Origin of the sequence: Streptomyces sp. NBC_00005, from assembly GCF_045160215.1 — a bacterium.
Taxonomy (GTDB): domain Bacteria; phylum Actinomycetota; class Actinomycetes; order Streptomycetales; family Streptomycetaceae; genus Streptomyces.
The window spans coordinates 7,808,944-7,924,286 of sequence record NZ_CP108316.1; the positions used below are offsets into that span (position 1 = coordinate 7,808,944).

103 protein-coding genes (2 of these 103 only partly in view) are annotated in these 115,343 nt (G+C 70.6%); 69 read left to right on the forward strand and 34 right to left on the reverse strand.

Going from position 1 to position 115,343, the window contains the following annotated elements:
• Both OG303_RS35790 and OG303_RS35795 read left to right on the forward strand, forming a co-directional pair.
• Positions 1–330, forward strand: partial view of a methyltransferase gene (locus OG303_RS35790; protein ID WP_405873682.1) — the final stretch only. 498 nt of this gene lie to the left of the window's left edge; the window shows 330 of its 828 coding nt (coding positions 499–828); its start codon lies off the left edge, out of view; its stop codon occupies positions 328–330.
• Positions 331–607: 277 nt separating this feature from the next.
• Positions 608–1,003, forward strand: coding sequence for a spore wall synthesis complex protein (locus OG303_RS35795; protein WP_405873684.1), 396 nt, complete (start codon positions 608–610; stop codon positions 1,001–1,003).
• 114 nt (positions 1,004–1,117) lie between these two features.
• On the opposite strand, the gene OG303_RS35800 is transcribed toward OG303_RS35795, so the two are convergent.
• The 4 genes from OG303_RS35800 to OG303_RS35815 form a co-directional block, all read right to left on the reverse strand.
• Entirely contained in the window at positions 1,118–3,619 is a 2,502-nt protein-coding gene (locus tag OG303_RS35800) for a DUF3488 and DUF4129 domain-containing transglutaminase family protein (protein WP_405873685.1), read from the reverse strand.
• Positions 3,616–4,989 carry a DUF58 domain-containing protein gene (locus tag OG303_RS35805; RefSeq protein ID WP_405873686.1) on the reverse strand — a complete coding sequence of 458 codons (1,374 nt, stop codon included), beginning with the start codon at positions 4,987–4,989 and terminating at the stop codon, positions 3,616–3,618. Before OG303_RS35805 ends, OG303_RS35800 begins: the two co-directional genes overlap by 4 nt.
• Complete coding sequence (locus OG303_RS35810) at positions 4,989–6,038, reverse strand: AAA family ATPase (RefSeq protein WP_405873687.1); 1,050 nt, start codon at positions 6,036–6,038, stop codon at positions 4,989–4,991. The genes OG303_RS35805 and OG303_RS35810 overlap by 1 nt, the downstream gene beginning before the upstream one ends.
• 239 nt (positions 6,039–6,277) lie before the next feature.
• Complete coding sequence (locus tag OG303_RS35815; protein ID WP_405873688.1) at positions 6,278–6,886, reverse strand: beta-class carbonic anhydrase; 609 nt, start codon at positions 6,884–6,886, stop codon at positions 6,278–6,280.
• Between the two features lie 358 nt (positions 6,887–7,244).
• Here OG303_RS35815 and rsmH point away from each other — a divergent pair, with 358 nt between their 5' ends.
• The 16 genes from rsmH (at position 7,245) to OG303_RS35895 (ending at position 25,236) form a co-directional block, all read left to right on the forward strand.
• Positions 7,245–8,201, forward strand: a complete 957-nt coding sequence (gene rsmH, locus OG303_RS35820; RefSeq protein ID WP_405873690.1) for a 16S rRNA (cytosine(1402)-N(4))-methyltransferase RsmH — start codon at positions 7,245–7,247, stop codon at positions 8,199–8,201.
• 62 nt (positions 8,202–8,263) lie between these two features.
• Positions 8,264–8,761 carry a septum formation initiator family protein gene (locus tag OG303_RS35825; RefSeq protein ID WP_405873691.1) on the forward strand — a complete coding sequence of 166 codons (498 nt, stop codon included), beginning with the start codon at positions 8,264–8,266 and terminating at the stop codon, positions 8,759–8,761.
• 5 nt (positions 8,762–8,766) lie between these two features.
• The gene (locus OG303_RS35830; protein WP_405873692.1) at positions 8,767–10,728 is read left to right on the forward strand and encodes a penicillin-binding transpeptidase domain-containing protein; all 1,962 of its coding nucleotides are present in this window, start codon (positions 8,767–8,769) and stop codon (positions 10,726–10,728) included.
• 161 nt (positions 10,729–10,889) lie between these two features.
• Entirely contained in the window at positions 10,890–12,410 is a 1,521-nt protein-coding gene (locus OG303_RS35835) for a UDP-N-acetylmuramoyl-L-alanyl-D-glutamate--2,6-diaminopimelate ligase (protein WP_405877660.1), read from the forward strand.
• A 4-nt stretch (positions 12,411–12,414) separates the two neighbouring features.
• Positions 12,415–13,830 (forward strand): UDP-N-acetylmuramoyl-tripeptide--D-alanyl-D-alanine ligase, encoded by a 1,416-nt coding sequence (murF, locus tag OG303_RS35840; protein WP_405873694.1) that lies wholly within the window; start codon positions 12,415–12,417, stop codon positions 13,828–13,830.
• Positions 13,827–14,900 carry a phospho-N-acetylmuramoyl-pentapeptide-transferase gene (gene mraY, locus OG303_RS35845; RefSeq protein ID WP_405873695.1) on the forward strand — a complete coding sequence of 358 codons (1,074 nt, stop codon included), beginning with the start codon at positions 13,827–13,829 and terminating at the stop codon, positions 14,898–14,900. Before murF ends, mraY begins: the two co-directional genes overlap by 4 nt.
• A complete protein-coding gene (gene murD / locus OG303_RS35850) occupies positions 14,882–16,300 on the forward strand; it encodes a UDP-N-acetylmuramoyl-L-alanine--D-glutamate ligase (protein WP_405873697.1) in 1,419 nt (472 codons plus the stop codon). The genes mraY and murD overlap by 19 nt, the downstream gene beginning before the upstream one ends.
• Positions 16,301–16,597: 297 nt before the next feature.
• On the forward strand, positions 16,598–17,932 hold the full coding sequence (gene ftsW / locus OG303_RS35855; protein WP_405873699.1) for a putative lipid II flippase FtsW: 1,335 nt from the start codon (positions 16,598–16,600) through the stop codon (positions 17,930–17,932).
• Positions 17,933–17,965: 33 nt separating this feature from the next.
• Positions 17,966–19,063, forward strand: a complete 1,098-nt coding sequence (murG, locus tag OG303_RS35860; protein WP_405873700.1) for an undecaprenyldiphospho-muramoylpentapeptide beta-N-acetylglucosaminyltransferase — start codon at positions 17,966–17,968, stop codon at positions 19,061–19,063.
• Positions 19,064–19,089: 26 nt separating this feature from the next.
• Positions 19,090–19,884, forward strand: coding sequence for a cell division protein FtsQ (gene ftsQ / locus OG303_RS35865; protein ID WP_405873701.1), 795 nt, complete (start codon positions 19,090–19,092; stop codon positions 19,882–19,884).
• 279 nt (positions 19,885–20,163) lie between these two features.
• On the forward strand, positions 20,164–21,357 hold the full coding sequence (gene ftsZ, locus OG303_RS35870) for a cell division protein FtsZ (RefSeq protein WP_405873702.1): 1,194 nt from the start codon (positions 20,164–20,166) through the stop codon (positions 21,355–21,357).
• Entirely contained in the window at positions 21,354–22,091 is a 738-nt protein-coding gene (gene pgeF / locus OG303_RS35875) for a peptidoglycan editing factor PgeF (protein WP_405873703.1), read from the forward strand. Before ftsZ ends, pgeF begins: the two co-directional genes overlap by 4 nt.
• 5 nt (positions 22,092–22,096) lie before the next feature.
• The gene (locus OG303_RS35880) at positions 22,097–22,816 is read left to right on the forward strand and encodes a YggS family pyridoxal phosphate-dependent enzyme (protein ID WP_405873704.1); all 720 of its coding nucleotides are present in this window, start codon (positions 22,097–22,099) and stop codon (positions 22,814–22,816) included.
• Positions 22,817–22,944: 128 nt separating this feature from the next.
• Positions 22,945–23,586 (forward strand): cell division protein SepF, encoded by a 642-nt coding sequence (locus OG303_RS35885; protein WP_405873706.1) that lies wholly within the window; start codon positions 22,945–22,947, stop codon positions 23,584–23,586.
• 73 nt (positions 23,587–23,659) lie between these two features.
• Positions 23,660–23,944, forward strand: coding sequence for a YggT family protein (locus OG303_RS35890; RefSeq protein WP_007448661.1), 285 nt, complete (start codon positions 23,660–23,662; stop codon positions 23,942–23,944).
• Positions 23,945–23,997: 53 nt separating this feature from the next.
• Positions 23,998–25,236: a DivIVA domain-containing protein gene (locus OG303_RS35895; protein ID WP_405873708.1), complete on the forward strand. Its 1,239-nt coding sequence runs from the start codon at positions 23,998–24,000 to the stop codon at positions 25,234–25,236.
• 283 nt (positions 25,237–25,519) lie between these two features.
• On the opposite strand, the gene ileS is transcribed toward OG303_RS35895, so the two are convergent.
• On the reverse strand, positions 25,520–28,657 hold the full coding sequence (gene ileS / locus OG303_RS35900) for an isoleucine--tRNA ligase (RefSeq protein ID WP_405873710.1): 3,138 nt from the start codon (positions 28,655–28,657) through the stop codon (positions 25,520–25,522).
• A gap of 604 nt (positions 28,658–29,261) precedes the next feature.
• Here ileS and OG303_RS35905 point away from each other — a divergent pair.
• From OG303_RS35905 to OG303_RS35930, 6 genes are all read left to right on the forward strand, one after another.
• Positions 29,262–30,734, forward strand: coding sequence for a TraR/DksA family transcriptional regulator (locus tag OG303_RS35905; protein WP_405873711.1), 1,473 nt, complete (start codon positions 29,262–29,264; stop codon positions 30,732–30,734).
• A 61-nt stretch (positions 30,735–30,795) separates the two neighbouring features.
• Positions 30,796–31,371, forward strand: coding sequence for a signal peptidase II (lspA, locus tag OG303_RS35910; RefSeq protein WP_405873713.1), 576 nt, complete (start codon positions 30,796–30,798; stop codon positions 31,369–31,371).
• Between the two features lie 84 nt (positions 31,372–31,455).
• Positions 31,456–32,400 carry an RluA family pseudouridine synthase gene (locus OG303_RS35915; protein WP_405873715.1) on the forward strand — a complete coding sequence of 315 codons (945 nt, stop codon included), beginning with the start codon at positions 31,456–31,458 and terminating at the stop codon, positions 32,398–32,400.
• On the forward strand, positions 32,397–32,867 hold the full coding sequence (locus tag OG303_RS35920; protein WP_405873716.1) for a GNAT family N-acetyltransferase: 471 nt from the start codon (positions 32,397–32,399) through the stop codon (positions 32,865–32,867). Before OG303_RS35915 ends, OG303_RS35920 begins: the two co-directional genes overlap by 4 nt.
• Positions 32,868–32,954: 87 nt before the next feature.
• A complete protein-coding gene (locus tag OG303_RS35925; protein ID WP_405873717.1) occupies positions 32,955–34,541 on the forward strand; it encodes a Na+/H+ antiporter in 1,587 nt (528 codons plus the stop codon).
• Positions 34,542–34,606: 65 nt separating this feature from the next.
• Entirely contained in the window at positions 34,607–35,347 is a 741-nt protein-coding gene (locus OG303_RS35930) for an SDR family NAD(P)-dependent oxidoreductase (protein WP_405873719.1), read from the forward strand.
• A gap of 27 nt (positions 35,348–35,374) precedes the next feature.
• Here OG303_RS35930 and OG303_RS35935 read toward each other — a convergent pair whose 3' ends face one another.
• Entirely contained in the window at positions 35,375–36,496 is a 1,122-nt protein-coding gene (locus OG303_RS35935) for a mechanosensitive ion channel family protein (protein ID WP_405873721.1), read from the reverse strand.
• A 107-nt stretch (positions 36,497–36,603) separates the two neighbouring features.
• Here OG303_RS35935 and OG303_RS35940 point away from each other — a divergent pair, with 107 nt between their 5' ends.
• Complete coding sequence (locus tag OG303_RS35940) at positions 36,604–37,173, forward strand: dienelactone hydrolase family protein (protein WP_405873722.1); 570 nt, start codon at positions 36,604–36,606, stop codon at positions 37,171–37,173.
• Positions 37,174–37,192: 19 nt separating this feature from the next.
• Here the strand turns inward: OG303_RS35940 and OG303_RS35945 are convergent, their stop codons facing one another.
• From OG303_RS35945 to OG303_RS35960, 4 genes are all read right to left on the reverse strand, one after another.
• Positions 37,193–38,875 (reverse strand): alkaline phosphatase D family protein, encoded by a 1,683-nt coding sequence (locus OG303_RS35945; RefSeq protein WP_405873724.1) that lies wholly within the window; start codon positions 38,873–38,875, stop codon positions 37,193–37,195.
• Between the two features lie 106 nt (positions 38,876–38,981).
• A complete protein-coding gene (locus tag OG303_RS35950; protein ID WP_405873725.1) occupies positions 38,982–39,800 on the reverse strand; it encodes a thioredoxin domain-containing protein in 819 nt (272 codons plus the stop codon).
• A gap of 110 nt (positions 39,801–39,910) precedes the next feature.
• Entirely contained in the window at positions 39,911–40,603 is a 693-nt protein-coding gene (locus OG303_RS35955) for a hypothetical protein (protein WP_405873727.1), read from the reverse strand.
• A 78-nt stretch (positions 40,604–40,681) separates the two neighbouring features.
• Positions 40,682–42,007 (reverse strand): DUF2252 domain-containing protein, encoded by a 1,326-nt coding sequence (locus OG303_RS35960; protein ID WP_405873729.1) that lies wholly within the window; start codon positions 42,005–42,007, stop codon positions 40,682–40,684.
• Positions 42,008–42,211: 204 nt separating this feature from the next.
• On the opposite strand from OG303_RS35960, the gene dnaE reads away from it, so the two are divergent.
• Positions 42,212–45,748 (forward strand): DNA polymerase III subunit alpha, encoded by a 3,537-nt coding sequence (gene dnaE, locus OG303_RS35965; RefSeq protein WP_405873730.1) that lies wholly within the window; start codon positions 42,212–42,214, stop codon positions 45,746–45,748.
• Positions 45,749–45,833: 85 nt separating this feature from the next.
• On the opposite strand, the gene OG303_RS35970 is transcribed toward dnaE, so the two are convergent.
• On the reverse strand, positions 45,834–45,998 hold the full coding sequence (locus OG303_RS35970) for a hypothetical protein (RefSeq protein ID WP_405873732.1): 165 nt from the start codon (positions 45,996–45,998) through the stop codon (positions 45,834–45,836).
• 236 nt (positions 45,999–46,234) lie between these two features.
• On the opposite strand from OG303_RS35970, the gene OG303_RS35975 reads away from it, so the two are divergent.
• From OG303_RS35975 to OG303_RS35990, 4 genes are all read left to right on the forward strand, one after another.
• On the forward strand, positions 46,235–47,449 hold the full coding sequence (locus tag OG303_RS35975; RefSeq protein WP_405873733.1) for an NYN domain-containing protein: 1,215 nt from the start codon (positions 46,235–46,237) through the stop codon (positions 47,447–47,449).
• A gap of 122 nt (positions 47,450–47,571) precedes the next feature.
• Positions 47,572–48,546, forward strand: coding sequence for an ABC transporter ATP-binding protein (locus OG303_RS35980; RefSeq protein ID WP_405873735.1), 975 nt, complete (start codon positions 47,572–47,574; stop codon positions 48,544–48,546).
• A 94-nt stretch (positions 48,547–48,640) separates the two neighbouring features.
• Positions 48,641–49,462 (forward strand): ABC transporter permease, encoded by an 822-nt coding sequence (locus tag OG303_RS35985; protein ID WP_405873736.1) that lies wholly within the window; start codon positions 48,641–48,643, stop codon positions 49,460–49,462.
• 34 nt (positions 49,463–49,496) lie between these two features.
• Positions 49,497–50,192: an AAA family ATPase gene (locus OG303_RS35990; protein WP_405873737.1), complete on the forward strand. Its 696-nt coding sequence runs from the start codon at positions 49,497–49,499 to the stop codon at positions 50,190–50,192.
• 257 nt (positions 50,193–50,449) lie between these two features.
• On the opposite strand, the gene ybaK is transcribed toward OG303_RS35990, so the two are convergent.
• The 4 genes from ybaK to OG303_RS36010 form a co-directional block, all read right to left on the reverse strand.
• The gene (gene ybaK / locus OG303_RS35995) at positions 50,450–50,950 is read right to left on the reverse strand and encodes a Cys-tRNA(Pro) deacylase (RefSeq protein ID WP_405873738.1); all 501 of its coding nucleotides are present in this window, start codon (positions 50,948–50,950) and stop codon (positions 50,450–50,452) included.
• 43 nt (positions 50,951–50,993) lie between these two features.
• Positions 50,994–51,734, reverse strand: a complete 741-nt coding sequence (locus OG303_RS36000; protein ID WP_405873740.1) for an LON peptidase substrate-binding domain-containing protein — start codon at positions 51,732–51,734, stop codon at positions 50,994–50,996.
• Positions 51,735–51,745: 11 nt separating this feature from the next.
• On the reverse strand, positions 51,746–52,786 hold the full coding sequence (locus tag OG303_RS36005) for a hypothetical protein (RefSeq protein ID WP_405873742.1): 1,041 nt from the start codon (positions 52,784–52,786) through the stop codon (positions 51,746–51,748).
• A gap of 136 nt (positions 52,787–52,922) precedes the next feature.
• On the reverse strand, positions 52,923–54,500 hold the full coding sequence (locus tag OG303_RS36010) for an oxidoreductase (RefSeq protein WP_405873744.1): 1,578 nt from the start codon (positions 54,498–54,500) through the stop codon (positions 52,923–52,925).
• 157 nt (positions 54,501–54,657) lie between these two features.
• On the opposite strand from OG303_RS36010, the gene hisD reads away from it, so the two are divergent.
• The 10 genes from hisD to OG303_RS36060 all read left to right on the forward strand — a co-directional run bounded on the left by hisD (position 54,658) and on the right by OG303_RS36060 (position 62,350).
• Positions 54,658–55,983: a histidinol dehydrogenase gene (hisD, locus tag OG303_RS36015; RefSeq protein ID WP_405873746.1), complete on the forward strand. Its 1,326-nt coding sequence runs from the start codon at positions 54,658–54,660 to the stop codon at positions 55,981–55,983.
• Positions 55,980–57,089, forward strand: a complete 1,110-nt coding sequence (locus OG303_RS36020) for a histidinol-phosphate transaminase (RefSeq protein WP_405873747.1) — start codon at positions 55,980–55,982, stop codon at positions 57,087–57,089. The genes hisD and OG303_RS36020 overlap by 4 nt, the downstream gene beginning before the upstream one ends.
• Positions 57,086–57,679 carry an imidazoleglycerol-phosphate dehydratase HisB gene (hisB, locus tag OG303_RS36025; RefSeq protein WP_405873749.1) on the forward strand — a complete coding sequence of 198 codons (594 nt, stop codon included), beginning with the start codon at positions 57,086–57,088 and terminating at the stop codon, positions 57,677–57,679. The genes OG303_RS36020 and hisB overlap by 4 nt, the downstream gene beginning before the upstream one ends.
• A gap of 4 nt (positions 57,680–57,683) precedes the next feature.
• Complete coding sequence (locus tag OG303_RS36030; protein ID WP_405873751.1) at positions 57,684–57,848, forward strand: hypothetical protein; 165 nt, start codon at positions 57,684–57,686, stop codon at positions 57,846–57,848.
• On the forward strand, positions 57,845–58,486 hold the full coding sequence (hisH, locus tag OG303_RS36035) for an imidazole glycerol phosphate synthase subunit HisH (RefSeq protein ID WP_405873752.1): 642 nt from the start codon (positions 57,845–57,847) through the stop codon (positions 58,484–58,486). The genes OG303_RS36030 and hisH overlap by 4 nt, the downstream gene beginning before the upstream one ends.
• A 3-nt stretch (positions 58,487–58,489) precedes the next feature.
• Positions 58,490–59,215, forward strand: coding sequence for a bifunctional 1-(5-phosphoribosyl)-5-((5-phosphoribosylamino)methylideneamino)imidazole-4-carboxamide isomerase/phosphoribosylanthranilate isomerase PriA (gene priA, locus OG303_RS36040; RefSeq protein ID WP_405873753.1), 726 nt, complete (start codon positions 58,490–58,492; stop codon positions 59,213–59,215).
• Positions 59,212–59,607: a RidA family protein gene (locus OG303_RS36045; RefSeq protein WP_405873754.1), complete on the forward strand. Its 396-nt coding sequence runs from the start codon at positions 59,212–59,214 to the stop codon at positions 59,605–59,607. The genes priA and OG303_RS36045 overlap by 4 nt, the downstream gene beginning before the upstream one ends.
• Complete coding sequence (gene hisF / locus OG303_RS36050; RefSeq protein WP_405873756.1) at positions 59,604–60,359, forward strand: imidazole glycerol phosphate synthase subunit HisF; 756 nt, start codon at positions 59,604–59,606, stop codon at positions 60,357–60,359. Before OG303_RS36045 ends, hisF begins: the two co-directional genes overlap by 4 nt.
• A 123-nt stretch (positions 60,360–60,482) precedes the next feature.
• Positions 60,483–61,073 carry an ArsR/SmtB family transcription factor gene (locus OG303_RS36055; protein WP_405873757.1) on the forward strand — a complete coding sequence of 197 codons (591 nt, stop codon included), beginning with the start codon at positions 60,483–60,485 and terminating at the stop codon, positions 61,071–61,073.
• Positions 61,074–61,099: 26 nt separating this feature from the next.
• Positions 61,100–62,350 carry an MFS transporter gene (locus OG303_RS36060; RefSeq protein WP_405873759.1) on the forward strand — a complete coding sequence of 417 codons (1,251 nt, stop codon included), beginning with the start codon at positions 61,100–61,102 and terminating at the stop codon, positions 62,348–62,350.
• Between the two features lie 24 nt (positions 62,351–62,374).
• Here the strand turns inward: OG303_RS36060 and OG303_RS36065 are convergent, their stop codons facing one another.
• Positions 62,375–63,010, reverse strand: coding sequence for a TIGR03085 family metal-binding protein (locus OG303_RS36065; RefSeq protein ID WP_405873760.1), 636 nt, complete (start codon positions 63,008–63,010; stop codon positions 62,375–62,377).
• A 130-nt stretch (positions 63,011–63,140) separates the two neighbouring features.
• On the opposite strand from OG303_RS36065, the gene hisI reads away from it, so the two are divergent.
• From hisI to lgt, 11 genes are all read left to right on the forward strand, one after another.
• Entirely contained in the window at positions 63,141–63,599 is a 459-nt protein-coding gene (gene hisI / locus OG303_RS36070; RefSeq protein WP_405873761.1) for a phosphoribosyl-AMP cyclohydrolase, read from the forward strand.
• A gap of 11 nt (positions 63,600–63,610) precedes the next feature.
• On the forward strand, positions 63,611–65,089 hold the full coding sequence (locus tag OG303_RS36075; protein WP_405873762.1) for an anthranilate synthase component I: 1,479 nt from the start codon (positions 63,611–63,613) through the stop codon (positions 65,087–65,089).
• Between the two features lie 52 nt (positions 65,090–65,141).
• Positions 65,142–65,783 (forward strand): TIGR02234 family membrane protein, encoded by a 642-nt coding sequence (locus OG303_RS36080; RefSeq protein WP_405873764.1) that lies wholly within the window; start codon positions 65,142–65,144, stop codon positions 65,781–65,783.
• Between the two features lie 120 nt (positions 65,784–65,903).
• Positions 65,904–66,158 (forward strand): HGxxPAAW family protein, encoded by a 255-nt coding sequence (locus OG303_RS36085; protein ID WP_405873765.1) that lies wholly within the window; start codon positions 65,904–65,906, stop codon positions 66,156–66,158.
• 91 nt (positions 66,159–66,249) lie between these two features.
• Positions 66,250–66,696 carry a DUF2752 domain-containing protein gene (locus tag OG303_RS36090; RefSeq protein WP_405873767.1) on the forward strand — a complete coding sequence of 149 codons (447 nt, stop codon included), beginning with the start codon at positions 66,250–66,252 and terminating at the stop codon, positions 66,694–66,696.
• Between the two features lie 167 nt (positions 66,697–66,863).
• A complete protein-coding gene (gene trpC / locus OG303_RS36095) occupies positions 66,864–67,673 on the forward strand; it encodes an indole-3-glycerol phosphate synthase TrpC (protein WP_405873768.1) in 810 nt (269 codons plus the stop codon).
• 22 nt (positions 67,674–67,695) lie between these two features.
• Entirely contained in the window at positions 67,696–67,887 is a 192-nt protein-coding gene (gene trpM / locus OG303_RS36100) for a tryptophan biosynthesis modulator TrpM (RefSeq protein ID WP_405873769.1), read from the forward strand.
• A 114-nt stretch (positions 67,888–68,001) separates the two neighbouring features.
• A complete protein-coding gene (gene trpB, locus OG303_RS36105; RefSeq protein ID WP_405873770.1) occupies positions 68,002–69,288 on the forward strand; it encodes a tryptophan synthase subunit beta in 1,287 nt (428 codons plus the stop codon).
• On the forward strand, positions 69,285–70,103 hold the full coding sequence (gene trpA / locus OG303_RS36110) for a tryptophan synthase subunit alpha (RefSeq protein WP_405873772.1): 819 nt from the start codon (positions 69,285–69,287) through the stop codon (positions 70,101–70,103). The genes trpB and trpA overlap by 4 nt, the downstream gene beginning before the upstream one ends.
• An 89-nt stretch (positions 70,104–70,192) precedes the next feature.
• On the forward strand, positions 70,193–70,963 hold the full coding sequence (locus OG303_RS36115; RefSeq protein ID WP_405873773.1) for a DsbA family protein: 771 nt from the start codon (positions 70,193–70,195) through the stop codon (positions 70,961–70,963).
• A gap of 84 nt (positions 70,964–71,047) precedes the next feature.
• Entirely contained in the window at positions 71,048–72,052 is a 1,005-nt protein-coding gene (gene lgt / locus OG303_RS36120; protein ID WP_405873775.1) for a prolipoprotein diacylglyceryl transferase, read from the forward strand.
• A 45-nt stretch (positions 72,053–72,097) separates the two neighbouring features.
• Here the strand turns inward: lgt and OG303_RS36125 are convergent, their stop codons facing one another.
• The 6 genes from OG303_RS36125 to OG303_RS36150 form a co-directional block, all read right to left on the reverse strand.
• Entirely contained in the window at positions 72,098–72,934 is an 837-nt protein-coding gene (locus OG303_RS36125; protein ID WP_405873776.1) for an HpcH/HpaI aldolase/citrate lyase family protein, read from the reverse strand.
• Positions 72,931–74,139, reverse strand: a complete 1,209-nt coding sequence (locus OG303_RS36130) for a CaiB/BaiF CoA transferase family protein (RefSeq protein ID WP_405873778.1) — start codon at positions 74,137–74,139, stop codon at positions 72,931–72,933. Before OG303_RS36130 ends, OG303_RS36125 begins: the two co-directional genes overlap by 4 nt.
• On the reverse strand, positions 74,136–75,503 hold the full coding sequence (locus tag OG303_RS36135) for an ADP-ribosylglycohydrolase family protein (protein ID WP_405873779.1): 1,368 nt from the start codon (positions 75,501–75,503) through the stop codon (positions 74,136–74,138). Before OG303_RS36135 ends, OG303_RS36130 begins: the two co-directional genes overlap by 4 nt.
• Entirely contained in the window at positions 75,491–76,657 is a 1,167-nt protein-coding gene (locus OG303_RS36140) for an ADP-ribosylglycohydrolase family protein (RefSeq protein ID WP_405873780.1), read from the reverse strand. The genes OG303_RS36135 and OG303_RS36140 overlap by 13 nt, the downstream gene beginning before the upstream one ends.
• 8 nt (positions 76,658–76,665) lie before the next feature.
• A complete protein-coding gene (locus OG303_RS36145; protein WP_405877662.1) occupies positions 76,666–78,258 on the reverse strand; it encodes an ADP-ribosylglycohydrolase family protein in 1,593 nt (530 codons plus the stop codon).
• A 77-nt stretch (positions 78,259–78,335) separates the two neighbouring features.
• Positions 78,336–79,469, reverse strand: coding sequence for an ADP-ribosylglycohydrolase family protein (locus OG303_RS36150; protein ID WP_405873781.1), 1,134 nt, complete (start codon positions 79,467–79,469; stop codon positions 78,336–78,338).
• A gap of 291 nt (positions 79,470–79,760) precedes the next feature.
• On the opposite strand from OG303_RS36150, the gene OG303_RS36155 reads away from it, so the two are divergent.
• From OG303_RS36155 to OG303_RS36165, 3 genes are all read left to right on the forward strand, one after another.
• Positions 79,761–80,492 carry a VIT1/CCC1 transporter family protein gene (locus tag OG303_RS36155; protein ID WP_405873782.1) on the forward strand — a complete coding sequence of 244 codons (732 nt, stop codon included), beginning with the start codon at positions 79,761–79,763 and terminating at the stop codon, positions 80,490–80,492.
• A gap of 366 nt (positions 80,493–80,858) precedes the next feature.
• On the forward strand, positions 80,859–85,460 hold the full coding sequence (gene gltB / locus OG303_RS36160; RefSeq protein WP_405873784.1) for a glutamate synthase large subunit: 4,602 nt from the start codon (positions 80,859–80,861) through the stop codon (positions 85,458–85,460).
• The gene (locus OG303_RS36165) at positions 85,453–86,913 is read left to right on the forward strand and encodes a glutamate synthase subunit beta (RefSeq protein ID WP_405873786.1); all 1,461 of its coding nucleotides are present in this window, start codon (positions 85,453–85,455) and stop codon (positions 86,911–86,913) included. The genes gltB and OG303_RS36165 overlap by 8 nt, the downstream gene beginning before the upstream one ends.
• A gap of 108 nt (positions 86,914–87,021) precedes the next feature.
• Here the strand turns inward: OG303_RS36165 and OG303_RS36170 are convergent, their stop codons facing one another.
• Positions 87,022–87,927 (reverse strand): chitosanase, encoded by a 906-nt coding sequence (locus OG303_RS36170; protein WP_405873788.1) that lies wholly within the window; start codon positions 87,925–87,927, stop codon positions 87,022–87,024.
• A 36-nt stretch (positions 87,928–87,963) separates the two neighbouring features.
• Positions 87,964–88,875 (reverse strand): rhomboid family intramembrane serine protease, encoded by a 912-nt coding sequence (locus OG303_RS36175; RefSeq protein ID WP_405873789.1) that lies wholly within the window; start codon positions 88,873–88,875, stop codon positions 87,964–87,966.
• 146 nt (positions 88,876–89,021) lie between these two features.
• On the opposite strand from OG303_RS36175, the gene OG303_RS36180 reads away from it, so the two are divergent.
• Together OG303_RS36180 and OG303_RS36185 are read left to right on the forward strand one after the other, a co-directional pair.
• Positions 89,022–89,747 carry a vWA domain-containing protein gene (locus OG303_RS36180; RefSeq protein WP_405873791.1) on the forward strand — a complete coding sequence of 242 codons (726 nt, stop codon included), beginning with the start codon at positions 89,022–89,024 and terminating at the stop codon, positions 89,745–89,747.
• Positions 89,748–89,837: 90 nt separating this feature from the next.
• Positions 89,838–91,487 carry a cytochrome bc complex cytochrome b subunit gene (locus OG303_RS36185; protein WP_405873793.1) on the forward strand — a complete coding sequence of 550 codons (1,650 nt, stop codon included), beginning with the start codon at positions 89,838–89,840 and terminating at the stop codon, positions 91,485–91,487.
• Here the strand turns inward: OG303_RS36185 and OG303_RS36190 are convergent.
• Both OG303_RS36190 and OG303_RS36195 read right to left on the reverse strand, forming a co-directional pair.
• A complete protein-coding gene (locus OG303_RS36190; RefSeq protein ID WP_405873794.1) occupies positions 91,462–92,460 on the reverse strand; it encodes an acyl-CoA dehydrogenase family protein in 999 nt (332 codons plus the stop codon). The two genes, OG303_RS36185 and OG303_RS36190, sit on opposite strands and share 26 nt — an antisense overlap.
• Positions 92,460–93,599 (reverse strand): acyl-CoA dehydrogenase family protein, encoded by a 1,140-nt coding sequence (locus OG303_RS36195; protein WP_405873795.1) that lies wholly within the window; start codon positions 93,597–93,599, stop codon positions 92,460–92,462. The genes OG303_RS36190 and OG303_RS36195 overlap by 1 nt, the downstream gene beginning before the upstream one ends.
• A 48-nt stretch (positions 93,600–93,647) precedes the next feature.
• Here OG303_RS36195 and OG303_RS36200 point away from each other — a divergent pair, with 48 nt between their 5' ends.
• Genes OG303_RS36200 through OG303_RS36210 form a run of 3 tightly spaced genes read left to right on the forward strand, consistent with a single transcriptional unit; the run spans position 93,648 to position 96,275 of the window.
• Positions 93,648–94,439, forward strand: a complete 792-nt coding sequence (locus tag OG303_RS36200; RefSeq protein WP_405873797.1) for an SDR family oxidoreductase — start codon at positions 93,648–93,650, stop codon at positions 94,437–94,439.
• 31 nt (positions 94,440–94,470) lie between these two features.
• The gene (locus OG303_RS36205; protein WP_405873798.1) at positions 94,471–95,082 is read left to right on the forward strand and encodes a TetR/AcrR family transcriptional regulator; all 612 of its coding nucleotides are present in this window, start codon (positions 94,471–94,473) and stop codon (positions 95,080–95,082) included.
• Positions 95,083–95,117: 35 nt separating this feature from the next.
• Positions 95,118–96,275, forward strand: a complete 1,158-nt coding sequence (locus OG303_RS36210) for an acetyl-CoA C-acetyltransferase (protein ID WP_405873800.1) — start codon at positions 95,118–95,120, stop codon at positions 96,273–96,275.
• 236 nt (positions 96,276–96,511) lie between these two features.
• Here the strand turns inward: OG303_RS36210 and OG303_RS36215 are convergent, their stop codons facing one another.
• Genes OG303_RS36215 through OG303_RS36235 form a run of 5 tightly spaced genes read right to left on the reverse strand, consistent with a single transcriptional unit; the run spans position 96,512 to position 100,605 of the window.
• The gene (locus OG303_RS36215) at positions 96,512–97,153 is read right to left on the reverse strand and encodes an SIMPL domain-containing protein (protein WP_405873801.1); all 642 of its coding nucleotides are present in this window, start codon (positions 97,151–97,153) and stop codon (positions 96,512–96,514) included.
• Complete coding sequence (locus tag OG303_RS36220; protein ID WP_405873803.1) at positions 97,150–98,214, reverse strand: NAD(P)H-dependent flavin oxidoreductase; 1,065 nt, start codon at positions 98,212–98,214, stop codon at positions 97,150–97,152. Before OG303_RS36220 ends, OG303_RS36215 begins: the two co-directional genes overlap by 4 nt.
• A complete protein-coding gene (locus OG303_RS36225) occupies positions 98,214–98,981 on the reverse strand; it encodes a CoA-transferase subunit beta (RefSeq protein WP_405873805.1) in 768 nt (255 codons plus the stop codon). Before OG303_RS36225 ends, OG303_RS36220 begins: the two co-directional genes overlap by 1 nt.
• Positions 98,978–99,826: a CoA transferase subunit A gene (locus OG303_RS36230; protein WP_405873806.1), complete on the reverse strand. Its 849-nt coding sequence runs from the start codon at positions 99,824–99,826 to the stop codon at positions 98,978–98,980. Before OG303_RS36230 ends, OG303_RS36225 begins: the two co-directional genes overlap by 4 nt.
• 2 nt (positions 99,827–99,828) lie before the next feature.
• Complete coding sequence (locus OG303_RS36235) at positions 99,829–100,605, reverse strand: enoyl-CoA hydratase family protein (protein WP_405873808.1); 777 nt, start codon at positions 100,603–100,605, stop codon at positions 99,829–99,831.
• Positions 100,606–100,807: 202 nt separating this feature from the next.
• Between OG303_RS36235 and OG303_RS36240 the strand changes: the two genes are divergently transcribed.
• Together OG303_RS36240 and OG303_RS36245 are read left to right on the forward strand one after the other, a co-directional pair.
• Entirely contained in the window at positions 100,808–101,557 is a 750-nt protein-coding gene (locus tag OG303_RS36240) for an SDR family oxidoreductase (RefSeq protein WP_405873809.1), read from the forward strand.
• A gap of 70 nt (positions 101,558–101,627) precedes the next feature.
• On the forward strand, positions 101,628–102,533 hold the full coding sequence (locus OG303_RS36245) for an SDR family oxidoreductase (RefSeq protein ID WP_405873810.1): 906 nt from the start codon (positions 101,628–101,630) through the stop codon (positions 102,531–102,533).
• Positions 102,534–102,595: 62 nt separating this feature from the next.
• Here OG303_RS36245 and OG303_RS36250 read toward each other — a convergent pair whose 3' ends face one another.
• Complete coding sequence (locus OG303_RS36250) at positions 102,596–103,498, reverse strand: hypothetical protein (protein WP_405873812.1); 903 nt, start codon at positions 103,496–103,498, stop codon at positions 102,596–102,598.
• 163 nt (positions 103,499–103,661) lie between these two features.
• On the opposite strand from OG303_RS36250, the gene OG303_RS36255 reads away from it, so the two are divergent.
• Positions 103,662–104,453 carry a S1 family peptidase gene (locus OG303_RS36255; RefSeq protein WP_405873813.1) on the forward strand — a complete coding sequence of 264 codons (792 nt, stop codon included), beginning with the start codon at positions 103,662–103,664 and terminating at the stop codon, positions 104,451–104,453.
• A gap of 4 nt (positions 104,454–104,457) precedes the next feature.
• On the opposite strand, the gene OG303_RS36260 is transcribed toward OG303_RS36255, so the two are convergent.
• Entirely contained in the window at positions 104,458–106,215 is a 1,758-nt protein-coding gene (locus tag OG303_RS36260; protein WP_405873815.1) for a glycoside hydrolase family 35 protein, read from the reverse strand.
• A gap of 139 nt (positions 106,216–106,354) precedes the next feature.
• Here OG303_RS36260 and OG303_RS36265 point away from each other — a divergent pair, with 139 nt between their 5' ends.
• The 7 genes from OG303_RS36265 to OG303_RS36295 all read left to right on the forward strand — a co-directional run bounded on the left by OG303_RS36265 (position 106,355) and on the right by OG303_RS36295 (position 115,223).
• Positions 106,355–107,245 (forward strand): helix-turn-helix domain-containing protein, encoded by an 891-nt coding sequence (locus OG303_RS36265; RefSeq protein WP_405873817.1) that lies wholly within the window; start codon positions 106,355–106,357, stop codon positions 107,243–107,245.
• 11 nt (positions 107,246–107,256) lie between these two features.
• Positions 107,257–107,607, forward strand: coding sequence for a chorismate mutase (locus OG303_RS36270; RefSeq protein ID WP_405873818.1), 351 nt, complete (start codon positions 107,257–107,259; stop codon positions 107,605–107,607).
• A 140-nt stretch (positions 107,608–107,747) separates the two neighbouring features.
• Entirely contained in the window at positions 107,748–108,299 is a 552-nt protein-coding gene (locus OG303_RS36275) for a two-component system response regulator (RefSeq protein WP_405873819.1), read from the forward strand.
• A gap of 56 nt (positions 108,300–108,355) precedes the next feature.
• Positions 108,356–110,938: an aminopeptidase N gene (gene pepN, locus OG303_RS36280; protein WP_405873820.1), complete on the forward strand. Its 2,583-nt coding sequence runs from the start codon at positions 108,356–108,358 to the stop codon at positions 110,936–110,938.
• Positions 110,939–111,212: 274 nt separating this feature from the next.
• Positions 111,213–112,592, forward strand: a complete 1,380-nt coding sequence (locus OG303_RS36285) for a pyridoxal phosphate-dependent decarboxylase family protein (protein ID WP_405873821.1) — start codon at positions 111,213–111,215, stop codon at positions 112,590–112,592.
• Positions 112,589–114,025, forward strand: a complete 1,437-nt coding sequence (locus tag OG303_RS36290; protein ID WP_405873822.1) for a lysine N(6)-hydroxylase/L-ornithine N(5)-oxygenase family protein — start codon at positions 112,589–112,591, stop codon at positions 114,023–114,025. The genes OG303_RS36285 and OG303_RS36290 overlap by 4 nt, the downstream gene beginning before the upstream one ends.
• A 49-nt stretch (positions 114,026–114,074) precedes the next feature.
• A complete protein-coding gene (locus tag OG303_RS36295; RefSeq protein ID WP_405873823.1) occupies positions 114,075–115,223 on the forward strand; it encodes a GDSL-type esterase/lipase family protein in 1,149 nt (382 codons plus the stop codon).
• On the opposite strand, the gene OG303_RS36300 is transcribed toward OG303_RS36295, so the two are convergent.
• Positions 115,220–115,343: the 3' end of a bifunctional metallophosphatase/5'-nucleotidase gene (locus OG303_RS36300; RefSeq protein ID WP_405877664.1), read on the reverse strand. 1,673 nt of this gene lie beyond the right edge of the window; 124 of the gene's 1,797 nt are visible here — the last part of the coding sequence; the start codon falls outside the window, past its right edge — the gene reads right to left on this strand; it ends in the stop codon at positions 115,220–115,222. The genes OG303_RS36295 and OG303_RS36300 overlap by 4 nt on opposite strands.

Below are 115,343 nucleotides of genomic sequence, written 5' to 3' on the forward strand. Positions count from 1 at the left end.
CTCGCACGTGCCCTCGCCGGCCACTTCAAGGAGGCGAGGCAGGCCCTCGGCGACCCGAACGGCCGCTGGGGCGACGGCGACCCCGTGCCGCGCCGCTTCACCGCCGAGCAGCTCACCGGGCTGGTCGAGGGAGCGGGTCTCAGGGTCGGCGCCGTGCACGGCGTGCGGGTCTTCGCCGACCTCGTCCCGGGCGTCCTCGTGGACACCGAGCCCGGCGCCGTGGAGGCGCTGCTGAAGCTGGAGGAGGCGGCGGCCGAGCTCCCCGCCTTCCACTCCGTGGCCACCCAGCTCCATGTGCTCGGCGAGACGCGGGAGACCACCGGGGCCTGAGCCGCCTCGTGCGGTGCGCCGCTGATCAGGGACTTGGCCGCACATGGAGTACGCCACAGGCCCCCCGATCGGGCGCTCAGCGCCGTATGATCGAGGGAGACCACCCGGCATGACGGGTCGGCCGCTGGGGAATGGAAGATTCAGCGAGCCGGAACGTCCATGGCGGATTTCGGTTGGCCAATTGGCGCAGAGGGGCGGGTTTCACGGGGGCGATTCCCTGCCTATCCTGAAGGGACCCCCCGGGTCGCCCCGGCGACTGCACGATGAGGAGGACTCCGTGCCGCTCTCGGAGCACGAGCAGCGCATGCTCGAGCAGATGGAGCGAGCGCTGTACGCCGAAGATCCCAAGTTCGCGACAGCGCTTGAGGGAAGCGGGCTGCGTACGTACACCCGGCGACGGGTCTACCAGGCGGTCGCCGGCTTTCTCGTGGGTATCGCGCTCCTCATGGCTGGAATGGTCGCCAAGCAGGTCTGGCTCAGCGTGGTGGGTTTCCTCGTCATGCTGGGCTGTGCGGTACTCGCCGTGACCGGTTGGCGCAAGGCCCCCAAGCCGGGTGAACAGCCCGCCGCCGGTGCCGCCCCGCAAGCGCGCCGTCAGGGACGGCAGAAGCGCTCCATGATGGACCGCATCGAGCAGCGCTGGCAGCGCCGTCGCGACGAGCAGGGCCACTAGGCCTCTCAGACGTTCGTGAGGGGGTGACCACCCGACGGGTGGTCACCCCCTCACCTGTGCCCGGAACTCACGTCGCCCGGAAGACCGGCTCTCCGGACGACCGGCGCGATGCCGTCAGCCGCTCTGCTGCCCCGGCCGCCGCACCAGCGTCGACCAGCGGTCTGCCGCGCGGGTCTTGAAGGCCGTCCAGCGGTCCACGACGTCCCACACCGCACGGATGGCCGACCGAGGTGCCACGACCGCCCGTATCCGGGTCGTCCAGTTGACGCTGGACCGCAGTGCCGCCCGCAGCGTGCGCACATCGTCCGCCAGGCCTGGCACGGCCCGCGGCTGCGGTGCGAACAACACCTGTTCCACCGCACTCGCCACCCTGTGTACCGACTCGGCCGTCGCCGGATCCAGCTGTCCCAGCCGCACGATGCGCGCCGCCGCCTTCCGCGGGGTCAGCGCGTCGTCCGGCGGGATGCCGTAGTCCCAGGCGGTGTCGGTGAGCTCGCGCCAGACGGCCATGACATGGCCTGCGGCCACCTCCGCGGCATATTGCGCATCCGCCTCGACGGTCAGGGCCGTCACGTCGACGTCGGCTGTGGACGCCTCGCCCGCTGCCCGTCCCTTACGGCCGCCCCGGGTCAGCGCCAGGCCGGACGCGGAGTGCTGAGCCGATGCCAGCCGCACCGAGCGCCGTCGCAGGCGCCACAGCATGGGCAACAGCGGTACGGCGACCGCGAGGAGGCCCAGGAGGGACCATCCGGCGATCTTGTACCAGGGCAGACCGTCGGCACCCGGCTTGGGCGTGTCCAGCGGGAGCGCGGCGGCGCATTCCTCGAGCTTCTTGTCCTGCGCCGAGCAGCTCGTGCTCGCCGACGGCGCCGCCGACGTGGACGAACCCGCCGACTGCGAGGGGCGCGACACGTCGGGGAGATTGCTGCCCGTCGTGTCCGACTGCGTGTACGAAGGCGCCACGCCTCGGTTCGGGGTCGGCTCGAAGCGGGTCCAGCCCACGCCCTCGAAGTACAGCTCGGGCCAGGCGTGCGCGTCCTTCAGGCCCACCGACACCGAGCCGTTCGCCTGCGGCGTACCGGGCGCGAAGCCCACCGCGACCCGGGCCGGTATGCCCAGGGTGCGGGCCATCGCCGCCATCGCGAAGGAGAAGTGGACGCAGAAGCCCTCCTTGTCCTTCAGGAAACGGGCGATCGCCTGCGGGCCGTTGCCGACCTGCACCTGGGTGCTGTACTGGAAGCCGCCGTTCACGGCGAAGTAGTCCTGGAGCTTGACCGCCTGCTCGTAGTGGCTGGTCGAACCCGCGGTGACCTTGCGGGCGGTCTTGGCCACGATCGCGGGCACCGAGTCCGGCACCTTGGTGTAGTCGCGCTTCAGGGAGGCGGGCGGCTCCGGTGCGTCGGCGAGCTGCTCAGCCGTCGGCTGCACGTCGAGGCTCTTGACCAGATACGTCTTCCCGCGTGTGGTCTCGCCGTGGTCGCCGACCAGTGTCATGCCGACCGGTTCGTAGCGCCACTTGCCACCGATGTTCACGCCGCTGGGCGGATAGGGCATCGGCAGCCAGTCCTGGGCGTACCAGTCGGCGGCCGAGATGCGGGTCTCGATCTCCGCCCGCTTGACGTCCGCACCGAGGCCGTTCGGGGTCGGGAACTTGTCCGGTACGCCGGTGACGTGCCGCTTGGACGGTTTCCAGGTGCTGCCGTCGAAGTCGTCCAGGGACACGATCCGCAGGTACAGGTTCGAGCTGTCGTTGCTGTTCGTCTTCAGGGACAGGACCTGGCGGTCCTCGTCCACGTTGAGACTGTCGCGCAGCGACACCAGCGGATTGACCGCGGAGATCGTGCCGCCGCTGCCGCTCCCGGAGCCCACACCCGTCCCGGCCGCGTCCAGCAGGCCGCCGTTCATCGCGGGCAGGGCCACCGGCACCACGAGGGCGACGCCCAGCGCGACCATCCCGATACGGCGTCCGGTGCGGACCGGCGCCACCGCGCCGGGTTCCGCGCCCGGAGCGCGCCCCGCCCCGCCGAAGACCCGGCCCCACTGGGAGAGCCGCTCGCGTCCCTCGGCCAGGAGCAGCATGAGATAGCCGGCCGCCGCGACCAGGAACCACAGCCAGTCGGCGCCGCCGTCGGACAGTCCCGCGGCGACGGAGTACAGCGCGAGCAGGGGCAGTCCGGCCGGGGCCGAGCTGCGGAAGGTCACCGCCAGCGTGTCCACCGCGAGGCCGATGATGAGCACTCCGCCGAGGAGCATCAAGCGGATGCCGTCGGACTCCAGGGGCGCCGGGATCGCATACCGCGCGATGTCGTCGCCGCCCTGCCGGAGCAGGTCGCCGAAGTGACGGAACGCCTCGGGGCCCGGAACTATCCCGATCAGGGCCTGCTGCCGGGCGAAGACCAGGGTCAGCAGCATCAGCGTGACGAGCGCCTGCGCCGCCACCGTCAGCGGCCGCGCAAGCGGCACCCGCCGGGTCGCCGCGCCCACGCCCGTCTGAACGCCCAGCAGGACGGCCGCCTGCAGGATCCACGTGGCCGGGGAGACCAGGGGCAGCAGGGCGCAGGAAGCCATCAGCGTGGCCGCCCACGCGCACAGCGCCAGTCGTGCCCGCCCGCTCATGACCACGCCCCCTCACCGTTCGCCCCGCCTGTCGCGGCGAGTCCCGCTCGGTCGCGGTCCGCCTGCCGCCACAGCTCGTTCAGCGAAGCGCCGCGCGGCACGCTCAGGGCCGTCCAGCCCGCCTCCCGCAGCATCCGCAGCCGCTCCTCACGCCGGTCCAACGGCCCGGGCACATCGGTCGGTTCCCGCACCCAGGTGTCGCTGTCGAGCAGGAAGGCGACCGCACCGCCGCTGCGCTGCCGCATCTTGGCGACCACCGCGGCCTGTTCCTCGTCGAGGTCGCCGAAGAAGGCCACCAGCAGCCCTTCGTTCCCGCCGCGCAGCACGTCGTACGCCCGGGACAGGCCCGTGCCGTCCGAGTGGTCGACCACCGCGAGGGTGTCCATCATCAGCCCGGCCGAGTCGGCTGTCTCCTGGCTCGCGCCCGCGAACCCGTCGGCGCCTTCACCGGGCACCGAGTTGCCCGTGTCCGTCAACAGCCGTACGGAAAAGCCTCGTTCGAGCATGTGCACCAGGACGGACGCCGTGCCCGACACGGCCCACTCGAAGGCCGAGTCCGGGCCCGCGCCCTCGAAGGCGAGACCCCGGGTGTCGAGCAGGACTGTGCAGCGGGAGCGCTGGGGCTGCTCCTCGCGGCGCACCATCAGTTCGCCGTAGCGCGCGGTCAGGCGCCAGTGGACGCGGCGCAGGTCGTCGCCGTAGCGGTAGCCGCGCGGGATCACGTCGTCCTCGCCGGCCAGCGCCAGCGAGCGCTGCCGCCCGTCGCCGTACCCCTTCGCCTCGCCGGTCAGCCGCACCGGCGGCAGCGCCTCCACGCGCGGGATCACCGTCAGGGTGTCGTGCGTCGAGAAGGACCGGGTCAGCTCGCACATCCCGAACGGGTCGGTCAGGCGCAGCTGCAGCGGCCCCAGCGGATAGCGGCCGCGCAGGTCGGAGCGGACCCGGTAGGACACCTCGCGGCGGCCTCCCGGCTCGACCCGGTCCAGTACGAAGCGGGGGCGCGGGCCGAGCACGTACGGCACCCGGTCCTGGAGCATCAGCAGGCCCGTGGGCAGCCGCGAGACGTTGTCCATCCGCAGATGGACGCGGGCCTCGCTGCCGGCGGGCACGCGCGCGGGGGAGAGGCGCCGGCTGCCGGCCACCCGGTAGCGCGTGCGGTAGAGGAACAGCGCGCAGACCAGGGGCAGCACCGCGAGCAGCAGGCCGACCCGCAGCAGGTCGCTCTGTCCCAGGACGTAGGCGCAGATGGCGGCCGCGATGCCGGCCGCCAGGAAGGAGCGTCCGCGGGTGGTCAGGCCGGCCAGGGCTGTGCGGATGCCGCCCTTCTCGCCCCGGTCGGCGTCCGCGTGCCCTGTCCCCGCGGTGGTCATCACAGCCTCCGCGGCGGCTGCTGGCCGTAGGCCGGAGTGCCGTGGCCGCCGTGGCCCAGGCTGCCGAAGCCGGTCTGCTGCTGGGGCGCCGCGGGCACCGGGGTGCGCTGCAGGATCTCCTGTACGACCTGCTCCGCCGTGCGGCGGTTGAGCTGGGCCTGGGCGGTGGGCAGCAGGCGGTGGGCCAGGACGGCGACGGCAAGCGCCTGGATGTCGTCCGGCAGGGCGTACTCCCGGCCGCTCAGGGCGGCGGACGCCTTCGCCGCGCGCAGCAGGTGCAGCGTCGCGCGCGGGGAGGCGCCGAGTCTGAGGTCGGGGTGGTTGCGCGTGGCGGCGACCAGGTCCACCGCGTACCGCCGGACCGTTTCGGCTACGTGGACGCCGCGGACGGCCTCGACCAGCTTCACGATGTCGTGCGCGTGCGCCACCGGCTGGAGGTCGTCCAGCGGGTTCACCCCGCCGTGGATGTCGAGCATCTGCAGCTCGGCGTCCGCACTGGGGTAGCCGATGGAGACCCGGGCCATGAAGCGGTCGCGCTGGGCCTCGGGCAGCGGGTAGGTGCCCTCCATCTCGACCGGGTTCTGCGTGGCCACCACCATGAAGGGGCTGGGCAGCTCGTACGTCTGCCCGTCGATGGTGACCTGGCGCTCCTCCATCGACTCCAGGAGCGCGGACTGCGTCTTCGGCGAGGCACGGTTGATCTCGTCGCCGATCACGATCTGCGCGAAGATCGCGCCCGGTTTGAACTCGAAGTCCCGGCGCTGCTGGTCCCAGATGGACACACCTGTGATGTCCGACGGCAGCAGGTCCGGCGTGAACTGGATACGTCTCACTGAACAGTCGATGGACTTGGCCAGCGCCTTTGCCAGCATGGTCTTGCCCACACCGGGAACGTCCTCGATCAGAAGATGTCCCTCGGCGAGCAGTACGGTCAGCGAAAGCCGTACGACCTCGGGCTTGCCCTCGATCACTCCTTCCACCGAACTGCGGACCCGCTCCACAGTGGCAGTCAGATCTGTAAGGCTCGCTCGATCGTCATAGGTCGTCACCCGGCCCTCCTCGGCCCGTTCTTTCTCCGGGCCGTCGCGCTCTGCGATGCGGACCGGCCCACCCCGAAACACGGACACCACGCGTGAATAGTTCCGCGCGACGTCACACCCGCATTCTTGCTGCCGTTACCGATTCGTGTCACTCGACTGTGGACAACTGGCTGCGATATGTCGGGTTTTACGACGCTTGGGCTCCAGCATGCGCGGGTTTTGCGAAAAACAAGAAGGGCCGGGGACGGTCACGCGGGGTCGATCTCGCGCAGCAGACCCGTCTTCACGTCGAAGACGAAGCCTCGCACGTTGTCGGTGTGGAGGAGGAACGGCGAGGTGCGCACCCGCTGCATGGACTGCCGTACGTCCTGGTCGACGTCCCGGAAGGACTCCACCGCCCAGGCGGGGCGCTGGCCGACCTCCATCTCCAGGTCGGTGCGGAAGTCCTCGGTGATGGCCTCCAGGCCGCAGCCGGTGTGGTGGATGAGGACGATGCTGCGGGTGCCGAGCTTGCGCTGGCTGATGGTGAGCGAGCGGATGACGTCGTCGGTGACCACGCCACCGGCGTTGCGGATGGTGTGGCAGTCGCCGAGCTCCAGGCCGAGCGCGGCGTGCAGGTCGAGGCGGGCGTCCATGCAGGCCACGACGGCGACGTGCAGGACGGGGTGGGCGTCCATCCCGGGGTCGGTGAACGCGGCGGCGTACCGTCCGTTCGCCTCAACGAGGCGGTCGGTGACGGTGCCGCCGCGTATGGCGCCTTCGGAGTCGGTGGGAATGGATGCGGAAGTCGTCATACCTACGACGGTACTGGTCACATGCGGTCCGGTCTCGGTGTGAGAGCGGGAGAAGAGCGTCATCACAGTCCTCTTGTGAGGTAACCCACATGGGTGGCGGTGGTAGAGCCGTACGGGTGATTTTCCCGGATTTGCCGCTACGCACTCACTCCGGACCGCGACGCGCAGGCCGGTTGATTGACCGCGAGACACCGTGGACTAAAGTGACGCGAAGCGGGAGGCGAGGCTCTCCCTGCTGGACTGAATTCCCGGAGGCCCCGGCTCGCGCACGGACGGTCTCCCCACGTGCGCGGCGCGTACGTACGGCTCGGCCTCCTCCCGCTCCCGGTCGGCTGACGCTCTTGGCGCCGGCAGACCTCCCCTTCACGAGCGGGCGGGGACCCGGCGGTGCGTGCGGCCACGCCGGACCTGAGAGGGCCCCTTGAGCCAGAGTCGACACGTCCCGGTGATGCTCCAGCGGTGCCTGGACCTGTTGGCCCCCGCCCTGCAGCGGCCGGGAGCGGTGGTCGTCGACTGCACCCTCGGCCTCGGCGGCCACAGCGAGGCCCTGCTGACGCAGTTCCCCGAGGCCCGCCTCATCGCCCTCGACCGCGACAAGGAGGCGCTGCGCCTGTCCGGTGAGCGGCTCGCGTCCTTCGGCGAGCGGGCCACCCTGGTGCACGCCGTCTACGACGAGCTGCCGGACGTACTGGAAAGGCTCGGCATCGCGCGCGTGCAGGGCGTCCTGTTCGACCTCGGCGTCTCCTCCATGCAGCTCGACGAGGCCGACCGCGGCTTCGCCTACGCCCAGGACGCCCCGCTCGACATGCGCATGGACCAGACGACCGGCATGAGCGCCGCCGAGGTCCTCAACACCTACCCGGCGGGCGAACTCGTCCGGATTCTGAGGGCGTACGGCGAGGAGAAGCAGGCCAAGCGGATCGTGGGCGCGGTCGTGCGCGAGCGCGAGAAGGAGCCGTTCAGCAACAGCGCGCGGCTCGTCGAGCTCATCCGGGACGCGCTGCCACAGGCCGCCAAGCGCACCGGCGGCAACCCGGCCAAGCGCACCTTCCAGGCCCTGCGCATCGAGGTCAACGGCGAGCTCTCCGTCCTGGAGCAGGCGATCCCGGCCGCGGTGAAGGCACTCGACGTGGGCGGACGGATCGCCGTCCTGTCGTACCACTCGCTCGAGGACCGCCTGGTCAAGCAGGTGTTCGCGGCCGGTGCCGCGAACACCGCGCCGCCCGGCCTGCCGGTCGTGCCCGAGCGCTACCAGCCCCGGCTCAAGCTGCTCACGCGCGGTGCCGAACTTCCCACCGAGGAAGAGGTCGCCGAGAACCGGCGGGCGGCACCGGCGCGGCTGCGCGGGGCCCAGCGCATCAGGGAGGACGCCGAGTGAGTTCGCTTTTCAAATGGACTGGGGAGTGAGTGCGTTGGGAAACCGGACTCACTGGAGGCCCTGTGAGTAGGAAACCCGAACTGAAGGGGCGGGCCGCTCGTCTCGCGCGGCTCTTCCCGGGACCGGCGAGCCGCGGACAGGCGGCCCGCACCCCCTTCGTGCTCCTCGTCGTGCTCCTCCTCGGCGGTGGCCTGATCGGGCTCCTGGTGCTGAACTCCGCGGTCAGTGAAGGCTCGTTCAAGCTCGACGACCTCCAGAAGGACACCAAGAACCTCACCGACCAGGAACAGGCGCTCCAGCGGGACATCGACTCCTACTCCGCCCCGGAGGCCCTCCAGCGCCGCGCCCGCGAACTCGGCATGGTCCCCGGCGGCGACCCCGCCTTCCTGAACCCGAACGGCACCGTGAACGGCGTCCCCTCGGCCGCCGCCGAGCAGTCCGCCGTACAGATGCCGCTCGTGCTGCTCCCGCCGGAGGTCATCGCGTCCACCCCGGCCCCCAGCACGTCCCCCGTACCGGAAACCACTCCCACCCAGACGACCACGATTCTCGGCAGGTGACGGAAGTGTCCGACAGGGAACCGCCGCGCCGCCGCGTGCCCGGCCCCGCGCGTCCCGCCCGCCCCGCCGCCGGCCAGCGGCGCCCGGGCCCCGGCGCCCGCCCCGCCCGCCGCCCGGGACCGGCCCGCCCCGCGGCCCCGACGGTCCTCCGGCTGGGCAGCCCCCGCCCCCGGCTGCGCATGGTCAGCCTGGCACTGACCCTGGTGCTGATCGCCTTCGTCGTACGGCTGCTGCAGGTGCAGGCGGTCGACGCGAGCGCGTACGCCGCGAAGGCCGAGCAGAACCGCTACGTCGGCCATGTCCTGGCCGCCGAGCGCGGCGGCATCACCGACCGCAACGGCGTGGCCCTCGCGGCCAGCGTGGACGCGTACGACCTCACCGCCGACCCCACGATGTTCAACCGCGAACAGCTGAAGATCGACGACGGGCCCGAGCAGGCGGCCGCGCTCCTCGCGCCGATCCTCGGCGTCGACCAGGACACGCTCGTCAAGAAGCTGCGCCCCAAGAACAAGGAGTCGCGCTACGTCCTGCTCGCCCGCCGCCAGACCCCGCAGGTCTGGACCCAGATCAAGGACCTGAAGGCCGCGCTCACCGCGAAGGGGGAGACGGACAAGTCCACGGTCAACGTCCTGGCCGGAGTCTTCGCCGACCCCAGCAGCAAGCGCATCTACCCCAACGGCGACCTCGCCGCCGGGATACTGGGCTGGGTCAACGACGACGGCAAGGGCGGCGGCGGCGTCGAGCAGCAGCTCAACAAGGAACTGTCCGGCAAGGACGGCAAGATCCGCTACGCCCAGTCCGGCGGCCGCCTGGTGCCCACCGTCGGCTCCACCGAGACGCCCGCGGTGCCCGGCAGCGACGTCGAGCTCACCATCGACCGCGACATCCAGTGGGCCGCGCAGAACGCGATCACCGAGCAGGTCAAGAAGTCCAAGGCGGATCGCGGCTACGTGATAGTGCAGGACACCCGGACCGGCCAGATCCTCGCCATGGCCAACTCGCCCGGCTTCGACCCGAACGACCTCTCCAAGGCCGACCCGGGCGCCCTGCACAACTGGGCCGTCGAGGACGCCTTCGAGCCCGGCTCCACCGCCAAGATCATGTCGATGGCCGCCGTGCTGCAGCAGAACGTGGCCACCCCGCTGACGCACGTCGTCGTGCCGAACCGGCTGCACCGCGGCGACCGGCTCTTCAAGGACGACATCGACCACGCGACCTGGAACCTCACGCTCAACGGCGTGCTCGCCAAGTCCAGCAACATCGGCACCATCCTGGCCACCGGCCAGCTGGGCAAGACGCAGGCGCAGGCCAACAAGGTCCTGTACTCGTACCTGCGCAAGTTCGGTATCGGCAGCTACAGCGGACTCGGCTTCCCCGGCGAGACCAAGGGCATCCTCGCCCCGCCCGACAAGTGGTCGACCTCGCAGCAGTACACGATTCCTTTCGGCCAGGGCGTGTCGATCAACGCGATGCAGGCGGCCTCCGTCTACTCGACCATCGCCAACGGCGGCGTACGCATCGAACCCACGCTCGTGCGCGGCACGAAGGGACCCGACGGACGCTTCACACCGGCCGCGAACGCCGAGAAGACAAGGGTCGTCAGCGCGAAGACGGCGAAGACCCTCGCCAAGATGCTGGAGTCGGTGGTGGACGACGAGGAGGGCACGGGCACCAAGGCGCGCATCCCCGGCTACCGGGTCGCGGGCAAGACGGGTACGGCCAACCGCGTGGATCCGGCCACCGGCAAGTACCACGGCTACACCTCGTCGTTCGCCGGATTCGCGCCCGCGGACAACCCTCGCGTCACCGTGTACTGCGCCATCCAGAACGCGACGAGCGGGAGTTACTTCGGCGGTCAGATCTGCGGACCCATCTACAAGGAGGTGATGGAGTTCGCACTGAAGACCCTTCAGATCCCGCCCACGGGGGCGAAGGCCGCGAACCTGCCCGTCACCTTCACGCCCTGATCAGCGCAACCAGCCAGGAACGTTCCGTGACCATGATCACTCCCGGCCCCGGCAACCCGGGTGCCCCCCGCCCCTCACTTCGCCCGCAGGCGGGTGCGCCCGGTACGCTCACCGCCGTGCCACACGCCGATCAGTCCCAAACCACCCAGAAGGGCGCATCCGTGTCATATCCGGGGCCGCCCAGACCGGTACAGGTCTCCGCCACACCCCTCGCGGAACTCGCCGATCAGCTGGGTGCCACCGCGCCGGGGAGCGCCGCCGAGGTCACGGGCATCACCCATGACTCGCGCGCCGTCCGCCCCGGCGACCTGTACGCCGCCCTCCCGGGGGCCCGCCTGCACGGCGCCGACTTCGTCACCCAGGCCGCCGGCCTGGGCGCGGTGGCGGTGCTGACCGACCCGACCGGCGCCGAGCGCGCCGCCGCGACCGGCCTGCCGGTCCTGGTGGTCGACGATCCGCGCGGGCGGATGGGCGAGCTGGCGGCCACGATCTACGGCCACCCGGGCCGCGACCTGCTCCAGATCGGCATCACCGGCACCTCCGGCAAGACCACCACCGCCTACCTCGTCGAGGGCGGTCTGCGGACCAAGAACAACACCGGCCTGATCGGCACGGTCGAGATGCGCATCGGCGACGAGCGCATCAAGTCCGAGCGCACCACCCCCGAAGCCACCGACCTGCAGGCCCTGTTCGCGGTCATGCGCGAGCGCGGCGTCGAGGCGGTCGCCATGGAGGTCTCCAGCCACGCGCTGGTCCTCGGCCGGGTCGACGGCTGCGTCTTCGACATCGGGGTCTTCACCAACCTCAGCCCGGAACACATGGAGTTCCACTCCGACATGGAGGACTACTTCCGGGCCAAGGCGCAGTTGTTCACGCCCGAACGCAGCCGACTCGGCGTCGTCAACCTCGACGACGAGTACGGCCGCCGGCTTGCCAAGGAGGCCACCGTCCCGGTCGTCACCTTCTCCGCCGAGGGCCACCCGGACGCCGACTGGCGCGCCGAGGACGTCGAGATCGGCCAACTGGACTCGACGTTCACCGTGCTCGGCCCCGAGGGCGAGCGGATCCACGCCAAGGCGCCGCTGCCGGGCCCGTTCAACGTGGCCAACACGCTCGCCGCGATCGTCGCCCTCGCCGCCGCAGGCCTCGACCCGCAGACCGCCGCCGACGGCATCGCCGCGGTGCCGGGAGTGCCGGGGCGCCTGGAGCGCGTGGACGCCGGGCAGCCGTATCTCGCGGTCGTCGACTACGCCCACAAGACCGACGCCGTCGAATCGGTGCTGCGCGCCCTGCGCAAGGTCACCGAGGGCAAGCTGCACCTCGTGCTCGGCTGCGGTGGCGACCGTGACAGGACCAAGCGCGCACCGATGGGCGCCGCCGCGGCCCGCCTCGCCGACACGGCCGTACTGACCTCCGACAACCCCCGCTCGGAGGACCCCCTCGCGATCCTTGCAACCATGCTCGAGGGCGCGGCGTCCGTACCAGCACACGAGCGTGGCGAGGTCCAGGTCTTCGAGGACCGGGCCGCCGCGATCGCCGCAGCCGTCGCCCGCGCGCAGCCCGGGGACACCGTGCTCGTCGCGGGCAAGGGCCACGAGCAGGGCCAGGACATCGCCGGAGTGGTCCGTCCCTTCGACGACCGCCAGGTGCTTCGCGAAGCTATCCAGAAGACCCAGGGATGAACTTGTGATCGCCCTCTCTCTCGCCGAGATCGCAGCAGTCGTCGGCGGGCAGACGCATGACATACCGGATCCGTCCGTCCAGGTCACCGCTCCGGTCGTCCGGGACTCCCGTGAGGTGGAGCCCGGCAGCCTGTTCGTCGCCTTCGTCGGCGAACGCGTGGACGGCCACGACTTCGCCGAGCAGGTGGTCGAAGCGGGTGCGGTCGCCGTCCTGGCGTCGCGTCCGGTCGGCGTGCCCGCGATCGTCGTCGAGGACGTCCAGAGCGCCCTCGGCGCCCTCGCACGTCATGTCGTACGGCGCCTCGGAGCGACCCTCGTTGCCCTCACCGGCTCCGCGGGCAAGACCAGCACCAAGGACCTGATCGCCCAGGTCCTCCAGCGCAAGGCGCCGACGGTGTTCACGCCGGGCTCCCTCAACAACGAGATCGGGCTGCCGCTCACCGCGCTCAGCGCCACCGAGGAGACGAAGTTCCTCGTCCTGGAGATGGGCGCCCGCGGCATCGGCCACATCCGCTACCTCACGGATCTGACGCCCCCGAAGATCGGCCTCGTCCTCAACGTCGGCACCGCCCACATCGGCGAGTTCGGCGGCCGCGAGCAGATCGCGCAGGCCAAGGGCGAGCTCGTCGAGGGCCTTCCGCCGGAGAGTGAGGGCGGCGCCGCCATCCTCAACGCGGACGATCCCCTCGTACGGGCCATGGCGTCCCGTACGAAGGCCAAGGTGATCCTTTTCGGCGAGGGCGACGAAGCGGACGTACGCGCCGAGAACGTGCGACTCACGGACAGCGGACAGCCCTCCTTCAGTCTTCGCACACCCTCCGGTGCAAGCGACGTGACCATGCGCCTGTACGGTGAGCACCACGTGTCGAACGCGCTCGCCGCGGCCGCCGTCGCCCATGAGCTGGGCATGTCCGCGGAAGAGATCGCCACCGCGCTCTCCGAGGCGGGCTCCCTCTCCCGCTGGCGCATGGAGGTCACCGAGCGACCGGACGGCGTGACCATCGTCAACGACGCCTACAACGCGAACCCCGAGTCCATGCGAGCCGCCCTGCGCGCGCTCGCGGCCATGGGCAGGGGGCGGCGGACCTGGGCGGTGCTCGGCAAGATGGCCGAGCTCGGGGACGAGGCGCTCGCCGAGCACGACGCGGTCGGACGGCTCGCCGTCCGGCTCAATGTCGGCAAGCTCGTCGCGGTCGGGGGCAGGGAAGCGTCCTGGCTGCAACTGGGCGCATATAACGAGGGTTCGTGGGGTGAGGAGTCGGTGCACGTGTCCGACGCACAGGCGGCGGTCGACCTGTTGCGCAGCGAGTTGCGCCCGGGGGACGTCGTACTCGTGAAGGCGTCCCGTTCGGTCGGCCTCGAGAGCATCGCCCAGGCGCTGCTCGAGACCGGTGCCGAGGGTGAGGTTGCCGCCCGATGATGAAGCAGATCCTGTTCTCGGGAGTCATTGGCCTCTTCCTGACGCTGGTCGGCACCCCGCTGCTGATCAAGCTCCTGGCCCGCAAGGGCTATGGCCAGTACATCCGGGACGACGGCCCGCGCGAGCACGCCAGCAAGCGCGGTACGCCGACCATGGGCGGTATCGCGTTCATCCTGGCGACCGTCGTCGCCTACTTCCTGTCCAAGGTGATCACCGGCTACCCCCCGACCTACTCGGGTGTGCTGGTCCTCGGCCTGATGGTCGGCATGGGCCTGGTCGGATTCCTCGACGACTACATCAAGATCGTCAAGCGGCGTTCGCTGGGCCTGCGGGCCAAGGCGAAGATGGCCGGCCAGCTGATCGTCGGCATCAGCTTCGCGGTGCTCGCCCTGCAGTTCAAGGACGCCCGCGGCAACACCCCGGCCTCGACGAAGCTGTCGTTCATCACCGACTTCGGCTGGAAGATCGGCCCGATCCTGTTCGTCATCTGGGCGCTGTTCATGATCCTCGCGATGTCGAACGGCGTGAACCTGACGGACGGTCTGGACGGCCTCGCCACCGGCGCCTCCGTGCTCGTCTTCGGCGCCTACACCTTCATCGGCGTCTGGCAGTTCCAGGAGTCCTGCGCCAACGCGCAGACCCTGACCAATCCGAACGCCTGCTACGAGGTCCGCGATCCACTCGACCTGGCGGTCATCGCCTCGGCGTTGATGGGAGCCTGCCTCGGCTTCCTGTGGTGGAACACCTCGCCGGCCAAGATCTTCATGGGTGACACGGGTTCACTCGCCCTCGGCGGTGTCCTCACCGGCCTGGCGATCCTTTCCCGCACCGAGCTCCTTGTGGCCATCATGGGCGGTCTGTTCGTCCTCATCACCATGTCGGTCGTCATCCAGGTCGGCTCCTTCAAGCTGACCGGCAAGCGTGTCTTCCGCATGGCGCCACTCCAGCACCACTTCGAACTCAAGGGCTGGTCCGAAGTCCTTGTGGTGGTCCGCTTCTGGATCATCCAGGGCATCTGCGTGATCGTCGGACTGGGCCTCTTCTACGCGGGATGGGCAGCGGACAAGTGACCGACTGGCAGGGCAAGCACGTCACCGTCGCCGGGCTCGGCGTCTCCGGTATCCCGGCGGCCAAGGTGCTGCACGCGCGCGGGGCGATCGTCACGGTCGTCAACGACGGCGACGACGCACGCGCGCGTGAACAGGCCGCCGAACTGGAGGCGCTGGGCGTCACCGTGCGTCTCGGCGACGGCGCGACCCTGCCGGAGGGCACCGAACTCATCGTCACCACGCCCGGCTGGAAGCCGGACAAGCCGCTGTTCACGGCGGCCCGTGAGGCGGGCGTGGACATCTGGGGCGACGTCGAACTCGCCTGGCGCCTGCGCGGCCCGGACGCGGCGCCCTGGCTGGCCGTCACCGGCACCAACGGCAAGACCACGACCGTCCAGATGCTCGCCTCCATCCTCAAGGCGGCGGGCCTGCGCACGGCCGCCGTCGGCAACATCGGCGTCTCGCTCCTCGACGTGGTCCTCGGCGAGGAGCAGTACGACGTCCTGGCCGTGGAGTTGTCCAGCTACCAGCTGCACTGGGCGCCCTCCCTGCGCGCCCACTCCGCCGCCGTCCTGAACCTGGCGCCGGACCACCTCGACTGGCACGGCTCCATGGAGGCGTACGCCGCCGACAAGGGCCGTATCTACGAGGGCAATCGCGTCGCCTGCGTCTACAACGTCGCCGACAAGGCCACCGAGGACCTGGTGCGCGAGGCGGACGTCGAGGAGGGCTGCCGGGCCGTCGGTTTCACCCTGGGCACGCCCGGGCCCTCCCAACTCGGCGTCGTGGACGGCATCCTGGTCGACCGCGCCTTCGTCGAGAACCGGCAGAAGAACGCCCAGGAGCTCGCCGAGGTCTCCGACGTCAACCCGCCGGCCCCGCACAACATCGCCAACGCCCTTGCGGCGGCCGCCCTCGCGCGCGCCTTCGGGGTGCCCGCCGCGGCCGTACGCGACGGGCTCAGGAACTTCACGCCGGACGCGCACCGCATCGCGCACGTGGCCGACGTGGACTCGGTCGCCTACATCGACGACTCCAAGGCGACCAACACCCACGCTGCGGAAGCCTCGTTGGCGGCGTACGAGTCCATCGTGTGGATCGCGGGCGGGCTCGCCAAGGGCGCCACCTTCGACGAGCTGGTCAGCAAGTCGGCAAAGCGACTTCGCGGGGTCGTGCTCATCGGCAGGGACCGCGCCCTCATCCGTGAAGCCCTTGTGCGACACGCGCCGGAAGTACCCGTCGTCGACCTCGACCGGACCGACACTGGGGCGATGCTCGCGGCTGTCCAGGAGGCCCGGCGGCTCGCGGTCGCAGGCGACACGGTGCTGCTGGCCCCGGCCTGTGCCTCCATGGACATGTTCGCCAACTACAACAAGCGCGGTGACGCGTTCGCCCAGGCGGTTGGCGAACTCGGCGCCTGACCCGGCCGCCTGTCGCCGGGCGACCTTGGGAGGGACGCGTGGGATCGTCGAGGGCTAGGGCCTGTCCGGCGGATCAGGCTGGCCGCAAGGTGCGGCGCGTCTTGGCTGACCCGAGCGGGGTCTGGTGCGTGCAGCTGCAAGGCGGAGGAGGGAGTCGACGCGATGGGGGTCCCCCCGCGCGAGGTTGTTCGAGCGTGGGGGAGTCGGCGAGTGACGACAACGCGGCAGATGTGCGTGCCAGGGCCCGCGACGCCGGGCTGATCCGCCGGACAGGCCCTGAGTACAGCGGAGGACCCGATGCCCGGTAGCCGTACCGGACGTCCGCCCGTGCAGCGGGCCGTCAGGCGGCCCGTCGCATCCAGGCCGCCCCGCGACAACCCCGTACGCCGTCTGTACCTCAACGCCAAGCGCGCCTGGGACCGGCCGCTGACCGCGTACTACCTGATCCTCGGCGGCAGCCTGCTGATCACCGTGCTCGGCCTGGTGATGGTCTACTCGGCCTCCCAGATCACGGCGCTGCAGATGTCCCTGCCGGGCTCGTACTTCTTCCGCAAGCAGCTCCTCGCCGCCGTCATCGGCGGGGTGCTGATGCTGATCGCCTCCCTGATGCCGGTCAAACTGCACCGGGCGCTCGCCTACCCGATCCTCGCGGGTGCCGTCTTCCTGATGGCTCTGGTGCAGGTGCCGGGGATAGGGATGTCGGTCAACGGCAACCAGAACTGGATCTCGCTGGGCGGCTCCTTCCAGATCCAGCCCAGCGAGTTCGGCAAGCTCGCGCTGGTGCTGTGGGGCGCGGACCTGATGGCCCGCAAACAGGACAAGAAGCTGCTGAACCAGTGGAAGCACATGCTGGTACCGCTCGTCCCGGTCGCCTTCATGCTGCTCGGGCTGATCATGCTCGGCGGCGACATGGGTACGGCGATCATCCTGACGGCGATCCTGTTCGGCCTGCTGTGGCTGGCCGGGGCGCCGACCCGGCTGTTCGCGGGTGTGCTGTCGATCGCCGGTCTCATCGGTGTGATCCTCATCAAGACCAGCCCGAACCGCATGGCCCGGCTCTCCTGCATCGGCGCCACCGAACCGCAGTCGGGACCGGTCGACTGCTGGCAGGCCGTGCACGGCATCTACGCCCTCGCATCAGGCGGAATCTTCGGATCCGGGCTCGGTGCGAGTGTGGAAAAATGGGGCCAACTACCGGAGGCGCACACGGACTTCATCTTCGCCGTCACCGGTGAGGAACTGGGCCTGGCGGGGACGCTGTCGGTGCTCGCCCTCTTCGCGGCTCTAGGCTATGCGGGTATCCGCGTGGCCGGACGTACGGAGGAGCCCTTCGTCAGGTATGCCGCCGGAGGTGTGACCACCTGGATCACCGCGCAGGCGGTGATCAACATTGGTGCGGTGCTCGGCCTGCTGCCGATCGCCGGCGTCCCCCTCCCGCTGTTCTCCTACGGAGGATCCGCCCTGCTGCCGACCATGTTCGCCATCGGGCTGCTGATCGCGTTCGCGCGTGACGAGCCCGCTGCGCGGGCGGCGCTTTCCATGCGGCAACCCCGCTTTGGTAGAAAGCGGGCGGGAGGCGCCGTGCGGGACAGGGGGCCTCGGAGATGGAACACGATGCGACGGCGTGCCTAGGCGGCGCGCTCGTCCGGAGAGCGGTGAATTTCGGTGCATGTCGTACTCGCCGGTGGGGGGACCGCCGGCCACATCGAGCCCGCGCTCGCCCTCGCGGACGCCCTGCGGAGGCAGGACCCCAGCGTGGGGATCACGGCCCTGGGCACGGAGCGGGGCCTGGAGACCACACTCGTTCCACAGCGGGGCTATGAGCTCGCGCTGATCCCAGCCGTACCGCTGCCGCGCAAGCCGACGCCCGAACTGATCACCGTCCCGGGCCGGCTGCGCGGCACGATCAAGGCGACCGAGCAGATCCTGGAACGCACGAAGGCCGACGCGGTCGTGGGCTTCGGCGGTTACGTGGCGCTGCCCGCCTACCTCGCGGCCAAGCGCCTCGGTGTGCCGATCGTGATCCACGAGGCCAACGCCCGCCCCGGCCTCGCCAACAAGATCGGCTCCCGGTACGCCGCCCAGGTCGCCGTCGCCACGCCGGACAGCAAGCTGCGCAACTCCCGCTACATCGGCATCCCGCTGCGCTACTCGATCGCCACCCTCGACCGTGCCGCCGCCCGCCCCGAGGCCCGGCGCATGTTCGGCCTCGACCCCAACCTGCCGACGCTGCTGGTCTCCGGCGGCTCGCAGGGCGCCCGCCGCCTCAACGAGGTCGTCCAGCAGGTCGCGCCCTGGCTCCAGCAGGCCGGCATCCAGATCCTGCACGCGGTCGGCCCGAAGAACGAACTGCCGCATGTACAGCAGATGCCGGGAATGCCCCCGTACATCCCGGTAAGTTACCTGGACCGGATGGACCTCGCGTATGCCGCGGCCGACATGATGCTCTGCCGCGCGGGCGCGATGACCGTCGCCGAACTCTCCGCCGTCGGACTCCCGGCCGCCTACGTCCCGCTGCCCATCGGCAACGGCGAACAGCGGCTGAACGCCCAGCCGGTGGTCAAGGCCGGCGGCGGACTGCTGGTCGACGACGCGGAACTGACGCCCGACTGGGTACGGGGCAACGTCCTGCCCGTGCTCGCCGACCCGCACCGGCTGTACGAGATGTCCCGCGCCGCCGCCGAGTTCGGCCGCCGGGACGCCGACGACCTGCTCGTCGGCATGGTGTACGAGGCGATCGCCGCCAGCCGTGCACACCGCTAGGAACGAGTGAACGAAGGGCAGGGAGCGTGGCCGGACCGACCACCGCCGAACGCGGCGAACGCCAGCAGGAGTCGTCCGGCCCGCCTCCGGTACGGCGGTTGAGACCGCCCCGCCCTCGTACGATCATCATCTTTGCCGTCGCGCTCGTCCTTCTCGGGGCGGGCGCCGTCTGGCTGTTGTACGGCTCGCAATGGGCGCGCGTGGAACACGTATCGGTCTCCGGCACCCGGGTTCTGACGCCCGCGCAGGTGCGCGAGGCGGCCGATGTCCCGGTCGGGGCACCGCTGATTTCCGTCGACACCGATGCGATGGAGACGCGACTGCTCCGAAAACTGCCCCGAATTGACACAGTTGACGTGGTCCGATCCTGGCCCCACGGAATCGGGCTGAAAGTGAGCGAGCGTACTCCGGTTCTGATTGTGCAAAAGGGCGGAAAGTTCGTCGAAGTGGACCATGAAGGTGTCCGTTTCGCCACGGTTTCTCAAGCGCCGAAAGGCGTTCCCGCACTGGAATTGAGGGCGTCTTCCGCGGGCTCGTCCGCCGCGAGCCTGCGGCGCTTCGGTGAGGACCGGTTGGTGCGGGAGGCGGTGCGCGTCGCCGGTGCCATTCCGGCCGCCGTCGCCCGTGACACACAGGCCGTCAAGGTGCGTTCATACGACGACATCTCACTGGAGTTGGGCGACGGCCGGACCGTCTCCTGGGGGAGTGGTGAGCAGGGTGCCGCGAAGGCCCGTACGCTCACCGCTCTCATGAAAGCGGCGCCCGATGCGCGGCACTTCGACGTCAGCGTTCCCACCGCGCCTGCGTCATCAGGGAGTTGACGCACATCCGCGCAGGCCAGCACCCTGGTTGGGCAGTGCTACGCCTGATCACATAGGGTGAAAAGAAAAACGGGAGGTTCGGCGTGTTCGTTGAACGTGCGCCACTTGTCGACTTAGTGTCCTGTTCGGAAGAGTCCAGCGAACAGACACACTGGTAACCCTAAACTTCAACGTTAGGGTTCGGGTCGGCGATACGGACCGTCCCATTCGGCATCAGTCGTCGGACCGCGGCAAGGCCGCGAGAGGACGACACGTAACTCGAGGCGAGAGGCCTTCGACGTGGCAGCACCGCAGAACTACCTCGCAGTCATCAAAGTCATCGGTGTCGGCGGCGGTGGTGTCAATGCCATCAACCGGATGATCGAAGTCGGTCTCAAGGGTGTCGAGTTCATCGCCATCAACACTGACGCGCAGGCGCTGTTGATGAGCGACGCCGACGTCAAGCTCGACGTCGGCCGCGAACTCACCCGCGGACTCGGCGCCGGAGCCAACCCGGCCGTCGGCCGCAAGGCCGCCGAGGATCACCGTGAGGAGATCGAAGAGGTCCTCAAGGGGGCCGACATGGTCTTCGTGACGGCCGGTGAAGGCGGCGGCACCGGCACCGGCGGCGCGCCCGTCGTGGCCAACATCGCCCGCACCCTGGGGGCCCTCACCATCGGCGTGGTCACGCGCCCGTTCACCTTCGAGGGACGGCGCCGCGCCAACCAGGCCGAGGACGGCATCGCCGAACTCCGCGAAGAGGTCGACACCCTCATCGTCATCCCGAACGACCGGCTGCTGTCCATCTCGGACCGCCAGGTCTCGGTCCTCGACGCCTTCAAGTCGGCCGACCAGGTCCTGCTCTCCGGTGTCCAGGGCATCACCGACCTGATCACCACACCGGGCCTCATCAACCTCGACTTCGCCGACGTCAAGTCCGTGATGTCCGAGGCCGGTTCGGCTCTCATGGGCATCGGCTCGGCCCGCGGCGACGACCGAGCGGTGGCCGCCGCCGAGATGGCGATCTCCTCGCCGCTGCTCGAGGCCTCCATCGACGGCGCCCGGGGTGTGCTGCTCTCCATCTCCGGCGGCAGCGACCTCGGCCTGTTCGAGATCAACGAAGCCGCCCAGCTGGTCAGCGAGGCCGCCCACCCCGAGGCCAACATCATCTTCGGCGCGGTCATCGACGACGCCCTCGGTGACGAGGTGCGGGTCACCGTGATCGCGGCCGGTTTCGACGGCGGCCAGCCGCCGGCCAAGCGGGACACCGTCCTTGGTTCGTCCTCGACCTCGGCCCGCCGCGACGAGCCCACTCCGGTACGGCAGTCCGACAGCCGTCCGTCCTTCGGCTCGCTCGGCAGCGTCACGCCGAAGGAGAACCAGGAGCCCGCGCCGGAGCCGGCGAACGACATCCCGGCCCCGCCGGTCCCGTCGTCGCGGTCCTACGCGGACAGTGCGGCCGAGGAGCTGGACGTGCCGGACTTCCTGAAGTGATAGGACAGCGCTCCGGAACGAGCACAGTGAACGGCGCGCACTTCGCCTTCACCGACAGGTGGGGTGGGGTGAGCGCCGTTCCGTACGAGGAGCTCAACCTCGGCGGAGCGGTCGGGGACGACCCCGATGCCGTACGGACCAATCGCGAGCTGGCGGCCAAGTCCCTTGGCCTGGACCCGTCTCGGGTGGTGTGGATGAACCAGGTGCACGGGGCGGACGTCGTGGTGGTCGACGAGCCGTGGGGCGATCGTCCCGTGCCCGAGGTCGACGCCGTCGTCACGGCGCAGCGCTCTCTCGCCCTCGCCGTCCTCACCGCCGACTGCACGCCCGTCCTGCTCGCCGACCCCGTCGCCGGGATCGTGGCCGCGGCCCACGCGGGGCGGCCCGGGATGGTCGCCGGGGTCGTCCCCGCAGCCGTACGGGCCATGACCGAACTCGGTGCCGAGCCGGGCCGGATCGTCGCCCGCACCGGACCCGCCGTGTGCGGCCGGTGCTACGAAGTGCCGGACGAGATGCGCGCCGAGGTGGCCGCAGTCGAGCCGGCGGCGCATGCCGAGACGAGTTGGGGTACACCCGCGGTCGACGTGACCGCCGGAGTGCTCGCGCAGCTCGAGCGGCTCGGGGTGCGCGACCGGGAGCAGTCGCCGGTGTGCACGATCGAGTCGGGCGATCACTTCTCCTACCGTCGCGATCGAACCACGGGGCGACTCGCGGGATATGTCTGGCTGGACTGAGGGACATGACGGACCGTAAGGACGAACTCGCCGAAAACCTGGCGAAGGTGGAGCGTCGTATCGCTGCCGCCTGCACGGCCGCCGGGCGCAAGCGCGAGGAGGTGACCCTCATCGTGGTCACCAAGACGTATCCGGCGAGCGATGTGCGGATCCTGTCGGCACTCGGTGTGAGGCACGTGGCCGAGAACCGGGACCAGGACGCGGCGCCCAAGGCCGCGGAGTGCTCGGACCTGCCCCTGACTTGGCATTTTGTGGGTCAACTGCAGACCAACAAGGTGCGTTCCGTGGTCGGTTATGCCGGCCTGGTGCAGTCCGTCGACCGTGCCCGGCTCGTCAAGGCGTTGTCGAACGAGGCGGTGCGACAGGAGCGCGAGGTCGGCTGCCTGATCCAGGTCGCGCTCGACGCGGACGAGAGCGGACGCGGGGAGCGCGGGGGCGTCGGGGCCGACGGCATCGAGGAGTTGGGCGAGTCGGTGGCCCGGGCGCCGGGTCTGCGGCTGGACGGTCTGATGACCGTCGCGCCGCTCACCGGCCCCTACGCGGGACGCGAACTGGCGGCGTTCGAGCGGTTGATGGATTTGTCGACGGACCTGCGCCGAGCTCATCCGGCTGCGAACATGGTCTCGGCAGGAATGAGTGCGGACCTCGAACAGGCCGTGGCGGCCGGAGCGACACATGTACGCGTCGGTACCGCGGTACTCGGAGTCCGCCCCAGGCTCGGGTAACGTCGCCAGGAAGTCGGACCACAGCAGAAAATATGGTCAATGCCACCGAAGGCGGGCGCAACGACCTCGTGGATCGCGGGCACTTGGCAGTCGTCAGCCGATCCACCACAGAGCGGAGGACTCAGAGCATGGCCGGCGCGATGCGCAAGATGGCGGTCTACCTCGGCCTCGTGGAGGACGATGGGTACGACGGCCGGGGATTCGACCCCGATGACGACTTCGAGCCCGAACTGGATCCCGAGCCTGAGCGGGACCACCGGCGGCACGAACCGTCCCACCAATCGCACGTGGCACATCAGTCCCAAAGGGACGAAGAGGTGCGAATCGTGCAACCGCCCGTGTCGCGTGAACCGATCGCACGTTCCGCTTCGCTACCCGCGGAATCCAGCCGTCCGGCGCGCATCGCGCCCGTGGCGTCCATCACACAAGAACGCGCAAGCCTGGAGAAGAACGCACCGGTGATCATGCCCAAGGTCGTGTCCGAACGAGAGCCTTACCGGATCACCACTCTTCACCCGCGGACCTACAACGAGGCCCGTACCATCGGGGAACACTTCCGTGAGGGCACCCCGGTGATCATGAATCTGACTGAGATGGATGACACAGACGCGAAGCGACTTGTCGACTTTGCGGCCGGTTTGGTGTTTGGTCTTCACGGCAGCATCGAGCGGGTGACGCAGAAGGTGTTCCTGTTGTCGCCTGCTAACGTCGATGTCACGGCGGAGGACAAGGCCCGCATCGCAGAGGGCGGGTTCTTCAACCAGAGCTGAGACGCACGACCGGAAACAGCGATACAAAGCAGTATCAAGCAGCACGGAAACAGGGGAGAGGGAAGCGCGGGTCATGAGCGTGGTTTTGGATGTCGTCTACATCGCGCTGATGTGCTTCCTCATCGTGCTCATCTTCCGGTTGGTCATGGACTACGTCTTCCAGTTCGCCCGCTCATGGCAGCCCGGCAAGGCGATGGTGGTCGTTCTGGAGGCCACCTACACTGTCACTGATCCACCGCTCAAGCTTCTGCGGCGGTTCATTCCGCCGCTGCGTCTCGGGGGCGTGGCGCTCGACCTGTCCTTCTTCGTACTGATGATCATCGTCTACATCCTGATCTCGATCGTGAGCCGGCTGTGAGCGATGTGACCTACCGTCTTGCCGAATGCCGACGACTACGTTGAGGTGAAGAGATGCCGTTGACCCCCGAGGACGTGCGGAACAAGCAGTTCACGACCGTCCGCCTCCGAGAAGGCTATGACGAGGACGAGGTCGATGCCTTCCTCGATGAGGTCGAAGCCGAACTGACCCGCCTGCTCCGGGAGAACGAGGACCTGCGCGCCAAACTGGCCGCGGCGACGCGTGCTGCTGCCCAGAACCAGCAGAACATGCGCAAGCCCCCGGAGGGTCCTGGCGGACCCGGTGGTCCCGGTCCGCAGGACCAGCAGCAGGGCATGCCCCAGCAGGGCGGAATGCCGCAGCAGGGCATGCGAGGCCCCAACGGTCCCGTGCCCGCCGGCATATCGGGCCCGCCGCAGCAGCAGATGGGTGGCCCCATGGGTGGCCCGCCCCAGCTGCCGAGCGGTGCGCCGCAGCTGCCTGCCGGTCCCGGCGGTGGCCAGGGTGGTCCGCAGGGTCCCGGGCCGATGGGCCAGGGTCCGATGGGCCAGGGTCCGATGGGCCAAGGCCCCATGGGCCAAGGCCCCATGGGTCAGGGGCAGATGGGCCAGATGGGCCAGGGCCCCATGGGCGGCCAGCCCCCCATGCAGCAGCAGATGGGTGGTCCGATGGGCGGCCCCATGGGCGGTCCGATGGGCGGCCCCGGTCAGGGCCCCGGTGGCGACAGCGCCGCCCGTGTCCTCTCGCTGGCCCAGCAGACCGCCGACCAGGCGATCGCCGAGGCCCGCTCCGAGGCCAACAAGATCGTCGGCGAGGCCCGCAGCCGCGCCGAGGGTCTCGAGCGTGACGCCCGTGCCAAGGCCGACGCGCTGGAGCGGGACGCGCAGGAGAAGCACCGCGTCGCGATGGGCTCCCTGGAGTCCGCCCGCGCCACGCTGGAGCGCAAGGTCGAGGACCTGCGCGGCTTCGAGCGCGAGTACCGTACGCGCCTGAAGTCGTACCTCGAGTCCCAGCTGCGTCAGCTGGAGACCCAGGCCGACGACTCGCTGGCTCCGCCGCGTGCCCAGGCGGCCGCGTCGCTGCCGCCGTCCCCGGCGCCTTCCATGGCACCGGCCGGCGCGAGTGCCCCGTCGTACGGCAACCCGACCATGGGTGGCGCCCCGGCTCCCGCTGCTCCGTCCTACGGCGGCCAGCAGCAGATGTCCCCGGCGATGACCCAGCCGATGGCGCCGGTGCGGCCGCAGGGCCCGTCGCCGATGGGCCAGGCTCCCTCGCCGATGCGCGGGTTCCTCATCGACGAGGACGACAACTGACGGCCGCCCATGGCAAGTAGTACGCCGTAGGCGTCGGCAGCGTTCAGGGCGGGCCCCGGATTCCGATCCGGGGCCCGCCCTTTTTACGCGCGTTGGGCCCGGGTCGGCAGTCGACGGGTGGAAGTCGACGGGCCCGAACTGGTTGGCGCGCCTCGACGACATGCAGGAGGACGCCGGTTCGGATCCGGCCCGCCCCGGAGCCCTTGTCGCCACCTTCCGTGACGCAGAAAGGCCCGGCCCCCGTTTCCGGGGGCCGGGCCTTTCTGCGTGCTGTGCGTCGGTGTTACGCCTTGCGCAGGCGGAACATCAGGGACAGGCCCTCGTCCGTGAACGGGGTGCCGTACGAGTCGTCCGCCTCGCCCTGGGCGAAGTCCGTCGCCAGGACCTCGTCGGCGATCAGGGCCGAGTGCTCGGAGAGGGCCGCGATGACCGCCGGGTCCGTGGACGTCCAGCGCAGGGCGATACGGTCGGCCACGTCGAGGCCGCTGTTCTTGCGGGCCTCCTGGATCAGGCGGATCGCGTCACGGGCGAGGCCCGCCTGGCGCAGCTCCTCCGTGATCTCCAGGTCGAGGGCGACCGTGGCGCCCGAGTCGGAGGCGACGGACCAACCCTCGCGCGGGGTCTCTGTGATGATCACCTCGTCCGGAGCGAGCGTGATCGTCTCACCGTCGACCTCGACCGACGCCGTGCCCTCGCGCAGGGCCAGGGACAGCGCGGCCGCGTCCGCGTTCGCGACGGCCTTCGCCACGTCCTGGACGCGCTTGCCGAAACGCTTGCCCAGGGCGCGGAAGTTGGCCTTCGCCGTCGTGTCGACGAGGCTGCCGCCGACCTCGGAGAGGGATGCGAGCGAGCTCACGTTCAGCTCGTCCGTGATCTGCGCGTGCAGTTCCCGGTCGAGGGACTCGAAGCCTGTGGCGGCCACCAGGGCACGGGACAGGGGCTGGCGGGTCTTCACGCCCGACTCCGCGCGCGTGGCGCGGCCCAGCTCGACGAGTCGGCGCACCAGCACCATCTGCTGCGACAGCTCCGGGTCGATCGTGGAGAGCTCCGCCTTCGGCCAGGCCGCCAGGTGCACCGACTCCGGGGCGCCCGGGGTGACCGGCACGATCAGGTCCTGCCAGACCCGCTCGGTGATGAACGGGGTCAGCGGCGCCATCAGCTTGGTGACCGTCTCGACGACCTCGTGCAGGGTGCGCAGCGCCGCCTTGTCGCCCTGCCAGAAGCGGCGACGGGAGCGGCGGACGTACCAGTTGGAGAGGTCGTCGACGAACGCCGACAGGAGCTTGCCGGCCCGCTGGGTGTCGTACGCCTCCAGGGACTCGGTCACCTGGTCGGTGAGCGCGTGCAGTTCGCTCAGCAGCCAGCGGTCCAGGACCGGGCGGTCGGCCGGGGCCGGATCGGCCTCGCTGGGCGCCCAGTTGGAGGTGCGCGCGTACAGGGCCTGGAAGGCGACCGTGTTCCAGTACGTGAGGAGCGTCTTGCGGACGACCTCCTGGATGGTGCCGTGGCCCACGCGGCGTGCCGCCCACGGGGAGCCGCCGGCCGCCATGAACCAGCGCACCGCGTCGGCGCCGTGCCGGTCCATCAGCGGGATCGGATCCAGGGTGTTGCCCAGGTGCTTGGACATCTTGCGCCCGTCCTCGGCGAGGATGTGGCCGAGGCAGACCACGTTCTCGTACGAGGACTTGTCGAAGACCAGGGTGCCGACGGCCATCAGCGTGTAGAACCAGCCGCGGGTCTGGTCGATGGCCTCGCTGATGAACTGCGCCGGGTAGCGGGACTCGAAGAGTTCCTTGTTCTTGTGCGGGTAGCCCCACTGCGCGAACGGCATCGAACCCGAGTCGTACCAGGCGTCGATGACCTCCGGCACGCGCGTGGCCGTCTGCTCGCACTGGGGGCACGCGAAGGTGACGTCGTCGATGTACGGGCGGTGCGGGTCCAGTTCGGACTGGTCGGTGCCCGTCAGCTCGGAGAGCTCCGCGCGCGAGCCGACCACGGTGAGGTGGTCATCCTCGCAGCGCCAGATCGGCAGCGGGGTGCCCCAGTAGCGGTTGCGGGAGAGCGCCCAGTCGATGTTGTTGTTCAGCCAGTCGCCGTACCGGCCGTGCTTGACCGTGTCCGGGAACCAGTTGGTGTTCTCGTTCTCCTGGAGGAGGCGGTCCTTGATGGCGGTGGTGCGGATGTACCAGGACGGCTGCGCGTAGTAGAGGAGCGCGGTGTGGCAGCGCCAGCAGTGCGGGTAGCTGTGCTCGTACGGGATGTGCTTGAAGAGGAGGCCGCGCTGCTGGAGGTCCTCGGTGAGCTTTTCGTCCGCCTTCTTGAAGAAGACGCCGCCGACCAGGGGGACGTCCTCCTCGAAGGTGCCGTCCGGGCGGACCGGGTTGACGACCGGCAGGCCGTAGGCGCGGCAGACCTTGAGGTCCTCCTCACCGAAGGCGGGGGACTGGTGGACCAGGCCCGTACCGTCCTCGGTAGTGACGTACTCGGCGTTGACCACGTAATGGGCCTCGGCCGGGAACTCCACGAGCGCGAACGGACGTTGATAGGTCCAGCGCTCCATTTCGGCGCCGGTGAAGGTCTCGCCGGTGATCTCCCAGCCCTCGCCGAGCGCCTTCTCGACGAGCGGCTCGGCGACGACGAGCTTCTCCTCACCGTTCGTCGCGACGACGTAGGTGACGTCAGGGCGCGCGGCGACCGCGGTGTTGGAGACCAGCGTCCAGGGGGTCGTCGTCCACACCAGGAGCGCGGCTTCGCCGGCGAGCGGACCGGAGGTGAGAGGGAAACGGACGTACACGGAGGGGTCGACGACCGTCTCGTAGCCCTGCGCCAGCTCGTGGTCGGACAGGCCGGTGCCGCAGCGCGGGCACCAGGGGGCGACGCGGTGGTCCTGGACCAGCAGGCCCTTGTTGAAGATCTCCTTGAGCGACCACCAGACGGACTCGATGTACGCGGGGTCCATCGTGACGTAGGCCTCTTCGAGGTCGACCCAGTAACCCATGCGGGTCGTCAGCGCGGAGAACGCGTCGGTGTGGCGGAGCACGGACTCACGGCACTTGGCGTTGAACTCCGAGATGCCGTACGCCTCGATGTCCTTCTTGCCGCTGAAGCCGAGCTCCTTCTCCACCGCCAGCTCGACCGGGAGGCCGTGGCAGTCCCAGCCGGCCTTGCGGGCCACGTGGTAGCCGCGCATGGTGCGGAAGCGGGGGAAGACGTCCTTGAAGACGCGGGCCTCGATGTGGTGGGCGCCCGGCATGCCGTTGGCGGTGGGCGGGCCCTCGTAGAACACCCACTCGGGGCGGCCCTCGGACTGCTCCAGGCTCTTGGCGAAGATCTTCTGCTCGCGCCAGAAGTCGAGCACGGCGTGCTCGAGCGCGGGCAGGTCGACCTGGGCGGGCACCTGGCGGTACGTCGGCGTTGTCATCAGCGAGCTTCCTCCGGCGGACTTGCTGCCTTCCGTCCGGAGGGACGAGAGTCACGGCCTTGTGAATGCCGTTCACGCCGTCCTCGGCGTGCTCCCGCGGTACCACCCTCCTTGGCTCCCCGGTGCGTGCTGCGCACCTGTGAGCCCCCTCATTGGGGTCGCGATGCCGGTTCTACTCGCCCTGGTGGGGCTTTCCTCCGGCGGCTCCGGGGTGATCTTCACGTCGTGCAGGCCCCCGGGCTTCCACCGTCCCCGGGTCGCTCTGGGCTGCATACGTCGCTACTCGTCCCCATCCACGCTTTTCGCTCCGCCCAGTGTACGGCGCCGCACGGACAGCGGCCGACCGCTTTTCGCGCTCCCGGAAGCGGGGGCTTCGTACGGACGGAGATGACCCGAATGGCGCGGTACGCGTGTTCGGATCCTGGGACGCACGGTCCGGCGGATTACCCCGCGGGGAGCTGGGCACAACGCATGCAGGCTTGCGGAGCGGCGTGTGCGAGCCGGGCGAATCGGGCGGTGTGCGCCGTTGCCGCGGGGCTGAAGTCGATTTATCGTCCCAGCACGATTCGCGTGCAAGATCACAATGTGTGAAGGGGCCGCGGCCATGGTGGCGAAGAAGACCGCCGAACAGCAGTCGGCGTCCGACAGGTCCACACAGGCCTCCGGCGGTGCGGCCAAGGATGTGAGCGGGAAGAAGAGCGCGCGGGGAGGGGCCACAACCCGTGCGGCCTCGACGGCTACGGCTGGGAGGACCGCGAAGCCGGTGAAGACGGTGCGGGGGGCTGCGGGAGGGGGAAAGCCGGGGGCCGCCAAGAAGGGCGCCGCCAAGAAGGCGGCCACCTCCAGGGCGGCTCCTTCGAGGAAGGCGGTCGCGGAGGAGGAGCCCGAGAGACCTGCGGGGACGGGGACGGCGGCCGACGGTAAGGAGCCGGCGGCAGCAGACAAGGACGTCGAGAAGAAGGCGGCGACGAGGAAGGCCGCGGCGAAGGAGACGGCCGGGAGGAAGGTCGCTTCCAAGAAGGCGGCGACCAAGAAGAGCGCGGCCGGGAGAAGCGAGGCCAGGGAAGCCGCCGCCACTGAGAGCACCGCCGAGCTCGCCGGCGTCGATCTGCGCGCCGACGAGGAAGCCGCGGCCGAACAGGGCTCGGACCAGCAAGGCGGGGGCAGAAAGACTGCGGCGGAGAAGTCCGGCGGCGAACGGTCCGCGGCCAGGACGAGCGCGGCTGCGAAGAGTGGGGGCACGAAGAGCGGGGTGGAGCAGGCCGTGGCTGGGAAGGCTGCGGCTGGGAAGGCCTCGGGCAGGAAGACCGCGTCTGGGAAGAGCGCGGCCAAGACAGGCGTGGCTGCGAAGAGTGGGGGCAGGAAGAGCGGGGTCGAGCAGGCCGCGGTCGAGGAGGCTGCGGCTGGGAAGGCCTCGGGCAAGACGGCCGCGGCCAAGACAAGCGCGGCCCAGGGCGCGGTCAAAAAGAGTGCGGCCAAGAAGAGCGCGGCTGCGAAGCGTGCGGTCGTGAAGCGTGTGGGTGCGACGAGTTCGGGTGTGAAGAGAACGGCCAAGAAGGTGGGCGCGGCCGAGGCCGCGGAGCAGACGGGAGCCACGACGGTGGTTGCGAAGAAGACTCCTGGTACGGCCACGGCGGCCAAGACCGCCCTACCCACGGCACGGGTCGCCGCGGCGGAGCCGGGCGAGCTCGCGGTGCGCCCCGGTGAGGACCCCTGGACCCCGGAGGAGGTCGCGGAGGCGCGTGCCGAGCTGCTGTCCGAGGGGCAGCGGCTGCGCGACGAGATCACCTCGTCCGAGAACGCCGTAGCCGGCCTGATGCGGGACTCCGGGGACGGCGCGGGCGACGACCAGGCGGACACCGGCACCAAGAACATCACGCGCGAGCACGAGCTGGCCCTCGCGGCCAACGCGCGCGAGATGCTCACGCAGACCGAGCACGCCCTGGTACGGCTCGACGCGGGCACGTACGGGCTGTGCGAGAACTGCGGCAACCCGATCGGCAAGGCCCGGATGCAGGCGTTCCCGCGGGCCACCCTGTGTGTGGAGTGCAAGCAGAAGCAGGAACGCCGGTACTGAGGGTGGGGGGAGGCGTGTCGTACCCTCGTCCTCAGTCAGGTACCTAGGTTGAGGGACTCACGTGGCAGAGGCGGAGCGCATCATCGGTACGCCGGATACCCCAGAGGCGGCGGGGACCGAGCCGGAGCAGGGCGAGACCGCACGCCCCAGGGGCAAGCGCCGTATCGCCGTGCTGTTCGCGGTGGCCGCCTTCGCGTACGCCCTCGACCTGATCAGCAAGATGATCGTGGTCGCCAAGCTGGAGCACCACGCGCCGATCGAGATCATCGGGGACTGGCTGCAGTTCGAGGCGATCCGCAACGCGGGCGCGGCCTTCGGTTTCGGCGAGGCCTTCACCGTGATCTTCACTCTGATCGCGGCCGCCGTGATCGTGGTGATCGCCCGGCTAGCCCGCAAGCTCTACAGCGTGCCGTGGGCGATCGCGCTCGGCCTGCTGCTCGGCGGTGCGCTCGGCAACCTCACCGACCGGATCTTCCGCTCGCCCGGCGTCTTCGAGGGCGCGGTCGTCGACTTCATCTCGCCCAAGGGCTTCGCCGTCTTCAACCTGGCCGACTCCGCGATCGTGTGCGGCGGCATCCTGATCGTGCTGCTGTCGTTCAAGGGACTCGACCCGGACGGCACCGTCCACAAGGACTGAACAACGACTGAGCGACGACTGCGCAAGGGCTGAGCACACAGGCTGGCGTACGGGGCTGTCGGTGCTGTCCGGCATACTCGTCGGGTGAGCACCATTCCCGAGATCCGTACCCTGCCCGTGCCCGACGGCCTGGAGGGCGAGCGTGTCGACGCCGCCATCTCCCGCATGTTCGGCTTCTCTCGTACCAAGGCCGCGGAGCTTGCCGCGGCGGGGAAGGTCACGGTCGACGGCTCGGTGGTCGGGAAGTCCGAGCGGGTGCACGGCGGGGCCTGGCTCGAGGTCGAGATGCCGCAGGCGCCCGCGCCCGTGCAGATCGTCGCGGAGCCGGTCGAGGGCATGGAGATCGTGTACGACGACGATGACGTGGTCGTGATCGTCAAGCCGGTCGGTGTCGCCGCCCACCCCAGCCCCGGTTGGACCGGGCCGACGGTCATCGGCGGGCTGGCCGCCGCCGGCTACCGCATCTCCACCTCCGGCGCCGCCGAGCGCCAGGGCATCGTGCACCGCCTCGACGTCGGCACCTCGGGCCTGATGACCGTGGCCAAGTCGGAGCGCGCGTACACGTCGCTCAAGCGCCAGTTCAAGGAGCGCACGGTCGACAAGCGCTACCACACGCTGGTGCAGGGCCACCCCGACCCGACCAGCGGCACCATCGACGCGCCCATCGGCCGCCACCCCAACCACGACTACAAGTGGGCGGTCACGGCCGAGGGCAAGCCGTCCGTCACGCACTACGACCTCATCGAGGCCTTCCGCGCGGCCTCGCTTCTCGACGTCAAGCTCGAGACCGGGCGCACGCACCAGATCCGTGTCCACATGGCGGCCCACCGCCACCCCTGCGTCGGCGACCTGACGTACGGCGCCGACCCGACGCTCGCCAAGCGGCTGCACCTGACCCGTCAGTGGCTGCATGCGGTGCGGCTCGGCTTCGAGCACCCCGGGGACGGCCAGTGGGTCGAGTTCGAGAGCGACTACCCGGCCGACCTGCAGAAGGCCCTCGACCAGGTCCGCGAGGAGACGTACGGATGAGCACGCACGCGTATGTGGTGCGCGTCGCCGAGGACCCCGCCGACCAGGAGGCGTGCTTCGCGGTGCGCAAGGAGGTCTTCGTCGGCGAGCAGGGCGTGCCCGAGGACCTGGAGTACGACGAGTACGACGCCGTGGCCCTGCATGTGCTGGCCGCGCGGGAGGACGGGGTGCCGCTCGGCACCGGGCGGCTGCTGTACGGGCAGGCGGCCGTGGCGAAGACCGACGGCGACCTGACCCTGGGGTCGCTCGGGCGGCTCGCGGTGACGCAGGAGGCGCGCGGGCTCGGCGTCGGGGCGGCGCTGGTGCGAGCCATCGAGGACGCGGCACGCGCGCGCGGGCTGGCGGCGGTGGATCTGCACGCACAGACGCATGCGCTGGAGTTCTACGAGCGGCTCGGATACGAGGTGTACGGGCCGGAGTACCCGGAGGCGGGCATCCCGCACCGCGCGATGCGGCGCGCTCTGTAGCCGACCGGCTGAAAACGCTGGCGGGGACGGTGGCGTGGCAGGCTTGAGATCTGCTGCCCGTAAGTCGACCTTCCCGGAGCGCTGACCGTGGATCAGTTGGCCCTGCTGTTCGTGCTGTTGCTCGGGGCCCTGGTGAGTGTCCCGGTCGGGGACCGGTTCGGGCTGCCGGCGCCGGTGTTGATGACCCTCCTCGGGATCGTCCTGGCCGTACTCGACTTCGTGCCGAACGTCGATGTTCCGCCGGACCTGATCCTGCCCCTGCTGCTCCCGCCGCTGCTGTACGCGGCCGTGCGGCGCACGTCCTGGCGGCAGTTCACGGCCAACCTGCGGCCGATCTTCCTGCTGGCGGTGGCGCTGGTGTTCGTCACCACCGTGTGTGTGGCCCTTGTGGCGCACTCGATCGTGCCGGGGCTGCCCGTCGCCGCCGCCGTGGCGCTCGGCGCGCTCGTCGCACCGCCCGACCCGGTCGCCGCGACCGCGGTCGCCGGACAGCTGGGGCTGCCGCGCCGGCTCGTGTCCATCCTGGAGGGCGAGGGGCTGTTCAACGACGTGACGGCGATCGTGCTGTACCACGTGGCGATCGCCGCCGCGCTCAGCGGGAGCTTCTCGCCGGGACGGGCCGCCCTCGACCTGGTGCTGTCCGCCGTGGTGGCGGTGGCGGTCGGGGTCGCGCTCGGCTGGGGTGCCAACAGACTGCTCGACGTGCTCGACGACCCGACCCTGCAGATCGGGCTGACCCTGCTGGTGCCGTACGCGTCGTACGTGCTCGCGGAGGAACTGCACGGGTCCGGCGTGCTCGCCGTGCTCACCACCGCGCTGTTCCTCGCCGAGTACGCCAACGACCCCGACGACGTGATGACACGACTGGCCGGGTACACGTTCTGGGACATCGTGGACACGCTTGTCACGGGTGTCGCGTTCGGGCTGATCGGTCTCGAGCTGCACAACGCGATCCGGACGGCGTCCGGTCGGTGGGGCGAGATGCTCGGGTGGGCGGGCGTGATCCTGGCCGTGGTCGTCGTCGTACGGCTCGTCTATCTGATGCCGGCGACCTGGCTCACCAAGAGGCTGCATGCCAAGCGGGACCACGACGAGGACATCCCGATGAGCTGGCGGGAGACAGTCGTCATGTGGTGGTCGGGGATGCGGGGAGTGGCCTCGGTGGCCTTGGCGCTGGCGATTCCGCTCACGACCGACGACGGGTCGGCCTTCCCGGACCGGGACGAGATCGTGTTCATCGCCTTCGGCGTGATCATGGGCACGCTGGTGCTGCAGGGGCTGACCCTGCCCTGGTTGGTGAAGCGGCTCGGGGTGCAGGCCGACACGGAGCGGGAGAAGGACTTCGAGAAGACGCTCGCCCTTCGGGCAGCCAAGGCGGCCAGGCGGCGCCTGAAGGAGATCGAGGAGGTCGAGGAGCTGCCGGAGGAGCTGTCCGAGCAGATGATGCGGCGGGCCTTCGACATCGGGGTGCGGATCAGCCCGGACATGGGGGAGGAGGAGCGCCGGGAGGCGCATGAACACCGGGTGCGCCGGCTGAAGCGGGTGCGGCGGATCCAGGGCGAGATGCTGAGCGCCGCGCGGCACGAGGTGCTGTCGGCACGGAGCGAGCCCGGGGCGGATCCGGAGATCGTGGACCGGGTGCTTCGCCACCTTGACGTGCGCAGTCTGCGGTGAACGCGGTGCATGGCAGTCGTGTAAATGAAGGCGACGCGGCCGGGTTCGGTGCGTAGGGTCGGATCATGGCTCGTAATGTCGTGATCAGTGGTGGCGGTACGGGAATTGGACATGCCGCGGCGCAGGTCTTCGCGGCGGACGGGGACCGGGTCCTGCTGCTCGGGCGGCGGGCGGAGGTGCTCGAGAAGGCCGGGGTGCCGGGGGCGTTGACGTACGCGGCGGATCTGAGTGATCCGGCCGCTGTGCGCGGGGTCGCCGGCTTCGTGGAGCGGGAGCTGGGGACCGTGGACGTGCTGATCCACAGTGCCGGGGGGACCGGGCAGCTGGAGCGCGCCGCCGAGAGCGACGACCCGCTCGACCGCGTCGCGCACAACTGGACCGTCAACTTCCGCATCAACACCCTCACCGCCGCGCTGCTCACGGAGGCGCTGAAGGACCGGCTGGCCACGCCGGGCGGGCGGGTGCTGTTCGTCAGCTCCATCGCCGCGTACCGGGGGTCCGGCAGCGGGGCGTACGCGGGAGCCAAGGCCGCGTTGCACCCGTACGCCCATGACCTTGCCCGGGAGCTGGGGCCGCGCGGGATCACCGCGAACGTGGTCGCGCCCGGGTACATCGAGGACACCGAGTTCTTCGGGCCGCAGATCGATCCCGAGCGGCGCGAACGCCTGGTCAACGACACCCAGAACAAGCGCGCCGGCACCCCAGGCGACGTGGCCGCGACCCTGCACTGGCTCGCCTCTCCGGGCGCCGGGCACGTGACCTCGCAGGTCATCCAGGTCAACGGGGGCGCCGAGCGCGGGCATTGAGGCCCGCGCGGTCTCAGCAGAGGCCGTCTAGCCGTGGCCCGTTCTCGGCGGTTCGTGCATGCGGCGTGCCGCGCCGTCCGGGGAGCCGTCGGGCGAACGCCGGTCCGAAGGCCCCGAAGACACGGCAGCGTCCGCCGTGTTGACCCGGGGCAGGGCGTACGGATGCCGCTCGTACAGCCAGCGGACCATCTGCTCGCGGACCGTGACCCGCACCGTCCAGATGTCGTCCGCGTCCTTGGCCGTCACCAGGGCCCGCACCTGCATGGTGTTCGGGGTGGTGTCCGTGACGGCCAGGCCGTAGTCGCGGCCGTCCCAGGCCGGGCACTCGCGCAGGATGTCGCGGAGCCTCTCGCGCATCAGCTCCACCGGCGCCGAGTGGTCGAGGTGCCAGTAGACGATGCCCGTCATCTGGGTGCCGCCGCGGGACCAGTTCTCGAAGGGCTTCGAGGTGAAGTACGAGACCGGTATCGTGATCCGGCGCTCGTCCCACGTCCGTACGGTCAGGAACGTCAGCGTGATCTCCTCGACCGTGCCCCACTCGCCCTCCACGACGACCGTGTCGCCCAGGCGCACCATGTCGCCGAAGGCGATCTGCAGCCCCGCGAACATGTTGCTGAGCGTCGACTGGGCGGCGACACCGGCGACGATGCCGAGGACGCCGGCCGAGGCCAGCAGCGAGGCGCCGGCCGCGCGCATCGCCGGGAACGTCAGCAGCATCGCGGCCACCGCCACCACACCGACGATCGCAGCGACCACGCGCATGATCAGCGACACCTGGGTGCGCACCCGGCGGACCCGGGCGGCGTCGTGGTGGGCGCGCGCGAAGCGGGTGTACGTCGTGTCGACGATCGCCGCCGCGATCCGCACCATCAGCCAGGCCGCGGACCCGATCAGCACCAGCGTCAGCGCCTGGCCGGTCGCGACGCGGTGCTTCTCCATCAGCTGCGCATGGTCGTACGACCCTCTCAGCAGCGCCGCGCACAGCACGAGCTGGTAGGGCACACGGCCGCGGCGCAGCAGCCCCCACAGCGGGGTCTCGCCGTGCCGCTCGTCGGCCTTGCGCAGCAGCAGGTCGGTTGCCCAGCCGATCAGCACCGTGAGCACGACCGAGCCGCCGATCACGATCAACGGGCGGAGTAGGTTCTCCATGCCTTCGAACGTAACCGGCCTCGGGCGGTCATGAACATGTGACTTCGGGCTCGAAGTGGGTACGGCCGCCGGGCGGTGTTGTCGGACCCGGCTGGCACCATGGCGTCATGAACATCATGCTCTTTCACTCGACCTTCGGTCTCAGGCCCGCGGTGCGCGACGCCGCGGACCGGCTGCGCGGCGCCGGGCACGAGGTATGGACACCGGACCTCTTCGACGGGCGTACGTTCGAGACGGTCGAGCAGGGCATGGCCTTCAAGGACGAGATCGGCAAGGACGAGCTGCTCAAGCGGGCCGTACTGGCCGCGGCGCCCTACTCGGAGCGGGGCCTTGTGTACGCCGGGTTCTCGCTCGGCGCCTCCATCGCGCAGACCCTCGCGCTCGGCGACCAGAAAGCCCGCGGACTGCTGCTCCTGCACGGCACCTCGGACATCGCGCCGAACGCCGCGGTGGACGAACTGCCGGTCCAGCTGCATGTCGCCGAGCCGGACCCGTTCGAGACGGACGACTGGCTGAGCGCCTGGTATCTGCAGATGGGCAGAGCGGGCGCGGACGTGGAGATCTACCGGTACGCCGGGGCCGGGCACCTCTACACCGACCCCGAGTTGCCGGACTACGACGAGGAGGCGGCCGAGGCCACCTGGCGGGTGGCGCTCGGCTTCTTCGAGTCGCTGTAGAAGGGCAGGCCGATCGCCCCTACACCGGGTCGTAGGTGCGCTCGACCTTCTGCGTGCCGGTGCGCGTGCGGTACGAACGCGCCCATTTCGAGGTCGCGTTCTTGTCCGTGCGGTCGGACAGGACGTAGTAGTCCATCTGTGCGCGGTCGGCGGTGATGTCCAGGACGCCGTAGCCGTGGCGGTCGGTGTCGACCCAGTGGACGTGCCGGTTGGCGGCCTGGATGATCGGCGCGGCGATGGCGGAGACCGTGCCCTCGGGGACCTTCACGATGTCGTCGAGGTTGTCGGAGGTCAGCGAGGTGACCACGAACTCCGTGGCGGCGGAGGCCGACAGCGGGTACGTACCGGCGTCCATGGGCACGTCGTTGGCCCAGGCCATGTGGATGTCGCCGGTGAGGAAGACGGTGTTGCGGATCGCGTTGGACCGCAGGTGGGCCAGCAGTTCGCGGCGGTCGTCGGTGTAGCCGTCCCACTGGTCGGTGTTGAGGGCGAGACCCTCCTGCGGCAGCCCGAGCAGCTTGGCGAGGGGCTTGAGCAGGTCGGCGGAGAGGGAGCCGATGACGAACGGCGAGATCATCACCGAGTTTCCGACCAGCCGCCAGGTGGTGTCGGACGCCTTCAACCCGGCCTTCAGCCAGTCGAGTTGGGCACGCCCGGTGATCGTACGGTCCGGGTCGTCGACCGAACCGCTGGCCGTGGACGCCTGCTGGGAGCGGAAGGAGCGCAGGTCGAGGAGGGAGAGGTCGGCGAGCTTGCCGAAACGCAGCCGGCGGTAGGTCGTGCCCGCGATCGCCGGGCGGACCGGCATCCACTCGAAGTAGGCCTGCTTGGCGGCCGCCTTGCGGTCGGTCCAGGTGCCCTCGGCGCCCTCGGTGTGGTTGACCGCGCCGCCGGACCAGGCGTTGTCGGCGAACTCGTGGTCGTCCCAGATGGCGACGACCGGCGCCTTGTGGTGCAGGGCCTGCAGATCCGGGTCGGTCTTGTACTTGCCGTGTCGGGTGCGGTAGTCGGCGAGCGTGATGATCTCGTTGGTCGGCGCGTGCGGGCGGACGACCGTGCCGCGGGCCGCGTACTCGCCGGACTTGTACTCGTAGATGTAGTCGCCGAGGTGCAGCCAGGCGTCCAGGTCACCGCGGGCCGCGAGATGGCGGTACGAGGCGAAGTAGCCGCCCTCCCAGTTGGCGCAGGAGACCACGCCGAAGCGCAGGCCCGACACGGCGGCGTCGTTGGCGGGCGCGGTACGGGTGCGGGCCACGGGGGAGTCGGTGCCGCCGGCGGAGAAACGGAACCAGTAGTCGGTGGCCGGCTCCAGGCCCCGTATGTCGGCCTTGACGGTGTGGTCGGAGGCGGCGGTCGCCGTGATCGAGCCCTTGGCGACGACGGTCGTCAGCGCCTTGTCCTTGGCGACGATCCAGCTGACCTGGGTGTCCGGGCCGAGTCCGGACCCGGGGACCGCCTCGGACGTGGGCGTCACCCGCGTCCACAGCAGGACGCCGTCGGGCAGCGGGTCGCCGGAGGCGACGCCGTGCAGGAAGGCGGGGGCCTCGGCGGCCGCCCGGGCGGGCAGGGCCGCGGCGAGCGGGCCGGCGAGGACAGCGGTGGCCGCTGCGGCCTTGACGACCGTACGACGGCGCGGTGAAAGCGAACTGGCGCTCTCGGCGGACGAGATGGCGCGCGCGGGAGATCTGTATCGACTGGTCACGAGCGATCAGGTTACTGACCGGTACACGCCAGAGCGGGCGAACTCGCAAAAGTTCGCCCGCTCTTCTGCTGAAGGTCGGTTCAGGCCTTTGAACCTCGGTTCGGGCTCAGGCCTTGAGGGCCGCGTCGACCACCTTGTTGAAGTCGGCGACCGTCATCGGCGGGTTGCCCTGGGTGTCGGCCGTGAGCATCTTGCCGTTCATGACGAAGCTCGGGGTGCCGCTCACGCCGTCCTTGTTGGTGTCGAAGGTCTTCGACATGGCCAGCGCCCAGGGGTCGTAGGTGCCCTTCTTGACCGCGTCCTGGAACTTCGTGTTGTTCTTCAGCGCGGAGACGGTGTTGGCGACCTTGATGAGGTAGGAGTCGTCCTTGAACTTGTCGGTCGTCTCGTCCGGGTGCCACTTCGTCGAGTACAGCGCGGTCTTGTACTGGAGGAACGCCTCGGGGCTGACGTTCAGTGCGGCGCCCAGCGCGCTCAGCGCGTTCTTGGAGCCCTGACCGTTGTCCTTGTTGTCGATGAACGTGCCACCGATGTACTGGATCTTGAACTTGCCGGAGTCGATGTCCTTCTCGACGGTCGAGCCGACGGTCTGCTCGAACTGGGCGCACACGGGGCAGCGCGGGTCCTCGTAGACCTTGAGGGTCTTCTTGGCGGTGGCCTTGCCTATGACGACCGTGGTGCCCTTAGTGCCCGTGGTGTTGGCCGGGGCGACGACCTTGGCGTCCTTCAGGCCCTCCCAGTAGCTGGGCTTGTTCGCCTGGACGACGGCGTAGCCTATGCCGCCCGCCGCCGCGAGGACGGCGACGACGGAGCAGGCCACGATGACCTGCCGCTTGGCCTTGGCCCGCTTGGCCTGACGTTCACGCTCGATCTTCAGACGCTCTCGGGCCGCCGTCTTCGAGGCCTGGCTGTTCCGCTTGCTCATGTCGGTGATCTCCATATGGGACGCGCACACCTGGTACGCGGGATACGTGTGGGGGAGTGGTCGTGCTCAGTGCTGTTCGGGGCACCAGGTGCCGTCAGCAACGGGGTTGTTCAGGCGAGAGCGACCGAGCGCGGTGGTCCACGCCGTCCCAGGGAGTGCACGAGGAGCCGGTCGCGGACGACCGAGGTACGGAGGCCAGGGCGCCGTACGCGCCGTGTCGTCGCGTCCGGCCGCACGGCCACGGCGGCGACCGCGAGGAGCAGGGGGCGGAACGTCGTCGCGGCGACCGCCCGCAGCAGTTGGGCCAGCGCCCGCTCGCCGCGGCGCAGCCAGGCGGCGGCGAGCAGGCCGACGGCCACGTGCGCGGCCAGCAGCAGCCAGGCGGTCGCCGGGTCGGCGTGGGCGAGCAGTGCCGAGAGGCGGTCGGTGTCGGTGCCGGTGACGCGGGCCAGCGGAGTGCCGACCTGGCCGCCGTTGCCGCACAGGACGTCGAAGCCGACGGAGCGCAGGGGGCCGGCGACGGGGCCGCCCGCCCGGCCGTAGCAGACGTGCTGGCCGGTGGTGAAGACCGTGTCGGCGGCCAGCTCCAGCGGGATCAGCAGGGCGGCGATCCGCGCGAAGCCGCGCTCGCGGCCGGCCAGGGCGTAGGCGACCACGAACACGGTGGCGGCGACCGCGGCCACCGTGTTCAACGGCAGCGGGACCCGCGACAGCAGCACGTGCGACGCGGTGCTGAGCGTCACGACGAGTGCCGTGAACAGCGCCGCGCGTACGGCTCGTAGCTGGGTCCCGGATATGTCCATAGCGGGGAGAGTCTGTCATGTGGTCCGGTAAGGGACCCCTAAAGGGTCCCTGTGAGACAGCGGACCGACAGCAGACCGTTAGAGACCCGGAATCCGGCCGTTGCGGAACAGGTCCACGAAGATCTGGTGGTCGGTACGCGCGCGTGCGCCGTAGCTGTGCGCGAAGTCGGTCAGTACGCCCGCGAAGCCGTCCTCGTCGGCGGCGATCGCCGCGTCGATGGCGCGCTCGGTGGAGAACGGCACCAGGGACTCGCCGGAGGTGTCGTCCGCCGCCGCGTGCATGGTGGCCGTGGCCCGGCCGAGGTCGGCGACGACGGCCGCGATCTCCTCCGGGTCGTCGATGTCGCCCCAGTCCAGATCGACCGCGTACGGCGAGACCTCGGCGACCAGCTGGCCCGCGCCGTCCAGCTCGGTCCAGCCCAGCCACGGGTCGGCGTGCTGCTGCAGGGCGCGCTGCGAGATCACCGTGCGGTGGCCCTCGTGCTGGAAGTAGTCGCGGATCGCCGGGTCGGTGATGTGCCGGGAGACGGCCGGGGTCTGGGCCTGCTTGATGTAGATCACCACGTCGTTCTCCAGGGCGTCGCTGTGGCCCTCGAGAAGGATGTTGTACGACGGTAGACCGGCCGACCCGATGCCGATGCCCCGGCGGCCGACCACGTCCTTGACCCGGTACGAGTCGGGGCGGTCCAGCGACGCGTCCGGCAACGTCTCCAGGTAGCCGTCGAAGGCCGCCAGGACCTTGTAGCGGGTCGCCGCGTCCAGCTCGATGGAGCCGCCGCCGGGCGCGAAGCGGCGCTCGAAGTCGCGGATCTCCGTCATCGACTCGAGCAGCCCGAAGCGGGTCAGCGAGCGGGCGTCACGCAGCGCGTCCAGGAGCGGGCCCTGGGCGGTGTCCAGGGTGAACGGCGGCACCTCGTCGCTCTTCGCGCCGGTCGCCAGGGCGTGGATGCGCTCGCGGTACGCGTCCGCGTACACCTCCACCAGCTCGGTGATCTGGTCGTCGCCCAGCGCCTTCGCGTACCCGATGAGGGCGATGGAGGCGGAGAAGCGCTTCAGGTCCCAGGTGAAGGGCCCGACGTACGCCTCGTCGAAGTCGTTGACGTTGAAGATCAGCCGGCCGTTCGCATCCATGTACGTGCCGAAGTTCTCCGCGTGCAGGTCGCCGTGGATCCACACGCGCGAGGTGCGCTCGTCCAGGTACGGGCCGCCCCGCTTCTCTGCGTCCAGGTCGTGGTAGAAGAGGCACGCCGTGCCCCGGTAGAACGCGAAGGCCGAGGCCGCCATCTTCCGGAACTTCACGCGGAACGCGGCCGGGTCGGCGGCCAGGAGCTGGCCGAAGGCGGTGTCGAAGACGGTGAGGATCTCCTCGCCGCGCTGCTCGTCGTTGAGCTCGGGTACCGACATCGCGGGGTGCCTCCTGGTGCATGGATGTGTACGACGGCGTTTCTGTCGTTTCAACGGGTGAGGGGTCGCGGAAGTGCCCACGACCCTCGCTGTGAAGGTACGCGGGTGAGCCCCCGGAGTGTCAGTGCCGAGGCATAGACTTCGACGCTGTCCCCCAGACTGTCCGCCAGCCTGTCGCCGAGTGTTTTCCATGGAGGCCACGCCGTGTCAAAGCCGCCGTTCACGCACCTGCACGTCCACACCCAGTACTCGCTGCTGGACGGTGCCGCGCGGCTGAAGGACATGTTCAACGCGTGCAACGAGATGGGCATGACCCATATCGCCATGTCCGACCACGGCAACCTCCATGGGGCGTACGACTTCTTCCATTCCGCGAAGAAGGCCGGAGTCACCCCGATCATCGGGATCGAGGCGTATGTCGCCCCCGAGTCGCGGCGCAACAAGCGCAAGATCCAGTGGGGTCAGCCGCACCAGAAGCGCGACGACGTCTCCGGTTCCGGTGGTTACACCCACAAGACGATCTGGGCGGCGAACGCGACGGGTCTGCACAACCTCTTCCGGCTCTCCTCGGACGCGTACGCCGAGGGCTGGTTGCAGAAGTGGCCCCGCATGGACAAGGAGACCATCTCCCAGTGGTCCGAGGGCCTGATCGCCTCCACGGGCTGCCCCTCCGGCGAGCTCCAGACCCGGCTGCGCCTCGGCCAGTACGACGAGGCACTGAAGGCCGCCGCCGACTATCAGGACATCTTCGGCAAGGACCGGTACTTCCTGGAGCTGATGGACCACGGCATCGACATCGAGCACCGGGTCCGCGACGGCCTGTTGGAGATCGGCAAGAAGCTCGGCATCCCCCCGCTGGTCACCAATGACTCGCACTACACGTACGCGCACGAGGCGACCGCCCACGACGCCCTGCTGTGCATCCAGACCGGCAAGAACCTCTCCGACCCCGACCGCTTCAGGTTCGACGGCACCGGCTACTACCTGAAGTCCACGGACGAGATGTACGCCATCGACTCCTCGGACGCCTGGCAGGAGGGCTGCCGCAACACCCTCCTGGTGGCCGAACAGGTCGACACCGCCGGGATGTTCGAGGCCAGGAACCTCATGCCGAAGTTCGACATCCCCGAGGGCTTCACCGAGGTCACCTGGTTCCAGGAGGAGGTCCGCCTCGGCATGGAGCGGCGCTTCCCCGGCGGCGTCCCCGACGACCGCCAGAAGCAGGCCGAGTACGAGATGGACGTCATCATCCAGATGGGGTTCCCGGGCTACTTCCTCGTCGTCGCCGACTTCATCATGTGGGCCAAGAAGAACGGCATCGCGGTCGGCCCCGGCCGAGGCTCCGCGGCCGGTTCGATCGTCGCGTACGCCATGGGCATCACGGACCTCGACCCGATCCCGCACGGCCTGATCTTCGAGCGGTTCCTCAACCCCGAGCGCGTCTCCATGCCCGACGTCGACATCGACTTCGACGAGCGCAGGCGCGTCGAGGTGATCAGGTACGTGACGGAGAAATACGGCGCCGACAAGGTCGCCATGATCGGCACCTACGGCAAGATCAAGGCGAAGAACGCCATCAAGGACTCCGCGCGCGTGCTGGGTTACCCGTACGCGATGGGTGACCGCCTCACCAAGGCGATGCCCGCCGACGTCCTCGGCAAGGGCATCGACCTGAACGGCATCACCGACTCCTCGCACCCCCGCTACAGCGAGGCCGGCGAGATCCGCGCGATGTACGAGAACGAACCGGACGTGAAGAAGGTCATCGACACCGCCAAGGGCGTCGAGGGCCTGGTCCGGCAGATGGGCGTGCACGCCGCCGGCGTCATCATGTCCAGCGAGCCCATCGTCGACCACGCCCCGATCTGGGTGCGGCACACCGACGGCGTGACCATCACGCAGTGGGACTACCCGCAGTGCGAGTCGCTCGGCCTGCTGAAGATGGACTTCCTGGGCCTGCGCAACCTGACGATCATGGACGACGCCGTCAAGATGGTGAAGTCCAACAAGGGCATCGATCTCGACCTGCTGGCCCTGCCGCTCGACGATCCGACGACCTTCGAACTGCTCCAGCGCGGTGAGACCCTCGGCGTCTTCCAGTTCGACGGCGGCCCCATGCGCTCACTGCTGCGCCTGATGAAGCCCGACAACTTCGAAGACATTTCCGCCGTGTCGGCCCTGTACCGCCCTGGCCCGATGGGCATGGACTCGCACACCAACTACGCGCTGCGCAAGAACAAGCTCCAGGAGATCACCCCGATCCACAAGGAGCTGGAGGAGCCCCTCGAAGAGGTCCTGGCCGTCACCTACGGCCTGATCGTCTACCAGGAGCAGGTGCAGAAGGCCGCCCAGATCATTGCCGGTTACTCGCTCGGCGAGGCCGACATCCTGCGCCGCGTGATGGGCAAGAAGAAGCCCGACGAGCTGGCGAAGAACTTCACCATCTTCCAGGCCGGCGCGAAGAAGAACGGCTACAGCGACGAGGCCATCAAGGCCCTGTGGGACGTGCTGGTCCCCTTCGCCGGCTACGCCTTCAACAAGGCGCACTCCGCCGCGTACGGCCTGGTCTCGTACTGGACCGCCTACCTGAAGGCGAACCACCCCGCCGAGTACATGGCCGGGCTGCTCACCTCGGTCAAGGACGACAAGGACAAGTCGGCCGTCTACCTCAACGAGTGCCGGCGCATGGGCATCAAGGTGCTCCCGCCGAACGTCAACGAGTCGGTGCACAACTTCGCCGCACAGGGCGACGACGTGATCCTCTTCGGCCTCGAAGCCGTGCGCAACGTCGGCACGAACGTGGTGGAGTCGATCATCAGGAGCCGCAAGGCCAAGGGCAAGTACGCCTCGTTCCCCGACTACCTCGACAAGGTCGAGGCGGTCGCCTGCAACAAGCGCACCACGGAATCGCTGATCAAGGCGGGCGCGTTCGACACCCTGGGGCACACCCGCAAGGGCCTCACCGCGCACTTCGAGCCGATGATCGACAACGTGGTCGCGGTCAAGCGCAAGGAGGCCGAGGGCCAGTTCGACCTCTTCGGCGGGGGCGAGGAGGAGAGCGACGCGCCCGGCTTCGGACTCGACGTGGAGTTCACCACCGACGAGTGGGAGAAGGTCTATCTGCTCGCCCAGGAGCGGGAGATGCTCGGTCTGTACGTCTCCGACCACCCGCTCTTCGGCCTGGAGCACGTGCTGTCCGACAAGGCCGACGCCGGCATCTCCCAGCTCACCGGAGGTGAGCACGCGGACGGCGCGGTCGTCACCATCGGCGGCATCATCTCGGGCCTGCAGCGCAAGATGACCAAGCAGGGCAACGCCTGGGCGATCGCCACCGTCGAGGACCTCGCGGGCTCCATCGAGTGCATGTTCTTCCCGGCGACCTACCAGCTCGTGTCGACCCAACTCGTCGAGGACGCCGTCGTGTTCGTCAAGGGCCGCCTCGACAAGCGCGAGGACGTGCCCCGGCTGGTGGCGATGGAACTCCAGGTGCCGGACCTGTCGAACGCGGGCACCAACGCGCCCGTGATCCTCACCATCCCGGCCACGCGGGTCACCCCTCCGATGGTCAGCCGCCTCGGCGAGATCCTCAGCCACCACAAGGGCGACAGCGAGGTCCGCATCAAGCTCCAGGGCCCCACCAGGACCACGGTCCTGCGGCTCGACCGGCACCGGGTCAAGCCCGACCCGGCGTTGTTCGGTGACTTGAAGGTGCTGCTCGGCCCCTCCTGCCTGGCGGGCTGAGGTCACCGACATGCGCGAGGGGCGCACCGCTGCAGCGGTGCGCCCCTCGGCTGTGCCTGGGTCTCAACAACCCTTTATGCAGATGTCAGTTGTGACCGAAGCTTTTCTGCCGGCCCTTGCGGGGCATGTCGCCCGGAGTGACCTGCGTGGCACGCTGCTCGGCCTGCGCCTCCATCGAGGACTGCTGGGCCTCCTGCTGCCCGCGCTCGGACTGCGGCTGCTTACGGTTCTGCTTCTTGTTCTTGGCCATGGTGATCTGCCTCCTGAGGGGGATCTAGGGGCCAGGGCCGGGACCAGATTCACATAGGCTGACAGGGAGCGCATTTCGGATAATTACCGTCTGTGACAGGGCTTCTCGGAGCGCGAGGATGCACAACGCGACCTGAAACGCCACGCCGAAGATCGAGTTCCGGCCGTTAACCCCCGCGCAGTCGGGCAGACTCGAAGGAAGCCCGAAGCAAACCTCCCGGAAAGAGGGTGGATCGCGTGGACCGCTGCATCGTCCTGGTGGACGCCGGGTATCTGCTGGGGGCCGCCGCCAGTCTCCTTGCCGGGGAGCCCTCACGCTCCCGCATCACCGTCGACCACACCGCCCTCATCCAGGCCCTGCGTGAACGCGCCGAGTCCGACACCGAGCGGCCGCTGTTGCGCATCTACTGGTTCGACGGCGCCCCCGACCGCGTGCCCCAGCCCGAGCACCGCAGGCTGCGCGTGATGCCCCGGGTCACCGTCCGGCTCGGCGCCCTGACGCGCAGTGACGGACGCTGGGCCCAGAAGGGCGTCGACGCCGCCATGCACGCCGAGCTCACCGAGCTGGCCCGCAACCGCGCCTGCTCCGACATCGTCCTGGTCACCGGCGACGGCGACCTGCTGCCGGGCATGATGGCCGCCAAGGAGCACGGCGTCGCCGTACATCTGTGGGCCGTGCAGGCCGCCGACGGGGACTACAACCAGTCCGAGGACCTGGTCGCCGAGGCGGACGAGCGGCGCGTGCTGGACCGTACGTGGATCACCAAGGCCGTACGCGCCAAGGAGCTCGGCGGGATCTGTGCGCCGCCGCCCGTGCCCCGGCCCGAGATCGCCGCGATCCTCTCCGCACCGCTGCCCGAGTCCGCGCCCTCCTCGGCGGCCGAGCGGACCGCCGAGCAGGCCGAGCACGCGTCGGCGGCCGCCGCCTCGGAGAACGGCTCGCAGGAGCGGGTGCCCACCACCAAGGGCGTGCCCACCCCCAAGGACCTGGCCGCGCTGCGCGCCCCCGGTGTACAGCCCGCCCAGCCTCCCGCCAACGCGACCCTGCGCTGGTCCTCCGACAAGGGCTGGGTCGACCGGCCCACCGCGGAGGCTCCCGAGGCCGCCTCGATGCCGACGCTGGCGCAGGTGACCACGGCGGAGCAGCGCTGGGCCGACCGGGAGGAGGACATCACCACGGTCGGCGGCGATCCGTACGAGGTCGGGCAGGTGTTCGCGCGGCGGTGGATGGAGCGGCTGGGCGACCAGAGCCATCTGCAGAAGCTGTCCGGGATGTACCCGCGGGTCCCGCACCGCATCGACGGGGAGCTGCTGCGCTACGCCGCCCGCTTCGGCCTGCTCGCCCACAAGGACGACCAGATCGACGAGCACGACCGGTACGCGATCCGGGCCGGGTTCTGGCGGGAGATCGACGTGCGCACGGCCGCGGAGCACGCCTCCGCGGGGGAGTAGTTCTTTACCGGTGGATTTGCCGTTATGGGCCAACCCGAGAGCGGACGGGGCTTGTGGACCCCGTACTCTCGTCCTTTGTGAGTACGCGCGCGACACAGGCACTTCGGCACGGTGGGGATGTCGTGTGCGCGGTTCGCGGGCTGACCAAGACCTATCGGGCGGTACGAGGGCGGCGGGGCACCCCGGGCACTCCCGCGGTACGGGCCACCGACGACGTGCACCTCGACATCCGGCGCGGTGAGATCTTCGGGCTCCTCGGGCCGAACGGCGCCGGGAAGTCCACCCTCGTACGGCAGCTGACCGGGCTGATGCGGCCCGACGCCGGCCGCGTCGAGATCCTCGGGCACGACATCGTGCGGCATCCGGAGCGGGCCGCGCGGATCCTCGCCTACCTGGGGCAGGAGTCGTCCGCCCTCGACGAACTGACCGTGTCCCTCGCCGCCGAGACGACCGGGCGGCTGCGTGGCCTCGAGGCGCGGCAGGCGCGGGACGAGCGGGACGCCGTACTCGAGGAGCTCGGGCTGACGGCCCTCGCCGGGCGGGCGCTGAAGAAGTTGTCCGGCGGGCAGCGGCGGCTGGCGTGCCTCGCCGCCGCGTTGGTCGGGGAGCGGCCGCTGCTGGTGCTCGACGAGCCGACCACCGGGATGGATCCGGTGGCCCGGCGGGCCGTGTGGGCGGCCGTGGACCGGCGGCGTGCCGAGCGCGGGACGACGGTTCTGCTGGTCACCCACAACGTCATCGAGGCCGAGACCGTCCTCGACCGGGTCGCCGTCCTCGACCAGGGACGGGTGATCGCGTGCGACACCCCCGCCGGGCTCAAGGAGCAGGTCGCCGGGGAGGTCCGGGTCGACCTCGTGTGGCGCGAGAAGGCGCCGCTGCACGTCCCCGAGGTCGCCGCGCTGCGCGAGCGGGCCACCGAGTCCGGGCGCCGCTGGACGCTGCGGCTCGCCCCCGAGGAGGCCCGCACGGTCGTCGCCACGGTCACCGGCGGCAGCGCCTTCGCCGCGCTCGACGACTTCACACTGGCCACGCCCAGCCTCGAGGACGTGTACCTGGCGCTGGGCGGCGCCGCGCAGCAGGGGTTGGTGAAGGCATGAGCCACATCGTGAGCGCGCGGGCCGCCCGGCCCGTATGGTCCCAGGAGAGCGCGACCGCCCGAGTGAGTCCTGGCCAGAAGGGGAGCAGCGCGACGTGAGTGTCGTACCCGCCGATGTCCTGCCGGGCAGTGTCCTGGCCGTCGAGGAGGCCGACAGCGGCGCGGCCGAGCTCGGGCCGCGGGCGCGGATGTGGCCGGCCCTGGGTGCCGTGTACCGGGCGCAGCTGTCCCGCGCGCGGGTCGCGCGGATTCCGTTGCTGTTCGTGGCGACCTTCCAGTCGATCGGGATCATGATCCTGATGCGGGGGGTCGTGGACGGCGGCGGCGAGGCCGAGTCCGTGGTGGCCGGGGCCTCGGTGCTCGTGGTGGCGTTCGTCGCGCTGAATCTGCTCGCCCAGTACTTCGGGCAGCTGCGGGCGAGCGGCGGGCTCGACCACTACGCGACGCTGCCGGTGCCGCCCGCGGCCGTGGTGCTGGGGGCGGCGGGCGCGTATGCCTCGTTCACCGTGCCGGGGACCGTGGTCACGGCGGTGTTCGGATGTGTGCTGTTCGGGCTGCCGCTCGCGCATCTGTGGGTGCTCGTCGCGGTGATTCCGCTCGCGGGAGCGGCCCTGGCGGGGCTGGGGGCGGCGCTCGGCCTGCTTGCGCCGCGGCCGGAACTGGCCACCCTGCTCGGCCAGTTGGGCATGTCCGCGGCGCTGCTGCTCGGGGTGCTGCCGGCCGACCGGATGCCCGAGGTCGTGCGGTTCACGCGGGATCTGCTGCCGTCGACGTACGGCGTCGAGGCCTTCGCGCGGACCTTCGGGCCGCATCCCGACTGGGCCTTCGTGCTCGGTGACCTCGCGGTCTGCGGGGGTGTGGGTGTCGTCTCGCTCGCCGTCGCCACCTGGGCGTACCGGCGGGCGGCCGTCCGGTGACGCGCCGCACAGGCGGGCCTGGCACGATGGCAGGGTGACCGCACCGTTGACTCCGCCTCCGCCGCCGCATGAACAGTCCGCGCAGAATCCGTGGCAGCCGCCGGCTGCCGGGTACGTGGCTCCCGCGGCCCATGACGCCGTATGGGACGGCACGTACGGACAGGACGGGCCCGGAATGAAGACCGAGTTGCGGGAGGCCGCCGTGATCACGGTGGCGGTGGCGCTCGCCGGGGTGCTGCTCGGGGTGCTGTGGTGGTGGCTGGCGCCGCACGTGCCGCTCGTCGGGGACGTCGTCGACAAGAGCTGGGTCGTCTATCTCGCGGACAGCGAGGGAGAGCAGGCGATCGGGGTGGACGGAACGTTCACCCTGCTTGCGGTGGCCTTGGGTGCGGTGAGTGCGCTTGCGGTCTTTCTCTGGCGACGGCGTGGCGGAGTGCCGCTGGTGGTGGCCCTGGGAGTCGGGGGGCTGCTCGGGTCGTTGCTGGCCTGGAAGCTCGGGGTGTGGCTCGGACCCAAGCAGGATGTGATCGCGCATGCGAAGGCCGTGGGCAAGGGGGTCAAGTTTTCTGCGCCGCTGAAGCTCGGGGCGAAGGGTGCGTTGCTGGCGTGGTCGTTGGGCGCGCTGGTGGTGCATCTCGGGTTGACGGCGTTGTTCGGGCCTCGGGACCCGGAGCCGTATCCGGACCAGGGGGCTCTTCCCAAGGATCCTTATGGGGCGCCGATGGCTTAGGGCGGTGCGGCGGCGTTGTGGTTGCGGCGAATTTTTCGCCCCCGCCGCCCCTTCCCTTCCCGTCCCCGGGGGTGCTGCCCCCTGGACCCCCGTATCGGCCTGAACGGCCTCGTCCTCAAACGCCGGACGGGCTGAAATGCCCTACGCCGGGCGGTGGCCGTGGTTGGAGCGGCCCTTTTTGGTGCGCCACTTGCGCTTTCGCGTTTTCTTCGACATGTCTCTCGTGCTTAACCGAGGGAGGGGCAGCCGTCGAGGGGTCACGCACGACCAATAGGTGCCACGACCGCTTCCGTGAGCTTGGTGAGGTCCTCGGGGGAGAGTTCGACCTCCAGGCCGCGGCGGCCCGCCGAGATGCAGATCGTGGGGTGGGCGGCGGCCGAGGCGTCCAGGACCGTGGGGAGTTTTCTGCGCTGGCCGAGGGGGGAGATGCCGCCTCGGACGTAGCCCGTGGTGCGTTCGGCGAGGGCGGGGTCCGCCATCGTGGCGCGTTTGCCGCCGACCGCCGAGGCCAGGGCTTTCAGGTCCAGCTGGCCGGCCACCGGGACCACCGCGACCGTCAGTGCGCCGTCCACGTCCGCCACCAGTGTCTTGAAGACGCGCTCCGGTGAGACGCGCATCGCCTCCGCCGCCTCCTCGCCGTAGGAGGGGTGGGACGGGTCGTGGTCGTAGGAGTGGACCGTGTACGTGACCCCGGCGGTTGTCAGGGCCACCGTCGCGGGCGTGCCGCCCGACTGCTGCTTCTTCGGCTTCTTCGCCATTGCGGACTGTTCCCCCAAAGGTGCTGCGTCCAGAGGTGCTGCGTCAGTTGAGGTTCGTCTGGCCGCGCGTCAGCTCCGACGCCGGCAGTGACGGCAGGCTACGGATGATCGCCGTCTCGGAGCGAAGGAGTTTCAGTTCGTCGCGCAGGCGGGACGCGGTGTCCGGGGCCTGGAGCAGGCGCTGCTTGCTGGGCGTGTCCAGCATCATTGCCGCCGCCACCAGGTAGGAGACCACGGAGGGTTCGTCCGGGAGGTCGGCGCCGGTCGACAGCGACCGCTCGCGCGCGCCCGCCAGGCGCTTCTGGTACTGGCGGAACGCACGCAGTACGCCCTCGGCCAGCGCGCCCGCCTCCTCGCCCGGTTCCTCCGGGAGCTCTTCCAGTTCCGCCGTCAGGAAAGGGCCCGACGCGTCCACGGAGACGAGACGCGCTCGGGTCGTTCCCGTCGCCAGGACCTCGAAGGTGCCGTCCGCCCGTTCGCGGATCGTGGCCGCGTCCGCCACGCAGCCCGTCGAGTGGAACGACTTCGCCGGGTCGGTTCCGAAGCCGGCCGTGGGGCCGCGGTCGGGCAGGGCCGTGGGATCGGGCATGCCGGGTGCGCTCGCTGCCACCTCGTGGCCGTCGCGGATCGCCACGACGGCGAACCGGCGCGGTTCGTCCTCGGGTGCCTTGAGCAGTTCGCGCATCATGGCGCGATAGCGCTCCTCGAACACGTTCAAGGGAAGCACCAGCCCCGGGAACAGCACCGAGTTCAGGGGGAAGAGTGGGAGACGGACGGTGGTCACGACGTAAAAGCCTAGTGGTCGCCGGAGCGGGCACGTCCGTCGTGCTCACTCCGTGGATGCCGGGAGGGGTCGAGGGGGCCTGTCGCACGGGCTCGGATGTCGCCGCTCATCCCGAGGAAGAGGGCCAGCGGGTCGTCCGACAGCCGGTCCCAGGGGAAGGACGTGGCGTACGGGCCGATCCGGTGGACTTCGGTGAGGGCGTCCTGCCAGCGCTCCAGGCGTACGAGGACGTACATCAGCTTGTTACGGATCTCGGCCGGCCAGGGGGCGGCGACCGGGAAGCGGGCGGAGAGCGCGATCGCCCGGTCGGCGGCCGCGTCCAGCCGGTCGCGCGGCACCTCGACGCCGCGGGCCTCGGTCAGGTAGGCCAGGGCCGCCCGCGCAGGCAGCGCCTGGATGAGGGAGTCGGCCGGGGCGTCCTGCGCCGCCCGGTCGGCGAAGTCGAAGCACTCGCGGTGGGAGCCCTGCCAGGAGGCGGCCAGATAGCGCAGGGCCGCCACATGGCAGCCGTAGTGGTGCGGGGCGCGGCGCAGCGCCGCCTCCCAGAGTTCGCCGAAGTACTTGGGCCCCGCGTTCGTGCCGCGCGCGTGGTCCAGCGCGATCCGCCACGGCACCGGGTCGCGGTCGTCGCCGCGCGCCGCAGCCGTGATCAAGGGGCTCACCTCGCGCAGCAGTTCCGCGCGCGCCGGGGAGCGCCAGGCCTGGTCCACCGCGAGCTGGGCCTTGAGCAGGCGCACGTCCGGGTCGTGCGGGGTGGTGGCGGACCACCGCTCCAGCCATTCCGGGCGTGAGTGCGCGAAGGCCGCGAGCCGTCTCGCGTACCGGTCGCGGTTCTCCCAGTCGGCACGCGCGCGCGTGCCGGCCAGCAGCGTGGCGGCCGGGGAGTGCTCGCCGCGCGCGGCCGCGACCAGCGCGGGGCCGAGCCGGTCGTCGGGCGCGTCGAGCAGCACCTCGTCGTCGGCGGGCGGCGAGGCGGCGGCGAGGGGCGGCGTGGCCCGGGGGGGCCGGGCCGTGCGGCTGAAGGGGTGCAGCAGAGCCATGGTGTCGACCATTGAAAGACCGCAGGTCACGGGGGCGCCAGCGGCAATGCGTAATCCGTGGAAAGTTGTACGCGAATCGGTCAAGAGCAGGTAAAGGTCCATTGTTCAACAACTGTCCCGTACCTGTGGTCCCGGTGGTCCGCTCACGTCAGTTGCGTCGCAGCAGTCGCGTGGCCCCCGCCGCCACCGTCGTCGCCAGGATCCAGCCCAGCAGGATCATCGCCGCGGACAGCCACTGCCAGCCGCCGTGCAGCCGCCAGACGCCGACCTGGCCCAGGTCGATGACCGGGAGCAGCAGGTCGAGGGCGAACAGGGCGGGGTTCCACGGCGGATGCTCCCCGCTCTGCACCGGCGGATGGCTCGCGTGCGCGAAGGCCAGCGAGCCCGCCGCCCACAGCACCGCCATCCATACGGCGGCCCGGCCCGGCCGGTAGCCGTAGGCCACCGTCCAGTCCTGCACGTACCCCCAGAACTTGGCGGCGAGCGGCAGGCTCTCGCGGCGCCGGCGCTGCTTGGCGAGGAGCACCTCGCGGGCGTCCTCGTCCTCGCCGCCGGACCGCAGCACGGAGGCCAGCCGTTCGTACGGCTCCGGGTTGTACTCGGCGGTCGCGGCGGTCACCCAGTCCAGCCGCTCGGTCAGCGGGAAGGGACCCTGCGGCACCAGGTTCTCGTACGAGAAACCGCCCATGTGCAGGTTGCCCGGGCCCGGCCAGGCGCTCGCCCGGTCGACCAGGTTGACCACCCGCGCGCCCGACAGGACGACCTTGCCGCGCTGCGGGCGCTCCCCGAGGAAGCGCAGCTCGGGGGTCTGCACCCGGCGCAGCGACAGTTCCTGGTCGTCGGTGAAGTTGAACCGGGCGCGTTCCAGGTCGACCGCGTCCTCGAACCGCCCGTCGTCCAGGCGCACCCCGCCCTGGCACTCGAACCGCTGGATGCGCGTCCCGCGCGCGGGGGTCGCGCCGCTCAGCATCGAGGCTCCGACGCCCGCCGGGGTCAGGTACAGGGTGCGTCCGACGGTCAGTTGGGGCGCGTTCAGTGCGAGCCGGGTGTACGGGTTGGCCAGCCGGGCGCCGCGCAGGCTCAGCGAGACGCCGATCTTCGCGCTGCGCAGGCTCAGCTCGCCGTGCGACTCCAGCAGTTCGGCCTGCAGGTCCTGGCCCACGGTCATGCCGTCGGCGGCGATCGAGCGGCCGCTGCGGTCGCGGTAGACGATCGCCTGGTTGAGCAGCAGATCCGTACCGATGTGCGCGTCGGTCAGCCGGATGCCGTTGTGGAAGCGGCAGCGCGGGAGGTGCAGATCGCCCTCCGTGTGGACGCGGGCCGCCTCCAGGCGGGGCACCGCGCAGTCCACCATGCGCATGGTCGTGAAGTGCGCCTCCGGCAGCAGGACGTCCCGCTCGAAGCGGCAGCCGCGCATCTCGACATACGGCGTGACCGTGCCGCCGGCGAGGTCCAGGGAGCCGCTGATCTGCACGCCGCGCAGCTTCAGGGACGGCACCCGGCCGGCGAGCGCGGGCGGGCCGTCGAGCAGCAGCCAGCACACGATCCGGGCCCGCACGGTCCGCTCGGGCCCCCAGGGGTGCCCGCCGTGTGGATCGTCGACGACTGTGTCCCCGCTGCTCAGGTCGTACACACTGCCGTTGCGGAAGGCCTGCCACATGCCGGCCTCGGCGGCGGTCAGATCGTCCGGCAGGTCTCCGGCGCGGAGCCCGGCCCCCTCAGTCACTACTCCTCCACTCCTGTGTTCGCACATACGTTCATGCCCGCTGGGTAACACCTGAAGCACAGGACGTGAAGGCGATCTTCCGGGTTCCACCGGGGTTCTGTATCAGCCATTGATACGCGCGAACGACGGCCGACCACGGTCTGAGAGAATTGAGCCCGTGATCTCCCGAATCGATCTGCGCGGCGACGCCCTTCCCGAAGGCCCAGCCCTGCGCGACCTGCTGCCCCGAGCCGACTTCGACGTCTCGGCCGCCCTCGAGAAGGTGCGTCCGATCTGCGAAGCCGTGCATCATCGGGGCGACGCGGCGCTGATCGACTTCGCCGAGAAGTTCGACGGCGTCAGGCTCGACCAGGTGCGGGTGCCCGCCGAGGCGCTCACGCGCGCGTTGGCGGAGCTCGACCCGGCCGTCCGCGCGGCCCTGGAGGAGTCCATCCGGCGCGCCCGTCTCGTCCACCGCGAGCAGCGCCGTACGACGCACACCACCCAGGTCGTGCCCGGTGGTTCGGTCACCGAGAAGTGGGTGCCGGTCGAGCGGGTCGGGCTGTACGCGCCCGGCGGCCGGTCGGTCTACCCGTCCTCCGTGATCATGAACGTCGTGCCCGCGCAGGAGGCCGGCGTCGAGTCCATCGCCCTGGCCTCCCCGGCGCAGGCCGAGTTCGGTGGCCTTCCCCACCCGACGATCCTTGCCGCGTGCGCGCTGCTGGGCGTCGACGAGGTGTACGCGGCCGGCGGCGCGACCGCCGTCGCGATGTTCGCGCACGGCACCGAGTCCTGCGCGCCCGCCAACATGGTCACCGGCCCCGGCAACATCTGGGTCGCCGCCGCCAAGCGCTACTTCACCGGCAAGATCGGTATCGACGCCGAGGCCGGCCCGACCGAGATCGCGGTCCTCGCGGACGACACGGCCGACCCGGTGCACGTCGCCTCCGACCTGATCAGCCAGGCCGAGCACGACCCGCTCGCTGCCGCCGTCCTGGTCACCGACTCCGTCGCGCTCGCGGACGCGGTCGAGAAGGAGCTCGAGCCCCAGGTCGCGGCCACCAAGCACATCGAGGACCGGATCCGCCCGGCGCTCGCGGGCCGGCAGTCCGCCATCGTCCTCGTCGACGGCATCGACGAGGGCCTCCGGGTCGTCGACGCGTACGGTGCCGAGCACCTGGAGATCCAGACCGCCGACGCCGTCGCGGTCGCCGACCGGGTCAAGAATGCGGGCGCGATCTTCATCGGCCCCTGGGCGCCCGTGTCCCTGGGCGACTACGCGGCCGGGTCCAACCACGTCCTGCCGACCGGTGGCTGCGCCTGCCACTCCTCGGGTCTGTCCGTCCAGTCCTTCCTGCGCGGCATCCACATCGTCGACTACACGAAGGACGCGCTGGCCGACGTGGCGCACCACGTGGTCACGCTGGCGGAGGCGGAGGACCTGCCGGCCCACGGGGCGGCGGTCAAGGCCAGGTTCGGATGGAAGGTACCGGCGAGCAAGTGAACTTCGGCATCGACGATCTCCCCGTACGGGACGAGCTGCGCGGCAAGTCCCCTTATGGCGCGCCCCAGTTGGACGTCCCCGTACGGCTGAACACCAACGAGAACCCGTACCCGCTGCCCGAACCGCTGGTAGAGCGCATCGCCGAGCGCGTCCGCGAGGCCGCCCGGAACCTCAACCGCTACCCGGACCGCGACGCAGTGGAACTGCGCACGCAGCTCGCCAAGTACCTGACGGACACGTCCGGTCACGAGGTCCACCTGGCCAACGTCTGGGCGGCCAACGGCTCCAACGAGGTCATCCAGCAGCTGCTGCAGACCTTCGGCGGACCGGGCCGTACGGCGATCGGCTTCGAGCCGTCGTACTCGATGCACGCGCTCATCTCGCGCGGCACCGGCACGGGCTGGATCTCGGGTCCCCGCAACGAGGACTTCACGATCGACACGGCGGCCGCCGTGCAGGCCGTCGCCGAGAACCAGCCGGACGTCGTCTTCATCACCACCCCCAACAACCCCACGGGCAACGCGGTCCCGCCCGAGACGGTCCTCGCGCTGTACGAGGCCGCGCAGGCCGCCAAGCCGTCGATCGTGGTCGTGGACGAGGCGTACATCGAGTTCAGCCACGGCGACTCGCTGCTGCCGCTCATCGAAGGTCGGCCGAATCTCGTCGTCTCGCGGACGATGTCCAAGGCCTTCGGCGCGGCCGGCCTGCGCCTCGGCTACCTCGCCGCGCACCCCGCCGTCGTCGACGCCGTCCAGCTCGTACGGCTGCCGTACCACCTGTCGGCGATCACCCAGGCGACCGCGCTGGCCGCCCTGGAGCACACCGACACGCTGCTGAAGTACGTCGAGCAGCTGAAGGCGGAGCGGGACCGGCTGGTGAGCGAGCTGCGCGCGGTCGGCTACGAAGTCGTCGAGTCCGACGCGAACTTCGTGCAGTTCGGCAAATTCGAGGATTCGCACACGACCTGGCAGAAGATCCTCGACCGGGGCGTCCTGGTCCGGGACAACGGCATCCCGGGGTGGCTGCGCGTGTCGGCCGGAACCCCCGAAGAGAACGACGCGTTCCTCGACGCGGTACGTGAACTCAAGAAGGAGCAGAGCACATGAGCCGCGTTGGACGCGTGGAGAGAGTCACCAAGGAGACCTCGGTGCTCGTCGAGATCGACCTCGACGGCACCGGGAAGACGGAGATCTCCACCGGGGTCGGTTTCTGGGACCACATGCTCGACCAGCTCGGCCGGCACGGTCTGTTCGACCTGACCGTGAAGACCGAGGGCGACCTGCACATCGACTCGCACCACACCATCGAGGACACCGCCCTCGCGCTCGGCGCCGCCTTCAAGCAGGCGCTCGGCGACAAGGTGGGGATTTATCGATTCGGCAACTGCACGGTTCCCCTGGACGAGTCCCTCGCCCAGGTGACCGTCGACCTGTCCGGCCGCCCCTACCTCGTGCACACCGAGCCCGAGAAGATGGCGCCGATGATCGGCGAGTACGACACCACGATGACCCGGCACATCCTGGAGTCCTTCGTCGCCCAGGCCCAGATCGCGCTGCACGTGCACGTGCCGTACGGACGCAACGCGCACCACATCGTGGAGTGCCAGTTCAAGGCGCTCGCGCGGGCGCTGCGCTACGCCTCCGAGCGCGACCCGCGCGCGGTCGGCATCCTGCCTTCCACGAAGGGCGCGCTGTAAAGCCATGAACGGACTGTCGACCGTCCTGATCGTCGTCGGCCTCTTCCTGGTCGGCGGCATCATCTCCTTCGCCAAGCAGGAGATGCCCAAGAGCCTGATCGTGCTGCTCTCCATCAGCGCCGCGCTGTGTCTGGTGGCGGGCGTGCTGAGACTGGAGGTGTGGAATTGAGCGCACCCAAGAAGGTCGTGGTCTTCGACTACGGCTTCGGGAACGTCCGTTCCGCCGAGCGTGCCCTCGCGCGCACCGGAGCCGACGTCGAGATCACACGTGACTTCGACCGGGCCATGAACGCCGACGGCCTGCTGGTGCCGGGCGTCGGTGCCTTCGCGGCCTGCATGCAGGGCCTGAAGGAGGCGCGCGGCGACTGGATCGTCGACCGCCGCCTGTCCGGCGGCCGCCCGGTCATGGGCATCTGCGTCGGCATGCAGATCCTCTTCGCGCGCGGCATCGAGCACGGCGTGGAGACCGAGGGCCTCGACGAGTGGCCCGGCTCGGTCGAGCCGCTGCAGGCCGAGATCGTGCCCCACATGGGCTGGAACACCGTCGAGGCAGCGGCCGACTCCGAGCTGTTCGCCGGCCTGGACGCGGACGCGCGCTTCTACTTCGTGCACTCCTACGCCGTCCACGACTGGACGCTCGAGGTGCACAACCCGGCGATGCGCGCCCCCAAGGTCACCTGGTCGACGCACGGCAAGCCCTTCGTGGCGGCCGTCGAGAACGGCGTCCTGTGGGCCACCCAGTTCCACCCCGAGAAGTCCGGCGACGCCGGAGCGCAGCTGCTCACCAACTGGATCGGAACCCTGTAGACCATGGCCAAGCTCGAACTCCTCCCCGCCGTCGACGTCCGCGACGGCCAGGCCGTCCGCCTCGTGCACGGCGAGTCCGGCACGGAGACCTCGTACGGCTCCCCCCTGGAGGCCGCCCTCGCCTGGCAGCGGTCGGGCGCCGAGTGGCTGCACCTGGTCGACCTGGACGCCGCGTTCGGCACGGGTGACAACCGCGCGCTGATCGCCGAGGTCGCCAAGGCGATGGACATCAAGGTGGAGCTGTCCGGCGGCATCCGCGACGACGACACCCTCGCCGCCGCCCTCGCCACCGGCTGCACCCGGGTGAATCTCGGCACCGCCGCCCTGGAGACCCCGGACTGGGTCGCCAAGGTCATCGCCGAGCACGGCGACAAGATCGCGGTGGGCCTGGACGTACGCGGCACCACGCTCCGCGGCCGCGGCTGGACCCGCGACGGCGGCGACCTCTACGAGACGCTGGAGCGCCTCAACAAGGAGGGCTGCGCGCGGTACGTCGTCACCGACATTGCCAAGGACGGCACGCTGCAGGGCCCCAACCTGGAGCTGCTGAAGAACGTGTGCGCGGCGACCGACCGCCCGGTCGTGGCGTCCGGCGGCGTGTCGTCGCTCGACGACCTCCGCGCGATCGCCGAGCTGGTACCCCTCGGTGTCGAGGGCTCCATCGTCGGGAAGGCCCTGTATGCGAAGGCGTTCACCCTGGAAGAGGCCTTGGAGGCGGTAGCCCAGTGAGCGACGTACGACGATTCTCGAGCGGGGCACCCTGGGAGGACGAGTTCGGTTACTCCCGCGCGGTGGTGCTGCCGAACGGCCTGGTGCTGGTCTCCGGCTGCACGTCCATAGTGGATGGCGAGATCGCCGGAGGCGGCCCGTACGAGCAGGCGATCAACGCCTTCAACGTCGCGCTGAAGGCCCTGGAGCAGGTGGGGCTGGGCCGCGAGGACGTTGTGCGTACGCGCATGTACATCACGCATGCACGGGACGTGGAGGACGTCGGACGGGCTCACAAGGAGCTGTTCGACGCCGTCCGGCCCGCGGCATCGATGATCATCGTCTCCGGCTTCGTGGACCCGAGTCTGGTCGTCGAGGTCGAGGTGGAGGCGTTCCGGGGAGCAACCTCATGACCTTGGCCGTACGAGTCATCCCCTGTCTGGACGTGGACAACGGCCGGGTGGTCAAGGGCGTCAACTTCCAGAACCTGCGCGACGCGGGCGACCCCGTCGAGATGGCCAAGGTGTACGACACCGAGGGCGCCGACGAGCTGACGTTCCTGGACATCACCGCGTCCTCTGGCAACCGCGAGACGACGTACGACGTGGTGCGGCGTACCGCCGAGCAGGTGTTCATCCCGCTGACCGTGGGAGGCGGTGTGCGCACGGCCGAGGACGTGGACAAGCTGCTGCGGGCGGGTGCGGACAAGGTCGGCGTCAACACCGCCGCGATCGCCCGTCCGGACCTGATCCGTGAGATCGCCGAGCGCTTCGGCCGCCAGGTGCTGGTCCTGTCGGTGGACGCGCGCCGCACCCCTGAAGGCACCTTCGAGGTCACCACCCACGGCGGCCGTCGCGGCACCGGCATCGACGCCGTCGAGTGGGCGCACCGGGCCGCCGAACTGGGCGCGGGCGAGATCCTGCTCAACTCGATGGACGCGGACGGCACCAAGGACGGCTACGACCTGGAGATGATCGCGGCGGTCCGCAAGCACGTGACGGTGCCCGTGATCGCCTCGGGCGGCGCGGGCAAGCTCGGCGACTTCGCGCCGGCGGTCGCGGCGGGCGCGGACGCGGTACTGGCGGCCTCCGTGTTCCACTTCGGGGATCTGCGGATCGGCGAGGTGAAGGCCGCGCTGCGAGGGGCGGGTCACCCCGTCCGCTAGCACTCCGAGCCCCGGCTCCCAGCCCCGGCCGTATCCGGTCGGGGCTCACTCTTGGACAGATACGAAAGAGAAGTTGCGCAAAAAATATTGTGCAACTTCTCTTTCGTATCTAGTGTGGCGGGCATGGCAGACAGGGAGAGGGACCGCCGGATCACGGACCTCGGCACGCTCAAGGCGCTCGCGCACCCGCTGCGGGCGCAGCTGTACCGGCGGCTCGCCCTCGCGCGCGTGGCGACCGCCTCACAGCTCGCCGACGAGGTCGACGAGGCCGTCTCACTGGTCAGCTACCACCTGCGGAAGCTGGCCGAGCACGGGCTGATCGAGGAGGCCGAGACGCAGAGCGCGGACGGCCGGGAGCGCTGGTGGCAACCCGCCTCCGACGGGCTGGCCATCCACGACGAGGACTTCCGCGACGCCCCCGAGAAGGCCGCCGCGCACACCGCCGCCAGCCGCCTCTTCTTCGAGCAGCGCACCGACATGTACCGCCGCTACCTCGACGAGCGCGCCCACTGGAGCGACGCGTGGACGACGGCGGCCGACTCCGCCGAATGGATGCTGCGGCTCACGTCGGACGAACTGGCCGCACTGTCCAAGGAGTTGTTCGCCGTCGTCCGCAGGTACGACGAACGCGGCCGTGCCGCCGACACCGCCGGCGACACCGAGGGCCGCGAGAACGTCGCGGTGCACACGTACGGCTTCCCCTTCCGCTTCTGAGGCTCCGCTGCCGAGAGGACGCTCCCTTGTCCACCACGCTCGCGTCCCAGGCCGGCCCGCACGACAGGCCGGCCCACCGCGACCCCAACGTCCTGCGCTGGGTCGGCGCGTACGCCTCGTCGATGACCGGCGACAGCGTCTACTACATAGCCCTGTCCTGGGCCGCCGTACAGACCGGATCCCCGGCGCAGGCCGGACTGGTGATGTCGGTCAGCGCGCTCCCGCGCGCGGTGCTGATGCTGGGCGGGGGAGTGGTCGCGGACCGCTTCGGCCCGCGCCGGGTCGTCATCGGCAGCGACGCCGTGCGCTGCGCGACCGTGCTCGCGGCGGCGGCGCTGCTGTTCCTCACCAGCCCGGGCCTGTGGCTGCTGGCCGCGCTCGCCCTGGTCTTCGGCACCGTGGACGCCGTGTTCGTGCCCGCCGTGGGCGCCCTGCCCGCGCGCGTGACGAGCCGTGACCAGCTCGCGCGCGTGCAGGGCATGCGGGGGCTCGCGATCCGTTGCGCGAGCGTCGTCGGCGCCCCGCTCGGCGGTCTCGGCGTGGCGGCCGGGGGTGCGGCGGCCGCGTTCGGCCTCGCCGGGCTGCTGATCGCGGTGTCGGTGCCGCTGCTGATGTCCGTACGGATCCGGGCGCTGCCCCAGGACGGCACGGGCACCGCCCGCGCCACCACCGCCTGGCGTGACCTGGTGGTCGGCCTCCGCTACATCCGCCGCCACCGCGTCCTCGCCCCGCTCATGCTGGCCATCGCCCTCGGCGACCTGGGGTTCGTCGGGCCGCTCAACGTGGGGCTGACCCTGCTCGCCGACGAGCGCGGCTGGGGCGCCGCCGGGATGGGCTGGGTGCTCGCAGGGTTCGGCACGGGCGCGGGCGCCGTCTCGCTGCTGCTGACCGTGCGGGGGCGGCTGCCGCACGCCGGGCAGGTCGCCGGGTACGCGATCCTCGCGGGTTCCGTCGCCGTCGGCGCCCTCGCGTACGCGCCGAGCCTGGTCGTCGCCGTCGTCACGGCCCTGTTCATCGGCCTGCTCGCCGGGCTCAGCGGCGCCATGTGCGCGGCGCTGCTGCAGACCCAGGCCGACCCCGCCTTCCTCGGCCGCGTCACCGCCGTCGCCAGCCTGGTCAGCCTCGGGTTCACACCGCTGAGCATGCCGCTGTCCGCCGCTGCGATCGGGGCCTGGGGCAGCGGCCCCGTCTTCGTCGTCAGCGCGGTCGTGTGCGGGCTGGGCGGCGTGGTCGCCCTGTGCGTCCGCGACCTGCGCCGCGCCGAACTGCCGCGCTGACCGCGGCCCTTGGGCCGCGCGCTCCTAGATGCCCAGCTGCTTGGCCTCGTGCAGCTTCGCCACCGCGTCCTTGTCGCCGTCCAGCTCCACCGTGGCGGCGCTCTGCCGGCCGTAGGAGAACAGCAGCAGCTCCGATGGCTCGCCGGTCACCGTCACCACGGGCGTCCCGCGGTGGGCGACCGCCGTCTGCCCGTCCGGGCGGCGCAGCACCAGCCCGGTCGGGGCGCTGCGCCCCATCAGACGGGCCGAGCGCTCGAGGCGGGACCACAGGGCGTCCTGGAAGACCCCGTCGAGCTCGCGCGGCGTCCAGTCGGGCTGCGCACGGCGGACGTCCTCCGTGTGGACGTAGAACTCCACCGTGTTCGACATCTCGTCGACCTGCTTGAGCTGGAAGGGCGAGAAGCGCGGCGGGCCCGTACGGATGAGCTGGATCAGCTCCTCGTACGGCTTTGCGGCGAACTCGGCCATCACCCGCTCCAGGCGTGGTGCGAGCTGCTTGATCAGGATGCCGCCGGCGGCATCGGGGCGGCGCTCGCGCACCACCACGTGCGCGGCGAGATCGCGGGTCTGCCAGCCCGTGCAGAGGGTCGGGGCCTCCGGGCCCTCGGCCTCCAACAGGTCGGCCAGGAGAAGTCGTTCACGCTTGGCGAAAGTCGACATGCCAGCCAGCCTACGTCCGCCTCCCGACTCCGCCCACCCGTGTCCCGGCCACCACCCCTCGGCGCGGCTCCTTTTCCAGTCAGTGGACACGTGACCGTCACTGTCAGTGGCGCGCGGCACAATGGCACCCATGACCAGCACGCCCCAGCCCGCCCGTCACCCGACCACCGCCCCTCATCGAGGCGCGTCGCGCCACAGTGCTCCATCCAGTCGCCTCGACCCGGACATCGCCGCGCGCCTGAAGCGCAGCGCCGACGGGCTCGTCCCCGCCATCGCCCAGCAGTACGACACCGGTGAGGTGCTCATGCTCGGCTGGATGGACGACGAGGCGCTGCACCGCACCCTCACCACCGGCCGCTGCACCTACTGGTCGCGCAGCCGTCAGGAGTACTGGGTGAAGGGCGACACCTCCGGCCACTTCCAGTGGGTCAGGTCCGTCGCGCTGGACTGCGACGCGGACACCGTGCTGGTCAAGGTCGACCAGGTCGGCGCCGCCTGCCACACCGGCGCGCGCACCTGCTTCGACGCCGACGTGCTCCTCAAGGAGGCCGAGGACGCCGATTCCGGCGTACCGGCCGCGGATCAGTAAGGTCAGCCGCCATGGACCTCGAGACGTTCCGCAAGCTGGCCTCCGACCGCCGTGTCATCCCGGTCACCCGCAAGCTCCTCGCCGACGGCGACACCCCGGTCGCGCTCTACCGCAAGCTCGCCGCCGAGCGCCCGGGCACCTTCCTGCTGGAGTCCGCGGAGAACGGCCGCTCGTGGTCCCGTTACTCGTTCGTGGGCGTCCGCTCGGCCGCCACCCTCACCGCGCGCGACGGCCAGGCGCACTGGCTCGGCGCCCCGCCCGTCGGCGTCCCCGTCGACGGCGACCCGCTGGCCGCCCTGCGCGCCACCATCGAGGCCCTGCACACCCCCCACCAGGAGGGCATGCCGCCCTTCACCGGCGGCATGGTCGGCTATCTCGGCTACGACATCGTGCGCCGCCTCGAGAAGATCGGCCCCGGGGAGCGCGACGACCTCGGGCTGCCCGAGCTGACCATGCTCCTGACCAGCGACCTCGCCGTCATGGACCACTGGCAGGGCTCGGTCCTCCTGATCGCCAACGCGATCAACCACAACGACCTCGACACCGGCGTCGACGAGGCCTACGCGGACGCGGTCGCCCGCCTCGACGCCATGGAGGCCGACCTCTCGCGCGCGGTCGCCCAGCCGCCCGCCGTCCTGCCCCCCTCCGAACTCCCCGAGTACACGGCCCTGTGGGGCGGCCCCGACTTCCAGGAGGCCGTCGAGGACATCAAGGAGCGCATCCGCGCGGGCGAGGCCTTCCAGGTCGTCCCCTCCCAGCGCTTCGAAACGCCGTGCACGGCAAGCGCGTTGGACGTGTATCGGGTCCTGCGGGCGACGAACCCCTCGCCGTACATGTACCTGTTCCGCTTCGACGGCTTCGACGTCGTCGGATCCAGCCCGGAAGCGCTGGTCAAGGTCGAGGACGGGCACGCGATGGTCCACCCCATCGCCGGCACGCGGCACCGCGGGGCCACCCCGCAGGAGGACCAGGCCCTCGCCGACGAGCTGCTCGCCGACCCGAAGGAGCGCGCCGAGCACCTCATGCTCGTCGACCTCGGGCGCAACGACCTGGGACGAGTCTGCGAACCCGGCTCCGTCGAGGTCGTCGACTTCATGTCCGTCGAGCGGTACTCGCACGTGATGCACATCGTCTCGACGGTCACCGGCAAGGTGGCCGCGGGCCGCACCGCCTTCGACGTCCTGACGGCCTGCTTCCCGGCCGGCACCCTCTCCGGCGCCCCCAAGCCCCGCGCGATGCAGATCATCGACGAACTCGAGCCGTCCCGGCGGGGGTTGTACGGCGGCTGCGTCGGCTACCTCGACTTCGCGGGCGACTCCGACACCGCCATCGCCATCCGCACGGCCCTGCTGCGCAAGGGCACGGCATACGTCCAGGCGGGCGCCGGCATCGTCGCCGACTCCGACCCGCTCGCCGAGGACCAGGAGTGCCGCAACAAGGCGGCGGCGGTGCTGCGAGCGGTCCACACGGCGAACCGACTGGGCAAGTAGGGCGCTTCTCACGCGAACCCCGGGTGACGGTTCGCCCGGGGTTCAGGCGATAGTGGGGTACGTGACTGCTGTTCCTCACCCCCGTTCCGAAGCCGCAGGACCCAACCGGTCCGGCCGCCGGAGTCTCGCCATCGCCCTGCTGTGCGGTGCGCTCGGCGCGGCCGTGGCGTTGCTGGCCACCCGTCAGCGCTGGTCGGAGGGCACCACGACGGTGGCCGGCGGCGCCTTCCCGCTGACCGCCAAGGGCAGCGACGTCACGGGTGTCCCCGCGGCGCTCGCCATAGTGGGCCTCGCCGCGCTCGTCGCCGTCTTCGCCGTCCGCAAGAGCGGCCGCCTGCTGGTCTCGGCCCTGCTCGCGCTCTCCGGCGCCGGCACCGTCGCCGCGGCCCTGCTGGGCATCTCCGACAGCTCCGCGCTCGACGAGCAGGCCGCGCAGGCCGCCGGCGACACCTCGGCCACCGTGCACGCCCTCTCCCACACCGCCTGGCCCTACATCGCGGCCGTGGGCGGCGCCCTGCTGCTCGTCGCCGGTCTGCTCGCCCTGCGCTACGGCCGGCAGTGGCCCGCGATGTCCGGCCGCTACGAACGCGGCGGCGCCCCCAAACCCCGCCGCAGGGCCGCCCCCGTCGACCCCGACCGGCCCGAGGAGATCTGGAAGGCACTCGACCGGGGCGAGGACCCGACCGGCGCGTGACCCGGCTCCTCGTGGCGCCACGCGCGAGGAGCGACCCCCGAGCAGCGCACGTGTGAGCGTGCGGGACAATGTCGGTTGAGCGTCCGGCTCAGACACGTACACAGCAACGAGGAGCAAGTCATGGCGGGCAGCAGCCACGGTCACACCCCGGCCGCCTGGACCGGTGTCACGATCGCCTTCATCGGTTTCTGCGTCTCGGGTGCCTTCATGGTGATGGCTCAGCCCGCAGGCTTCTGGGCCGGCATGGTGATCGTGGTCGCCGGCGGCATCGTCGGCTGGATCATGAGCGCGATGGGCCTCGGCCAGCCGAAGGACTCGCACGAGACGTTCCAGGACGCGCTCGCGCAGAGCCAGGCCGCGAACGCGAAGAGCTGACTCACCCACGACTTTCGTGCGTACGGCTGCTGAGGGGCGATCCGATGCCGGATCGCCCCTCACGCGCGCGTGGCGCCCGTCCGGGGGCACAATGCGAGACGTGAACGCCGACAGCCAGAGGGTGACGCCGTCCGAGACCGGAACCGCGGCGGCGCGGCTCGCCGTCCCCGCCGGGGTGCTCGCGGCCGTCGCCGGGGCCTTCGCCTACGTGGGGGCCGTGGACCCCACCCAGCCGGGCCACTATCCCGTCTGCCCCCTGTACCGCTTCACCGGCATCTACTGCCCCGGCTGCGGCGGCCTGCGCAGCGCGCACGCCTTCATCCACGGGGACTTCCTGGCGGCGCTCCAGGACAACGCCCTGGCCGTGGTGGGCTATTTGGTGTTCGCCGCGCTGTGGACCGTCTGGGTGGTGCGCGCGGCGCGCGGACGGCCGCTGCGAATCGATCTCGGGCCGGTGCATCTGTGGACCCTGGGTGCGTTGCTGCTGGTCTTCACGGTTGTCCGGAACCTGCCGTTCGGTGGCTGGCTGCACCCTTGATCAATCGGCGAACGTCCAGGTAGTGGGACCGGCGTCAACCGGATGTGAGGCCTAAGCCCTCCTCCGGATACCATCGTCTTGACCATCGGTTTTCTTCTGGTTCAGGTGAGCCGGTGGCGGAAGCTCAACCGCTTGAACAGTCAACCGTCTGGAAGGGGGCCGCTCGCGTGAGTGTGCTCGACGAGATCATCGACGGAGTCCGTGCCGACCTCGCGGAGCGGCAGGCGCGCGTCAGCCTCGACGAGCTCAAGGAGCGCGCGGCGAAGGCTCCCGCGGCCAAGGACGGACTGGCCGCGCTGCGCGGCGAAGGCGTCAAGGTCATCTGTGAGGTCAAGCGCTCCAGCCCCTCCAAGGGCGCGCTGGCCGCGATCGCCGACCCGGCCGGACTCGCAGCGGACTACGAGGCGGGCGGCGCGGCCGTCATCTCCGTCCTGACCGAGCAGCGCCGCTTCGGCGGCTCGCTGGCCGACCTGGAGGCCGTGCGCGCCCGGGTCGACATCCCGGTGCTGCGCAAGGACTTCATCGTCACCTCGTACCAGCTGTGGGAGGCCCGGGCGTACGGCGCCGACCTCGCGCTGCTCATCGTCGCGGCCCTGGAGCAGTCGGCGCTCGAGTCGCTGATCGAGCGCGCGGAGTCCATCGGGCTCACCCCCATCGTCGAGGTCCATGACGAGGACGAGGTCGAGCGCGCGGTGGACGCGGGCGCCAAGGTGATCGGCGTCAACGCGCGCAACCTGAAGACCCTCGAGGTCGACCGGGGCACCTTCGAGCGCGTCGCTCCCGAGATCCCGGCCCACATCGTCAAGATCGCCGAGTCCGGCGTCCGCGGCCCGCACGACCTCATCGCGTACGCCAACGCCGGAGCGGACGCCGTCCTGGTCGGCGAGTCCCTGGTCACCGGCCGCGACCCCAAGTCGGCGGTCTCCGACCTGGTGGCGGCGGGCGAGCACCCGGCCCTGCGCCACGGCCGGGGCTGACCTCCCGGTAGGCTGAGCGGCGATGAACCTGACGATCACCCTGACGACCACGGACCGGTACGCCCGCCTCGCGCGCGGCTGCCGCCCCCGTGGCTGTCGCGCACCCGCTCGCCGGGTGCACGGCCGCCGCGTCCGTTACGTCATCGGTGACGAACCTGGGCAGGTCAACGGCCGTCGATGGCAGCGCCCCGCAAGGGGCGCGGGGCAGTTCTGAACACGCGGCTCCGCCGCGCGGGCGCGACAAGCCACACTCGGTCCGCGGTCGACTGACCATCCCCGCCCCCACGGCGATCAGTGTCACTCCAAACACTCACCGTGAGGTTTCCGCATGCCCAGCGAGTTCTTCATCCCCGACCCGGAGGGTCAAGTCCCCAGCCCCGAAGGCTACTTCGGGGCGTTCGGCGGCAAGTTCATCCCGGAGGCCCTCGTCGCCGCCGTGGACGAGGTCGCCGTCGAGTACGACAAGGCCAAGCACGACCCCGAGTTCGCCCGCGAGCTCGACGACCTGCTCGTCCACTACACGGGACGGCCGAGCTCCCTCACCGAGGTGCCGCGGTTCGCCGAACACGCCGGTGGCGCCCGGGTGTTCCTCAAGCGCGAGGACCTCAACCACACCGGCTCGCACAAGATCAACAACGTGCTCGGTCAGGCCCTGCTCACCAAGCGCATGGGCAAGACCCGTGTCATCGCGGAGACCGGCGCCGGCCAGCACGGCGTCGCCACGGCGACGGCCTGCGCGCTGTTCGGTCTCGAGTGCACCATCTACATGGGCGAGATCGACACCCAGCGCCAGGCGCTGAACGTGGCCCGCATGCGCATGCTGGGCGCCGAGGTCGTCTCGGTGAAGTCCGGCAGCCGGACGCTCAAGGACGCCATCAACGAGGCCTTCCGCGACTGGGTCGCCAACGTCGACCACACCCACTACCTCTTCGGTACGGTCGCCGGCCCGCACCCCTTCCCGGCCATGGTCCGCGACTTCCACCGCGTCATCGGCGTCGAGGCCCGGCGCCAGCTGCTGGAGCAGGCCGGGCGGCTGCCCGACGCCGCGGTCGCGTGCGTCGGCGGCGGTTCCAACGCGATCGGCCTGTTCCACGCCTTCATCCCGGACGCCGGCGTACGCCTCATCGGCTGCGAGCCGGCGGGACACGGCGTCGAGACCGGCGAGCACGCGGCGACCCTGACCGCGGGCGAGCCCGGCATCCTGCACGGCTCCCGCTCCTACGTCCTGCAGGACGAGGAGGGCCAGATCACCGAGCCGTACTCGATCTCGGCCGGTCTGGACTACCCGGGCATCGGCCCGGAGCACTCCTACCTCAAGGACACCGGCCGCGGCGAGTACCGCGCGGTCACCGACGACGCGGCGATGCAGGCCCTGCGCCTGCTCTCGCGCACCGAGGGCATCATCCCGGCCATCGAGAGCGCGCACGCGCTGGCCGGCGCCCTGGAGGTCGGCAAGGAGCTGGGCAAGGACGGGCTGATCGTGATCAACCTGTCCGGCCGCGGCGACAAGGACATGGACACGGCCGCCCGTTACTTCGGCCTGTACGACACCGACGCCGAGGTCGCGGCCGACGCGGACGCCGACACCGCCGAGATCGAGGGGGACGCCAAGTGAGCGGGAACATTCAGCTGCTGACCGACACCCTCGCCGCCGCCAAGGCCGAGGGCCGCTCCGCCCTCATCGCCTACCTCCCGGCCGGGTTCCCGACCGTGGACGGCGGCATCGAGGCGATCAAGGCCGTCTTCGACGGCGGCGCGGACGTCGTCGAGGTCGGACTGCCGCACAGCGACCCCGTCCTCGACGGCCCCGTCATCCAGACCGCCGACGACATCGCCCTCCGGGGCGGAGTAAAGATCGCGGACGTCATGCGTACGGTCCGGGAGGCGCACGCGGCCACCGGGAAGCCGGTGCTCGTGATGACGTACTGGAACCCGATCGACCGCTACGGCGTGGAGCGCTTCACCGCCGAGCTCGCGGAGGCGGGCGGGGCGGGCTGCATCCTGCCCGACCTGCCGGTGCAGGAGTCGGCCCTGTGGAGGGAGCACGCCGAGAAGCACGGGCTCGCCACGGTCTTCGTGGTCGCGCCCAGCAGCAAGGACGCGCGGCTCGCACAGATCACCGCGGCGGGCAGCGGATTCGTGTACGCCGCCTCGCTGATGGGCGTCACCGGCACCCGTGAGTCGGTGGGCGCGCAGGCCCAGGACCTGGTGGAACGCACCCGGGCCACCAGGGCCGACCTGCCCGTCTGCGTCGGTCTCGGCGTCTCCAACGCGGAGCAGGCCGCCGAGGTGGCAGGCTTCGCCGACGGCGTGATCGTCGGCTCGGCCTTCGTCAAGCGGATGCTGGACGCGCCGGACGACGCGGCCGGTGTCGAGGCCGTCCGCTCGCTCGCCGGTGACCTCGCGAAGGGCGTGCGCGGACAGGCGTAGCGCGAGCAGTTCATCTTGTGCGGGTCCTCCGAACGGGTGGATCTGGGACCGGGGAGGCGCAATGCGCCTCCCCGGTTCGTTCTGGGGGTGTGAGCGACAAGAACCGTGAGGGAAAGCGCACCGCCCGCGAGCGGCTGGCGGTCGAGCGTGAGAAGCAGAAGGCCGCGGAGAAGCGACGGCGGACGCTCATCGTGGGCGCGAGCGTCGTCTGTGTCCTGGGGCTGGCGGCGGTGATCGGCGTGGTCGCCGCGAACGCGGGCAAGGACGACAAGACCGCGGGTCCGGCCGTGGCGCCTTCCGGGGCGCAGGGCAAGAACAGCCTCGCGATTCCCGTGGGCAAGGACGGCGCCAAGTCGACGCTCACGGTCTGGGAGGACTTCCGCTGTCCGGCCTGCCAGTCCTTCGAGGTGGCGTACCGCCCGACGCTCCATGAGCTGGCCGACTCCGGTCAGCTCAGAGTCGAGTACCACCTGGTCAGGCTGATCGACGGCAACCTCGGCGGTACCGGCTCCCTCCGCGCGGGCAATGCCGCCGCCTGCGCCCAGGACGCCGGAAAGTTCCGCGACTACCACGACGTGCTCTACGCCAACCAGCCCAAGGAGACCGTCGACGCCTTCGGGAACAACAGCAAGCTGATCGAGCTGGCGGGCAAGGTCAAGGGCCTCGACACGGCCACCTTCCGCAAGTGCGTCAACGACGGCAGGCACGACAGCTGGGTCGACAAGTCGAACGACGCCTTCAAGTCCGGCGGGTTCTCCGGGACGCCGACCGTGCTGCTGGGCGGAAAGAACATCTACCAGGACCAGACGATGACACCGGCGAAGCTGAAGCAGATGGTGCTGGAGGCGAACAAGGGGTAAGGCGGTTTCACACCCGCCTGTTATGGACCCGTAGCCGGGCTGCCTGCCGTGGGCCCGGTCCGGCACGGTAGCGTCGACCTTGCCATGGAACTTGCCTACATTCCCAGCCCGTCGAGCGGGGTGCGCTACATCGGCCCCATTCCGCTGCGCGGCTACGCGTTCTGCATCATCATCGGCGTCTTCGTTGCCGTCTGGCTCGGCAACAAGCGCTGGATCGCCCGCGGTGGGCGGGCCGGCACGGTGGCCGACATCGCTGTCTGGGCGGTGCCGTTCGGCCTCGTCGGCGGCCGCCTGTACCACGTGATCACGGACTACGAGCTGTACTTCAGCGAGGGCCGTGACTGGGTGGACGCCTTCAAGGTGTGGGAGGGCGGCCTCGGTATCTGGGGCGCGATCGCCCTCGGCGCGGTGGGCGCGTGGATCGGCTGCCGCCGCCGTGGCATCCCGCTGCCCGCCTGGGCCGACGCCCTCGCCCCCGGCATCGCCTTCGCCCAGGCCATCGGCCGCTGGGGCAACTGGTTCAACCAGGAGCTCTACGGCCGCGAGACCCACCTCCCCTGGGCGCTGCACATCACGTCCTCGGCGGACGGCCGCGTGCCCGGGTACTACCACCCGACGTTCCTCTACGAGTCCCTGTGGTGCATCGGCGTCGCCCTGCTGGTCATCTGGGCCGACCGCCGCTTCAAGCTGGGACACGGACGGGCGTTCGCGTTGTATGTCGCCGCGTACTGCGTGGGCCGGGCGTGGATCGAGTACATGCGCGTCGACGACGCCCACCACATCCTGGGCCTGCGGCTGAACGACTGGACCGCGCTGGTCGTGTTCGTGCTCGCGGTGGTGTACATCGTGATCTCGGCGAAGAAGCGGCCGGGCAGGGAAGACGTGGTCGAACCGGGGGCCCCGGACGACGAGACCGAGGCTGACGGCGAGGCCGTCGAGAAGGACACGACCGGCGAGAAGGACGAGGCGGACTCCTCGGAGCCGAAGGCGGACACGGCGGGCTCCGCCGAAGACGTCAAGGAAGCCGGGGACGCCGAGGACTCCGAGGAAGAGACGAAGGACGGCGCCGAGTCGGCGAAGAAGAGCTGACTGTCGGCGGTACATCGATGAGGGCGCCCGGAGGTCCGGGCGCCCTCATTCTTGGTTCCGGCGGGCGAGCGACAGTGTGCGTTGCGCCGCCGCCACCACCGCCGCGTCGATGAACCTTCCGTCCGGGAGGGCCTGGGCGCCCTGCTGCGTCGTCGCTGCCTTGATGATCGTCTCGGCCTCCTCGACCTCCCGCGCCGTGGGGAGGTAGGCCCGTTCGATGATGGGGAGTTGACGGGGGTGGATGGCCGCGCGGCCGAGGAAGCCGAGGGTGCGGCCGTGGGCGCAGGAGGCCGCCAGGCCCTCCAGATCACGGATGTCCGGGTGGACCGACTGCGGGGACGGGGGCAGCCCCGCCGCCCGTGCGGCCCCGACGACGCGGGAGCGGGACCAGTCGAGGCCCGCGTCCTCGCGTACGCCCAGGTCGGCCCGTAGGTCCGATTCTCCGAGGACGATGCCGTGGAGGGCGGGGTGGGCGGAGGCGATTGCGTAGGCGTGCTCGACGGCCAGGGCGGATTCCAGGAGGGCGTACAGCGCGAGGGCGCCTCCTGCGAAGGGGACGGACCGTTCCGCGGTGCGGATGATCTGCTCGGGAGAGGTCACTTTCGGGAGGCGCAGGCCCGAGGTCCCGGGCAGTGCGGCCACCGCCTCCAGGTCCCGCGGTGCCAGCGGGCCGTCCAGGGCGTTCACGCGGACGTGCACCGGGATCGGCTGCGGGGTGGAGAGGAGTTCGGCGGTGGCCGAGCGGGCGTACTCCTTGCGGTCCGGGGCGACCGCGTCCTCCAGGTCGATCACGACGACGTCGGCGCCGGCCGTCAGTGCCTTGGCGACGACGTGGGGGCGGTCGCCGGGGGCGTAGAGCCAGGTGAGCGGGAGCGCTGTCATACGGCGCCCTCCTCGCGCAGGGCCGTCAGTTCGGCCGCGGTCAGGCCCAGGCCGGTCAGGACGGTCTCGGTGTCCGCGCCGTGCGGGCGGCCCGCCCAGTGGATCGCGCCGGGGGTGGCGGAGAGGCGGAAGAGGACGTTCTGCATGCGCAGGGGCCCCAGGTCGGGGTCGTCGAGGGTGGTGATCGTGTTCAGGGCCGCGTACTGCGGGTCCGTCATCACGTCCCGTACGTCCTGGATCGGGGCCACCGCGGCCTCCGCCTTCTCGAAGGCCGCCAGGACTTCGGTGCGGGTGCGTTCGGCGATCCAGGTGCCGACCGCCTCGTCGAGGACGTCGGTGTGCCGGGCGCGTTCGGCGCCGGTCGCGAACCACGGTTCGTCGATCAGCTCCGGGCGGCCCACCAGGTGCATCACGCGTTCCGCGATCGACTGCGCGGAGGTCGAGACGGCGACCCATTTGCCGTCGGCGGTGAGGTAGGTGCCGCGCGGGGCGTTGTTCTGGGAGCGGTTGCCGGTGCGCGGCTGGACGTGGCCGAGTTGGTCGTACCAGACCGGCTGGGGGCCGAGGACGGTCAGGATCGGTTCGATGATCGCCATGTCGACGACCTGGCCCTCGCCGGTGCGGTCGCGGGCGGCCAGCGCGGTCATGACGGCGTAGGCCGTGGCCAGGCCGGCGATGGAGTCGGCGAGGCCGAAGGGTGGGAGTGTCGGGGGTGCGTCCGGTTCGCCGGTGATCGCGGCGAAGCCGCTCATCGCCTCGGCGAGGGTGCCGAAGCCGGGGCGGTGCGCGGAGGGACCGAACTGGCCGAACGCGGTGACCCTGGTGAGGATCAGGCGGGGGTTGGCGGCGGACAGTTCCTCCCAGCCCAGGTCCCACTTCTCCAGGGTGCCGGGGCGGAAGTTCTCGATGACGACGTCCGCGGTGGCGGCGAGGCGGAGGAGGGTGGAGCGGCCGCCCGGTTTCGAGAGGTCGAGGGTGATGGTCTGTTTGTTGCGGCCGAGGAGCTTCCACCAGAGGCCGACGCCGTCCTTCGACGGGCCGTGGCCGCGGGAGGGGTCGGGCTTCGTGGGGTGTTCGACCTTGATGACCTCCGCGCCGAAGTCGCCGAGCATCGTGGCGGCGAGCGGGCCGGCGAAGAGGGTGGCGAGGTCGAGGACGCGCAGGCCGGCGAGAGGGGCTTGGCCCGGTACGACGGTGTGGGTCATGGGCGGGACGCCTCCCGGTGGGTGAGGTGGGCCAGGGTGTCGAAGCCGATGCCGTTGAAGTCGCCGACGGAGGTGGTCAGTCGGTTCTTGAGGGGGGTGGTCCAGCGGTCGGGGAGGGCGGCGGGGGAGCCGCTCAGGAGTCCGGCGATGCCGCCCGCGGTCGCGCCGTTGGAGTCGGTGTCCCAACCCCCGGACACCGCACGGCAGATGGAGCCGGTGAAGTCGCCGTTCGCGTGGGTGAGGGCGGCGGCGATGAGGGCCGTGTTGGGGACGGCGTGGACCCAGTGGTGGGTGGCGGCGTGGGTGGCGTGGAGTTCGTCGACGACGGTGTCGAAGTCGGCGTGTTCTTCGGCGAGTTGGATCGCGTGACGGACGGCCCGGGTCAGGCGGGAGCGGGGTGGGACCACGGTCATACCGGTGCGGAGGCAGGCATGGATGTCGTGGGCGCCGGTTGCCGCGGTGGCGATGGTGGCGGCCGTGAACATCGCCGCGTAGACGCCGTTCGCGGTGTGGGTGAGGGTGGCGTCCCGGTGGGCCTGTTCCGCCGCGGCGGCCGGGTTGCCGGGGTTGGTCCAGCCGTGCACGTCGGCGCGGATGAGGGCGCCGATCCACTCGCGGAAGGGGTTGCGGTGGCGGGCCGTTCGGGGTGGTTCCAGGCCGAGGAGGAGATTGCGGTAGGCGACGCGTTCGGCGGTGAAGGTGCGGCCCGCGGGGAGTTCGGACAGCCATAGGTCGGCCACGTCGGTGGTGGTGAACCGTCTGCCGTGGCGTTGGAGCAGGAGGAGGTTGAGGAGGGGGTAGTTGAGGTCGTCGTCCTCGGGCATGCCGTCGATGTTCTCGGCGAGGGAGGTGGTGGCCGAGCGGCGGTTCCAGGGGTGGGCGGCGAGGAGGTCCGCCGGGACGCCCTTGGCCGTGAAGTACGTGTTCAGGGGCCAGTTGCCGGTGGATCCGGCCAGCTGGCGGATGGCTTCGAGGGGGAGTTTCTCCACGGGTTTGCCGAGCAGGCAGCCGACGGCTCGGCCGAGCCAGGCGGCTTCGAGGCGGGACCGCGTCGGAGGTGCTGTCGGGGTGGGGAGAGACGCGGGCCAGTTCGGGCACAGGGATTTGATCTTCTGTAGGTCCGTCGGCTCGGCGTCGCTCAATGTGCTGGGCAGGTCCGCGAGTTCGTCCAGCAGGTCTTCTGCCAGCAGCCGCAGATAGCGTGAGGCCGGTTCCGGTGACGCGCCTGCTCGCGGTGGGGCCTCCGGGCCGCCCGCGGCTCTCCATCTCGCGGCGATCGCCGACGGCTCGCGGCCGTCCAGTGCCGCCTGTCGCAGCTCGTGGCCGATCAGGTCCTCCGGCTGGACCCAGGTCAGTCGGAGCATCTCAGGCCTCCGATCTCGGTGAACGCCGCCTCGTGGGCCCTGCGGCGGTGTACGTCCCGTTCGAAGATCTCCCGAGTGACGTGGGTGAGCGTCGTCGCGGGTTCCCACAGGTCCAGGCGGCTTGCCTCGGCCACCGTCTTCGACCAGTCCTCCGGGACGGGGGAACCCAGGGCCCCCGCGAGTGCGCCCGCCATCGTCGCGATCGAGTCGCAGTCGCGGCCGTAGTTCACCGCGCCCAGGACCGCATGCCGGTAGTCGCCGCCGGAGACCAGCAACATGCCCAGGGCGATGGGGAGTTCCTCGATCGCATGGAGGCGGGACGGGCGGCGGGCGCCGAGGGAAGGGGCGCGGTAGTCCGGGCCCACCGTGTCGTACGGGGTCACCGCCTCGCGCAGGGGGATCAGTGCGGACTCGAAGTCCGAGTGGTGGGACGCCACTTCGCAGACACTCTCGATCGCCGCGCGTGTGCCGTCCTTCGCCAGGGAGAGGGCGGCGGCGACCACCGAGTCCGGTGTCGCCCCGGGGGTGGTCGCCGCTGCCACCGCCGCCGCGAAGACGCCCGCCGCCTCTCGGCCGTACGACGACTGGTGGGCGCCCGCGATGTCGAGGGCCTCGGCGTACGCGCCCGCCGGGTTGGCCGCGTTGACCAGGCCGACCGGTGCCATGTACATCGCGGCACCGCAGTTGACGATGTTGCCGACGCCGGCTTCGCGGGGGTCGACATGGCCGTAGTGGAGACGGGCCACCAGCCACTTCTCCGCGAGGAAGACGCGGTGGAGGGGGATGGTCTCCGTCTCCAACTCGGGGATCCAGCGCGGGTTCGTCATCAGGTCAGGGACCAGGTGGTCGGCCATCGCGTACGCGTCCAGGTGGTCGCGGACGCGCGCGTACACCCGTACCAGCGCGTGCGTCAGCAAGGTGTCGTCGGTGATGTGGCCGTCGCCCTTGTGGTACGGCGCGATGGGGCGTGCCGTGCGCCAGGCGTCGCCGTTCCAGGGGCCGACGATGCCGTGGACTCGGCCGCCGTGGCGTTCGAGGATCTGGTCGGGGGAGTAGCCCTCGACGGGGCCGCCGAGGGCGTCGCCCACCGCCGCGCCCACGAGGGCACCGGTGATCCGGTCCTCGAGGCTGTTTTCTGTCTGTTTGGGCCTCATGGGCGGAATCATCCCCCCGGTGGGGTCGGTTGTGTGGCTTCCAGGAGTTCGGCGAGTTCCACCAGGTCGGTGCCGGTGAGGCGGGGGAGTGCGCAGCCGGAGAGGGTGCGGCAGGCGTCCCGCCAGGTGGAGGGGATCGACTCGCCACCCCCCAGCGCTCCGGTCAGCGCGCCCGCCAGTGCCGGGGCCGAGTCGGCGACGCGGGACAGACAGGCCGCTGCCGGTACCGCTTCAGCGATCCGGCCGCGCGAGGCGGTGGCCAGGGCGAGGGCGACCGGGACCGTTTCGGCGGCGGCGATGCCGTAGCTGTAGACGTGGTCGACGATCTGGTGTTCCAGGAGGGGGATCAGGGTGAAGGCGGTCTCGGCGTCGGCGGCCAGCTTGAGCGCGTGGCGGGCGTTGCGGCCGATCTCCGTGCCCTCGGGGAGTTCGGCGAGGGCCGCCGCCACGCAGGTCTCGACGTCCGCGCCGGCCAGTGCCAGCGCGAGTGCCGCCGCCATCGCACGGGCGCCGTGCACGCCGTCGCCGTCCTGGGTGTAGCGGGCGTCGAACTCGGCCAGGTCGGCGGCGAGTTCGGGGGCGCCGGGGTGGGCGACGGCGAGTACGCAGGCCCGTACGCAGGCCGCGTCGTCGAAGTAGTGGGGGTTGTCGTGGCCGGTGGCGGGTGGGCGCAGGCCGGTGGCGAGGTTGCCGAGGCCGGCCCGGACGGAGATACGCGCGCGGAGGGGGAGGACGGCGGACTCGATCTCCGGTGCGCGGTCCGCTGCGGCGGCGACCTCGCTGGCCACGGCGTTCCAGGTCAGGTCGATGGCGGCGCGGGTGCGGCGTTCTCGGCTGAGGTCGCCGAGGGCGGTGTCGTCTCCTGCGCGCAGGAGTGCTTCCGCTGCGAATGCCGCCCACTCGGCGTCGTCGGAGGGGCCGAGGAGGAGTGGCTCGGGGGGTTGGTTGAGTGCGATGGGGACGGGGAGGGTGGTGGTGGCGTTCTGTTCGGCGAACGTGTCGAGTTCGCGGGTGAGGCGGCGGGTCCATTCCGGCATGCGGGCGGCTCGGTGGCGGGCGGCGGGCCAGCCGGCGGCGTCGCCTGCGGCGAGGCCCAGCAGGAGGCCTTCGGTACGGCGGTGGCGTGCGGGGTGGGCGGCGGTGTGAACGGCCTCGGCTGCGCCTTCGGCCACGATGCTCCCACCCGCACCGCCCGTACAACTTTCGTCGTCGGGTGCGAGTGGCCCCTGTGGGGCGTGCCCGCCGTCGGCGACTGCGAGCTGGCTCGGCTCCGCCGTTGTCGTCGGCTTCGCCGTGACCGTCGGCCTCCCCGTGGTTGTCGGCTTCCCCGTGGTGGTTGGCTCCACCGTGACCGGTGGCTTCCCCGTGACCGTCCGCTCCGCTGTGACCGTCGGTTTCCCCGAGGCGGTCAGCTTTCCCGAGGTGGTTGGCTCCGCCGTACCCCGTGGCTCTGCTGCGACCGATGGCTTCCTCTGGACCGTCGGCTCCGCCGTGACCGTCGGCCTCCCCGTGGTTGTCGGCTCCGCCGAGGTGGTTGGCTCCGCCGCGACCGATGGCTCCGGTGCGTCCGTCGGCTCCTCCGTGACCGTCACCCCCGCCATGCCCGTCGACTCACTGACCTCGCCATCGTTCGGCTGCGCAGCCGTCCCCGTTCCCACCGCCCACGGCGCGGGCGGTCTCATCGGATCGCCTTCGCCTCGTCGTTCGCCGTCAGGGCGAAGGCGATCGGGTCCGGCAGTGGGAGTTCCTCGGGGCCCGGCATGTCCGGCACGAGGTCTTGAGTGAGCACCCCAGTGATCAACCCGGTGACCATCCCCGCACCCTTCACCAGCAGATCCGCCACATCCAGCACGTGATGGCCCGCCATCGCCGGCAGGCAGCTCCCCCTGGCCGGTTCGATGGCCGCCGCCCACTCCGCCGGGATCGCCGAGATCCCCTGAGTCGCACCTGCCAGTGCGCCCGCCACCGCGGCCGTCGTGTCCGCGTCGCGGCCCATGTTCACCGCCGTGAGGACGGCCTGTTCGAAGTCGCCGTCGGCCGCCGCGTAGGCGCCGAAGGCCAGGGCGACCGCCTCCGGTGCCAGGTCGGTCCAGGGGTAGCCGCCGATGACGACCGCCGAGCGGACCGCCCGTTCGCCGCGGTGGGCCACCGCCACGGCGCGGCGCAGCGAGCGGGCCGTCCATGAGTCGTCCGGGACGACGGCCAGTGCGGAGGCCACGACCGCGATGGTCGGTGCGCCCGCCATCGCCGCCGCCACGCCCGCCGCGACCGCCTGGCCGCCGTAGATGCCCTCGCCGTCGTGGCTCACCGAGCCGTCGATCGCCGCCAGCCGGGCCGCCTCGGCGGGGCGGCCCGCGGCGAAGACGCCGAAGGGGGCCGCGCGCATGGCCAGGCCGTCGCTCCAGGCGTGCCGGTGCTGGGCCGAGATGGGGGCGGCGAGGCCGCGGCGGAGGTTCTCCAGGGTGCCGCGTTCGCTGAAGCCCGCGCCCCTGAACGGGCCCTCGTCGCGGTCCGCGATCCACTCGTGCCAGGCCGCCTCCACGTGCGCCGCGGTCAGGGCCGAGCCGTGCCGGGCCAGGAGCAGGCCGGAGAAGATCGCGTACTCGGTGTCGTCCGTGCCGGACGGTCTGTCCGACACGTAGCCCGTGATACGGCCCCAACGGGCGCGGATCTCCGAGGGCTTCATGTTCTCGGCGGGGGCCCCGAGGGCGTCCCCCACGGCCAGGCCGAGCAGCGCGCCGCGTGCCCGCTCGCGGAGTTCGGCGGCGTTCCCGGGCGACGGGACCGGGGGAATGCAGGCGATCGATGCCATACGCGGCCTCTCCTCCGGGGCTCCGGGCGGCTCCTCACAGGGCCTCTCAGGGCGCGGAACCCTTTGCGGATGTGTCCCACCGGAGGGGTTTTCCAGAGCCGGACAGGGCTCAGCGTCACCCGGTCGGCATGTGTGCGGACTCATATACGGATGAGCGGTGAGGCGCAAAAGCGCAGGTTAGCCCAGCCTTTCCTTGCTGGCGGGGGCGGAATTCCGGGCGTAGATTTCGTGCTGTCGAAGAATAGAACTTGTCCAAACTTAGCTTTGGCTTAGCTTTCCTGGGGACCTGCAATGGCGATCATCGAAACCGGGGCCGCGCTGCACGAGGCGCACCGCGACAACCACACGCACCGGGATGTGAACGGCGGCTGGCTGCGCCCCGCCGTCTTCGGTGCGATGGACGGCCTGGTCTCCAACCTCGCCCTGATGACCGGTGTCGCGGGCAGTGCCGTCGGCCAGCAGGCCATCGTCCTGACCGGGCTCGCGGGCCTCGCCGCCGGCGCCTTCTCGATGGCTGCCGGTGAGTACACGTCCGTCGCCTCGCAGCGCGAGCTCGTCGAGGCCGAGCTGGATGTGGAGCGGAGGGAGTTGAGGAAGCACCCCAAGGACGAAGAGGCCGAGCTCGCCGCGCTGTACGAGTCCCGGGGCGTCGAGCCCTTGCTCGCGCGTGAAGTGGCCCGGCAGTTGTCGCAGGATCCCGAGCAGGCCCTGGAGATACACGCCCGCGAGGAACTCGGCATCGATCCCGGCGATCTGCCCTCGCCGCTGGTCGCCGCCGTGTCGTCGTTCGGATCCTTCGCGCTGGGCGCCCTGCTGCCCGTACTGCCGTATCTGCTCGGTGCGACCGTGCTGTGGCCGGCTCTGCTGCTCGCGTTCTTCGGGCTGTTCGCGTGCGGTGCGGTGGTGGCCAAGGTGACCGCGCGCACCTGGTGGTTCAGCGGGCTCAGGCAGCTCGCTCTCGGGGGTGCGGCGGCCGGTGTGACGTACGCCCTGGGCAGCCTGTTCGGAACGGCCGTAGGATAGGGCGGCTGCAAGTTATGCGTTGGGCCGCATAAGTAGCCGTTACCCGCTGGTTTCGAATGCTTAACCACTGGGCATGAGCCGTAAGCGCTGTGGGCAATGAGGCCTGCCGCGCACCCGCGGGGTGGCGACGACGCTCCCCCCGCTCACGGTCCGTCGGGCACTGATCTGTCCGCATCGGTCCCCATAGCTTCCACCGCCGAGCGCGGTACCCCACCGCGACCGCGGTGTCCGCATGCTGGAACGCGGTATCCGGTTCCCGAGATCCGCTCCATCATGTAACCTGCACGAAATTTTGCACTCAGCAGAGGGCCAACGTCGTCCCTCGGCAATCTGCATATGCCACTTGAGACGACGACGGGAGAGCCGATGCGTACGCCGCGCCAGCCGTCCCAGCATTCCGCGAATGGCCAGAACTGGTCCTTCATGGATGCTCGCCCTGCTGCGCAGGGTATGTACGACCCCCGCAACGAACGCGACGCGTGCGGCGTCGGTTTCGTCGCCACCCTCACCGGCGAGGCGTCCCACACCCTGGTCGAGCAGGCCCTGACGGTGCTGCGCAACCTCGAGCACCGCGGCGCCACCGGCTCCGAGCCCGACTCCGGCGACGGCGCCGGCATCCTCTCCCAGGTTCCCGACACCTTCTTCCGCGAGGTGGCCGGATTCGATCTGCCCGAGGCCGGTGGATACGCAGTCGGTATCGCCTTCCTGCCGGAGGACGGGGTCCAGGACGCCGTCTCGCAGATCGAGACGATCGCCGGCGAGGAGGGCCTCACGGTTCTCGGCTGGCGCGAGGTTCCGGTCGCTCCCGAATTGCTCGGTGCCACCGCCCGTTCGACGATGCCCGCCTTCTGGCAGATCTTCGTCGCCGACGGTTCCGCTGTGCCGGCCACGGGTATCGCCCTCGACCGCAAGGCCTTTGTGCTGCGCAAGCGCGCCGAGCGTGAGGTCGGTGTCTACTTCCCGTCGCTCTCGGCCCGCACGATCGTCTACAAGGGCATGCTGACCACGGGTCAGTTGGAGCCCTTCTTCCCGGACCTCTCCGACCGCCGCTTCGGCTCGGCCGTCGCGCTGGTCCACTCGCGCTTCTCCACGAACACCTTCCCGTCGTGGCCGCTCGCGCACCCCTACCGCTTCGTCGCGCACAACGGTGAGATCAACACCGTCAAGGGCAACCGCAACTGGATGGTCGCCCGCGAGTCCCAGCTCGTCTCCGACCTGTTCGGCGACAAGGGCCTGGAGCGCGTCTTCCCGATCTGTACGCCCGACGCCTCCGACTCGGCGTCCTTCGACGAGGTGCTCGAACTCCTGCACCTGGGCGGGCGTTCACTGCCGCACTCCGTGCTGATGATGATCCCGGAGGCGTGGGAGAACCACGACTCCATGGACGCGACCCGGCGCGCCTTCTACCAGTTCCACTCCACGATGATGGAGCCCTGGGACGGTCCGGCCTGTGTCACCTTCACCGACGGCAAGCAGGTCGGCGCGGTCCTCGACCGCAACGGCCTTCGCCCCGGCCGCTACTGGGTCACCGACGACGGCCTGGTCGTCCTCGGCTCCGAGGTCGGCGTCCTCGACATCGACCCGGCCAAGGTCGTCCGCAAGGGCCGGCTGCAGCCCGGCAAGATGTTCCTCGTCGACACGGTCGAGCACCGCATCATCGAGGACGACGAGATCAAGGCGACCCTCGCCGCCGAGCAGCCGTACGCGGAGTGGATCGAGGCCGGCGAGATCGAGCTGGGCGATCTGCCCGAGCGCGAGCACATCGTCCACACCCACGCCTCGGTCACCCGCCGCCAGCAGACCTTCGGTTACACCGAGGAAGAGCTGCGCGTCATCCTCGCGCCGCAGGCCAAGTCCGGTGCCGAGCCGATCGGTTCGATGGGCACCGACTCGCCGATCGCCGCGCTGAGCGAGCGTCCGCGGCTGCTCTTCGACTACTTCACCCAGCTGTTCGCGCAGGTCACCAACCCGCCGCTGGACGCGATCCGCGAGGAGCTCGTGACCTCGCTGCGCTCGTCCCTCGGCCCCGCGGGCAACCTGCTCGACCCGACGGCCGCCTCCTGTCGCTCCGTCCTGCTGCCCTTCCCGGTCATCGACAACGACGAGCTGGCCAAGCTCATACACATCAACGCCGACGGCGACATGCCCGGCTTCAAGGCCGCGACCCTCTCCGGCCTGTACCGGGTCTCCGGCGGCGGCGACTCCCTCGCCGCGCGCATCGAGGAGATCTGCGCCGAGGCCGACGCGGCCATCGACAACGGCGCCCGGCTGATCGTCCTGTCGGACCGCCACTCGGACGCCGAGCACGCGCCGATCCCGTCGCTGCTGCTCACCGCGGCCGTCCACCACCACCTCATCCGCACCAAGCAGCGCACCCAGGTGGGCCTGCTGGTCGAGGCCGGTGACGTCCGCGAGGTCCACCACGTCGCGTTGCTGATCGGCTTCGGCGCCGCGGCCGTCAACCCGTACCTGGCGATGGAGTCCGTCGAGGACCTGGTCCGCGCGGGCACCTTCCTGCAGGGCATCGAGGCCGAGCAGGCCATCCGCAACCTGATCTACGCCCTCGGCAAGGGCGTCCTGAAGGTCATGTCCAAGATGGGCATCTCGACCGTCGCCTCCTACCGCGGCGCCCAGGTATTCGAGGCCGTCGGTCTCGACGACGCCTTCGTCGAGAAGTACTTCAACGGCACGGCCACCAAGATCGGCGGCGTCGGCATCGACGTCATCGCCAAGGAGGTCGCCGCCCGCCACGCGAAGGCGTACCCGGCCTCGGGCATCGCGCCCGCGCACCGTGCGCTGGACATAGGCGGCGAGTACCAGTGGCGCCGCGAGGGCGAGCCGCACCTCTTCGACCCGGAGACGGTCTTCCGCCTCCAGCACTCCACGCGCACCGGTCGCTACGACGTCTTCAAGAAGTACACGGACCGGGTGAACGAGCAGTCCGAGCGCCTCATGACGCTCCGCGGGCTCTTCGGCTTCAAGTCGGACCGGCCCTCGATCTCCATCGACGAGGTCGAGTCGGTCTCCGAGATCGTCAAGCGCTTCTCGACCGGTGCCATGTCGTACGGCTCCATCTCGCGCGAGGCGCACGAGACGCTCGCCATCGCCATGAACCAGCTGGGCGGCAAGTCCAACACCGGTGAGGGCGGCGAGGACGCGGACCGTCTCTACGACCCGGCCCGGCGCAGCGCCATCAAGCAGGTCGCCTCCGGCCGCTTCGGTGTGACGAGCGAGTACCTCGTCAACGCGGACGACATCCAGATCAAGATGGCCCAGGGTGCCAAGCCCGGCGAGGGCGGCCAGCTGCCCGGCCACAAGGTGTACCCGTGGGTCGCCAAGACCCGGCACTCCACCCCGGGTGTCGGTCTGATCTCCCCGCCGCCGCACCACGACATCTACTCAATCGAGGACCTGGCCCAGCTGATCCACGACCTCAAGAACGCGAACCCGCAGGCGCGGATTCACGTCAAGCTGGTCTCCGAGGTCGGCGTCGGCACGGTCGCGGCCGGTGTGTCCAAGGCGCACGCGGACGTCGTCCTGATCTCCGGCCACGACGGCGGTACGGGCGCCTCCCCGCTCACGTCGCTCAAGCACGCCGGTGGTCCCTGGGAGTTGGGCCTCGCCGAGACCCAGCAGACCCTGCTGCTCAACGGCCTGCGCGACCGCATCGTCGTACAGACCGACGGTCAGCTGAAGACCGGCCGTGACGTCGTCATCGCCGCGCTGCTCGGCGCCGAGGAGTTCGGTTTCGCGACCGCGCCGCTCGTCGTCTCCGGCTGCGTCATGATGCGCGTCTGCCACCTGGACACCTGCCCGGTCGGCATCGCCACCCAGAACCCGGTGCTGCGCGACCGGTTCGCCGGCAAGGCCGAGTACGTCGTGAACTTCTTCCAGTTCATCGCCGAAGAGGTCCGCGAGATCCTCGCCGAGCTGGGCTTCCGCTCCATCGAGGAGGCCGTCGGCAAGGCCGGGACGCTCGACGTCGAGCGTGCCGTCGACCACTGGAAGGCGCAGGGCCTGGACCTGGCCCCGCTGTTCTACGTGCCCGAGCTGCCCGAGGGCGCAGCCCTCCACCAGGTCATCGAGCAGGACCACGGCCTGGAGAAGGCGCTCGACAACGAGCTGATCAAGCTCGCCGCCGACGCCCTGGCCGCGGACTCCGCGACCGACGCCCAGCCGGTGCGCGCCCAGGTCGCGATCCGCAACATCAACCGCACGGTCGGCACGATGCTCGGCCACGAGGTGACGAAGAAGTTCGGCGGGGCAGGGCTGCCCGAGGACACCATCGACATCACCTTCACGGGCTCGGCCGGCCAGTCCTTCGGTGCCTTCCTGCCGCGCGGTGTCACGCTGCGCCTGGAGGGCGACGCCAACGACTACGTCGGCAAGGGCCTCTCCGGCGGCCGCGTCGTCGTCCGTCCCGACCGGGGCGCCGACCACCTCGCCGAGTTCTCGACGATCGCGGGCAACACCATCGCGTACGGCGCGACCGGCGGCGAGCTGTTCCTGCGCGGTCGTACGGGCGAGCGGTTCTGTGTCCGCAACTCCGGTGCGACGGTCGTCTCCGAGGGCGTGGGCGACCACGGCTGCGAGTACATGACCGGCGGCCGCGCGGTGGTCATCGGCGAGACGGGCCGCAACTTCGCGGCCGGCATGTCCGGCGGCATCGCCTACGTCATCGACCTGAACGTCGACAACGTCAACGTCGGCAACGTCAGCGCCGTAGAGGCCCTCGACGACACCGACAAGCAGTGGCTGCACGACGTGGTGCGCCGGCATCAGGAGGAGACCGCCTCGACGGTCGCCGAGAAGCTGCTCGCCGAGTGGGACACCGCGGTCGAGCGCTTCAGCAAGATCATCCCCAGCACGTACAAGGCAGTGCTCGCCGCCAAGGACGCCGCCGAGCAGGCGGGACTCTCCGAGTCCGAGATCACCGAGAAGATGATGGAGGCGGCGATCAATGGCTGACCCGAAGGGCTTCCTGAACCACGGCCGTGAGGTCGCCAAGTCCCGTCCCGTCGACGTGCGTCTGAAGGACTGGAACGAGGTCTACGTCCCCGGTTCGCTGCTGCCGATCATCAGCAAGCAGGCCAGCCGGTGCATGGACTGCGGCATCCCGTTCTGCCACAACGGCTGTCCGCTGGGGAACCTGATCCCCGAGTGGAACGACTACGCCTACCGCGAGGACTGGAGCGCCGCCTCCGAGCGCCTGCACGCGACCAACAACTTCCCGGAGTTCACCGGTCGCCTCTGCCCGGCCCCCTGCGAGTCTGCGTGCGTGCTCGGCATCAACCAGCCGGCCGTCACCATCAAGAACGTCGAGGTCTCGATCATCGACAAGGCGTGGGAGACCGGTGACGTCGCCCCGCAGATCCCGGAGCGCCTGTCCGGCAAGACGGTCGCGGTCATCGGCTCGGGCCCCGCGGGCCTGGCCGCCGCCCAGCAGCTGACCCGGGCCGGCCACACCGTCGCCGTCTACGAGCGCGCGGACCGCATCGGAGGCCTTCTCCGGTACGGCATCCCCGAGTTCAAGATGGAGAAGCGGCACATCAACCGCCGTATCGAGCAGATGCGCGCGGAGGGTACCCGCTTCCGTACGGGCATCGAGATCGGCCGCGACCTCAAGGCGACCGACCTGAAGAAGCGCTACGACGCGATCGTCATCGCCGCCGGTGCGACGACCGCCCGTGATCTCCCCGTCCCCGGACGGGAGTTGCAGGGCATCTACCAGGCGATGGAATACCTGCCCCTGTCCAACAAGGTCCAGGAGGGCGACTACGTCACCGCCCCGATCTCGGCCGAGGGCAAGCACGTCGTGGTCATCGGCGGCGGCGACACCGGCGCGGACTGCGTGGGCACCGCCCACCGCCAGGGCGCTGCCTCCGTCACGCAGCTGGAGATCATGCCCCGCCCGGGCGACGAGCGGAACCCGGGCCAGCCGTGGCCGACCTTCCCGATGCTGTACAAGGTCACCTCCGCGCACGAGGAGGGCGGCGAGCGGGTCTACTCCGTCTCGACGACCCACTTCGAGGGCGACGAGGACGGCAACGTCCAGTGGCTGCACCTCACCGAGGTCGAGTTCATCGAGGGCAAGCTGACGCCGAAGCCGGGCACGGAGCGCAAGATCCCCGCCCAGCTGGTCACCCTCGCCATGGGCTTCACGGGCACCGACCGTGAGAACGGCCTCGTCGAGCAGTTCGCCCTGGACCTCGACGAGCGCGGCAACATCGCCCGCGACGCCGACTTCCAGACCAACGTGCCGGGCGTGTTCGTCGCCGGTGACGCGGGTCGTGGTCAGTCGCTGATCGTGTGGGCGATCGCGGAGGGCCGCTCGGCCGCGCGTGGCTGCGACCGGTTCCTGGCCGGTGCCAGTGACCTGCCGGCGCCGATCCGGCCGACGGACCGTTCGCTGATGGTCTGAAGCACCCCATAGAACGTCCCGTACAAAGGCGTACGGAACACTGACGGCGCCTGCCATCCTTGTCCCCGACCGGACGGATGGCGGGCGTCGCCGCATGTCCGGTGCCGTCTACGGCACCTTGTACGTCTCCCCGTACACCTTCCACGTCAGTGGTGTCTTCAGGTCCAGCTTCCCGTCGTACAGGAACTGCCGCTGTGCCGTGTCGATGCGGGTCGTGTCGATGTCCGGCCGCTTCGCCTTCATGGCCTTGACGCGCACGTCCAGGAAGATGTCCAGGTAGTTCTTCTCGGAGCCGCCCTGCGAGGGGGTGTCCGCCTCGCGCATCGCGTGTTCGCGCAGGCCGTAGAAGCTGGTCGGGCCGGTGCCGGGGCCGTGGAAGACCATGGCGTCGTAGTAGATGAACTGGCCCAGCGTGCCGAGGCCGTCGAGTTTGGCGAGGCGGACCGCCGGGTCGAAGTAGACGCGGTCGCGTTCCTCGTCCTGGGCCTTGCGGAACGCGGGCAGTCGGGCCTCCGCCTTCCAGGCCGCCGTGAAGGCCGGGCCCAGACCCTTGTGGGAGTCCGTGCCGTCGACCGCGCGCAGGGCGGGGAGGTAGCGGGCGAGGCCGTTGCCGGGGTGGGACTTGGTGTACCGCTCGACCAGGGTGAGCAGGTCGTGGGTGCCGGTGCAGAAGCCGACGGTGCCTGCCGTGTAGCCCTGGCCGTCGCCTATGTCCTCGATGTAGGCGTAGGCGCTGCGCCAGTTCAGGGTCGAGTTCTCGGCGCTGGCCACCAGCTCCTGGGCCAGTTCCTTCTTCGCGGGGGCGGCGAGGCCGGCCGGCAGGTCGGCGATCACCGTGTCGTCCTCGGACTTCTCCTGCTCGGCCCGGTGCTTGGCGTCCGCGGCGGCGTTCGACGCGGCAGAGGCGGAGGTCGTCGACGTGCCGTCCTGGGAGTGCGCGGGCGTGAGGACGTAGACCCCGGCCGTGACGACGACGGGGAGAGCCGCGAACAGCAGACAACCGACACGTTTCATGGGGCACACATTACGTGCACATGTTCCATTCATCGATCACACGGTCAGCTCCGTGACCTTCGCCATCGACAGGACCACCAGCAGCACCAGCAGGGCGACGCAGGCGCCGGCCTGGACGAGGTTGCGGCGCTGGTCACGCGGGGCGTAGGCGTACGCCAGTGTCACCACGCCGCCCGCCAGCAGACCGCCGAGGTGGCCCTGCCAGGAGGTGAGTCCCGCGGAGATCAGCAGCCACAGCAGCAGGCCCGCCATGAAGCGGTTGACCTGGCTCATGTCGGCGCCCAGGCGGCGGGCCATGACGTAGTACGCGGCCCCGAGCCCGAAGATCGCGCCGGACGCGCCGAGCGTGGGGGTGTCGGGCGCGATCAGCAGGACGAGGACCGAGCCGCCGAGCGCGGACAGCAGGTAGAGCGTGAGGTAGCGGACCCGGCCAAGCTGGGACTCCACCGCCCGGCCGATGTTCCACAGCGACACCATGTTCATCACGATGTGCAGGATCCCGAACGTCCCCCCGGTGACGGGCAGATGGAGGAAGGCGCCGGTCAGCAGGCGGTACCACTCGCCGTCGACGACACCCTCGGGGTGGTAGTCCGAGGGGTAGTTGGCCAGCCACATGTAGTGGCCGCCGTCCGGCCCGACCAGCCCGCGGCCCAGCATCTCGAAGCGGTCCACGATCGACGGCCGCACCAGCTCGCCCAGGTAGGCGAGCACGTTGAGCCCGATCAGGACGTACGTCACGAAGGGTGCGGTCGTGATCCGGCCGCCGAACGCGGTACGCGCCTGCCGCACCGATCGCGCGCCCTCCTTCACGCACTCCACGCACTGGTGGCCGACGGCCGCCTCCCGCATGCAGTCCGGGCAGATGTACCGGTCGCAACGGGTGCAGCGGACGTGGGACTCCACCTTGGGATGGCGGTAGCAGGTGGTGACGGTGGACTCGGATTCCACAGCCGGCTCCTCGGAAGGGGTGGGACGGACGGCGAGCCGGTTGGGGCGGCGGCGAACAAAATAGCGAACAGGTGGGGGGTGAGGGAGGGGTGGGGCCGGTGTGACGTAACCTCGGCAGCCAAATGCGCCGATCGAGGGGGAGTTTCATGGCGGCGATCAGTCTTCGCAAGGTGGAGGAGACGGCGCCCGCGCTGGTCGGCCTCTACAAGAGCGCGGGGGTGTCGCTCCAGAAGCACGGGCTGGACGGGCTACGGGCCGCGGTGTACCTCGTCGTCGACTACTCCGGTTCGATGAAGCCGTACTACAAGGACGGCAGTGTGCAGGCGCTCGCCGACCGGGTGCTGGGGCTGTCGGCGCATCTCGACGACGACGGGACCGTGCCGGTCGTGTTCTTCTCGACGGACGTCGACGCGGTGTCGGACATCGCCCTGGCCGGGCACCAGGGCCGGATCGACAAGATCGTGGCCGGGCTCGGGCACATGGGAAAGACCAGCTACCACCTGGCGATGGACGCCGTGATCGACCACCACCTCGACAGCGGCTCGACGGACCCCGCCCTGGTCGTCTTCCAGACCGACGGCGGCCCGATCAACAAGCTCGCCGCGGAGCGGTATCTGTGCAAGGCGGCCGGGCTGCCGCTGTTCTGGCAGTTCGTGGGCTTCGGGGATCCGGACAGCCGGCAGTTCGACTTCCTGCGCAAGCTGGACGAACTGGCGGTGCCGGACAAGCGGGTCGTCGACAACGCCGGGTTCTTCCATGCCGGATCGGATCCGGCGAAGCTGTCCGACGCGGAGCTCTACGACCGGCTGGTCGGGGAGTTCCCGAAGTGGCTGGTGGCCGCCCGCGCCCAGGGCATCGTGCGCCCGGCCTGACGGGACTCACCCGTACGGCTGTTCTCACCGTTGGCTTGGGCGGGCCGTCGTGTCACTCTGAGGATGATCCGACGGGGAGGCGACGAACTCATGGACGGCGCACGATCGGGGAACGAGGCGACGGGTCCCACCCGCAGGGAGCCGCCGGGCAAGGGCGAGAAGCTCGCGGGCTGGGCCGACGGGCGGCTGGGGCTGTACGGGCTGGCCAAGGCCAACATGCGCAAGGTCTTCCCGGACCACTGGTCCTTCATGCTGGGGGAGATCTGCCTCTACAGCTTCCTCATCCTGATCCTCACCGGCATCTATCTCACCCTGTTCTTCGAGCCGAGCGGCGTCGAGGTGATCTACCACGGCTCGTACGTCCCGCTCAACGGCGTCCCGATGACCCGGGCCTACGAGTCCACACTCGACATCAGCTTCGACGTGCGCGGCGGGCTGCTGATCCGGCAGATCCACCACTGGGCCGCGCTGGTCTTCGTCACCGGCATGCTCGTGCACATGATGCGGGTGTTCTTCACCGGCGCGTTCCGCAAGCCGCGCGAGTTCAACTGGGTGTTCGGCTGGACCCTGCTGATGCTCGGCATCATCACCGGCCTGACCGGCTACTCGCTCCCCGACGACCTGCTGTCCGGCACCGGCATCCGCTTCGCCGACGGCGCGATCCTGTCGGTCCCGATCGTCGGGACGTATCTGTCCTTCTTCCTCTTCGGCGGGGAGTTCCCCGGGCACGACATCATCCCGCGGCTCTTCCCGATCCACGTCCTGCTGCTGCCGGGGATCATGCTGGGCCTGGTCGTCGCCCATCTGATCCTGGTCTTCTACCACAAGCACACCCAGTACCCGGGGCCCGGACGGGACCAGAAGACCGTGGTCGGCATGCCCTTCCTGCCGGTCTACATGGCCAAGGCGGGCGGCTTCTTCTTCCTCGTGTTCGGCGTGCTGGCGATCATGGGCGGCATCGCCAGCATCAACCCCGTGTGGGCCTTCGGGCCCTACCGCCCCGACCTGGTGACCACGGGCGCCCAACCCGACTGGTATCTCGGCTTCTCCGAGGGCCTGATCCGGGTGATGCCGGGATGGGAGATCAACTTCTGGGGTCACACCCTTGAACCCGGCGTCTTCATCCCCTTCTCGCTCTTCCCGCTGATCCTGCTCGCCCTCGGCGTGTATCCCTTCATCGAGGCGTGGGTCACCGGGGACAAGCGCGAGCACCACATCCTGGACCGGCCGCGCAACGTACCCGTCCGCACCGGCCTGGGTGCGGCCTGGCTGAGCCTGTACGCGGTGCTCCTGATCGGCGGCGGCAACGACATCGTGGCCACGCATCTGCATCTGTCCATCAACGCGATCACCTGGTTCGTCCGGATCTCCGTCTTCGCGGCGCCGGTGCTGGCGTACCTCGTCACCAAGCGGGTCTGTATGGGCCTGCAGCGCCGGGACCGGGACAAGGTGCTGCACGGCAGGGAGAGCGGCACCATCAAACGGCTGCCGCACGGCGAGTTCGTCGAGGTCCACGAACCCCTCGCGCAGGACGAGCTGTTCACCCTCACCCAGCACGAGCAGAACCCGCCCTACGAGATCGGCCCGCTCGTCGACGCGAACGGCGTGCGCCGCCCGGTCAAGGCAGGCCAGCGGGTACGGGCCCGCCTCGCTCGGGCCATGTTCGGGTCCGAGTCGCAGATCCCGAAGCCGACGGCGGAGGAGTACCGGGAACTCACCAGCGGCGATCACCACCACTGACGACCACGGCCCGGCACTCCCGCGGCCCGCCCCACGCGGTGCGCAGGGCACGGGCCCTGGTCAGCCACAGCGACAGGTCGTACTCCGCCGTGTAGCCGATCGCGCCGTGCAGCTGGAGGGCCGTACGGGCGGTGGCGTACGCCGCCTCGCACGCGGTGACCTTGGCGGCGGCGACATCGGCGGGAGCGAGGGTCAGCGCGGCCCCGAGCAGCACCGGGCGCGCGAACTCCAACGCGATCTTCGCGTCGGCCAGTTGATGCTTGACGGCCTGGAACGAACCTATGGGGACGCCGAACTGGCTGCGCTGCTTGACGTAGGCAACGGTCCTGTCCAGGAGCGCCAGCCCGACACCGAGGGCCTGGGCGGCGGTGGCGAGACGGCCCCAGGTCAGCCCGTGAGCAGCAGCTTCGGCGACCTGCGGCCCGGCGGCCAGGAGTTCCCCACCGGCCGCAAGGGTGAAGAGCCGCCGGGCGGGATCGAGGGAGGGACGCGGGCGGCCGGGCGGGGGAGCGAGGCGCAGTTCCGCGCCATGGGGTGCGCCGGGTGGGTCCGACACCGTCAGGCGTACGTCGGCCATGTCCGCGTCCAGGGCGTAGGGTCCCGGTGTCAGCGATGCCGCCGACTCGCCGGAGGCCAGTGCGGGCAGGAGGCGTTTGGCCGGGCCCGTGTCGTCCAGTCCGGCGAGCAGCGCCGCCGCCGCGACCGTCTCCACCAGGGGGCCGGGCACCGCGTGCCGACCCAACTCGACGAAGGCGACGGCGAGTTCGACCGGTCGGGCGCCCAGTCCGCCGTACTCCTCGGGGACCGCCAGCGCGAAGACACCCGCTTCGCAGATGCGGGACCACAGCGCGCGGCCGCTCGTGTGCTCGCCGCGGCTCCAGTCCCGTATCACCGAAGGCGTGTCGGCGGCCGTCAGCATGGCGTCCAGCGAGGCGGAGAAGGCCAGTTGCTCCGCGTCGAGGAGGAAGCGCATCAGCGGCGTCCCTTCGGCAGGCCGAGCAGGCGCTCGGCGATGATGTCGCGCTGGATCTCGTTCGTGCCCGCGTAGATCGGGCCTGCGAGGGAGAAGACATAGCCCTCGGCCCACTCGGAGTCCGCCAACTCGCCCTGTTCGCCCAGCAGATCGAGGGCCGTCTCGTGGAGCGCGATGTCGTACTCGGACCAGAAGACCTTGTTCAGGCTGGACTCCGGGCCGATCGAGTCGCCCTCCAGGAAGCGGGAGGCGGCCGCGTAGGTGAAGAGCTGGTAGGCCCTGGCGCCTGTCAATGCGTCGGCCACCGCGTCGCGGGCGGACCGCGGGCTTCCCTGTTCCTGCCACAGAGCGCGAAGCCGCTCCGCCGCTGCAAGGAAGCGGCCGGGGGAGCGGAGCATCAGGCCCCGTTCGTTGCCCGCCGTCGACATCGCGATCCGCCAGCCCTCGCCGGGCTCGCCGATCACGTCCCCGTCCGGCACGAACACCTCGTCCAGGAACAGCTCGGCGAACGCCGGTTTGCCGTCGAGCCGGCCGATCGGGCGGACCGTGACGCCGGGCGCGCGCAGGTCGAACATCAGGTACGTCAGTCCCTGGTGGGGCTTCGGCGCCTCGGGGTCGCTGCGGAAGAGGCCGAAGGCGCGGTCCGCGAAGGCCGCCCGCGACGACCACGTCTTCTGCCCGCTCAGCAGCCAGCCGCCGTCCGTACGCACCGCCTTCGACCGCAGGGACGCCAGGTCCGAGCCCGCCTCCGGCTCCGACCACGCCTGCGCCCAGACCACCTCGCCGGTGGCCATGGAGGGCAGCACGCGCGCCCTCTGCTCCTCGCTGCCGTGGTCGAAGAGGGTCGGCGCGAGCAGGCTGATCCCGTTCTGCCCGACCCGGCCCGGGGCGCCCGCCGCCCAGTACTCCTCCTCGAAGACCAGCCACCGGATCAGACCCGAGTCCCTGCCGCCGTACACCCTCGGCCAGTTGACGACCGACCAGCGGTCCGCGGCCAGCTCGGCCTCCCACGCGCGGTGGGCCGCGAAGCCCTCCGCCGTCTCCAGGGACGGCAGGGGAGCGCGCGGCACATGGGCCGCGAGCCAGGCCCGGGCCTCGGCGCGGAAGGCCTCCTCTTCCTGCGTGAAGGCGAGATCCATCGACGGCCATCCTTCCCTAACAATTGTTTGGTAGGTTAGCGTGGGCCTATGACAGTCGTCGAGAGTCCTGTGTACGAACCGGGGCACGGGCTGCTGAAGGGGCGCACCGCCGTCATCACCGCGGCGGCGGGCGCGGGCATCGGCGGCGCGACCGCACGGCGCTTCCTGGAGGAGGGCGCGCGCGTGCTGATCAGCGACGCGCACGTGCGGCGGCTCAAGGAGTACGAGGCCGAGCTCGCCGGCGAGTTCGGGGCGTCATCGGTGACCGCCCTGCCGTGCGACGTCACCGACGACGGCCAGGTGCAGGCGCTGTTCGACGCCGCCGTGCGGGAGCACGGGCGGCTGGACGTCGTGGTCAACAACGCCGGGCTGGGCGGCACTTCGGACCTCGTCGACATGAGCGACGAACAGTGGTCGAAGGTGCTGGACGTGACCTTGAGCGGGACCTTCCGGTGCACCCGCGCGGCCCTGCGCTCGTTCCGTACGGACGGGCGGGGCGGTGTGATCGTCAACAACGCCTCCGTAGTCGGCTGGCGCGCCCAGGCCGGACAGGCGCACTACGCCGCCGCGAAGGCCGGGGTGATGGCGCTGACCCGGTGCGCGGCGATGGAGGCGACCGCCTACGGGGTGCGGGTCAACGCCGTCTCGCCGAGCCTCGCCATGCATCCGCACCTGGTGAAGGTGACGACGCCCGAGCTGCTGGAGGAGCTGACCGCACGCGAGGCCTTCGGGCGGTACGCGGAGCCCTGGGAGGTGGCCAACGTGATCGTGTTCCTGGCGTCCGGCTACTCCTCGTACATGACCGGCGAGGTCGTCTCCGTCAGCAGCCGGCATGCGTAGGACGACACATGCATAGGACGAGAATGGACCCGTGCCGACCAAGAAGAAGCCCCAGGTGACCGCCGCGCCGGCCCGCCGCCGCGAACTCCTCGACACCGCAGCCGAGGTCTTCGCCGAGCAGGGCTACAACGCCACCACCGTGCGCAAGATCGCGGACCACGCGGGCATGCTCGCGGGCAGCCTCTACTACCACTTCGACTCCAAGGAATCGATGCTGGAGGAGATCCTGCGCACCTTCCTCGACGAGCTCTGGGGCGGCTACGACACCGTCCTGGACTCCGAGCTGGGACCGCGGGAGACGCTGGAGGCCCTGGTCACGGAGTCGTTCCGGGAGATCGACCGGCACCGCGCCGCCGTCGCGATCTACCAGAAGGAGAGCAAGCAGCTGGTCGCGCAGGAGCGGTTCGCGTTCCTCGCCGAGTCGCAGCGCAAGTTCGAGAAAGCGTGGCTGTCCACGCTGGAACGCGGGGTCGCCGCCCGGGTCTTCCGGGCCGACCTCGACGTCCGTCTCACCTACCGGTTCGTGCGCGACACCGTGTGGGTGGCCGCGTCCTGGTACCGGCCCGGCGGACAGCACAGCCCGGAGGAGATCGCCCGGCAGTACCTCTCGATGGTGCTGGACGGGATCGCCGTACGCACATAACCCACTGGGGAATCCAGGGAGTCTGGGGAGTTGCCATGGCCGAGGCCTACATCGTCGAAGCGGTCCGTACGCCCGTCGGGCGGCGCCGGGGAGGGCTGAGCGGGGTCCACCCGGCGGACCTGGGCGCGCACGTGCTGAAGGAACTGGTCACTCGCGCGGGAATGGACCCGGCCGCCGTCGAGGACGTCGTCTTCGGCTGCCTGGACACGGTGGGGCCGCAGGCCGGGGACATCGCGCGGACCTGCTGGCTGGCGGCCGGACTGCCCGAGGAGGTGCCGGGCGTGACGATCGACCGGCAGTGCGGCTCCTCGCAGCAGGCCGTGCACTTCGCGGCGCAGGGCGTGCTGTCCGGCACCCAGGACCTGGTGGTCGCGGGCGGCGTGCAGAACATGTCGCAGATACCGATCGCCTTCGCGACCCGCCAGGCCGCCGAGTCGTTGGGCTTCACGCAGGGTCCGTTCGCGGGCAGCGAGGGCTGGCGCGCGCGGTACGGGGACCGGCCGGTGAACCAGTTCGCCGGGGCCGAGATGATCGCCGCGAAGTGGGGGATCAGCCGGCTGGACCAGGAGGAGTTCGCGCTCAGGTCCCACCAGCGTGCGGTGCGGGCCATCGACGAGGGCCGCTTCGACCGCGAGACGGTGGCTTACGGCTCGGTCGCCGTCGACGAGGGCCCGCGCCGGGACACCTCCCTGGAGAAGATGGCCGGGCTCAAGCCGGTCCTCGACGGCGGCACCGTCACCGCCGCCTGCTCCTCGCAGGTCTCCGACGGCGCGGCGGCCATGCTGCTCGCCTCGGAGCGGGCGGTGCGCGAGCACGGGCTGACGCCCCGCGCGCGCGTGCACCACCTCTCCGTGCGCGGCGAGGACCCGATCCGCATGCTGTCCGCCCCCATACCGGCCACCGCCCACGCCCTGAAGAAGACCGGCCTGTCGATCGACGACATCGACCTCGTCGAGATCAACGAGGCCTTCGCGCCGGTCGTCCTGGCCTGGCTGAAGGAAACCGGCGCCGACCCGGAGAAGGTCAACGTCAACGGCGGCGCGATCGCCCTCGGCCACCCGCTCGGCGCGACCGGCGTCAAGCTCATGACGACCCTGCTGCACGAACTGGAGCGCACCGGCGGCCGGTTCGGACTGCAAACCATGTGCGAGGGCGGTGGCCAGGCCAACGTGACGATCATTGAGCGGCTGTGACGGCGGCGGCGTGACCACCCACTTCGGCGGACGGAGTCCGGCGCAGGCTCCCGAAGCCTGGGAGGCCCCCTGGGGGCCGAGCAGTGCGAGGGGGCCGTCGGGGGTGGTGCCCATGTGCGGGGGCGGTGGTCAGGCCGACGTGACGATCATTGAGCGGCTGTGACGGCGGCGGTGGTCAGGCCGACGTGACGATCATTGAGCGGAACTGACACCGACGCGTCGGCCGCCGCCGGGTGTCACCGCCCGAGCGAGTAGCCCAGCACCACGCCCGCGGACACCTCGACCATGCCCGGCGCGAGATCGCCCGCCGAGTTGCCGCCCCCGTCGCCGTGGCCCCGGTACTGGCGGAACTCGTACGACTCCGAGTCCACGTCCTGGACGTGCACCACCGGACCGAGCGGCACGCCCGCCGCCTCCGTGTACACCTCGGCCTTGCGGCGGGCGGCGGCCACCGCCTTCCGGCGGGCCTCGTCCCGCAGCGCGGGCTTGTCGTGCACGTCGAACTCGACGCTGTCGATCCGGTGCGCGCCGGCGTCGACCGCGTCCACGATCAGCTGCTGGAGGTCGTCGAGCGCCGGGGTCTCGATGGCGTACGAGGCCTGGCAGCGGTAACCGAGGAACTTGCGGTCGCCGCCGTAACCGTCGTACTCCGACTGGAGCTTGAGCCGGGACCCGGACACCGCGGCGTCCGGTATCCCGTGCCCGCGCAGCACCTCCCGCAGCCGCGTCACGGCCGCGCCCGCCTCCTGAAACGCCTTGTCCGGCAGGGGTTCCAGCACATCCACCGTCAGCTTCACCCGGACCAGCTGCGGCTCGACCCGCACGCTGCCCGCGCCAAAAACACTGAGCCCCCAGGGCTCTTTGATCGTCTCCGTCATGCGCGCATTGAAGCACCGCCCGCCCGCAACGCGCCGACGATTTCCTCGGCCTGAGCTATCACCCCCGCCACCAGCTCGGCACACGACGGCAGGTCCTCGATCACCCCGGCGACCTGTCCGGACGCCATCACCCCGAGGTCCGTACGGCCGTCCACCATCGCCGACTTCAGCAGCATCGGGGTGTTCGCCGCGAGCAGGACCTGACTCCAGGAGAGCTCCTTGCCGTGCTTCATGGCGAGCCCGTCGCGCACCAGCTGCCGCCAGGTCAGCCCGGACAGCTTCCGGAACCCCGCCGCCCGGCGGACGGCCTGCAACAGGGCCTTCGCGCGGCCGGAGTTCTCCAGGGAGGACACCAGGTCCGTACGCAGCATGCGGTGCGGCAGTCCGTCGACCGCCCTGGTGACGGTGACGTCCCCGACCGTCGCCGCCAGGTATCTCGCCTTCACCGCGTCCGGAACCGTCGAGTCGGAGGTGAGCAGGAACCGCGTGCCCATCGCGATGCCCGCCGCCCCGTACGCCAGCGCCGCGACCAGGCCCCGTCCGTCGAAGAAGCCGCCCGCCGCCACGACCGGTATCCGCACCGCGTCCACCACCTGCGGCAGCAGTACGGTCGTCGCCACCTCGCCGGTGTGACCGCCGCCCTCACCGCCCTGCACGATCACGGCGTCCGCGCCCCACGCCGCGACCTTCTCCGCGTGCCGCCGGGCGCCGATGGAGGGGATGACGACCACGCCCGCCTCCTTGAGCTCAGCGATCAGCTCGGCGGAGGGTGCGAGGGCGAAGGACGCGACCCGGACGCCCTCCTCGATCAGGATCCGCACCCGGTCGCCGGCATCCGACGCGTCGGCCCGCAGATTGACCCCGAAGGGCGCCCCCGTACGGGACTTGACCTCCCGTACCGACTCGCGCAGCCGGTCTACGGTCATGGTCGCCGAGGCCAGGATGCCCAGCGCGCCCGCGTTCGCCGACGCGGAGACCAGGCGTGGACCCGCCACCCAGCCCATGCCCGTCTGCACGATCGGGTGCCGGACCCCGACCAGCCGGGTGAGCGCGGTGTCCATCAGGCCGCCGTCCTCTCCGGGACCTCACGCGCGCGGGCGTTCGCGGGGTCGATGACCTCGCGGATGAGGCGCAGCTCCTCGGCGGTGGGTTCACGGGTCGGCGCCACGTCGTCGGGCACGGGCAGTTCGAAACCGGTCGCCTCCCTGACCTGCTCCGGCGTGACACCGGGGTGCAGCGAGGCTGGCCGCATCGACCGGTCGGGGGTGGCGAAGTCGAAGACACCCAGGTCGGAGACGACGCGTGGGATGCGGTGGAAGCGGGCCGTGTCCGGATGCGCGGCCGCATGGTCGTACCCGACTCCGCAGACCATGTCGACCTTCTCGACGAAGACCCGCCGGGAGTGCTTCGGCACCCAGTAACTGGTGGGATTGTTGAGGGTGTTCACCGGAGCGCCCCGCACGCCGAGCAGCTGTCGTGTCGGCTTCTCCCAGTCACCGATGCACGAGATGTTCTGGTTGCCGAACCGGTCGATCTGGCTCGCGCCCATCATCACGTGCCGACGGCCACTCGTGACCAGGGCCAGGTGCTGCCGGTAGGGCAGCCAGCCCTCCACGGTGCCGTCCACGCCCACCAGCAGCGCCTCACCGTCGGTCAGCAGCAGGTCCGGCGCGAAGGTGCGCTTGGCCAGCCGTGCGCCGATCGACGGGATCACCCCCATCGGGCTCGCCAGGATCTCGCCCGCGTCACGCCAGGCCTCGGCGCAGGCGATCACGCAGTACTCGGTGCGGGTGGGCGGAAGAAGAGGGGGACGCGTGGCTGAGCTCATGCCTGCTCCTTGTGCCAGGTCTGCACCGCCGACTGGTAGGCCTGCTCGTCCCCGTCGAGGAAGCGGGCCGCGAACTGGGGCCAGGGCATGGACGCGTACTGCTTCTGGAAGGCCTCGTCCCGGCCGTGGTCGGGCGCGCACGAGGTGAAGTGCGCGCCGTTCGGCGCCTCGACGACGCCGGTCACCGTGTGCCGCTTGACGAGCAAGGTCTGCGGTGCGGCCTCCTTCGTCAACTCGGCGGTGTCGACGATCCGTTCGCACGAGACGTACGCCGCGTCCGCCGCCTCGCAGAACAGGTCGTCGAAGTACGGGTCCGGGCCCAGATACTGCCCGTTGCCCAGCCGGTCGGCGCGATGGACGTGGACCAGGGCCGCGTCCAGCCGCAGCGCGGGCACGGCCACGAACGTCTCCCCGTCCTCGTACGGCGAAGTGACCGTCTTGAGGCCCGGGTTGACCCGCATCACGTCCGAACCGATCCCGGCCCGCACCGGCAGGAACGGCAGCCGGTTCGCGGCCGCGCGCAGCCCCCACATGAACATCGCCTCGTCGATCTCCATGAGTTCGACGGCGCCACGCTCGCGTGCCGCGCGGTAGTGCGGTTCGAGCGGGATCGAGTCGAGCGTGACGAAGGCCGTCACCAGCTTCCGCAACCGGCCGGCCGCCGCCAGCATGCCGACGTCCGGGCCGCCGTACGAGACGACCGTGAGGTCGCTGACGTCGGACCGCAGCAGTGCCCTCACCAGGGCCATCGGCTTGCGCCGCGAACCCCAGCCGCCGATGCCGAGGGTCATGCCGCTCTCCAGACGGGAGACGACCTGCTCGGCGGTCATCGTCTTGTCACTCACGCCTACGCACCCTCCTTCTCCTTGTCCTTCTCCTTGCCGAACGTGTCCCGGACCCGGTCGGCCACCCCGACCGCGTTCGCCTCGTACGTGAAGCCCTGCTCGAAGCGGTAGCTGCGGCGCACGTCGACCGGGTCGATGCCGTTGATGGCGGCCTTGGCCAGGCGCAGCAGCTCCCCGTCCTTGGCGGCTATCTCGCGCGCCAACTCCAGCGCTGCGGCCCCCAGTTCCTCACGCGGCACCACGCGCCACACCGAGCCGTGCGCGTGCAGCTCGGCCGCGCTGGCGGTGCGCGAGGTGTAGTACAGCGCGCGCATCAGGTGCTGCGGAACCAGGCGGGCCAGATGCGTGGCCGCGCCCAGGGCGCCCCGGTCCAGCTCGGGCAGCCCGAAGGTGGCGTCCTCGCTCGCCACGATCACATCCGCGTTCCCCACCAGGCCGATGCCGCCGCCCAGGCAGAAGCCCTGCACCGCCGCCACCACGGGCACCGCACACTCGTACACCGCCGCGAACGCCTCGAAGCAGCCGCGGTTGGCGCCGACCAGGGCGCCGGAGCCCTGCGCCTGTATCTCCTTGATGTCCACGCCCGCGTTGAACCCCCGGCCCTCGGCGGCCAGCACCACGCACCGCACCCGCGGGTCGCGGCCCGCCGTGCGCACGGCGTCGGCCAGGGCGAACCAGCCGTCCACCGGCAGTGCGTTCACCGGCGGGAAGTCGACCGTGACGACGGCGATGCCATTTTTTTCGGGCCCGTTTTCCGGGGACGAGGTGGAGACACCCATGGGCGCATCAGCTACCTTTCCAACCAACGCCTTTCCACCAAACATTTGTTAGGTGTGAGGCTTCGAAGCTAGCAGCCGTCGGATCGGAGCGGGAGGCCTGTGGATAACTGCATTGCTCCTGTGGCAACGCCCGGACCCCCAGCAGAAAGGCAGGCCGGCTGGGGCGGCCGGAGCGGACCTCGCGAGGCGAACCTTGAGTGACTTGCGCCGGCCGCAGCTGAGCGGCAGGACCGTCGTCGTCACCGGCGGCACCCGAGGCGTCGGGGCCGGGATCGCGAAGGCCTTCGTCGAGGCCGGTGCGCAGGTCGTCGCCTGTGCGCGCAGAGCGCCCGAAGTGCCGGTCGAAGGCGTCGAGTTCGCGTCCGTCGACCTGCGCGACCCGCCCGCCGTACGCGACTTCTTCGCCGCGCTGCCCCGGCTCGACGTCCTCGTCAACAACGCGGGCGGCGGCCCCTACCGCCTCCTCGCCGACGCCGATGCGGAGCGCCACGCACGGGTCCTCGAACTGAACCTCGTCGCCCCGCTGACGGCCTCCCTCGCCGCGTACGAGCACCTCCGGCGGGCCAAGGGCTCCGTCGTGATGATCGGCAGCGTCAGCGGCAGCCGCCCCTCGCCCGGTTCGGCGGCGTACGGGGCGGCCAAGGCGGGCCTGGACCACCTCGCCCGCTCGATGGCCGTGGAGTGGGCGCCGCAGGTCCGCGTCAACACCCTCGTCGTCGGCATGGTCCGCACCGAGCTGGCCCACCTCCACTACGGCGGCGAGGACGGCATCGAGGCGGTCGCCGGCACGGTGCCGCTGGGCCGGCTGGCGACGCCCGCCGACGTCGGCGCGGCCGCCGTCTTCCTCGCCTCCGACGCGGCCGCCTACATCAGCGGGGCGAGCCTGCTGGTGCACGGGGGAGGGGAGCGGCCGGCGTTCCTGGACGCGGCGACCGCCAACAAGGAGACGTGAGACCTGGCGGCGAGGAGAGGTGAGAACGGCCGGCAAGGAGGCGTGACAACTGCCAGCAAGGAGGCGTGAGATGAGCGGAATCTGCGATGGGCGGGTCGTGGTCGTCACCGGTGCGGGCCGTGGGCTCGGGCGGGCGCACGCGCTCGCGTTCGCGGCGGAGGGGGCGCGGCTGGTGGTCAACGACCTGGGCGTGGGGCTCGACGGGGCACCGGGTCCCGACAGCCCGGCGGGGCGGGTCGTGGACGAGATCCGCGCGGCGGGTGGCGAGGCGGTCGCCCACGGCGGCGACATCGCCACCGTCGAGGGGGCATCGTCCCTGGTCGCGACCGCCCTCCACACGTACGGCCGACTCGACACCCTCGTCAACAACGCCGGCTTCCTGCGCGACCGGATGCTCGTCAACCTCGACGAGGACGACTGGGACGCCGTCCTGCGCGTCCACCTCAAGGGCCACTTCCTGCCCCTGAAGCACGCCGCCGCGCACTGGCGGGCGGAGGCGAAGGCGGGACGCACGCCGGTGGCGCGGATCGTCAACACCAGTAGCGGAGCAGGGCTGTTGGGGTCGGTCGGGCAGGGGAACTACAGCGCCGCGAAGGCCGGCATCGTCGGCCTGACGCTGGTCGCCGCGGCGGAGTTCGCCCGCTACGGCGTCCAGGTCAACGCCGTCGCGCCCGCGGCCCGGACGCGGATGACGGAACGTGCCTTCGCCGAGACGATGACGGCGCCGGCGGCGGGCTTCGACGCGATGGCTCCCGAAAACGTCTCACCTCTCGTGGTGTGGCTCGGCTCCGCCGCGAGTGCGGGGGTGAGCGGGCGGGTTTTCGATGCGGAGGGCGGGCGGATCACGGTCATGGAGGGGTGGCGGCCGGGGCCGAGTGCCGACAAGGGGGCGCGGTGGAGTCCGGGGGAGGCGGGGGAGGCGGTGCTGAAGCTGGTGGCGGAGGGGGAGGCGCCGGGGGCGGTGTACGGGGCGTAGCCCCGGGCTGGGGGCGCCAGCCCCCGGTGCACGCCCGCTGCCGCGGCGCCGGGTGCCCCGCCCTACGTATCGCACTCCAGCACCGTCCTGCACAACGCACACCGCGCGCGGACGCGCCCCCGTACCGGCACTCTGATGCGCTGATGGCAGGTGGGGCAGGGGAACGACACCCTGAGAGGGCCTCGGCCGTCGGGGGTGAAGGTGTACGGGACCTCCGGACGGGACGCTCCCGCCTGGGTGTGGGTGTTCTGGGCGTGGCGGCGGTCGCGGGCGTAGCGGCGGCGGCCTGCCCAGCCGGCCGCCGTCAGAGGGGGCTGTTGCTCGTCGTGGCGGGCCTGGGCCATGCCCCGGTTGTAGGCCTCGTAGGCCTGGGGGCTGGTGAACCAGATGGCGGGGTCCTCGTTGAAGACCAGCGCGCGTTTCGCCAGGACGTAGCCGAATTCCTCGGGGGTCAGATAGCCGAGCTTCTGGGAGGACGCCGAGTCCTCCCGGTAGGCGTCCAGCAGCAGCCAGCCCGCCCCCAGGTACGTCGTCGCCGTGTCCGTGAGGATCTCGTTGTCGCGGGTGCCGGGGAAGGCCAGGTCCAGGCGGTGCAGATAGACGTGCATGACCTCGTGGGCCAGAGCGGCGCCGATGTCGCGGCGGTGGGTGCGGAAGCGGTCGTTCAGTTCGATGAAGTACTCGGGGCCCGCGGCGAGTTCGACGTTCGCCGCGTGCTCCATCTCGCGGAAGCCGACGATCATGCGGGCGTCCGGGAGGTGGTAGTGGCGGACCAGTTCGCGGGCCACCCGCTGCGCGCCCAGATACAGGTCGTCCGTGTCGGCGAAGGCCACGTCGGCGGGCGCCACGCTGCTCGAGAACGTCTGGATCGTGTCGTACGACAACCGTCTGTAGAGCGCGGTGATGGCGGCCCGCACCGTCTCCAGGTGTGGGTAGCCGTGCTCGACCGGTCCGCCGTTCGCCACGCCTGAACCCCCAAGACGCCCTGCACCCGATTCCACTCTACGGGGAGGTGAGCGGATTTTCCCTGGCCGGGTTCCCTGGCCCGGGCGTGACCTCCGTCCTTGTCATGCGCGCCTCTTGATCTTCATACTGCGGGCCGCCGAACCCCCCACGAAAGGACGTCCGTTGACCCGAACCATCTCCAGACGCGGCTTGACCTCGGCGAAGCGCGCGGCGGCCGCTGCTGCCGTCGCCCTCGCCGTCGCAAGCCTCGAACCCGTCGCCGCGCAGGCCGCTCCCGTGCCCGTCGTCGGAGGAACGCCCGCCGCGCAGAGCGAGTTCCCGTTCATGGTGCATCTCTCCATGGGCTGCGGCGGCGCGCTCTACAAGAAGGACGTGGTGCTGACCGCCGCCCACTGTGTGGACGGCTCCGGCAGCAACACCCGTATCACCGCCACCGCCGGTGTCACCGACCTCAACTCTTCCTCCGCGATCAAGGTGAGGTCGACCAAGGTCAAGCAGGCCCCCGGCTACAACGGCGAGGGCAAGGACTGGGCGCTGATCAAGCTCGCCCACCCCATCGATCTGCCCACCCTGAAGATCGCCACCAGCACGCGCTACAACAGGGGCGTCTTCACCATCGCCGGCTGGGGCGACACCAAGGAGGACGGCGGCACCGGCTCGACCAAGCTCCTCAAGGCCACCGTCCCCTACGTCCCCGACAGCCAGTGCAAGTGGCACTACGGCAACCGGCTGGTCCCCAAGGACGAGCTGTGCGCCGGTTACCCGCAGGGCGGGGTCGACACCTGCCAGGGCGACTCCGGCGGCCCCATGTTCCGCAAGGACGACGCCGGCCGCTGGATACAGGTCGGCATCGTCAGCTGGGGCGACGGTTGTGCCCGCCCGGGCGTGCCCGGTATCTACAGCCAGGTCAGCACCTTCGCGGGGGACATAGCCCGGGCGGCTGCCGCCCTCTAGAGGGTCAGACGGTTCGCAGGACGACGGCCCCCGATCCGGTCGGCCCCGACTCCTCGAACTCCAGCAGCCACACCTCGTTCTCGCCCTCGCGCAGCACCGGGCCGGGCACGTACAGCGCGTGCTGCGGGCCCGCGGACCAGTAGCGGCCCAGGTTGAAGCCGTTGACCCACACGAACCCGCGGGTCCAGCCCGGCAGTTCGAGCCGCGCGTCCCCGGCGCCCCGCACCGTGACGGTGCCCCGGAACAGCCCCGGGGCACCGTCACCGGGAAGCCGCCGCAACGGGACGTCCCCGATGTCGTCCAGCGCGTCCAGGCGCAGCCCACGCGCGCGGACATCGTGCAGATACTGCCGCTCGTGCAGCAGGCCACCGGTGATGCCCTTGGGCTCGCCACTGGTCGGCCCGTAGTTGACGCGCCCCAGGGACTCCACCCACAGCTCCACGCGCGCGTGCCCGGCGACGGGCTTCTTGAGCTGCTCGTCGCCCTCGGTGAGCACACCGGCCCGCTCACCGTCGACATGGACCACGGCCAGGTCCCGCAGACCGCGCGCGATCAGCGGATACGGCTGCCGCGGACCCGGCACCGTCACCGCGTACCGCACGAGCCCCCGGTCCACGTCCAGTTCCTCGAAGGTGGGCGGCACGGGAGCCGAGGTCTCCGGGCCACCCCGTGCGTCCAGTACGACGTCCAGGGGCGCCCACTCGGTCAAGGCCGCGTCGGCCGGCGCGCCCAACCGCGCGGGTGCGGGCGGCGGTTCGGGCAGCGGCTCCCCGGCGTACTGGGCGAAGACCTCACGCAGACGCCAGAACTTCTCCGTCGGATGTCCGAACTCGTCGATCGGGGCGTCGTAGTCGTACGACGTCACGTCGGGCTCCAACGGGCCCTCGTGCAGGGCGCCGCCGCCCCTGTTGGCGCCCGCCCAGCCGGCGAAGTTGGTGCCACCGTGCGCCATGTAGAGGTTGACCGAGGCCCCGCACTCCAGGATCTCGCGCAGGGCGGCCGCGGCGTCATCGGCATCGCGGGTGACGTGCTCGCCGCCCCAGTGGTCGAACCAGCCGCACCAGAACTCCATGCACATCAGCGGCCCCTCGGGGCGGTGCCTGCGCAGCGTCTCGAAGCCCTCGCGCGCGTGGGAGCCGAAGTTCACCGTGGCGAGCACACCGGGGATCGAACCGCCGCTGAGCATGTGGTCCTCCGGGCCGTCCGACGTGCACAGCGGCACCGTGACGCCCTCAGCGCGCAGCAGGTCGACGAGGCCGCGCAGGTACTCGGCGTCCGAGCCGTAGCTGCCGTACTCGTTCTCGACCTGCACCATGATCACCGGACCGCCGCGGTCGATCTGCCGGGGCACCACCTCGTGCAGCAGACGCTGGAACCAGCGCCGCACATGCCCCAGGTACCGCTCGTCGCGGGTACGCACGCGCGTGCCCAGCTCGCCCGTCAGCCAGTGCGGCAGGCCGCCGTTCTCCCACTCGGCGCAGATGTACGGCCCCGGCCGCACGATCGCCCACAGCCCCGCCTCCCGGGCCGCGTCCAGGAAACGCCCCAGGGCCTGCACGTCCTCGAACCGACCCGGCCGCGGCTCGTGCAGGTTCCACGGGACGTACGTCTCCACGCAGTTGAGGCCCATCGCCCGCAGCATCGCCAGCCGGTGCCCCCAGTGCGCCTCGTGCACCCGGAAGTAGTGCAGCGCACCGGACAGCAGCCGCACCGGCCGCCCGTCCAGCAGGAAATCCGTGTCCCCGACCCCGAACTCGTTCATGTGCCCCACCCTCACCCCCTGGCGGCGACCACGTCCATGGACAAAGATCACCGCTACTTGGACCGAAACACCGGACCCGGACACCGGCGCGAGACACCGGACCGGGACGCAGGCCGAAGCGGCGGTGGAAGGAGCGCGGATGTACCACACCTGGATGCGGTTCTTCACGCCCGGACCGGCCCACCACCGGCTCGGCCTCGTCTGCCTCGGCGTCGGCCTGCAGTACGGCCCACTGCCCACCGTCGGCCCCCGCACCCTCGACCACCACGTCGCCGTCGTCATCAACGCGGGCGGCGGCTGGTACGAGGCCCCCGACGGCCGCCGTACGACCATCACCGCACCCGCACTCCTGTGGCTCACCCCCGGCGTGCCGCACCACTACGGAGCCGACGCCGACGGCGGCTGGGACGAGGGGTTCGTCGCCTTCGCCGGGCCCGCCACCACCCCGTACACCGAACTCGGCTACATAGAGCCGGACCGCCCCGTCGTCCCCCTCTCGGACACCACGGACCCGCGCGGCGTGATCGGACGCATCGCCCGCGCCGCCCGCCGCGGCAACCCCCTCCTGGAGGTGGAGACCGGCGCCGCCGTCCACGAACTCCTCGTCGCCCTGCGCCGCGCCAGAGCCGACCTCGCCCCCGACGGCGACCCCGTCCTCAAGGCCCTCGCCCGCGACGCCTGCCTGCCCCTGTCGGTCGCCGACCACGCCACCCGGCACGGCATGACCCCCGCCGAACTGCGCACCGCCGTCCGCCGCGGCGCCGGCTGCAGCCCCAAGGACTACCTGCTCGGCATCCGCCTGGGGCGCGCCAAGGAACTCCTCGCCGCCACCGAACTGCCCGTCGCCGCCGTCGCCCGCCGCGTCGGCTACGACGATCCGGCCTACTTCTCCCGCCTGTTCACCCGCCGCGTCGGCATGCCCCCCGTCCGCTTCCGCGCCCAGCAGTACCGCACCGTCCCCGGCGGCTGGAGCAACCAAGTCCCCGACCCCGACGATCCACCGATGATCGAACGCCCGCACGCCACGTAGGGTGGACGCCCATGACCACCAGCAACACCGGCACTCGCGACGTCGATCCCGCCGTCCGCGAGGAACTCGCCCGGCTGCGCGACAGCATCGACAACATCGACGCGGCCGTCATCCACATGCTCGCCGAACGCTTCAAGGCCACCCAGCAGGTCGGCCACCTCAAGGCCGCACACCGGCTGCCGCCCGCCGACCCGGCCCGCGAGGCCCGCCAGATCGAGCGCCTGCGCGCCCTCGCCGAAAGCGCCAAACTGGACCCGGCATTCGCCGAGAAGTTCCTGAACTTCATCATCGCCGAAGTGATCCGCCACCACGAACGCATCGCGGAAGACGCAGTCAACGGCTCCACAAAAACGGCGAATTGACCCCGGAGAAGGCTGCAGAGGGCGTGACAGGAGGGCCCGCAGAGGGCATGCTGCGCTGTGCACTCCTTGTCAGCTGACGGGCACTGCCCGTCAGCACCTCGGACATCAGCTGGTTGTCCACGCGGGAGGGACGACGGGCCATGCCGGATGCCAAGATCCTCATCGTCGACGACCACGAGGACACCCTGTACGCCCTGGAGAGCGCCCTCGCTCCCCTGGGCTATCTGCTGGGCCGCGCCACCAGCGGCGACGAGGCCCTCAAACAGGTGCTCCGCGGACAGGTCGGCCTCCTGCTGCTCGACGTCCGTATGCCCGGCGTCAGCGGCCTGGACGTCGTCCGCTACATGCGCCGCGTCGAGCAGACCCAGCACATCCCGGTCATCCTGCTCACCGGCTTCGGCCCGGACCACGTACTGACCTCCGCGGCCTTCGGACTCGGCGTCGCCGACCTCGTCATGAAACCCATCGACCCCTGGGCCCTGCGCACCAAGGTCCGCTACCTCTACGACGCCCACCGCCGCCACCTCGACCTGCAGCGGCAGGTCCGCGACCTGCGCGCCCTGGTCAAGGACCACACCGAGGCAGACGGGCCCACACCCCGCACATCCGCCCTGCCCCACCCCGACGCCCGCGTCCCACTCCAGCGCGCCAACCAGGCGCGCAACGGGGAGCTCGAAGGGGGCCGGACATAAGGCGCGTACCGATCCGCCCCTGTGCCTTGTCAGTGCCATCGGGCAGCATTGCCTGCATGTCCGTATTGACGCGCGACGAAGCGCAGACCCGTGCCAAGCTCCTCGACGTCCACCGCTACACGATCGACCTCGATCTGACCACCGGCGACGAGACCTTCGACTCCCGCACCGTCATCCGCTTCACCGCCGGCACGGACGCGCACACCTTCGTCGAGCTCAAGCCCGCCGAGCTGCGCTCCGCCACCCTCGACGGACAGCCCATCGCCCCGGAGACCCTGGACGGGAACCGGCTGCCCCTGAAGAACCTCACCGCCGGCGAGCACGAGCTGCGCATCGACGCGAGCATGCGCTACTCCCGCACCGGCGAGGGCATGCACCGCTTCACCGACCCCACCGACGGCGAGACCTACCTCTACACCCAGCTGTTCATGGAGGACGTCCAGCGCGTCTTCGCCGCCTTCGACCAGCCCGACCTCAAGGCCGTCTTCGACCTGACCGTCACCGCCCCCGAAGGCTGGAGGGTCCTCGCCAACAGCACCACCGAACACCTCGGCGACGGCCGCTGGCAGGCCGCCCCCACCCCCCTGATCTCCACCTACCTCGTCGCCGTCGCCGCCGGCCCCTGGCACTCCGTGCACACCGAACACCGCGACCTGCCCTTCGGCCTCCACTGCCGCCGCTCCCTGGCCCCCTACCTGGACGCGGACGCCGACGAACTCTTCGAGATCACCAAGCAGTGCTACGACCGCTACCACGAGAAGTTCGAGGAGCCCTACCCCTTCGACTCCTACGACCAGGCGTTCGTCCCCGAGTTCAACGCCGGCGCCATGGAGAACCCGGGCCTGGTCACCTTCCGCGACGAGTTCGTCTACCGCTCCGCCGTCACCGACACCGAGCGACAGACCCGCGCCATGGTCATCGCCCACGAAATGGCCCACATGTGGTTCGGCGACCTCGTCACCCTGCGCTGGTGGGACGACATCTGGCTGAACGAGTCCTTCGCCGAATACATGGGCTACCAGACCCTCACCGAGGCGACCCGCTTCACCGACACCTGGACCGACTTCGGAGTCACCCGAAAGCCCTGGGGCTACGACGCCGACCAACGGCCGTCCACCCACCCCGTAGCCCCCGAGAACGTCGACGACACGGCCTCCGCCCTCCTCAACTTCGACGGCATCTCCTACGCCAAGGGCGCCTCCGCACTACGCCAACTCGTGGCCTGGCTCGGCGAGAAGGACTTCCTCGCCGGCATCAACACCCACTTCGCCCGCCACAAGTTCGCCAACGCCACCCTCGCCGACTTCATCGACTCCCTCGCCTCCGCCACCGAACGCGACGTACACGCCTGGGCCGACGCCTGGCTGCGCACCACCGGCGTCGACACCCTCACACCCGAGGTCCGCGCCGAGGACGGAAACTGGCACCTCGACATCCGGCACGAGCGCGGCGCCGGACTGCGGTCCAAGCCCGACCCGGCCCACAACCGCCACGGCCTCACCCACCTCACCACCCTCGAATCACCCGGCGGCAGGCGCCCGCACCGCATCACCATCGGCGTCTACGACCACGACCTCCACGACGCCCGCCTGCTGACCCTGCGCGACCGCCTGGAGGCGGACCTCCCCGCCACCGGCAACATCGGCATCAGCGCCGCCGGCCCCCGCCCCGCCCTCGTCCTCCTCAACGACGGCGACTTCACCTACGCCAAGATCCGCTTCGACGCCGAATCCCTCGACGCCGTCCGCACCGGCCTGTCCGGACTGCCCGAACCCCTCACCCGCGCGGTCGTCTGGAACGCTCTGCGCGACTCCGTCCGCGACGGCGAACTCCCGCCCACCGCCTACCTCGAGGCCGCCCGCGCCCACCTCCCGCACGAGACCGACCTCGCCCTCGTCCAAGGCGTCCTCGCCTTCGCCGCCGCGCAGGTCACCGACCGCTACCTCACCCCCGAGCAGCGCCCCGCCGCCCTCGCCACCCTCACCGACCTGTGCCGCGACCTCATCCGCCGCACCGAGGACGGCGACCACCCCGGCCTGCGCCTGATCGCCGTACGCCACTTCATCGACGTCGCCGCCCACCCCGACACCATCGCCGCCTGGCTCGCCGACGGCACCGTCCCCGGCGGCCCCGAACTCGACCCCGAGCTGCGCTGGCGCGTCCTGGGCCGCCTCGCCGTCCTCGGCGAGGCCGACGAGGCCGCCATCGCCGCCGAACTCGACCGCGACCCCTCCGCCACCGGCCAGGAAGGCGCCGCCCGCTGCCGCGCCGCCCTGCCCGACGAACAGGCCAAGGCCAAAGCCTGGCAAGCCATGTTCGGGGGCGACGAGCAGACCGACCTGTCCAACTACCTCTTCATCGCCACCGCCCAGGGCTTCTGGCAGCCCGAACAGGCCGACCTGGTACGCGAGTACGTGCCGCGCTACTACCAGGAAGCGGTCGCCGTCGCCGCCCGCCGCGGCCCCGCCATCGCCGAGGCCGCCGGCCGCTGGGCCTTCCCGGCGTACGCAGTCGACGAAGAGACACACCGCCTGGGCGAAACCTGCCTGAGCGACGCCGACCCGATCCCCTCCCTGCGCCGCAAACTGGTCGACCAACTCGACGACCTGGCACGCGCGTTGCGAGTCAGGGAGGCGTAGGACGCCGATAGACGCCGGGCGGGCACTTCAGCCCGTCCGGCGTTCGAGGACGAGTCCGTTCAGGCCGAAGCGAGGGCCTGGCGGCGGCAGCCCCCAGACGACACCCCCACCACCGGCGCCACCACTACCACCACCACGAACACCGCCCCCTTCGGCTCAAGCCCCGCAGGACCACGTACCCACTTTCGGGTCCGATCGTTGAACTTTTCGGGCACGCGCACGCATCCGCGTACAAGCTGGAACTCCCTCTGCCTGCGCGCCCGGGAGGAACTCCATGAGCACACCGAGCCTCGCCTCGGGCCCCCAAGGCCCGCGCGCCCTGCGGCCGTTGCTCGACACCGTGCTCGACGCCCTCACCCAGGGCGCCCACGCACGCGGGGGACCCCTGCCCGCCGGCGGCCCCGACACCGTGACCGCACGCGTGCGGGCCGCCGTCGGCGACGTACTGCCGCAGCACGGCGACCCCGACGCCCTGCGCATCCTCGTGCAGGCCCTCGCCGAAGGCGCCGCCGACCCCGCCGACCCGCTGTGCGCCGCCCACCTGCACTGCCCGCCCCTGGCCGTCGCCACCGCCGCCGACCTCGCCGCCAGTGTCCTCAACCCATCCCTGGACTCCTGGGACCAGGCCCCGGCCGCCTCCGAAATCGAAGCCCTCCTCACCCGCGCCCTGGCCAAAGAAGCAGGCGCCGCCGACGCCCTCGTCACCACCGGCGGCACCGAATCCAACCAACTCGCCCTGCTCCTGGCCCGCGAGACACACGGCGCCGGCCTCCGCCTCGTCTGCGGCGCCAACGCCCACCACTCACTGCCCCGCGCCGCCTGGCTCCTCGGCCTGCCCGACCCCGTGATCATCCCCACCCCCACCGGCACCCTCGACCCCGCCGCCCTCGACGAGGCCCTCACCGCCCTCCCCGGCCCCCACGGCTCCGTCGTCGTAGCTGCCACCGCCGGCACCACCGACGCAGGACTCATCGACCCCCTCCCCGAGATCGCCGCCCTCAGCAGCGCCCACCACGCCCGACTGCACATCGACGCCGCCTACGGCGGAGGCCTCCTCTTCAGCGACCACCACCGCGCACAGCTCACCGGCCTGGACCGCGCCCACACCATCACCCTCGACCTGCACAAACTCGGCTGGCAGCCCATCGCCGCAGGCCTCCTCGCCGTACGCGACCCCCACGACCTCACCGCCCTCCACCAGCACGCCGACTACCTCAACGCCGACGACGACACCGAAGCCGGCCTCCCCGACCTCCTCGGCCGCTCCCTGCGCACCACCCGCCGCCCCGACGCCCTCAAGATCGCCGTCACCCTCAAAACCCTCGGCCGCACCGGCCTTAGCGCCCTCGTCGACCAAGTCTGCGACCGCGCCCGCGAGTTCGCCGCCCTCGTCCACGACCATCCCGGCTTCGAACTCCACGACCGGCCCACCATCAGCACCGTCCTGTTCCGGCCCGCACACACCACCGACGACGCCGTCGCAGCCGTACGCCGAAACCTCCTCCACCAAGGCCGCGCCGTCCTCGGCCGCGCCCGCCTCGACGGCCGCCTCTGGCTCAAGGCCACCCTGCTCAACCCCGACACCCGCACCGACGACCTGGCCGCCCTCCTCAAAGCCGTCGAAGAAACCGTGGAAGGAAACACCCCCCGATGAGCACCACCCCCCACCCCCACCCCCCACACCACGAGCCCGACGCACCCCGCGACCTCGTCGGCATCGGCATCGGCCCCTTCAACCTCTCCCTCGCCGCCCTCGCCCACCCCCTCGCCGAACTCGACACCGCCTTCTACGAACAGCGCCCCACCTTCGGCTGGCACCCCGGCCTCCTCATCGACGGCGCCCGCATCCAAGTCCCCTTCCTCGCCGACCTGGTGACCCTCGCCGACCCCGCCAGCCCCTGGACCTTCCTCAACCACCTCAAGGCCCAGGACCGCCTCTTCCCCTTCTACTTCGCCGAGCGCTTCCACATCCAGCGCACCGAATACGACGCCTACTGCCGCTGGGTCGCAGGCAACCTCCCCGGACTCCACTTCGGCCACCAGGTCGACGCCGTCCGCTGGAACCCCGAACGCGACCTCTTCGAAGTCGACTTCACCCAACTCGACACCGACGGAGAAGCCGAAGCCCTCGGCCGCACCTACACCAGGAACATCGTCCTCGGCATCGGCACCCAACCCCACGTCCCCGAACCCCTCAAACCCCTCGTCGAAGCCCCCGGCGTGCCCGTCGTCCACGCCGCCGACTACCTCGCCCACCGCGACACCCTCCTCGCCGCCGAACACGTCACCGTCATCGGCTCGGGACAATCAGGCGCCGAAATCTTCCTCGACCTGCTCCGCGCCCGCCCCACCGGCCGCGAAAAACTCCACTGGCTCGGCCGCACCGAAGCCTTCGCCCCCATGGAGTACTCCAAGCTCGGCCTCGAACACTTCACCCCCGACTACACCCGCTACTTCCACGCCCTCCCCGAAGGCGTCCGCGACCGCCTCGTCACCACCCAGTGGCAACTCCACAAAGGCATCGACGCCGACACCATCGCCGCCATCCACGACGAGCTCTACGGCCGCACCCTGCACGGCGGCTGGCCCGACGTCGTCCTCACCCCCGGCGTCCGCGTCCGCACCGCAGGCCGCCTCGCCACCACCAAGGTCGAACTCCACCTGGAACACCCGCAGCAAAACACCCGCTCCCGCCTCACCACCGACGCCGTGGTCCTCGCCACCGGCTACCGCGAACGCCCCCTCGACCGCATCCTCGCCGGCCTCGACCCCTACCTGCGCCGAGACAGCCGCGACCGCCCCCGCATCGACGAACAGTTCCGCCTCGCCCTCGACCCCGCCATCAGCGGCTCCAACTGCCACGTCTACGTACAGAACGCCGAACGCCACACCCACGGAGTCGGCACCCCCGACCTCGGCCTCGCCGCCTGGCGCAGCGCCACCATCCTCAACTCCCTGACCGGAAAAGAGACCTACCCCCTGCCCACCCGCACGGCCTTCACCACCTTCGGACTCGACCAGCAGCAACCGCACATCCCGCAGGCACGACAGGCCCAGGTCCTCACCCCACTCGTCGAGCAAAGATAAGAAGCCGCACCACGGGGAAGAACCCCGGCGGCGGAGGCGTTGGCCCGCCATGACCACGACCTGGATCGCAGCCCACCGCACCGCCGTCATCAACCCCCACGAAGGCTTCCACCTCTTCGAACCCCGCTCCTTCACCGACCAGACCATCAGGCAGACCCTGCGGCTGGCCGGAGGAGGTGACGCGCTCCGTGTGCGCCTCAGCAACCGCTACGGCAAAGAACCCCTCGAAATCGGCGGCGCCCACCTGGCCGTACGCACCCACGGCAGCCGCATCGACCCCACCAGCGACACACCCCTGCGCTTCCTGGGCGCCGAAACGGCCACCGTCCCCGTCGGCGAGGAAATCATCAGCGACCCGGTCGAACTGCCCATCAGCGCAGGCGAAGAACTCACCATCAGCCTCTACCTGCCCGGCGACACAGGACCGACCACATACTCCGCGGTCCCCTACGACACCGGACACGCCGCCGACGGCAACCAGATCTCCGCCGAAGTCCTCGACGACGCAGAGGAGCTGCCCCTCGGCCACTTCCTCACCGGCGTCGACGTCCTCGCCCCCGAAGACACCCGCATCGCCGTCGCGTTCGGCGACTCCTGGATCGAGGGCGCGGCCACCACCCCCGGCAACGACAACAGCTTCCCCGCCCAACTCGGCCGCCGCCTCACCCGCGGCTGGATCGTCAACCAGGGCATCTCCGGCAACCGCCTGCTCACCGACGAGGTCGGCGAACACCTGCTCTCCCGCATCGACCACGACGTCCTCGACGTACCCGGCGCCAGCCACGTCCTGATCCACGTCGGCCTCAACGACATCGGCCTGCCCGGCGCCATCGCCTTCCCCGAAACCGGCCAACTCCCCACCGCCGACGACCTCATCACCGGCCTCACCGCCCTCGCCGACCGCATCCACACCGCCGGACTCATCGCCATCGGCGGCACCCTCGGCCCGTACGAAGGCACCATCTACGACGGCGTCGACACCCCCGAGGGACAGGCCGTACGCCGCCAGGTCAACGACTGGCTCCGCGGCCCCGACCACCCCTTCGACGCCGTCGTCGACATCGCCGCCGCCGTCGCGGACCCGGACCAACCCGCCCGGATCCGCGCCGAGTTCAACGCCGGCGACGGCCTCCACGTCAACGACGCCGGCGCGAAAGCCATCGCCGACGCCGTCGACGTAACCCTGCTGGACCTCTAGAACACGGGGGTTCCGTCCCGCGTCAACTTCCAGTCCACCGACGCGAAGTCCTTCGGATCCAGCACACCCTTCGCCGTCACCCACTCCGCGATCCGCGTCCGGATCTCCGTCGACTCCGAC

What these genes read in the sequence shown, in the direction of transcription:
- OG303_RS35800 (WP_405873685.1), bottom strand. Translation starts at nt 3,619, where the DNA reads ATGAGCGGGCGGGCACGACTGGCGCTGTGCGCGTGGGCGGCCACGCTG.
- OG303_RS35805 (WP_405873686.1), bottom strand. Translation starts at nt 4,989, where the DNA reads ATGACCACCGCGGGGACAGGGCACGCGGACGCCGACCGGGGCGAGAAG.
- OG303_RS35815 (WP_405873688.1), bottom strand. Translation starts at nt 6,886, where the DNA reads ATGACGCTCTTCTCCCGCTCTCACACCGAGACCGGACCGCATGTGACC.
- mraY (WP_405873695.1), top strand. Translation starts at nt 13,827, where the DNA reads ATGATGAAGCAGATCCTGTTCTCGGGAGTCATTGGCCTCTTCCTGACG.
- murD (WP_405873697.1), top strand. Translation starts at nt 14,882, where the DNA reads ATGGGCAGCGGACAAGTGACCGACTGGCAGGGCAAGCACGTCACCGTC.
- ftsW (WP_405873699.1), top strand. Translation starts at nt 16,598, where the DNA reads ATGCCCGGTAGCCGTACCGGACGTCCGCCCGTGCAGCGGGCCGTCAGG.
- OG303_RS35880 (WP_405873704.1), top strand. Translation starts at nt 22,097, where the DNA reads ATGACGGACCGTAAGGACGAACTCGCCGAAAACCTGGCGAAGGTGGAG.
- OG303_RS35885 (WP_405873706.1), top strand. Translation starts at nt 22,945, where the DNA reads ATGGCCGGCGCGATGCGCAAGATGGCGGTCTACCTCGGCCTCGTGGAG.
- OG303_RS35890 (WP_007448661.1), top strand. Translation starts at nt 23,660, where the DNA reads ATGAGCGTGGTTTTGGATGTCGTCTACATCGCGCTGATGTGCTTCCTC.
- OG303_RS35895 (WP_405873708.1), top strand. Translation starts at nt 23,998, where the DNA reads ATGCCGTTGACCCCCGAGGACGTGCGGAACAAGCAGTTCACGACCGTC.
- ileS (WP_405873710.1), bottom strand. Translation starts at nt 28,657, where the DNA reads ATGACAACGCCGACGTACCGCCAGGTGCCCGCCCAGGTCGACCTGCCC.
- OG303_RS35905 (WP_405873711.1), top strand. Translation starts at nt 29,262, where the DNA reads ATGGTGGCGAAGAAGACCGCCGAACAGCAGTCGGCGTCCGACAGGTCC.
- OG303_RS35920 (WP_405873716.1), top strand. Translation starts at nt 32,397, where the DNA reads ATGAGCACGCACGCGTATGTGGTGCGCGTCGCCGAGGACCCCGCCGAC.
- OG303_RS35930 (WP_405873719.1), top strand. Translation starts at nt 34,607, where the DNA reads ATGGCTCGTAATGTCGTGATCAGTGGTGGCGGTACGGGAATTGGACAT.
- OG303_RS35935 (WP_405873721.1), bottom strand. Translation starts at nt 36,496, where the DNA reads ATGGAGAACCTACTCCGCCCGTTGATCGTGATCGGCGGCTCGGTCGTG.
- OG303_RS35940 (WP_405873722.1), top strand. Translation starts at nt 36,604, where the DNA reads ATGAACATCATGCTCTTTCACTCGACCTTCGGTCTCAGGCCCGCGGTG.
- OG303_RS35950 (WP_405873725.1), bottom strand. Translation starts at nt 39,800, where the DNA reads ATGAGCAAGCGGAACAGCCAGGCCTCGAAGACGGCGGCCCGAGAGCGT.
- OG303_RS35955 (WP_405873727.1), bottom strand. Translation starts at nt 40,603, where the DNA reads ATGGACATATCCGGGACCCAGCTACGAGCCGTACGCGCGGCGCTGTTC.
- OG303_RS35960 (WP_405873729.1), bottom strand. Translation starts at nt 42,007, where the DNA reads ATGTCGGTACCCGAGCTCAACGACGAGCAGCGCGGCGAGGAGATCCTC.
- OG303_RS35970 (WP_405873732.1), bottom strand. Translation starts at nt 45,998, where the DNA reads ATGGCCAAGAACAAGAAGCAGAACCGTAAGCAGCCGCAGTCCGAGCGC.
- ybaK (WP_405873738.1), bottom strand. Translation starts at nt 50,950, where the DNA reads ATGGCGAAGAAGCCGAAGAAGCAGCAGTCGGGCGGCACGCCCGCGACG.
- OG303_RS36005 (WP_405873742.1), bottom strand. Translation starts at nt 52,786, where the DNA reads ATGGTCGACACCATGGCTCTGCTGCACCCCTTCAGCCGCACGGCCCGG.
- hisB (WP_405873749.1), top strand. Translation starts at nt 57,086, where the DNA reads ATGAGCCGCGTTGGACGCGTGGAGAGAGTCACCAAGGAGACCTCGGTG.
- OG303_RS36030 (WP_405873751.1), top strand. Translation starts at nt 57,684, where the DNA reads ATGAACGGACTGTCGACCGTCCTGATCGTCGTCGGCCTCTTCCTGGTC.
- priA (WP_405873753.1), top strand. Translation starts at nt 58,490, where the DNA reads ATGGCCAAGCTCGAACTCCTCCCCGCCGTCGACGTCCGCGACGGCCAG.
- hisF (WP_405873756.1), top strand. Translation starts at nt 59,604, where the DNA reads ATGACCTTGGCCGTACGAGTCATCCCCTGTCTGGACGTGGACAACGGC.
- OG303_RS36055 (WP_405873757.1), top strand. Translation starts at nt 60,483, where the DNA reads ATGGCAGACAGGGAGAGGGACCGCCGGATCACGGACCTCGGCACGCTC.
- OG303_RS36065 (WP_405873760.1), bottom strand. Translation starts at nt 63,010, where the DNA reads ATGTCGACTTTCGCCAAGCGTGAACGACTTCTCCTGGCCGACCTGTTG.
- hisI (WP_405873761.1), top strand. Translation starts at nt 63,141, where the DNA reads ATGACCAGCACGCCCCAGCCCGCCCGTCACCCGACCACCGCCCCTCAT.
- OG303_RS36075 (WP_405873762.1), top strand. Translation starts at nt 63,611, where the DNA reads ATGGACCTCGAGACGTTCCGCAAGCTGGCCTCCGACCGCCGTGTCATC.
- OG303_RS36085 (WP_405873765.1), top strand. Translation starts at nt 65,904, where the DNA reads ATGGCGGGCAGCAGCCACGGTCACACCCCGGCCGCCTGGACCGGTGTC.
- OG303_RS36090 (WP_405873767.1), top strand. Translation starts at nt 66,250, where the DNA reads ATGCGAGACGTGAACGCCGACAGCCAGAGGGTGACGCCGTCCGAGACC.
- trpM (WP_405873769.1), top strand. Translation starts at nt 67,696, where the DNA reads ATGAACCTGACGATCACCCTGACGACCACGGACCGGTACGCCCGCCTC.
- trpB (WP_405873770.1), top strand. Translation starts at nt 68,002, where the DNA reads ATGCCCAGCGAGTTCTTCATCCCCGACCCGGAGGGTCAAGTCCCCAGC.
- lgt (WP_405873775.1), top strand. Translation starts at nt 71,048, where the DNA reads ATGGAACTTGCCTACATTCCCAGCCCGTCGAGCGGGGTGCGCTACATC.
- OG303_RS36125 (WP_405873776.1), bottom strand. Translation starts at nt 72,934, where the DNA reads ATGACAGCGCTCCCGCTCACCTGGCTCTACGCCCCCGGCGACCGCCCC.
- OG303_RS36130 (WP_405873778.1), bottom strand. Translation starts at nt 74,139, where the DNA reads ATGACCCACACCGTCGTACCGGGCCAAGCCCCTCTCGCCGGCCTGCGC.
- OG303_RS36135 (WP_405873779.1), bottom strand. Translation starts at nt 75,503, where the DNA reads ATGCTCCGACTGACCTGGGTCCAGCCGGAGGACCTGATCGGCCACGAG.
- OG303_RS36140 (WP_405873780.1), bottom strand. Translation starts at nt 76,657, where the DNA reads ATGAGGCCCAAACAGACAGAAAACAGCCTCGAGGACCGGATCACCGGT.
- OG303_RS36145 (WP_405877662.1), bottom strand. Translation starts at nt 78,258, where the DNA reads ATGGCGGGGGTGACGGTCACGGAGGAGCCGACGGACGCACCGGAGCCA.
- OG303_RS36150 (WP_405873781.1), bottom strand. Translation starts at nt 79,469, where the DNA reads ATGGCATCGATCGCCTGCATTCCCCCGGTCCCGTCGCCCGGGAACGCC.
- OG303_RS36155 (WP_405873782.1), top strand. Translation starts at nt 79,761, where the DNA reads ATGGCGATCATCGAAACCGGGGCCGCGCTGCACGAGGCGCACCGCGAC.
- gltB (WP_405873784.1), top strand. Translation starts at nt 80,859, where the DNA reads ATGCGTACGCCGCGCCAGCCGTCCCAGCATTCCGCGAATGGCCAGAAC.
- OG303_RS36165 (WP_405873786.1), top strand. Translation starts at nt 85,453, where the DNA reads ATGGCTGACCCGAAGGGCTTCCTGAACCACGGCCGTGAGGTCGCCAAG.
- OG303_RS36170 (WP_405873788.1), bottom strand. Translation starts at nt 87,927, where the DNA reads ATGAAACGTGTCGGTTGTCTGCTGTTCGCGGCTCTCCCCGTCGTCGTC.
- OG303_RS36180 (WP_405873791.1), top strand. Translation starts at nt 89,022, where the DNA reads ATGGCGGCGATCAGTCTTCGCAAGGTGGAGGAGACGGCGCCCGCGCTG.
- OG303_RS36185 (WP_405873793.1), top strand. Translation starts at nt 89,838, where the DNA reads ATGGACGGCGCACGATCGGGGAACGAGGCGACGGGTCCCACCCGCAGG.
- OG303_RS36190 (WP_405873794.1), bottom strand. Translation starts at nt 92,460, where the DNA reads ATGCGCTTCCTCCTCGACGCGGAGCAACTGGCCTTCTCCGCCTCGCTG.
- OG303_RS36195 (WP_405873795.1), bottom strand. Translation starts at nt 93,599, where the DNA reads ATGGATCTCGCCTTCACGCAGGAAGAGGAGGCCTTCCGCGCCGAGGCC.
- OG303_RS36200 (WP_405873797.1), top strand. Translation starts at nt 93,648, where the DNA reads ATGACAGTCGTCGAGAGTCCTGTGTACGAACCGGGGCACGGGCTGCTG.
- OG303_RS36210 (WP_405873800.1), top strand. Translation starts at nt 95,118, where the DNA reads ATGGCCGAGGCCTACATCGTCGAAGCGGTCCGTACGCCCGTCGGGCGG.
- OG303_RS36215 (WP_405873801.1), bottom strand. Translation starts at nt 97,153, where the DNA reads ATGACGGAGACGATCAAAGAGCCCTGGGGGCTCAGTGTTTTTGGCGCG.
- OG303_RS36220 (WP_405873803.1), bottom strand. Translation starts at nt 98,214, where the DNA reads ATGGACACCGCGCTCACCCGGCTGGTCGGGGTCCGGCACCCGATCGTG.
- OG303_RS36225 (WP_405873805.1), bottom strand. Translation starts at nt 98,981, where the DNA reads ATGAGCTCAGCCACGCGTCCCCCTCTTCTTCCGCCCACCCGCACCGAG.
- OG303_RS36235 (WP_405873808.1), bottom strand. Translation starts at nt 100,605, where the DNA reads ATGGGTGTCTCCACCTCGTCCCCGGAAAACGGGCCCGAAAAAAATGGC.
- OG303_RS36245 (WP_405873810.1), top strand. Translation starts at nt 101,628, where the DNA reads ATGAGCGGAATCTGCGATGGGCGGGTCGTGGTCGTCACCGGTGCGGGC.
- OG303_RS36260 (WP_405873815.1), bottom strand. Translation starts at nt 106,215, where the DNA reads ATGAACGAGTTCGGGGTCGGGGACACGGATTTCCTGCTGGACGGGCGG.
- OG303_RS36265 (WP_405873817.1), top strand. Translation starts at nt 106,355, where the DNA reads ATGTACCACACCTGGATGCGGTTCTTCACGCCCGGACCGGCCCACCAC.
- OG303_RS36270 (WP_405873818.1), top strand. Translation starts at nt 107,257, where the DNA reads ATGACCACCAGCAACACCGGCACTCGCGACGTCGATCCCGCCGTCCGC.
- OG303_RS36275 (WP_405873819.1), top strand. Translation starts at nt 107,748, where the DNA reads ATGCCGGATGCCAAGATCCTCATCGTCGACGACCACGAGGACACCCTG.
- pepN (WP_405873820.1), top strand. Translation starts at nt 108,356, where the DNA reads ATGTCCGTATTGACGCGCGACGAAGCGCAGACCCGTGCCAAGCTCCTC.
- OG303_RS36285 (WP_405873821.1), top strand. Translation starts at nt 111,213, where the DNA reads ATGAGCACACCGAGCCTCGCCTCGGGCCCCCAAGGCCCGCGCGCCCTG.
- OG303_RS36290 (WP_405873822.1), top strand. Translation starts at nt 112,589, where the DNA reads ATGAGCACCACCCCCCACCCCCACCCCCCACACCACGAGCCCGACGCA.
- OG303_RS36295 (WP_405873823.1), top strand. Translation starts at nt 114,075, where the DNA reads ATGACCACGACCTGGATCGCAGCCCACCGCACCGCCGTCATCAACCCC.